The organism is Pseudofrankia asymbiotica (assembly GCF_001983105.1).
In the GTDB taxonomy this organism is placed as follows: domain Bacteria; phylum Actinomycetota; class Actinomycetes; order Frankiales; family Frankiaceae; genus Pseudofrankia; species Pseudofrankia asymbiotica.
This window is the reverse complement of record NZ_MOMC01000034.1, coordinates 1-115,343: the sequence shown is the minus strand read 5'-3', so window position 1 is coordinate 115,343 and position 115,343 is coordinate 1. Positions and strand designations below refer to the sequence as shown.

At 72.9% G+C, this 115,343-nt stretch carries 101 protein-coding genes (1 of these 101 running past the window's edge); 29 read left to right on the top strand and 72 right to left on the bottom strand.

Translation table 11 applies throughout. From position 1 onward, the window contains the following. From BL253_RS17755 to pyrR, 18 genes are all read right to left on the bottom strand, one after another. Nucleotides 1-155, bottom strand: partial view of a cytidine/deoxycytidylate deaminase family protein gene (locus BL253_RS17755; protein WP_076818229.1) — the beginning only. The gene continues 328 nt to the left of window position 1, outside the view; only the first 155 of its 483 coding nucleotides appear in the window; it begins with the start codon at nucleotides 153-155; the stop codon falls past the left edge of the window. Between the two features lie 141 nt (nucleotides 156-296). Continuing rightward, nucleotides 297-1,007, bottom strand: a complete 711-nt coding sequence (rpe, locus tag BL253_RS17750) for a ribulose-phosphate 3-epimerase (RefSeq protein WP_076818228.1) — start codon at nucleotides 1,005-1,007, stop codon at nucleotides 297-299. Between the two features lie 42 nt (nucleotides 1,008-1,049). Then, a complete protein-coding gene (locus BL253_RS17745; protein ID WP_076818265.1) occupies nucleotides 1,050-2,456 on the bottom strand; it encodes an RsmB/NOP family class I SAM-dependent RNA methyltransferase in 1,407 nt (468 codons plus the stop codon). 232 nt (nucleotides 2,457-2,688) lie between these two features. Then, on the bottom strand, nucleotides 2,689-3,642 hold the full coding sequence (fmt, locus tag BL253_RS17740) for a methionyl-tRNA formyltransferase (protein ID WP_076818227.1): 954 nt from the start codon (nucleotides 3,640-3,642) through the stop codon (nucleotides 2,689-2,691). A gap of 252 nt (nucleotides 3,643-3,894) precedes the next feature. Beyond that, nucleotides 3,895-4,446: a peptide deformylase gene (def, locus tag BL253_RS17735; RefSeq protein WP_076818226.1), complete on the bottom strand. Its 552-nt coding sequence runs from the start codon at nucleotides 4,444-4,446 to the stop codon at nucleotides 3,895-3,897. Between the two features lie 109 nt (nucleotides 4,447-4,555). After that, a complete protein-coding gene (locus tag BL253_RS17730) occupies nucleotides 4,556-6,928 on the bottom strand; it encodes a primosomal protein N' (protein ID WP_076818225.1) in 2,373 nt (790 codons plus the stop codon). A 251-nt stretch (nucleotides 6,929-7,179) separates the two neighbouring features. Beyond that, on the bottom strand, nucleotides 7,180-8,376 hold the full coding sequence (metK, locus tag BL253_RS17725) for a methionine adenosyltransferase (protein WP_076818224.1): 1,197 nt from the start codon (nucleotides 8,374-8,376) through the stop codon (nucleotides 7,180-7,182). 154 nt (nucleotides 8,377-8,530) lie between these two features. Next, nucleotides 8,531-9,736, bottom strand: a complete 1,206-nt coding sequence (gene coaBC, locus BL253_RS17720) for a bifunctional phosphopantothenoylcysteine decarboxylase/phosphopantothenate--cysteine ligase CoaBC (protein WP_241834887.1) — start codon at nucleotides 9,734-9,736, stop codon at nucleotides 8,531-8,533. A 32-nt stretch (nucleotides 9,737-9,768) separates the two neighbouring features. Beyond that, nucleotides 9,769-10,050: a DNA-directed RNA polymerase subunit omega gene (gene rpoZ / locus BL253_RS17715; RefSeq protein ID WP_076818222.1), complete on the bottom strand. Its 282-nt coding sequence runs from the start codon at nucleotides 10,048-10,050 to the stop codon at nucleotides 9,769-9,771. A 216-nt stretch (nucleotides 10,051-10,266) separates the two neighbouring features. Next, on the bottom strand, nucleotides 10,267-10,812 hold the full coding sequence (gene gmk, locus BL253_RS17710; protein WP_076818221.1) for a guanylate kinase: 546 nt from the start codon (nucleotides 10,810-10,812) through the stop codon (nucleotides 10,267-10,269). A gap of 312 nt (nucleotides 10,813-11,124) precedes the next feature. After that, nucleotides 11,125-11,445 carry an integration host factor, actinobacterial type gene (gene mihF / locus BL253_RS17705; protein WP_007518859.1) on the bottom strand — a complete coding sequence of 107 codons (321 nt, stop codon included), beginning with the start codon at nucleotides 11,443-11,445 and terminating at the stop codon, nucleotides 11,125-11,127. A 228-nt stretch (nucleotides 11,446-11,673) separates the two neighbouring features. Further along, the gene (pyrF, locus tag BL253_RS17700; RefSeq protein ID WP_198946291.1) at nucleotides 11,674-12,468 is read right to left on the bottom strand and encodes an orotidine-5'-phosphate decarboxylase; all 795 of its coding nucleotides are present in this window, start codon (nucleotides 12,466-12,468) and stop codon (nucleotides 11,674-11,676) included. Continuing rightward, complete coding sequence (carB, locus tag BL253_RS17695; protein WP_076818263.1) at nucleotides 12,465-15,764, bottom strand: carbamoyl-phosphate synthase large subunit; 3,300 nt, start codon at nucleotides 15,762-15,764, stop codon at nucleotides 12,465-12,467. The genes pyrF and carB overlap by 4 nt, the downstream gene beginning before the upstream one ends. Continuing rightward, on the bottom strand, nucleotides 15,764-16,918 hold the full coding sequence (gene carA, locus BL253_RS17690) for a glutamine-hydrolyzing carbamoyl-phosphate synthase small subunit (protein WP_076818220.1): 1,155 nt from the start codon (nucleotides 16,916-16,918) through the stop codon (nucleotides 15,764-15,766). Before carA ends, carB begins: the two co-directional genes overlap by 1 nt. A gap of 202 nt (nucleotides 16,919-17,120) precedes the next feature. Then, complete coding sequence (locus tag BL253_RS44765; protein WP_076818219.1) at nucleotides 17,121-18,986, bottom strand: PH-like domain-containing protein; 1,866 nt, start codon at nucleotides 18,984-18,986, stop codon at nucleotides 17,121-17,123. Then, nucleotides 18,983-20,320, bottom strand: a complete 1,338-nt coding sequence (locus BL253_RS17680) for a dihydroorotase (protein ID WP_076818218.1) — start codon at nucleotides 20,318-20,320, stop codon at nucleotides 18,983-18,985. The genes BL253_RS44765 and BL253_RS17680 overlap by 4 nt, the downstream gene beginning before the upstream one ends. After that, nucleotides 20,317-21,258, bottom strand: a complete 942-nt coding sequence (locus BL253_RS17675) for an aspartate carbamoyltransferase catalytic subunit (protein WP_076818217.1) — start codon at nucleotides 21,256-21,258, stop codon at nucleotides 20,317-20,319. Before BL253_RS17675 ends, BL253_RS17680 begins: the two co-directional genes overlap by 4 nt. Then, nucleotides 21,255-21,956, bottom strand: a complete 702-nt coding sequence (gene pyrR, locus BL253_RS17670; protein WP_081438413.1) for a bifunctional pyr operon transcriptional regulator/uracil phosphoribosyltransferase PyrR — start codon at nucleotides 21,954-21,956, stop codon at nucleotides 21,255-21,257. Before pyrR ends, BL253_RS17675 begins: the two co-directional genes overlap by 4 nt. 510 nt (nucleotides 21,957-22,466) lie before the next feature. Between pyrR and bldD the strand changes: the two genes are divergently transcribed. Next, nucleotides 22,467-22,964: a transcriptional regulator BldD gene (gene bldD, locus BL253_RS17665; protein ID WP_076818216.1), complete on the top strand. Its 498-nt coding sequence runs from the start codon at nucleotides 22,467-22,469 to the stop codon at nucleotides 22,962-22,964. A gap of 125 nt (nucleotides 22,965-23,089) precedes the next feature. Here the strand turns inward: bldD and nusB are convergent, their stop codons facing one another. The 15 genes from nusB to BL253_RS17590 form a co-directional block, all read right to left on the bottom strand. Next, complete coding sequence (nusB, locus tag BL253_RS17660) at nucleotides 23,090-23,500, bottom strand: transcription antitermination factor NusB (RefSeq protein ID WP_076818215.1); 411 nt, start codon at nucleotides 23,498-23,500, stop codon at nucleotides 23,090-23,092. After that, nucleotides 23,497-24,060, bottom strand: a complete 564-nt coding sequence (gene efp, locus BL253_RS17655) for an elongation factor P (protein ID WP_076818214.1) — start codon at nucleotides 24,058-24,060, stop codon at nucleotides 23,497-23,499. The genes nusB and efp overlap by 4 nt, the downstream gene beginning before the upstream one ends. Nucleotides 24,061-24,127: 67 nt before the next feature. Then, nucleotides 24,128-24,571: a type II 3-dehydroquinate dehydratase gene (aroQ, locus tag BL253_RS17650; RefSeq protein ID WP_076818213.1), complete on the bottom strand. Its 444-nt coding sequence runs from the start codon at nucleotides 24,569-24,571 to the stop codon at nucleotides 24,128-24,130. Continuing rightward, nucleotides 24,571-25,683: a 3-dehydroquinate synthase gene (gene aroB / locus BL253_RS17645; RefSeq protein ID WP_076818212.1), complete on the bottom strand. Its 1,113-nt coding sequence runs from the start codon at nucleotides 25,681-25,683 to the stop codon at nucleotides 24,571-24,573. Before aroB ends, aroQ begins: the two co-directional genes overlap by 1 nt. Further along, nucleotides 25,680-26,225 carry a shikimate kinase gene (locus BL253_RS17640; RefSeq protein WP_076818211.1) on the bottom strand — a complete coding sequence of 182 codons (546 nt, stop codon included), beginning with the start codon at nucleotides 26,223-26,225 and terminating at the stop codon, nucleotides 25,680-25,682. The genes aroB and BL253_RS17640 overlap by 4 nt, the downstream gene beginning before the upstream one ends. Next, nucleotides 26,222-27,421: a chorismate synthase gene (gene aroC / locus BL253_RS17635; RefSeq protein ID WP_076818210.1), complete on the bottom strand. Its 1,200-nt coding sequence runs from the start codon at nucleotides 27,419-27,421 to the stop codon at nucleotides 26,222-26,224. The genes BL253_RS17640 and aroC overlap by 4 nt, the downstream gene beginning before the upstream one ends. A 54-nt stretch (nucleotides 27,422-27,475) precedes the next feature. Then, nucleotides 27,476-28,150: a prepilin peptidase gene (locus BL253_RS17630; RefSeq protein ID WP_076818209.1), complete on the bottom strand. Its 675-nt coding sequence runs from the start codon at nucleotides 28,148-28,150 to the stop codon at nucleotides 27,476-27,478. A 20-nt stretch (nucleotides 28,151-28,170) separates the two neighbouring features. Beyond that, the gene (locus BL253_RS17625; RefSeq protein WP_076818208.1) at nucleotides 28,171-29,211 is read right to left on the bottom strand and encodes a shikimate dehydrogenase family protein; all 1,041 of its coding nucleotides are present in this window, start codon (nucleotides 29,209-29,211) and stop codon (nucleotides 28,171-28,173) included. Nucleotides 29,212-29,465: 254 nt separating this feature from the next. After that, the gene (mltG, locus tag BL253_RS39375) at nucleotides 29,466-32,543 is read right to left on the bottom strand and encodes an endolytic transglycosylase MltG (protein ID WP_081438411.1); all 3,078 of its coding nucleotides are present in this window, start codon (nucleotides 32,541-32,543) and stop codon (nucleotides 29,466-29,468) included. Continuing rightward, the gene (gene ruvX, locus BL253_RS17615) at nucleotides 32,540-33,217 is read right to left on the bottom strand and encodes a Holliday junction resolvase RuvX (protein ID WP_420801679.1); all 678 of its coding nucleotides are present in this window, start codon (nucleotides 33,215-33,217) and stop codon (nucleotides 32,540-32,542) included. The genes mltG and ruvX overlap by 4 nt, the downstream gene beginning before the upstream one ends. Then, nucleotides 33,204-35,873: an alanine--tRNA ligase gene (gene alaS / locus BL253_RS17610; RefSeq protein WP_076818207.1), complete on the bottom strand. Its 2,670-nt coding sequence runs from the start codon at nucleotides 35,871-35,873 to the stop codon at nucleotides 33,204-33,206. Before alaS ends, ruvX begins: the two co-directional genes overlap by 14 nt. A 271-nt stretch (nucleotides 35,874-36,144) precedes the next feature. Beyond that, nucleotides 36,145-36,417, bottom strand: coding sequence for a DUF6167 family protein (locus BL253_RS17605; protein ID WP_076818206.1), 273 nt, complete (start codon nucleotides 36,415-36,417; stop codon nucleotides 36,145-36,147). Next, nucleotides 36,418-36,921 carry a DUF948 domain-containing protein gene (locus BL253_RS17600; RefSeq protein WP_076818205.1) on the bottom strand — a complete coding sequence of 168 codons (504 nt, stop codon included), beginning with the start codon at nucleotides 36,919-36,921 and terminating at the stop codon, nucleotides 36,418-36,420. Between the two features lie 115 nt (nucleotides 36,922-37,036). Continuing rightward, entirely contained in the window at nucleotides 37,037-38,968 is a 1,932-nt protein-coding gene (locus tag BL253_RS17595) for a replication-associated recombination protein A (protein ID WP_076818204.1), read from the bottom strand. Between the two features lie 133 nt (nucleotides 38,969-39,101). Next, a complete protein-coding gene (locus BL253_RS17590) occupies nucleotides 39,102-40,082 on the bottom strand; it encodes a PaaX family transcriptional regulator (RefSeq protein ID WP_076818203.1) in 981 nt (326 codons plus the stop codon). 224 nt (nucleotides 40,083-40,306) lie between these two features. Here BL253_RS17590 and BL253_RS17585 point away from each other — a divergent pair, with 224 nt between their 5' ends. After that, nucleotides 40,307-41,944, top strand: a complete 1,638-nt coding sequence (locus BL253_RS17585; RefSeq protein WP_076818202.1) for a glutamate--tRNA ligase — start codon at nucleotides 40,307-40,309, stop codon at nucleotides 41,942-41,944. Nucleotides 41,945-42,078: 134 nt separating this feature from the next. Here BL253_RS17585 and BL253_RS17580 read toward each other — a convergent pair whose 3' ends face one another. The 3 genes from BL253_RS17580 to BL253_RS17570 all read right to left on the bottom strand — a co-directional run bounded on the left by BL253_RS17580 (nucleotide 42,079) and on the right by BL253_RS17570 (nucleotide 44,755). Then, nucleotides 42,079-42,423: a MoaD/ThiS family protein gene (locus tag BL253_RS17580; protein ID WP_241834886.1), complete on the bottom strand. Its 345-nt coding sequence runs from the start codon at nucleotides 42,421-42,423 to the stop codon at nucleotides 42,079-42,081. A 20-nt stretch (nucleotides 42,424-42,443) separates the two neighbouring features. Beyond that, the gene (locus tag BL253_RS17575; protein ID WP_076818200.1) at nucleotides 42,444-43,535 is read right to left on the bottom strand and encodes a WD40/YVTN/BNR-like repeat-containing protein; all 1,092 of its coding nucleotides are present in this window, start codon (nucleotides 43,533-43,535) and stop codon (nucleotides 42,444-42,446) included. A 197-nt stretch (nucleotides 43,536-43,732) separates the two neighbouring features. After that, nucleotides 43,733-44,755 carry an LLM class F420-dependent oxidoreductase gene (locus BL253_RS17570; protein ID WP_081438409.1) on the bottom strand — a complete coding sequence of 341 codons (1,023 nt, stop codon included), beginning with the start codon at nucleotides 44,753-44,755 and terminating at the stop codon, nucleotides 43,733-43,735. 180 nt (nucleotides 44,756-44,935) lie between these two features. Between BL253_RS17570 and BL253_RS17565 the strand changes: the two genes are divergently transcribed. From BL253_RS17565 to BL253_RS17555, 3 genes are all read left to right on the top strand, one after another. Continuing rightward, nucleotides 44,936-46,735 (top strand): acyl-CoA dehydrogenase, encoded by a 1,800-nt coding sequence (locus tag BL253_RS17565; protein ID WP_076818199.1) that lies wholly within the window; start codon nucleotides 44,936-44,938, stop codon nucleotides 46,733-46,735. A gap of 173 nt (nucleotides 46,736-46,908) precedes the next feature. Then, nucleotides 46,909-47,319: a YidH family protein gene (locus tag BL253_RS17560; RefSeq protein ID WP_076818198.1), complete on the top strand. Its 411-nt coding sequence runs from the start codon at nucleotides 46,909-46,911 to the stop codon at nucleotides 47,317-47,319. Between the two features lie 28 nt (nucleotides 47,320-47,347). Then, nucleotides 47,348-47,731 carry a DUF202 domain-containing protein gene (locus BL253_RS17555; protein WP_241834885.1) on the top strand — a complete coding sequence of 128 codons (384 nt, stop codon included), beginning with the start codon at nucleotides 47,348-47,350 and terminating at the stop codon, nucleotides 47,729-47,731. A 44-nt stretch (nucleotides 47,732-47,775) separates the two neighbouring features. On the opposite strand, the gene BL253_RS17550 is transcribed toward BL253_RS17555, so the two are convergent. Continuing rightward, on the bottom strand, nucleotides 47,776-48,549 hold the full coding sequence (locus BL253_RS17550; RefSeq protein WP_076818197.1) for a siderophore-interacting protein: 774 nt from the start codon (nucleotides 48,547-48,549) through the stop codon (nucleotides 47,776-47,778). 131 nt (nucleotides 48,550-48,680) lie between these two features. Between BL253_RS17550 and BL253_RS17545 the strand changes: the two genes are divergently transcribed. Next, on the top strand, nucleotides 48,681-49,250 hold the full coding sequence (locus tag BL253_RS17545) for a helix-turn-helix domain-containing protein (RefSeq protein WP_076818196.1): 570 nt from the start codon (nucleotides 48,681-48,683) through the stop codon (nucleotides 49,248-49,250). A 66-nt stretch (nucleotides 49,251-49,316) separates the two neighbouring features. On the opposite strand, the gene BL253_RS17540 is transcribed toward BL253_RS17545, so the two are convergent. From BL253_RS17540 to BL253_RS17515, 6 genes are all read right to left on the bottom strand, one after another. Further along, nucleotides 49,317-50,081 carry a class I SAM-dependent methyltransferase gene (locus BL253_RS17540; RefSeq protein ID WP_076818195.1) on the bottom strand — a complete coding sequence of 255 codons (765 nt, stop codon included), beginning with the start codon at nucleotides 50,079-50,081 and terminating at the stop codon, nucleotides 49,317-49,319. Nucleotides 50,082-50,306: 225 nt separating this feature from the next. Continuing rightward, on the bottom strand, nucleotides 50,307-50,804 hold the full coding sequence (locus BL253_RS17535; RefSeq protein WP_076818194.1) for a MerR family transcriptional regulator: 498 nt from the start codon (nucleotides 50,802-50,804) through the stop codon (nucleotides 50,307-50,309). Nucleotides 50,805-50,970: 166 nt separating this feature from the next. Beyond that, nucleotides 50,971-52,977 carry an MFS transporter gene (locus BL253_RS17530; RefSeq protein WP_076818193.1) on the bottom strand — a complete coding sequence of 669 codons (2,007 nt, stop codon included), beginning with the start codon at nucleotides 52,975-52,977 and terminating at the stop codon, nucleotides 50,971-50,973. 115 nt (nucleotides 52,978-53,092) lie between these two features. After that, on the bottom strand, nucleotides 53,093-54,478 hold the full coding sequence (locus tag BL253_RS17525; RefSeq protein ID WP_076818192.1) for an MFS transporter: 1,386 nt from the start codon (nucleotides 54,476-54,478) through the stop codon (nucleotides 53,093-53,095). A gap of 459 nt (nucleotides 54,479-54,937) precedes the next feature. Beyond that, nucleotides 54,938-56,068 (bottom strand): uroporphyrinogen-III synthase, encoded by a 1,131-nt coding sequence (locus BL253_RS17520; RefSeq protein WP_076818191.1) that lies wholly within the window; start codon nucleotides 56,066-56,068, stop codon nucleotides 54,938-54,940. A 510-nt stretch (nucleotides 56,069-56,578) separates the two neighbouring features. Further along, nucleotides 56,579-58,321, bottom strand: a complete 1,743-nt coding sequence (locus tag BL253_RS17515) for a helix-turn-helix domain-containing protein (RefSeq protein ID WP_076818190.1) — start codon at nucleotides 58,319-58,321, stop codon at nucleotides 56,579-56,581. A gap of 665 nt (nucleotides 58,322-58,986) precedes the next feature. Between BL253_RS17515 and BL253_RS17510 the strand changes: the two genes are divergently transcribed. Further along, on the top strand, nucleotides 58,987-59,685 hold the full coding sequence (locus BL253_RS17510; RefSeq protein ID WP_131831511.1) for a hypothetical protein: 699 nt from the start codon (nucleotides 58,987-58,989) through the stop codon (nucleotides 59,683-59,685). A 90-nt stretch (nucleotides 59,686-59,775) separates the two neighbouring features. Here BL253_RS17510 and BL253_RS17505 read toward each other — a convergent pair whose 3' ends face one another. The 5 genes from BL253_RS17505 to BL253_RS17485 form a co-directional block, all read right to left on the bottom strand. Further along, nucleotides 59,776-60,666, bottom strand: coding sequence for a bifunctional helix-turn-helix transcriptional regulator/GNAT family N-acetyltransferase (locus BL253_RS17505; protein ID WP_076818188.1), 891 nt, complete (start codon nucleotides 60,664-60,666; stop codon nucleotides 59,776-59,778). A 63-nt stretch (nucleotides 60,667-60,729) separates the two neighbouring features. After that, nucleotides 60,730-61,938, bottom strand: a complete 1,209-nt coding sequence (locus BL253_RS17500) for an ABC transporter substrate-binding protein (RefSeq protein ID WP_241834884.1) — start codon at nucleotides 61,936-61,938, stop codon at nucleotides 60,730-60,732. Between the two features lie 521 nt (nucleotides 61,939-62,459). Beyond that, nucleotides 62,460-63,809, bottom strand: a complete 1,350-nt coding sequence (locus tag BL253_RS17495; protein WP_076818186.1) for an ABC transporter substrate-binding protein — start codon at nucleotides 63,807-63,809, stop codon at nucleotides 62,460-62,462. A 2-nt stretch (nucleotides 63,810-63,811) separates the two neighbouring features. Continuing rightward, entirely contained in the window at nucleotides 63,812-65,080 is a 1,269-nt protein-coding gene (locus BL253_RS17490; RefSeq protein WP_076818185.1) for a hypothetical protein, read from the bottom strand. Nucleotides 65,081-65,319: 239 nt separating this feature from the next. Beyond that, complete coding sequence (locus tag BL253_RS17485; protein ID WP_076818184.1) at nucleotides 65,320-66,009, bottom strand: hypothetical protein; 690 nt, start codon at nucleotides 66,007-66,009, stop codon at nucleotides 65,320-65,322. 271 nt (nucleotides 66,010-66,280) lie between these two features. Here BL253_RS17485 and BL253_RS17480 point away from each other — a divergent pair, with 271 nt between their 5' ends. From BL253_RS17480 to BL253_RS17460, 5 genes are all read left to right on the top strand, one after another. Beyond that, on the top strand, nucleotides 66,281-67,150 hold the full coding sequence (locus BL253_RS17480) for an SAM-dependent methyltransferase (protein WP_081438408.1): 870 nt from the start codon (nucleotides 66,281-66,283) through the stop codon (nucleotides 67,148-67,150). Between the two features lie 116 nt (nucleotides 67,151-67,266). Then, nucleotides 67,267-67,932: a DUF488 domain-containing protein gene (locus tag BL253_RS17475; RefSeq protein ID WP_081438407.1), complete on the top strand. Its 666-nt coding sequence runs from the start codon at nucleotides 67,267-67,269 to the stop codon at nucleotides 67,930-67,932. Nucleotides 67,933-68,131: 199 nt separating this feature from the next. Then, complete coding sequence (locus BL253_RS17470; protein WP_076818183.1) at nucleotides 68,132-69,199, top strand: type III polyketide synthase; 1,068 nt, start codon at nucleotides 68,132-68,134, stop codon at nucleotides 69,197-69,199. Continuing rightward, nucleotides 69,193-69,714: an isoprenylcysteine carboxyl methyltransferase family protein gene (locus tag BL253_RS17465; RefSeq protein ID WP_076818182.1), complete on the top strand. Its 522-nt coding sequence runs from the start codon at nucleotides 69,193-69,195 to the stop codon at nucleotides 69,712-69,714. The genes BL253_RS17470 and BL253_RS17465 overlap by 7 nt, the downstream gene beginning before the upstream one ends. Beyond that, nucleotides 69,707-70,729 (top strand): NAD(P)/FAD-dependent oxidoreductase, encoded by a 1,023-nt coding sequence (locus BL253_RS17460; protein ID WP_076818181.1) that lies wholly within the window; start codon nucleotides 69,707-69,709, stop codon nucleotides 70,727-70,729. The genes BL253_RS17465 and BL253_RS17460 overlap by 8 nt, the downstream gene beginning before the upstream one ends. A 53-nt stretch (nucleotides 70,730-70,782) precedes the next feature. On the opposite strand, the gene BL253_RS17455 is transcribed toward BL253_RS17460, so the two are convergent. After that, nucleotides 70,783-72,267: an MDR family MFS transporter gene (locus tag BL253_RS17455; protein WP_076818180.1), complete on the bottom strand. Its 1,485-nt coding sequence runs from the start codon at nucleotides 72,265-72,267 to the stop codon at nucleotides 70,783-70,785. Between the two features lie 100 nt (nucleotides 72,268-72,367). Between BL253_RS17455 and BL253_RS17450 the strand changes: the two genes are divergently transcribed. After that, nucleotides 72,368-72,970 (top strand): TetR/AcrR family transcriptional regulator, encoded by a 603-nt coding sequence (locus BL253_RS17450; protein WP_076818179.1) that lies wholly within the window; start codon nucleotides 72,368-72,370, stop codon nucleotides 72,968-72,970. Between the two features lie 2 nt (nucleotides 72,971-72,972). Here BL253_RS17450 and BL253_RS17445 read toward each other — a convergent pair whose 3' ends face one another. After that, nucleotides 72,973-74,517, bottom strand: a complete 1,545-nt coding sequence (locus BL253_RS17445; protein WP_076818178.1) for a carboxylesterase/lipase family protein — start codon at nucleotides 74,515-74,517, stop codon at nucleotides 72,973-72,975. A 244-nt stretch (nucleotides 74,518-74,761) separates the two neighbouring features. On the opposite strand from BL253_RS17445, the gene BL253_RS17440 reads away from it, so the two are divergent. Then, nucleotides 74,762-75,793, top strand: coding sequence for a helix-turn-helix transcriptional regulator (locus BL253_RS17440; protein ID WP_076818177.1), 1,032 nt, complete (start codon nucleotides 74,762-74,764; stop codon nucleotides 75,791-75,793). Nucleotides 75,794-75,900: 107 nt separating this feature from the next. Here the strand turns inward: BL253_RS17440 and BL253_RS17435 are convergent, their stop codons facing one another. Beyond that, the gene (locus BL253_RS17435) at nucleotides 75,901-78,060 is read right to left on the bottom strand and encodes an acyl-CoA dehydrogenase family protein (RefSeq protein ID WP_076818176.1); all 2,160 of its coding nucleotides are present in this window, start codon (nucleotides 78,058-78,060) and stop codon (nucleotides 75,901-75,903) included. 122 nt (nucleotides 78,061-78,182) lie between these two features. Beyond that, nucleotides 78,183-79,208 (bottom strand): MBL fold metallo-hydrolase, encoded by a 1,026-nt coding sequence (locus BL253_RS17430; protein WP_076818175.1) that lies wholly within the window; start codon nucleotides 79,206-79,208, stop codon nucleotides 78,183-78,185. A gap of 380 nt (nucleotides 79,209-79,588) precedes the next feature. On the opposite strand from BL253_RS17430, the gene BL253_RS17425 reads away from it, so the two are divergent. Beyond that, nucleotides 79,589-80,536, top strand: a complete 948-nt coding sequence (locus BL253_RS17425; RefSeq protein ID WP_241834883.1) for an acyl-CoA thioesterase domain-containing protein — start codon at nucleotides 79,589-79,591, stop codon at nucleotides 80,534-80,536. 389 nt (nucleotides 80,537-80,925) lie between these two features. Continuing rightward, nucleotides 80,926-82,035, top strand: a complete 1,110-nt coding sequence (gene hpnH / locus BL253_RS17420; protein WP_076818174.1) for an adenosyl-hopene transferase HpnH — start codon at nucleotides 80,926-80,928, stop codon at nucleotides 82,033-82,035. A gap of 72 nt (nucleotides 82,036-82,107) precedes the next feature. On the opposite strand, the gene BL253_RS17415 is transcribed toward hpnH, so the two are convergent. Genes BL253_RS17415 through BL253_RS17405 form a run of 3 tightly spaced genes read right to left on the bottom strand, consistent with a single transcriptional unit; the run spans nucleotide 82,108 to nucleotide 87,128 of the window. Next, nucleotides 82,108-83,274 (bottom strand): acyl-CoA dehydrogenase family protein, encoded by a 1,167-nt coding sequence (locus BL253_RS17415; protein ID WP_076818173.1) that lies wholly within the window; start codon nucleotides 83,272-83,274, stop codon nucleotides 82,108-82,110. Then, the gene (locus BL253_RS17410; protein ID WP_076818172.1) at nucleotides 83,267-85,426 is read right to left on the bottom strand and encodes an ATP-binding protein; all 2,160 of its coding nucleotides are present in this window, start codon (nucleotides 85,424-85,426) and stop codon (nucleotides 83,267-83,269) included. The genes BL253_RS17415 and BL253_RS17410 overlap by 8 nt, the downstream gene beginning before the upstream one ends. Before the next feature lie 49 nt (nucleotides 85,427-85,475). Continuing rightward, nucleotides 85,476-87,128: a carboxyl transferase domain-containing protein gene (locus BL253_RS17405; RefSeq protein ID WP_076818171.1), complete on the bottom strand. Its 1,653-nt coding sequence runs from the start codon at nucleotides 87,126-87,128 to the stop codon at nucleotides 85,476-85,478. 527 nt (nucleotides 87,129-87,655) lie between these two features. Between BL253_RS17405 and BL253_RS17400 the strand changes: the two genes are divergently transcribed. The 3 genes from BL253_RS17400 (at nucleotide 87,656) to BL253_RS17390 (ending at nucleotide 89,524) form a co-directional block, all read left to right on the top strand. Continuing rightward, a complete protein-coding gene (locus tag BL253_RS17400) occupies nucleotides 87,656-88,807 on the top strand; it encodes an inorganic phosphate transporter (RefSeq protein WP_076818170.1) in 1,152 nt (383 codons plus the stop codon). 49 nt (nucleotides 88,808-88,856) lie between these two features. Continuing rightward, entirely contained in the window at nucleotides 88,857-89,117 is a 261-nt protein-coding gene (locus BL253_RS17395; RefSeq protein ID WP_076818169.1) for a hypothetical protein, read from the top strand. 98 nt (nucleotides 89,118-89,215) lie between these two features. Continuing rightward, entirely contained in the window at nucleotides 89,216-89,524 is a 309-nt protein-coding gene (locus tag BL253_RS17390; protein ID WP_076818168.1) for a DUF3349 domain-containing protein, read from the top strand. A gap of 88 nt (nucleotides 89,525-89,612) precedes the next feature. Here BL253_RS17390 and BL253_RS17385 read toward each other — a convergent pair whose 3' ends face one another. The 4 genes from BL253_RS17385 to BL253_RS17370 form a co-directional block, all read right to left on the bottom strand. Next, nucleotides 89,613-90,965, bottom strand: coding sequence for a Kelch repeat-containing protein (locus tag BL253_RS17385; protein ID WP_081438406.1), 1,353 nt, complete (start codon nucleotides 90,963-90,965; stop codon nucleotides 89,613-89,615). Then, nucleotides 90,962-91,528, bottom strand: a complete 567-nt coding sequence (locus BL253_RS17380) for a SigE family RNA polymerase sigma factor (RefSeq protein WP_081438405.1) — start codon at nucleotides 91,526-91,528, stop codon at nucleotides 90,962-90,964. The genes BL253_RS17385 and BL253_RS17380 overlap by 4 nt, the downstream gene beginning before the upstream one ends. A 279-nt stretch (nucleotides 91,529-91,807) precedes the next feature. Then, entirely contained in the window at nucleotides 91,808-93,466 is a 1,659-nt protein-coding gene (locus tag BL253_RS17375) for an HNH endonuclease (RefSeq protein ID WP_076818253.1), read from the bottom strand. Nucleotides 93,467-93,840: 374 nt separating this feature from the next. After that, nucleotides 93,841-94,149 (bottom strand): hypothetical protein, encoded by a 309-nt coding sequence (locus BL253_RS17370; RefSeq protein ID WP_241834882.1) that lies wholly within the window; start codon nucleotides 94,147-94,149, stop codon nucleotides 93,841-93,843. A gap of 353 nt (nucleotides 94,150-94,502) precedes the next feature. Between BL253_RS17370 and BL253_RS45840 the strand changes: the two genes are divergently transcribed. Then, on the top strand, nucleotides 94,503-94,769 hold the full coding sequence (locus BL253_RS45840) for a hypothetical protein (protein WP_241834881.1): 267 nt from the start codon (nucleotides 94,503-94,505) through the stop codon (nucleotides 94,767-94,769). Nucleotides 94,770-94,772: 3 nt separating this feature from the next. Beyond that, nucleotides 94,773-96,383 carry a recombinase family protein gene (locus tag BL253_RS17360; RefSeq protein WP_076818165.1) on the top strand — a complete coding sequence of 537 codons (1,611 nt, stop codon included), beginning with the start codon at nucleotides 94,773-94,775 and terminating at the stop codon, nucleotides 96,381-96,383. 503 nt (nucleotides 96,384-96,886) lie between these two features. Here BL253_RS17360 and BL253_RS17355 read toward each other — a convergent pair. The 4 genes from BL253_RS17355 to BL253_RS17340 all read right to left on the bottom strand — a co-directional run bounded on the left by BL253_RS17355 (nucleotide 96,887) and on the right by BL253_RS17340 (nucleotide 100,978). Next, entirely contained in the window at nucleotides 96,887-98,296 is a 1,410-nt protein-coding gene (locus BL253_RS17355; protein WP_338013721.1) for a replication initiator, read from the bottom strand. A 102-nt stretch (nucleotides 98,297-98,398) separates the two neighbouring features. After that, nucleotides 98,399-100,207, bottom strand: a complete 1,809-nt coding sequence (locus BL253_RS17350; protein ID WP_076818164.1) for an FtsK/SpoIIIE domain-containing protein — start codon at nucleotides 100,205-100,207, stop codon at nucleotides 98,399-98,401. A 100-nt stretch (nucleotides 100,208-100,307) separates the two neighbouring features. Then, nucleotides 100,308-100,643 carry a hypothetical protein gene (locus BL253_RS17345; RefSeq protein ID WP_076818163.1) on the bottom strand — a complete coding sequence of 112 codons (336 nt, stop codon included), beginning with the start codon at nucleotides 100,641-100,643 and terminating at the stop codon, nucleotides 100,308-100,310. Between the two features lie 125 nt (nucleotides 100,644-100,768). After that, the gene (locus BL253_RS17340; RefSeq protein WP_076818162.1) at nucleotides 100,769-100,978 is read right to left on the bottom strand and encodes a hypothetical protein; all 210 of its coding nucleotides are present in this window, start codon (nucleotides 100,976-100,978) and stop codon (nucleotides 100,769-100,771) included. A 718-nt stretch (nucleotides 100,979-101,696) separates the two neighbouring features. Here BL253_RS17340 and BL253_RS42325 point away from each other — a divergent pair. Then, complete coding sequence (locus BL253_RS42325; protein WP_076818161.1) at nucleotides 101,697-102,182, top strand: hypothetical protein; 486 nt, start codon at nucleotides 101,697-101,699, stop codon at nucleotides 102,180-102,182. A 113-nt stretch (nucleotides 102,183-102,295) separates the two neighbouring features. On the opposite strand, the gene BL253_RS42320 is transcribed toward BL253_RS42325, so the two are convergent. The 4 genes from BL253_RS42320 to BL253_RS17315 form a co-directional block, all read right to left on the bottom strand. Further along, nucleotides 102,296-102,517 carry a hypothetical protein gene (locus BL253_RS42320; RefSeq protein ID WP_158230369.1) on the bottom strand — a complete coding sequence of 74 codons (222 nt, stop codon included), beginning with the start codon at nucleotides 102,515-102,517 and terminating at the stop codon, nucleotides 102,296-102,298. Between the two features lie 41 nt (nucleotides 102,518-102,558). Continuing rightward, on the bottom strand, nucleotides 102,559-103,350 hold the full coding sequence (locus tag BL253_RS17325) for an SAM-dependent methyltransferase (protein ID WP_274535219.1): 792 nt from the start codon (nucleotides 103,348-103,350) through the stop codon (nucleotides 102,559-102,561). Nucleotides 103,351-103,409: 59 nt separating this feature from the next. Continuing rightward, on the bottom strand, nucleotides 103,410-103,709 hold the full coding sequence (locus BL253_RS17320) for a hypothetical protein (protein WP_131831510.1): 300 nt from the start codon (nucleotides 103,707-103,709) through the stop codon (nucleotides 103,410-103,412). A 200-nt stretch (nucleotides 103,710-103,909) separates the two neighbouring features. Beyond that, nucleotides 103,910-104,551, bottom strand: coding sequence for a hypothetical protein (locus BL253_RS17315; protein WP_076818158.1), 642 nt, complete (start codon nucleotides 104,549-104,551; stop codon nucleotides 103,910-103,912). Nucleotides 104,552-105,206: 655 nt separating this feature from the next. Between BL253_RS17315 and BL253_RS17310 the strand changes: the two genes are divergently transcribed. Then, nucleotides 105,207-106,199: a hypothetical protein gene (locus BL253_RS17310; protein ID WP_076818157.1), complete on the top strand. Its 993-nt coding sequence runs from the start codon at nucleotides 105,207-105,209 to the stop codon at nucleotides 106,197-106,199. A 333-nt stretch (nucleotides 106,200-106,532) separates the two neighbouring features. On the opposite strand, the gene BL253_RS17305 is transcribed toward BL253_RS17310, so the two are convergent. The 3 genes from BL253_RS17305 to BL253_RS17295 form a co-directional block, all read right to left on the bottom strand. Beyond that, a complete protein-coding gene (locus tag BL253_RS17305; RefSeq protein WP_076818156.1) occupies nucleotides 106,533-107,024 on the bottom strand; it encodes a hypothetical protein in 492 nt (163 codons plus the stop codon). A 722-nt stretch (nucleotides 107,025-107,746) separates the two neighbouring features. Continuing rightward, nucleotides 107,747-108,292, bottom strand: a complete 546-nt coding sequence (locus tag BL253_RS17300) for a hypothetical protein (protein ID WP_076818154.1) — start codon at nucleotides 108,290-108,292, stop codon at nucleotides 107,747-107,749. Further along, nucleotides 108,289-108,786 (bottom strand): recombinase family protein, encoded by a 498-nt coding sequence (locus BL253_RS17295; RefSeq protein WP_241834880.1) that lies wholly within the window; start codon nucleotides 108,784-108,786, stop codon nucleotides 108,289-108,291. The genes BL253_RS17300 and BL253_RS17295 overlap by 4 nt, the downstream gene beginning before the upstream one ends. A gap of 369 nt (nucleotides 108,787-109,155) precedes the next feature. On the opposite strand from BL253_RS17295, the gene BL253_RS17290 reads away from it, so the two are divergent. Then, nucleotides 109,156-109,620: an NUDIX domain-containing protein gene (locus BL253_RS17290; RefSeq protein WP_241834879.1), complete on the top strand. Its 465-nt coding sequence runs from the start codon at nucleotides 109,156-109,158 to the stop codon at nucleotides 109,618-109,620. Nucleotides 109,621-109,770: 150 nt separating this feature from the next. Further along, nucleotides 109,771-109,980 (top strand): hypothetical protein, encoded by a 210-nt coding sequence (locus BL253_RS17285; protein WP_076818152.1) that lies wholly within the window; start codon nucleotides 109,771-109,773, stop codon nucleotides 109,978-109,980. A gap of 47 nt (nucleotides 109,981-110,027) precedes the next feature. Here BL253_RS17285 and BL253_RS17280 read toward each other — a convergent pair whose 3' ends face one another. After that, entirely contained in the window at nucleotides 110,028-110,954 is a 927-nt protein-coding gene (locus tag BL253_RS17280; protein WP_076818150.1) for an IclR family transcriptional regulator, read from the bottom strand. A gap of 158 nt (nucleotides 110,955-111,112) precedes the next feature. On the opposite strand from BL253_RS17280, the gene BL253_RS17275 reads away from it, so the two are divergent. The 4 genes from BL253_RS17275 (at nucleotide 111,113) to BL253_RS17260 (ending at nucleotide 115,079) form a co-directional block, all read left to right on the top strand. Continuing rightward, entirely contained in the window at nucleotides 111,113-112,483 is a 1,371-nt protein-coding gene (locus BL253_RS17275; protein WP_081438404.1) for an amidohydrolase family protein, read from the top strand. Further along, nucleotides 112,480-113,757 (top strand): amidohydrolase family protein, encoded by a 1,278-nt coding sequence (locus BL253_RS17270; protein WP_076818249.1) that lies wholly within the window; start codon nucleotides 112,480-112,482, stop codon nucleotides 113,755-113,757. Before BL253_RS17275 ends, BL253_RS17270 begins: the two co-directional genes overlap by 4 nt. Further along, the gene (locus BL253_RS17265) at nucleotides 113,754-114,554 is read left to right on the top strand and encodes an acetoacetate decarboxylase family protein (RefSeq protein ID WP_076818148.1); all 801 of its coding nucleotides are present in this window, start codon (nucleotides 113,754-113,756) and stop codon (nucleotides 114,552-114,554) included. The genes BL253_RS17270 and BL253_RS17265 overlap by 4 nt, the downstream gene beginning before the upstream one ends. Nucleotides 114,555-114,722: 168 nt before the next feature. After that, nucleotides 114,723-115,079 carry an SAM-dependent methyltransferase gene (locus BL253_RS17260; RefSeq protein ID WP_076818247.1) on the top strand — a complete coding sequence of 119 codons (357 nt, stop codon included), beginning with the start codon at nucleotides 114,723-114,725 and terminating at the stop codon, nucleotides 115,077-115,079. A 124-nt stretch (nucleotides 115,080-115,203) separates the two neighbouring features. Here BL253_RS17260 and BL253_RS44760 read toward each other — a convergent pair whose 3' ends face one another. Then, on the bottom strand, nucleotides 115,204-115,338 hold the full coding sequence (locus tag BL253_RS44760; RefSeq protein ID WP_081438417.1) for a WD40 repeat domain-containing protein: 135 nt from the start codon (nucleotides 115,336-115,338) through the stop codon (nucleotides 115,204-115,206). Between the last annotated feature and the right edge of the window lie 5 nt (nucleotides 115,339-115,343).

The window sequence follows — 115,343 nt, the reverse complement described above, 5'->3', positions numbered from 1 at the left end:
GCCCGCGACCAACCCTCGGCGAGCACGGTCTCACCGTCGCCGCCGACGATCACCGCGCCGACCGAGAACGCCGTCGTCGACGGCGGGCAGCGCCGACCGAGCTCCACCGCGTGCGCGAGCCACCGCCCGTCGACGTCCTCGGCCTCAGCCGTCACCTGTGCCTCCTCATCACGTCGCTCCCAGGAAACACCCGCCGACCGGCCAGGTCCCGGTGGAAAGCGCACCCAGCCGCGGCCCTGGCCGGGAGGAGCGGTTCCACAGGCCATGCCCGCGGGACGCGCCGCGCGGCCCGACGGTCACGATCGGAAGGCCGGGGCGCGCGGGGGCGGCGGGGTGAGGCGTCCGGAGGCACGCAGCGCCTGGGCACGCAGCGCCTCGACGGCCGCCGCCGGGTCGGCCGCTCCGTAGACGGCGGTACCGGCGACGAAGACGTCCACCCCCGCGGCCGCGGCCCGCTCGATGGTCTCGGCGTTCACCCCGCCGTCGATCTGCAGCCACAGGTCCAGGCCGCGCGCGTCGAGCAGCCGGCGGGCCGCCTCGATCTTCGGCAGGACGCTGTCCATGAACGTCTGCCCGCCGAAGCCGGGCTCGATCGTCATCAGGAGCAGCAGGTCGAACCGGCGCAGGTCGTCGGCGTAGTGCTCGATCGGCGTCGCCGGCTTCACGGCGAGGCCGGTGCGGGCGCCGGCCGCGCGGATCGCGTCCGTCGTGCGCGGGAGGTCGTCGACCGCCTCGGCGTGGATCGTGACGTTCGCGGCGCCCCGCTCGGCGAACCCCGGCGCCCAGCGATCCGGGTTCTCGATCATCAGGTGGCAGTCGAGCGGGGTGTCGGTGATCTGGCGCAACGCGGTGACGGTGTCGCCGGAGAAGGCCAGGTTCGGGACGAAGTGGTAGTCCATGACGTCGACGTGCAGCCAGTCGGCCCGTCCCTCGACCGACCGCGCCGCGTCCGCGATCCGGGCGAAGTCCGCTGCGAGCAGGCTGGGATAAATCTGCGCGGTTGCCACCTCGCGAGGTTATGACGCGGGCGGGGGCACCCGTTGTGGAGGTCAGCCGAGGGGCGACGGTCCGGAGAACCCGCGGCGCAGGAGCGCCAGGAACATCGAGTCGGTGCCCTGGCGGTGCGGCCAGAGCTGGACGAACGGGCCGTCGCCGAGGGCCGGCAGGCCCGGCAGGGAGGCGCGCGCGTCGAGCAGGGTGACGTCGGCGCGCTGCTCGAGGACGGCGTGCACGACCTCGGTGGTCTCGGCCGGGTGCGGCGAGCAGGTGACGTACGCGACGACGCCACCCGGGCGGGCCAGGTCCAGCCCGCTGACCAGCAGCTGGCGCTGCAGCAGGGACAGCGTCGAGGCGTCGGACGCGAGCTTGCGCCAGCGGGCCTCCGGCCGGCGGCGCAGCGCGCCGAGACCGGTGCACGGAGCGTCGATCAGCACCCGGTCGACCCGGCCGGACGGCAGTGGTGGGAACCGGCCGTCCGCGCGGACCACGAACGCCGCCGGCCGCCGGTCGAGCGCGCCGGCGACCAGCGCGGCCCGGCTGGCCCGCGGCTCGCAGGCCAGCAGCACCGGCTCCGGCAGCCCGAGGCTCTCGCCCGCCCCGCCGGATGTCAGCAGCGCGGCCAGCAGGGCCGACTTGCCGCCCGGCCCGGCGCACAGGTCGACGGTGACACCGCAGTCGTCACCAAGCGTCGGGGTACGGGCCAGCGCGAGCGCCATCAGCTGGCTGCCCTCGTCCTGGACACCGGCCCGCCGGGCCGAAAGCGACGGCAGTACCCCCGGGTCGCCGCCGCCGAGGATCACCGCGAACGGCGAGTGCTCGCCAGGTTCCGCGGCGAGCCCGGCCGCCGCGGCCTCGGCGAGCAGCTCCTCGCGGCTCATCCGGTCGGGCTCGGCGACGAGGTGGACCGCCGGGCGGACGTCGTCGGCGAGAAGCGCCGCCCGGGTCTCGTCGAGGTCGCCGCCGAGCGCGTCGGCGACCGCCTCGACGATCCAGCGCGGATGGGCGGTGACGACGGCGAGGTGGCCGAACGGGTCGCGCTCGAACGGCGGCGCGGACAGCAGCGTGGCGACGTCCCCGCCGGTCTCGGCGACCCGGTCCGCGACCCGGCGCAGCACGGCGTTGGCGAACCGGACCGGCCGTTCGCCGCTGGTCGCCCTCACCAGGTCGACGGTCGTGCCGACGGCGGCGCGGGCCGGCACGCGGGTGCGCAGCAGTTGGTAGGTACCCAGGCGCAGCGCGTCCCGCACGCCCGCGTCGACGGTGGCGACCGGGCGGCTCGTCACGGTGTCCAGCAGGCCGTCGAGCAGGCCCAGGGCGCRCAGCGAGCCGTAGGCCAGCTCGGTGGCGAAGCCCCGGTCGCGGCCCGACAGCCGGCGCTGGGCGAGCAGCGACGGCAGCAGCAGGTTCGCGTAGGCGCCGCGCTCGTCGACGCCGCGCAGCACCTCCCAGGCCACCATCCTCGCGTCGTCCACCCGCGGCCCCGCGGCACCGCCGGAACGTCCGGGGACACCGGGCCGATCGCCGCCGTGCCCCCCGCCGTGCCCGTCGCCCTGTCCTCCGCCGCGGCCGCCGTGGCCGGGGCGGTTGTCATCCCCGCCGCCGCCGTGCATGGTCATGCGGTCACCGTCGATGCCGCGTCGGCCCGCCGGGAGCGCGGCCCGCGCGTGGAGGCGAGCAGGGGCCCGGCCGTCACTGGAAGACCTCGCCCTCGGTGGGGCGGAGGCCTCGTGCCCAGGCCGCCGCGGGCATCGGGCTCTTGCCCTCGGGGCGGACCTCGCCCAGCACGACCGGCCCCGTCCCGGTGCCGGCGGCGACCGTGTCCTTCCCGACTACGGCGATCTCGCCGGGCGCCAGGGCCCGCCCGAGCCCGACGTCCTGACCGCTGGTGCCGGCCGGGCGGACCGGGCCCAGCTTGACCCGGTGGTCGCGGAAGGTCGTCCAGGCGCCGGGGGCGGGGGTGGCGGCGCGCACGAGCCGGTCGACCGCGTAGTCCGGCACCGCCCAGTCGACACGGACCTCGTCGACGGTGAGCTTCGCGGCGAGCGACACCCCGTCGGCCGGCTGCGGGCGCGGCTCAAGGACGTCGTCCTCGATGCCGTCCATCGTCGCGGCCAGCAGCTCCGCTCCGGCGACGGCGAGCCGGTCGAGCAGATCACCGGAGGTGTCACGGGGACGGACCCGCTCGGTGAGCGTGCCGAAGACCGGGCCGGAGTCGAGGCCCTCCTCGATCTGGAACACGCTCGCGCCGGTGACGTCCTCGCCGGCGAGGACCGCGCGCTGCACGGGCGCGGCCCCCCGGTAGGCCGGCAGCAGCGAGAAGTGCAGGTTCACCCAGCCGTGGCGCGGGATGTCCAGCGCCGCCTTGGGCAGCAGCGCGCCGTAGGCGACGACCGGGGCACAGTCCGGGGCGATCGCGGCGAGCCGCTCGAGGAACTCCGGGTCACGGGGCCGCTCCGGTGCCAGCACCGGGATGCCGGCCTCGTCGGCGAGCTCCGCGACCGGCGACCGGGCGACCCTGCGGCCGCGGCCGGCCGGCCGGTCGGGCCTCGTCACGACGGCGACGACCTCGTGGCGTGGGCTGTCGACCAGCCGGCGCAGGCTGGGGATGGCCACCGCCGGCGTGCCGGCGAAGACGAGACGCATAGGGGCACCGATCCGCCAGGCCGCCGGCTCACGCCGGCACCCAGCCGTCCACGTTGACGCGAATATCGAGAACTAACCTAGCGGCGGCCGGCCCCGACGGGCCGGCGCACCCACTGCGTCCCCCGACCGCGTCCCGGGGGGAGCTCACTCCCCCACAGCGGTCTCAGAACCAGACGGCCCAAACCCAGTCAGAAGGCCAAGCCCGACGGCCCCGGCCCCGCGAACCAGATGGAAGGGCGCGCGCCGTCGGCTTCAGGTCGCGCGGCCGAACAGCGGGTGCGGGGACGCCCTGACGACCGGCGGMGGCTCGGCGGCCCAGTCGGCCTCGCGAATCGCCTTCATCGCCGCCTTCTTGGTCTCGCGGTCGAGGCGGTCGATGAACAGGACGCCGTCGAGATGATCGGTCTCGTGCTGCAGGCAGCGGGACACGATGCCGCCGCCCTCCACCGTCACCGGGTCGCCGTACATGTTCTGGCCGACGGCGAGCACCCGCTCCGGCCGGGGCAGCTCGAACGCCAGGCCGGGCAGCGACAGGCAGCCTTCCTCGCCGTCCTGCAGCTCTTCGGAGAACGGGCCGAGCACCGGATTGATCAGGTGGTCGATCTCGTCGTCGTCGTTGAAGTAGGTGAAGACCCGCAGCGACACGCCCAGCTGAGGCGCGGCGAGCCCGGCGCCGCTGGCCTCCCACATCGTGTCGGCGAGGTCGTCGACCAGCCGGCGCAACTCCTTGTCGAAGGTCGTCACCTCGGCGGCCTTCGTCCGCAGCACCGGGTCCCCGAACAGACGGATCTCACGAACAGCCACTGGTCAAGCTCCTTCAGCGCGGGGGTCGTTCCATGCTACGGGCCAGAGCGTGGCGGCTCCTGCCCGCGCATGGCGTGACGGTCAGGGCTCTGTCCACTCCTACCCGCTGTCAGCCGAGGGAGAGCGGATCGAGCTGGACGCGCAGACCGGCGGCGGCGCGGCGGGCGTCCAGCACGCCGCGGGCCGCGCGCAGGGCGTCGGCGAGCTCGCCGCCCTGCTTGCGCGGCACCCGTACCAGCAGCCGCTCCCTCGCCTCGTCCGCACCGTCCCCGCCGCCCGTCGCTGACCCGCCGTCCAGGCCGGGGGCGCCGGGTCCGCCGGCGGCGGCCGGGGGCGCCGCGGAACCGACCCGCCGGGCCGGCGCGGGCAGCGGCACCGGGCCAAGGACGTCGACCGTCGCGGGGAGGGCCGCGGCATCCAGGAAGGCCCGCAGCGTCGGCGCCGCGCCCTCGACGGCGGCGATCCTGGTCGCCGGCGGGAAACCGAGCTCCGCGCGGTCGTCGGCCTCGCGGGCGACGAAGCCGGCCGGGTCCCAGCGCAGCAGCGCCTGCACGGGAGCGAGGCCCTCGTCGGCGACCACGACGACCCGGCCTCCGGCCGGGCCCGCCACGGCCAGCGCGGCCGCGTTCGCCCAGCGGCGCAGGGTCTCCTCGCCGGCACGCAGGTCGGGCCGGCCGAGCAGGGCCCAGCCGTCCAGCAGGAGCACCGCCCCGTAGCCACCGTCGGCGACGGGCTCGGCCCCCGGGGTGGCGATCACCAGCGCGGGGCTGGCCGGGACGGTGGCGAGCACCTCGTCACGCCCGGAGGTACGCAGCGTGACGCCGGGAAAGGCCCGCCCCAGCTCCTCGGCGGTACGCCGGTCGCCGCTGACGGATGCCCGCAGCGCCGTCCCGGAACAGCCGGGACAGGCCCAGTCGACCGTCGGCCGGCCGCACCATCGGCAGCCGGGTACGCGCCCTCCGCCGGGCCGCCCGAGCGGCCCGTGGCAGTGCGGGCACCTGGCCGGGCGGCGGCAGGAGGAGCAGGCCAGCGACGGCTGGTAGCCGCGCCGGGGCACCTGCACGAGCACCGGGCGGCCGGCCGCCAGCGCCTCGCGGGCCGCCCGGACCGCCAGCGACGGCAGCCGGGCGGAGCGGGCCGCCTCGTCGCGGGCGACCTCCCAGTCCGAACCTGTCGGCCGGACGAGCGGCGCGAGCTGCCTGGCCTCGCCGCGGGGCAGCACCAGCGGATGCGCCCAGCCGGACCTCGTCAGCGCCTCCGCGTCGGTGGAGGGGACGTGGCCGCCGACGAGCAGCGCGGACTCCTCGAGCCGGGAGCGCAGCACCGCGACGTCGCGGGTGTGTGGGTAGGGCGCGCGCGGCTCGGCGTGCAGGTCGTCGCCGTCGTCCCAGACAACCACGAGACCGAGGCGCTCGACGGGCGCGAACACGGCGGCACGGGTGCCGACGACCACCCTGGCGCGGCCGCGGCGAGCGGCGAGGAAGCGCCTGTACCGCTCGGCCGGCCCGAGATCGGCCCGCAGGCTCACCACCAGCCCGGCGCTGGGCCCCAGATCGGCGGTGAGCGCGTCGGCGACCCGATCGGCGTCGCGGTGGTCGGGGACGATCACCAGCGCGCCTCGGCCACCGGCCAGCGTCGCCCGCACCGCCGCGGCGACCATGGCGGGCCAGGCCGGCCCGGGCGGCGCCCACCACACCGCCCGCGGCGAGCGGCCCGCCGCGAGCGCCGCGAGCAGGCTCGGGCCGGCCGGGTAGCGCCGCCACTCGCCGGCGTCAGCGGGTGGGGCCGGGTCTCCCGGATGCGCCTCGCCCGCTTCGTCCCCCTCGCCCGCGGCGCCGGCCGCCGCGAGGATGGCTTCCCCGGCGCCGGACGCCCCGGCGCCGGATTCGCTGGCGGCGGCCCGCTCGACGGGGGCCTGCCGCGCGCCAGCCGTTGTCCTGTCCGTTGTCGCCGCGTCGGTCTTCGCCGCCTGGGCTTTCGCCGCGCTGGCTTTCGCTGTGCCGGCTTTCGCCGCGCCGCCCTTCTCGACCGCGGCATGGCGGGGCGGGACGGCGAGGCGGAGCACGTCGGCGAGGGTGCCCGCGTACCGGTCGGCGACCGCGCGGGCGAGCCGGGCCACCGGCCGCGACAGCACCGGCTCCGGCGAGATCACCTTCGCCAGCGGGGCGAGCCTGCCGCCGTGCTCGGACCGGTCCACCCGATCGAGGACGAAGCCGTCGACGAGCCGCCCGGCGAACCGGACCCGCACCCGCGCGCCTGGCACCGCGTCGGCGGCCATCGACGCGGGCACCAGGTAGTCGAACGGCCGGTCGAGATGCGCGAACGGCACCATCGCGGCGACGCGCGCGATCGGCAGCTCGACCGCCGTGGCCGCGTCCTGGCTGGTCGGCGGCCGCCTCGCCACCGCCGGCTGGGGCGCCTCGCCCGCCGGCTCCTCCGGACGCGCGGCCTCCTCGGCGGAGAGGCCGGGGAGCAGGTCCATGACGGCATTCGTACCAGGAGGCTCCGACAGGTCCGGCGCCGGGCGCGCGATGGCCCCGGCCCGGCGGCCGGGCCGTGACCAGGCCCGATGCGCCACGCGCGGACACGCCGCCAGACGTGTCTGCCCGGTCCCGGAGACCGGGACCGGGCAGACACCTGGCGAGCCAGGCGTGTTCCTGTGGCCGGCGAAGCCCTGCCGCGCGGAGCCGCGAGCGCGGGGGGCTCCGAGCGGGGCTCAGCCCAGGCCGGCCACTAGCCCTTGACGGCCTTCGCGAGAGCGTCGGCGCGGCTGGTGGACTCCCAGGTGAAGTCCAGCTCCGGACGGCCGAAGTGACCGTACGCGGCGGTCGGGGCGTAGATCGGGCGGAGCAGGTCCAGGTCGCGGATGATCGCGGCCGGGCGCAGGTCGAAGACCCGGTTGATGGCGTCGGAGATCTGCTCCTCGGGGACCGCGGCGGTGCCGAAGGTCTCGACGAACAGGCCGACCGGGTGCGCCTTGCCGATCGCGTAGGCGACCTGCACCTCGCACTTGGTGGCGAGCCCGGCCGCGACGACGTTCTTCGCGACCCAGCGCATGGCGTACGCGGCGGACCGGTCGACCTTGGACGGGTCCTTGCCGGAGAACGCGCCGCCGCCGTGCCGGGCGTAGCCGCCGTAGGTGTCGACGATGATCTTGCGGCCGGTGAGGCCGGCGTCGCCCATCGGGCCGCCGATCTCGAAGCGGCCGGTCGGGTTCACCAGCAGCCGGACACCCTCGGTCGAGATGCCGAGCGTCGCCAGCTCGGGGTCGACGACGTACTCCTTGATGTCGGGCGCCAGCAGCGTGTCGAGGTCGATGTCGGCCGCGTGCTGCGTCGAGACGACGACGGTGTCAAGCCGGACCGGCTTGCCGTCGACGTACTCGATGGTGACCTGGGTCTTGCCGTCCGGGCGCAGGTAGCCGACCTGGCCGTCCTTGCGGACCGCGGAGAGGCGCCGGGCCAGCCGGTGCGCGAGCGCGATCGGCAGCGGCATCAGCTCAGGGGTCTCGTCGACGGCGAAGCCGAACATCAGGCCCTGGTCGCCGGCGCCCTGCTTGTCCAGCTCGTCCTCGGTGGAGCCGCCGACCCGGTTCTCGTGCGCGCTGTCGACGCCCTGGGCGATGTCGGGCGACTGCGAGCCGATCGACACGCTGACGCCGCAGGAGTGGCCGTCGAAGCCCTTCTTGGACGAGTCGTAGCCGATCTCCAGGATCTTCTCCCGGACGACCGAGGCGATGTCGACGTAGGTCTTGGTGGTCACCTCACCGGCGACGTGCACCTGGCCGGTGGTGATGAGCGTCTCGACGGCGACCCGGCTACGCGGGTCGTCCTTGAGCATCGAGTCCAGGATGGCGTCACTGATCTGGTCAGCGATCTTGTCCGGGTGTCCCTCGGTGACGGACTCGGACGTGAACAGGCGCGTCGCCACTTGGTGGTACCCCCTGAAAGATCCGGCAGATTCTGACGAAGTTTACCGATGCGGTCGGACGGGTAGACGAGGCGCCTCATCGTCCGTCATTCCGGTGTCACCGGCGTGACCAGGAGAGCTCACACCGCCGCAACAATCCGGTTCGGCCGGGCGCCTACGCGAGGCGACCAACGACCAGGTCAAGGACGCGGTGGGCCAGCAGATCCTTGGTGGTGTGCTCGATGGTCGTCGCCGAGCCGTCGAGCCCCAGGACGACGGCCTTGTTGTGGTCGACCTCGAAGCCGAGCCCGGCCCCGACCTCGTTGACGACCAGCAGGTCGGCCCTCTTGCGGGCGAGCTTGGCGCGGCCGAGGTCGAGCACGGACCCGTCCGGGCCACCGGTCTCGGCGGCGAATCCGACCAGCAGCTGGCCCGGCCGGCGGGCCTCGCGGGTGGAGACCAGCTCGGCGAGCACGTCCGGGTTGGGCTCCAGCTCGACCGGCGCCGGGACGCCGCCCTCTTTTTTGATCTTGTAGTCCTGGGGCTTGGCCGGGCGGAAGTCCGCGACGGCGGCGGCCATGACGACGACGTCGGCGCTCCCCGCGGCGGCGTGCACCGCGTCCCGGAGGTCGAGCGCCGAGGTGACGCGCACGACGGTCGCGCCGGCCGGGTCCGGCAGGGCGACGTTGGCCGCGACGACGGTCACCCGCGCGCCCCTGGCCAGGGCGGCACGTGCCAGCGCGTAGCCCTGGCGGCCGCTGGAGGAGTTGCCGAGGAAACGCACCGGGTCGAGGTGCTCCCGGGTACCGCCGGCGCTGACCACGACGCGGCGGCCCGCGAGGTCGGGCCGCCCGGCGGCCGGGCCGAGCGCGAGCACCGCGCGGGCGAGCGCGGCGATCTCGGCCGGCTCGGGCAGCCGCCCGGCGCCGGAGTCGGGGCCGGTGAGCCGCCCGACGGCCGGGTCGACGACGATCGCGCCCCGCTCGCGCAACACGGCGACGTTGGCCCGGGTGGCCGGGTGCTCCCACATCTCGGTGTGCATCGCCGGGGCGTAGAGCACCGGGCAGCGCGCCGTGAGCAGGGTCGCGGTCAGCAGGTCGTCGGCGCGGCCGGCGACGGCCCTGCTCATCAGGTCGGCGGTGGCGGGAACGACGAGCACGAGGTCCGCCTCACGGCCGATCCGCACGTGCGCGACCTCGTCCGGGTCGGCCCACACGTCGGTGTGCACCGGGCTGCCCGACAGCGCGGCCCACGTCACCTCGCCGACGAACCGCAGCGCGGCCGGTGTGGGCACCACGCGGACGTCGTGGCCGGACTCGGTGAGCCGGCGCAGCACCTCCAGCGCCTTGTACGCGGCGATCCCGCCGGAGACACCGAGCACGACGCGCGGACGCCCACCCGCCCCCTCCACGGTCAGGAGGCAGGCGGGAGCGGCTCGGGAGTGGCCTCGTGGGTGAGGAGGCCCGCGTTGATCTCGCGCAGCGCGATCGACAGCGGCTTCTCCTGGGCACTGGTCTCGACCAGCGGGCCGACGTGCTCCAGCAGGGCCTCGCCCAGCTGCGAGTAGTAGGCGTTGATCTGGCGGGCACGCTTGGCCGCGTAGATCACGAGGCTGTACTTCGAGTCGGTCGCCTCGAGCAGCTCGTCGATCGGCGGGTTGGTGATGCCCTCGGGCTGGGCGGGTGTACCGGACAAGGTGGTCCTTCCGGTGGCTAGGTGCTCAGATGGCTAGGTGCTCAGGTCTGGGTCTGGCGGTTCAAGGACGGCGGCCGGACGAGGCCCGTCGTCGGAGTCCCTGGGGAACCCGCCTCTCGGCCGCGCGGCACCTTGGGACGCCCGGATTCCGCATTCCGGAGGGCGACCGGTGGGCCACGCGGTGTGGTCGAGAGGGCTGGGAGTGGTCCCCAGAGATCACTCGGTAATCAGCAACGATACCAACCGGGCCGCCGCGGCCTCGACGTCGTCGTTCACGACGACCGCGTCGAACTCCGGCTCGGCGGTGAGCTCGACCCGGGCGCGGGCCAACCGGCGTTCGATCACCTCGGGCCGCTCGGTGCCCCGCCCGGTCAGCCGGCGGACGAGCTCGTCCCAGCTGGGCGGGGTGAGGAAGACGAACCTGGCGGACGGAATCGCCGTGCGCACCTGGCGGGCACCCTGAAGCTCGATCTCCAGCAGCGCGGGCAGCCCGTCGTCGAGCCGCCGCTCCAGCGGCGCGCGGGGCGTGCCGTAGCGGTTGCCCGCGAAGGTGGCGTGCTCGACGAACTCGCCGTCCTTGACCATCCGGTCGAACCGGTCGTCGTCGACGAAGTGGTACTCGACGCCGTCGGTCTCACCCGGCCGCGGTGCCCGGGTGGTCGCGCTGACCGACACCCAGACGTCCGGGAAAAGCCGGCGGACGGCGGCGACGACCGTCCCCTTCCCGACTCCGGACGGGCCGGAGAGCACCGTGAGACCCATCCGCCCACCTTAGGGCGCCCAGAGGCCAATCTGGCCCCGGGCGGGGGCGCAAAGTGCTGGGACGCCGAGGCCGGCCGGAGACGAGCCTCCCGGTTCCCCGGGGTGCCCGCTCCGGCCGGCCTCGACCTGTCCTAGCCAGGCATGGCGAGGGCATACCGCCCCGCCGTCCCAGCGTGGTCACCGGCTCCCCGGCCATGGACACGACCGGGACGCACAACCCACCGACGATGTCCGCCGAACGCCGCCGGCGAGTCCCCAGGGGTCCCGCATCGCGCTGGAGGCGCTATGCGGAGGGACGCGCCGGCGCCCTCGTCAGGACGCCGCGCCGAACTCCTCCAGGAGCGCGGCCCGCTGCTTGGCACCAAGGCCACGCAGCCGACGGGTCGGGCTGATGCCGAGTCGTTCCCGGATTCGCTGGGCCCGAACGCGGCCCACCCCCGGGAGCGACTCGAGCACCGCCGAAACCTTCATCTTGCCGACGACCTCGTCTTCCTCGGCCTGTTCCAAGACCGCGGCCAAGGTCGTCTCCGCCTTTTTGAGCCTTTCCTTGAGGTCGGCACGCTGCTTTCGCGCCAGCGCGGCCTTCTCAAGGGCGGCTGCCCGCTGCTCGGGCGTCAGGGGCGGCAGGGGCACGGTTACGCCTCCTCAAATGGGGTGATCGCGACGCGCAACCTAGCGAGTACTTTCGCGCCGGTCTAGCGGAGGTCGCTCCCACCCAAAGAAGGTTTACCGGCCCGAAACGCCGCGTTACGAGACCGCGAGACCGCTGACGCACAAGGGCCACCCGGTCTGCCGACCAGCCGTGAACGCCACATCCATGCCAGTACGGCATGGAGTTGTCTCAACTAGCACAAAACGGCGTTACCGCAGGTCAGCGCCCCGCGACAGCCCGCCAAGGGTGACCGCGAGCRCCGCCGCGACAGTCCCTGGATCGGTTGCGCCGGTGACCGGGCGCCCCATCACCACGTAGTCGGCACCCGCCGCGAGGGCCTCTTCCGGGGTCGCGACCCGGGCCTGGTCCGCCCGGTCAGCACCCCTGGGACGGACCCCAGGAGTGATGAGAGTCACACTATTTCCGACCTCTTCCCGGAGCCGTTCGGCCTCCCGGGGGCTGCAGACCAGCGCCCCGGCGCCCGCCTCCACAGCGAGCACCGCGAGCCGGTGGGCCGCGTCGAGGGCCGGTCCGGCGAGTCCGACGGCGTCGAGGTCCGCCTCGCCCAGAGAGGTGAGAACGGTCACCCCGGCGACCGTGAGCGGCTCCACACCGGCCGCGGCGGCCGCCTCACCCGCCGCCTCGACGGCGGCCCGGACCATCGCCGCCCCGCCGGAGGCGTGCACGGTGACGAACCGGGGCCGCAGGACGGCGACCGAGCGCAGCCCGCCCGCGACCGTCGCCGGGATGTCGTGCAGCTTCAGGTCGAGGAACAGCCCCGGCCCCGCCGCCTCGCCGTCGGGCCCCGCCTCGCCGGCCAGCAGCCCCTCGGCGCGCAGCGCCGCGACGACGGCCGGCCCCTCCCGGTAGAACAGCTCCAGCCCGACCTTGAGGAGCGCCACGTGCGGCGCGACGGCGCGCGCCCACCGCAGCGCGGTCGCCGCGTCCGGCGCGTCCAGCGCGACCGCCACCGGCGCCCGCACCGAGCCGTTGATCGCGCTCACCGGGCCAGCCCGACGGCCCAGGTGGTGCGCAGCTCCTCGTGGTACGACTGCAGCGGCCGGACGCCGAGCTCGCCGCGTGACAGCGCCTCGATGCCCTGCACGCAGGCCGCCGCGGCCTGGATCGTCGTGATGCACGGGACGCCGGCCGTCACGCACGCCGTCCGGATCTCGTAGCCGTCCAGGCGTGGCCCGACGCCCCAGGGGGTGTTGATGACCAGGTCCAGCTGCCGTGCGTTGATCATGTCGACGCAGTCGACGAGGCCGTCCGCCGGCGCCCGGTGCTTGCCGAGCACGACCGCCTTCACCCCGTTGCGCCGCAGCACCGCCGCGGTGCCCTCGGTCGCGTACACGGCGAAGCCGAGGTCCGCGAGCCGCTTGATCGGGAAGATCATCGCCCGCTTGTCCCGGTTGGCGACGGACACGAACACCCGCCCCGACGTCGGCAGCGAGGCGTAGGCCGCCGCCTGCGACTTCGCGTACGCCGTCCCGAACCCGCCGTCGATGCCCATCACCTCGCCGGTGGACTTCATCTCCGGCCCGAGCACCGTGTCCACCCCGTGGCCGCCCGAGTCACGGAACCGGCCGAAGGGCAGCACCGCCTCCTTCACGGCGATGTGCGAGTCCAGCGGCAGCGTCGCGCCGTCGCCCGCCGCCGGCAGCAGCCCCTCGGCGCGCAGCTGGGGGACGGTCGCGCCGAGCATCACCCGGCTCGCCGCCTTCGCCAGCGGCACCGCCGTCGCCTTGGAGACGAACGGGACGGTCCGCGACGCGCGCGGGTTCGCCTCCAGCACGTACAGCACGTCGGACTGCAGCGCGTACTGGACGTTGAGCAGGCCGCGCACGCCCACGCCCCGGGCGATCGCCAGCGTGCTGTCCCGGATCCGGTCAAGCTCGGAGCGGCCCAGCGTGATCGGCGGCAGGGCGCACGCCGAGTCACCGGAGTGCACCCCGGCCTCCTCGATGTGCTCCATGACGCCCGCGAGGTAGAGCTCCTCGCCGTCGAAGAGCGCGTCCACGTCGATCTCRACCGCGTCGTCGAGGAACCGGTCGACGAGCACCGGGTGCTCCGGGGAGATCTGGGTCGCCCGGTCGATGTAGTCGCGCAGCATCCCGTCGTCGTAGACGATCTCCATGCCGCGCCCGCCGAGCACGTAGCTCGGCCGGACGAGCACCGGGTAGCCGATCCGCTCCGCCACCGCGTGCGCCTCGCCGTAGGACGTCGCGACCCCGTGCGGCGGCGAGGGCAGGCCGGCGGCGGCGAGCACCTCGCCGAACCGGCCGCGGTCCTCGGCGAGGTGGATGGCCGCCGGGGAGGTGCCGACGATGGGCACRCCGGCGGCGGCGAGGCGGGCCGCGATGCCCAGCGGCGTCTGGCCCCCCAGCTGGACGATCACGCCGGCGAGCGGCCCGGCCTGCTGCTCGGCGTGCACGACCTCGAGGACGTCCTCGACGGTGAGCGGCTCGACGTAGAGCCGGTCGGCGGTGTCGTAGTCGGTGGAGACCGTCTCCGGGTTGCAGTTGACCATGATGGTCTCGTAGCCGGCGTCCGAGAGCGCCATGACCGCGTGGCAGCAGGCGTAGTCGAACTCGATGCCCTGGCCGATCCGGTTCGGCCCGCTGCCGAGCACGATCACCCGGGGCTTCTCCCCCGGCGCGACCTCGGTCTCCTCGTCGTAGGCCGAGTAGTGGTACGGCGTGGCCGAGGCGAACTCGGCGGCGCAGGTGTCGACCGTCTTGAAGACCGGCCGGATCCCGTGGGCGTGCCGGAACGCGCGGACCTCGTCCTCGGACGTCCCGAAGATCCCGGCGAGCTGGGCGTCGGAGAAGCCGGCCCGCTTGGCCCGCCGCACGGCGACGACGTCGTCGTGGCCGGCCGCGGCGGTGGCCGCGGCGACCTCGTTGAGGAAGACCAGCTGGTCGACGAACCACGGGTCCATGCCGGTGGCGTCGACGAGCTCGGCCGCGCCGGCGCCGGCGAGCAGCGCCTGCTGCATGACCTTCAGCCGGCCGTCGCGCGGGACGCGCGCCGTGGCGAGCAGCTCGGCCGCCTCGGCCTCGGGCGGGGTGAACGAGAACACCGCCGTGGGGCGCTCCAGGGAGCGCAGCGCCTTCTGCAGCGCCTCGGCGTAGCTGCGCCCGACGCCCATCGCCTCGCCTACGGACTTCATGTGCGTCGTGAGCGTCTCGTCGGCGCCGGGGAACTTCTCGAACGCGAACCGCGGCACCTTGACGACGATGTAGTCCAGCGTCGGCTCGAACGCGGCCGGGGTGGTGCGGGTGATGTCGTTCGGGATCTCGTCGAGGGTGTAGCCGAGCGCGAGCTTCGCGGAGATCTTGGCGATCGGGAAGCCGGTGGCCTTCGACGCGAGCGCGGACGAGCGCGACACCCGCGGGTTCATCTCGATGATGACGATCCGCCCGGTGCGCGGGTCGACGGCGAACTGGATGTTGCAGCCGCCGGCGTCGACGCCGACCGCGCGCATCACCGCGATCGAGAGGTCGCGCATCCGCTGGTACTCGCGGTCGGTGAGCGTCATCGCCGGGGCGACGGTGATCGAGTCGCCGGTGTGCACGCCCACCGGGTCGACGTTCTCGATCGAGCAGACGACGACCACGTTGTCGGCGCGGTCGCGCATCAGCTCGAGCTCGAACTCCTTCCAGCCGAGCACGGACTCCTCGAGGAGCACCTGGGTGGCCGGCGAGGCCGCGAGGCCGTCGGCCGCCATCCTGGCGAGCTCGTCGGGGTCGTGGGCGAAGCCGCTCCCGGCGCCGCCGAGGGTGAAGCTCGGCCGCACGACCACCGGGTAGCCGAACTCGCCGGCGGCGGCGAGGCACTCCTGGACGGTCACGCAGATCGCGCTGCGCGCGCTCTCGCCGCCGATCTGGGCGACGATCTCCTTGAACAGCTGGCGGTCCTCACCGCGCCGGATCGCCTCGATGTTCGCGCCGATGAGCTGGACGCCGAACTGCTCCAGCACGCCCGCGTCGTACAGCGCGACGGCCGTGTTCAGCGCCGTCTGGCCGCCCATGGTGGCCAGCAGCGCGTCCGGGCGCTCCTTCTCGATGATCTTGGCGACGATCTCGGGGGTGATCGGCTCGACGTAGGTCGCGTCGGCCAGCTCCGGGTCCGTCATGATCGTGGCGGGGTTGCTGTTGACCAGCACCACCCGCAGGCCCTCGGCGCGCAGCACTCGGCAGGCCTGCGTCCCCGAGTAGTCGAACTCGCAGGCCTGGCCGATCACGATCGGCCCCGAGCCGATCACCAGGACGCTGCGCAGGTCGGTCCGTCTGGGCATCACTTACCCCCCTTCGCCATGAGCTCACAGAACCGGTCGAACAGGCCCTGGGCGTCGTGCGGGCCCGCCGCCGCCTCCGGGTGGTACTGAACGCTGAACGCGGGCACGTCCAGGCAGGCGACGCCCTCGACGACATCGTCGTTGAGAGCGACGTGGCTGACGGCGACCCGGCCGAACGGGGTGTCGACGTGCGTCCCGTCGGTCGGCGCGGCGACCGCGAAGCCGTGGTTGTGGCAGGTCACCGCGATCTGGCCGGTCGAGAGGTCCTTGACCGGCTGGTTGATGCCCCGGTGGCCGTAGGTGAGCTTGTAGGTGCCGAAACCGAGCGCCCGGCCGAGCACCTGGTTGCCGAAGCAGATCCCGAACAGCGGCACGCCGGCCCGCAGCACGCCGCTCGCCGCCTCGACCGCGTAGTCGGCGGTCGCCGGGTCACCGGGGCCGTTGGAGAAGAACACCCCGTCCGGCTCGACGGCCAGCAGGTCGTCGGCCGTCGCCCTCGCCGGCAGGACGTGCACCTCGCAGCCGCGGGCGGCCATCGACAGCGGGGTGTTCCGCTTGATCCCCAGGTCCAGGGCTGCGACCCGGAAGCGCCGTTCGCCACCGGCCGCAGCGACGACGTACGGCTCGCGGGTGCTCACCTCGGGGGCGAGGTCGGCGCCGACCATCTCCGGGCTCGCCAGCACCTTGCCCAGCAGCGCGGCCGGGTCGGCGGACAGGCTGGAGATGCCGCAGCGCATCGCCCCGCGCTCGCGCAGGTGGCGGGTGAGCGCGCGGGTGTCCACCCCACTGATGCCGACGACGCCCGCCCGGGCGAGCTCCGCGGCCAGGCCGCGCTCGGCCCGCCAGTTCGACGACAGCCGGCTCGGGTCGCGCACGACGTAGCCGGCGACCTGGATCCCCGACGACTCGTAGTCGCGGTCGTTCACCCCGGTGTTGCCGATGTGCGGCGCCGTCATCACCACGACCTGGCCGTAGTACGACGGGTCGCTCAGCGTCTCCTGGTAGCCGGTCATGCCGGTGGAGAACACCGCCTCGCCGAACGTCTCGCCGACGGCGCCGTAAGCCTCGCCGGCGAACGCCCGGCCGTCCTCCAGGACCAGCACCGCCGGCTGGCCGACCGCTGGTCCGGGCCTGGCCTGTTCCCCTGCTCCCACCTGTGCCTCGTTCCCTGCTCGGTCAGGACCGCCTCGGCGGCCCCCGTCACATCCCGCGCCCGTCGGCGCTCATGTCCTCGTCACGAGGAGGACCCGTCGCCCGGGGTGCGTCGCTCAGAGCCCGGCGCCCTCGCGGGGCGCCGGGCCAGGCACTCCAGTTCCCGCGCGGCCTGGTCACGGACCCGGCCGCGTCGGGTGTCCCTCAATGCTCGCGGCGCGGCCAGCGGCGCGTCACGTCGTCATACGGGTCGTCCCCGTCCCCGGGCTGGGACGACCCGCCCTGCCTCCCGTCGACCGCGTACGGGTCCACCGACGCGTACGGATCGGACGGCGCGTACGGATCGGCCCGCGCGTACGGGTCGGACGCGTAGGGATCGGCTGGCGGCCGGGGGTCCCGCGCGCCCGGCGAGGCTGGTCCCGCCGGTCCTGGGTAGCCGCCCGCCGCCGCGTACGGACCGGTGGGCCCGGCCTGGGGCGCCGTGGACGGGTCGGGCCGCCCTGGCGGGTACGCCCGCGGCGGCACCGCGTCGTACGGGTCCGGCGGCGGCGCCGCCGGCGCGGGATAGGCCTGGGCCGGCGTCGGCTGGCCCTGGCCGTACGGGTCGTACCCGCGGGCGTCGGTCGGGCCCGCGACCGGCCGCCGCCCAGCCGGGGAGATCCCGCCAGGCTGTGGGGCTTCCGCGCGCCAGGGTGTGCCGCCGGGCGGCCCGTCCGCTCGGGTCACCGAGAACCCGTCCGTATCCGGGCCCCCGTACGCTCCGCCGCCGCCGCCGGCCGGCGGTCGCTGCCCGCCGGCCGGTGGCGGCGGCGCCACGGCGGGTGGGCGAGGGGCCGTGGCCGGAGGCCGGGGAGCCGCGGACGGCGGGCGGGGCGGCATCGCGGGCGGGCGGGGACTCGTCGGCCGCCCGCCGGGAACGGCGCGCGGCGCGGGCCGGCGGGCCGTGTCGCCGGGGCCCTGGGCTGGTGACCAGCCTCCAGGAGAACCCGGCTGGCCGATACCCGGTGCGCCGGGGGTACCCGGTGCGCCGGGCGCCGGCGGTCGCGCCGGCTGGCCGGGACGGGACCGCCGCCCCGGTCGCGGCGCGCCGGGGCCGCCCGGGACGGCCGGGCCAGGGGCGGGAACGGACGACGCGCCGGGCGCTCCGGGGCCGGCGCCGGCGCCGTAGGCCACACCGCGCGGGTTGCCCACGTACGGGTCGGCGCCAGTCCCGGCCGCCGCGCGCGGGCTGGTGCTGTAGGGGTCGGGGTTGGGCGCGACCGCCGCGCTCGGGCCGGTGCCGTAGGGGTCGGCGCCGCGCCGGTCGGCGATCTCCTGCTGCAGGGTGCGGCTGCCGCCCCGGCGGCCGGGACGGCCGCCGCGGCCGGACGCGGCCTGGTGCGTTCCCGCCCCGTGCGCGCGGCCGCGGGCGGCGACCGGGACGCCGCCCTCGGCGCCGACGGGCGGGTTCCGGCGCGGCCGCAGCTGGCGCAGCGCGCGCGGCACCGGCCGCGGCGAGGTGACCTCGCCGTCCATCGCGCGCGTCGGCGGCCCGATCAGGTCGTGCACCGAGCGCATCACCTTCGGCTGACGGGCCCGGTCCTCCCCGCGGAAGCCGGTCTCCAGCTCGCGGCCGTCCAACGACCAGGCGATCACCAGCAGCCGCCCGGGGGTGGCCACCTTGCCGGCGTGCGCGCGCTCCAGCCGGGCGCCGCGGACCGCCTCCCGCGGGATCCAGAACGCCGAGGCGCCGCGGTCGACCCGCACGCCGCCCTCGTGGACGGTGATGTAGGCGCCGTCCTTGCCAGACAGGCCGCGGGCGGAGAACCACTCGAGCCACTGGCCGGCGTCGGTCGTCCCCAGGTAGGCGCCGCGCAGCGGGGCGGCGAGCACCTCACCGGTCTCCTCCGGCGGGGCGAGCAGCTCCGGCAGGCCCTCCTCCTGCTGGGCGGCGTGGCGGCGCCAGGTCTGCCGCAGCCAGCCGATCACCGCCACCAGCAGCAGCACGATGCCGAAGACCAGCAGCAGGCGCAGGCCGATCAGGCCAGCCCCTCCGCTCGCGGCGGCGACGTGCGCGGTGACCAGGTTCATACGATCTTCCCGTCGAGGACCGTGGGTCGTCCAGCGAGGAAGGTGGCGTGTACCTGTCCCGGCATCGTCATCCCCCGGTAGGGCGAGTTCCGGCTGCGGCTGGCGAACCTCGCGGGGTCGACAACCCAGCGCGCCTCCGGGTCGACGAGGGTCAGCGTCGCGGCGGCGCCGACATCCATCGAACTCCTGGCGCCGGCGGGCACCTCGGGCAGGCCACCGATGCGGGYCGGCGCGAGCGCCATCCGCTCGGCGACGCCGGCCCAGTCGAGCAGCCCGGTCGTCACCATCGTGTCGATGACGATCGACAGCGCGGTCTGCAGGCCCAGCATCCCCGGCCGGGCGGCGGACCACTCGGTCTCCTTGTCCTGCGGGGCGTGCGGGGCGTGGTCGGTGGCGACCGCGTCGATGGTGCCGTCGGCGAGCCCGGCGCGCAGCGCCTCGACGTCCTCGGCGGTGCGCAGCGGCGGGTTGACCTTGTAGACCGGGTCGTAGGTGGCGGCCAGCTCGTCGGTGAGCAGCAGGTGGTGCGGGGTGACCTCGGCGGTGACCCGCCAGCCCTTCGACTTCGCCCAACGGATGATCTCCAYCGATCCGGCGGTGGAGACATGGCAGACGTGCAGCCTGGAGCCGACGTGCCCGGCGAGCAGCGCGTCGCGGGCGATGATCGCCTCCTCGGCGACCGCCGGCCAGCCGGCCATGCCCAGGCGCGCCGAGCAGGTGCCCTCGTTCATCTGGGCGCCCTCGGTCAGCCGGGGCTCCTCGGCGTGCTGGGCGATGACACCGTCGAACGCCTTGACGTACTCCAGCGCCCGGCGCATCAGCAGCGCGTCGGCCACGCAGTGGCCGTCGTCGGAGAAGACACGCACCGCGGCGGCGCTGGTGGCCATCGCGCCGAGCTCGGCGAGCCGCTTCCCGGCGAGCCCCTCGGTGACCGCCCCGACCGGGCGGACCTCGCAGTGGCCCGCGTCCCTGCCCAGGCGCCAGACCTGCTCGACGACGCCGGCGGTGTCGGCGACCGGGTGGGTGTTCGCCATCGCGAAGACGGTGGTGAAGCCGCCGAGCGCCGCGGACCTCGTGCCGGACTCGACCGTCTCGGCGTCCTCCCTGCCCGGCTCGCGCAGGTGGGTGTGCAGGTCGACGAAGCCGGGCAGCGCGTACAGGCCGTCGGCGTCGAGCACCTGGGCGCCGGTCTCGGTCGCGTCCAGCGTGCCCGCGGCGCCTGTCTCGACGATCCGCCCGCCGGCGAGCAGCAGGTCGGCCCGCTCGCCGCCCAGTGGCCGCACGGCGCGCAGCAGCCAGGTCTCAGCCGGACCAGGCACCTGACCTGACGTCATCTGGTGACCTCCCGCTCGTCCCGCTCGTCCGCCCCGCCCAGCAGCAGGTACAGGCAGGCCATGCGGACGCTGACCCCGTTCGCGACCTGCTCGACGACGGTAGACCGCGCGGAGTCGGCCACCTCCGAGGAGATCTCCATGCCCCGCACCATCGGCCCGGGGTGCATGACCAGCGCGTGCTCCGGCAGGGTGGCCGCGCGGTCGGCGTCCAGGCCGTAACGACGGCTGTACTCCCGCTCGGTCGGGAAGAAGGCCGCCGACATCCGTTCCTGTTGCACACGCAACATCATGACAACGTCCGAGGCGGGCAGCACGGCGTCCAGGTCGTAGGAGACGTCCACCGGCCAGGCGGACACCCCGTGCGGCACCAGCGTCGGCGGCGCGACCAGCGTCACCTTGGCCCCGAGGGTGTGCAGCAGCCAGACGTTGGACCGGGCGACCCGCGAATGCAGCACGTCGCCGACGATCGTCACGGCCAGCCCGTCGAGCCGGCCGAGCCGGCGGCGGATCGTGAACGCGTCCAGCAGCGCCTGGGTGGGGTGCTCGTGGGTGCCGTCGCCGGCGTTGAGCACGCTGCCGTGCACCCAGCCGGCGAGCCGGTGCGGGGCGCCGCTGGCCGGGTGCCGGCAGACGACCGCGTCGGCGCCCATCGCCTCCAGGGTCAGCGCCGTGTCCTTGAGGCTCTCGCCCTTCGAGACGCTGGAGCCCTTCGCCGAGAAGTTGATGACGTCGGCGGACAGCCGCTTGGCCGCGAGCTCGAACGAGGTGCGGGTGCGGGTCGAGTCCTCGAAGAACAGGTTGACGACGGTGCGCCCGCGCAGCGTCGGCAGCTTCTTCACCGCGCGGTCCGAGAGCCGCGCCATCTGCTCGGCGGTGTCGAGCACGAGCAGCGCGTCCTCGCGGCGCAGGTCCGCGGTGCTCAGCAGGTGGCGGTTCACCGGCCGGCTCCCGCGGCGGGCGGCGCCGGCTCGTCCGGGGAGACGATCAGGACGGCGTCGGCGCCGTCGGTCTCGGTGAGCCGGACGGCGACCGACTCGCGCCGCGACGTCGGCATGTTCTTGCCGACGTAGTCGGCCCTGACGGGCAGCTCCCGGTGGCCGCGGTCGACGAGGACGGCCAGCTGCACCGCGCGGGGGCGGCCGTACTCGGCCAGCGCGTCGAGCGCGGCGCGCACCGTGCGGCCCGAGTACAGGACGTCGTCGACGAGGATCACCACCCGGCCGTCGACGCCACCGTCCGGGATGTCGGTGACCCGCAGCGGGCGGACGGCCCGCAGCCGCAGGTCGTCGCGGTACATCGTCGGGTCGAGCGAACCGGTCGGCACCGCGACGCCCTCGACATCGTGGATGCGGGCCGCGAGCCTCGCGGCCAGCGGGACACCGCGGGTGGGGATCCCGAGCAGCACCACACCGGCGCCGCCGGAGGTCTTCTCGAGGATCTGGTGGGCCATCCGGCTGACGATCCTGGAGATGTCGGCGGCGGCGAGCACTGTCCGGCTCACCCGCTCCGCGCCAGGACCGGAACGGTCCGAGCCGGCGTCTTCGCCGTCGGCGCCGGAGGTCCGGGAACCGGCATCCCCGAGGGGAGCGCCCAGATCATCAACGGGGCCGTCATTACGGCGAGCAGCGTCAGCCACCCGGCCCTCCTTCCCCGCCTCACGGGACGGTCCTTAAAGGAGCRATCCGAACGACGGTACCAGCCACCGCGACCGCTACCGGGCGTCGCGAGGAAGCCCACGGCGTGCTTGCGGGATGTCACACCGTCCTGTCGCGCAACGTGCACACCATGGCGCGACGGCGGTACGCTCACGCGCCGCGATCCGCACTCTCGATGACGCTCCCCCACGCGTCAGTCACCCAGAGCACTCGCATGGCGATAGGACGTAAGAGTGACGTGAACCTCGTTCGATCCGGGTCACATCGCGTTACCGTTAGCCGACACCGCTCGGCGGGCGCCCGGTACCCCGAAGTCCCCGAGGGAGTAGCGCCAGGAGCGACGGTAGCGCTACAGAAAGTGGTACAAAGAAAGAGGCGACACGACCCCCCTCATGTCGGGTCGCAACCGCCTGGRCACTACTATCGGTAACCGCCGACGGCAAGAGCCTCGGCTCCATCTGACTCAGACCACGACAGGAGTGGGCACTCCGATGTCCKACTATGCGAAGGCGCTCGGTGCTCGGCTGCGGGCAATACGCACCCAGCAGGGGCTCTCGCTGCATGGCGTGGAGGAGAAGTCGCACGGTCGGTGGAAGGCCGTCGTCGTGGGTTCCTACGAACGTGGGGACCGCGCCGTCACCGTTCAGCGCCTGTCCGAGCTCGCCGAGTTCTACGGCGTGCCGGTGGGCGAGCTCCTTCCCGAAGGCTCGACCGTCGCTCCGCTGGAGCAGTCTCCGCGCATCGTCCTTGACCTCGAGCGGCTCTCGCAGGTCCCGAAGGAGCAGGGCGGCCCGCTCGCCCGGTACGCGGCCACCATCCAGAGCCAGCGCGGTGACTACAACGGCCGCGTCCTGTCGATCCGCTACGAGGACCTGCGTTCCCTCGCGGTGATCTACGACACCTCGCCGAGCAAGCTCACCGAGCAGCTCGTGTCGTGGGGCGTGCTCTCTCCCGAGGCCGGCCAGGAAGCCGCCGCCTCGGACGCTTAGAGCCCCTCTCGGTCTGACGCCGGGCACCAACCCGGTACGCCGCACGAGGCGGCGTACCGGGGCAGCCGCGGACCGCGGCCAGCCGGCTCGCGAGGCCGGCTGACCGGCGAGGACCCTTCGCGCCGCTAGTCCACCGCGGACGGCTTGACGTCCAGGAGGCTGGCGAGCAGGCCGTTGACGAAGGCCGGTGAGCGGTCGGTGGACACCGACTTCGCCAGTTCCACCGCCTCGTCTATCGCCACCCGGTCCGGGATGTCATCCCGCCAGACCATTTCCAGGACCGCGATCCGCAGAATGTTGCGGTCCACCGCCGGCATCCGATCGAGTGTCCACCCCTCGGCGTGCTCGGCGATGAGCCCGTCGATCCGCTTCTGGTGCTCGGCCACGTCCCGGACGAGGTCCCGGGTGTACTCGTTGACCGGCGGGTCGGACTGGGCCGACCGCGCCGCGAGCGTCTCCAGCGGGGAGACGGACCGCAGGTCCGCCTCGTAGAGAATGTCGAGCGCGCGCTTGCGCGACTTCGACCTGGCGCTCAGCTGGTCACCCGGCCGAGGTAACGCCCGTCGCGGGTGTCGACCTTCACCTTCTCGCCGGTCGTGACGAACAGCGGCACCTGGATGGTCGCGCCGGTCTCCAGCTCCGCCGGCTTCGTGCCGCCGGTGGACCGGTCGCCCTGCAGGCCCGGGTCGGTGTGCGAGATCGTCAGCTCGACGCTCGCCGGGAGCTCGACGTACAGCGCGACGCCGTCGTGCAGCGCCACCGTCGCGACGGTGTTCTCCAGCATGTAGTCAGCGACCGTGYCCACGACCTCCGGCGGGATCGGGATCTGGTCGTAGGACTCGCTGTCCATGAAGACGAACTCGGCGCCGTCGCGGTAGAGGTAGGTCATCTCCCGCCGGTCGACGGTGGCGACCTCCACCTTGACGCCCGCGTTGAAGGTGCGGTCGACCACCTTGCCGGTGAGCACGTTCTTCAGGGTGGTGCGGACGAACGCCCCGCCCTTGCCCGGCTTGACATGCTGGAAGCCGACGACGTTCCACAGGACACCGTCGATGTCGAGCGTCATGCCGTTCTTCAGGTCGTTCGAGGTTGCCACAGTGCAAAGTCTCTCTATGCGATCCGCTTCGTCGAGGTCGCGGATGAGTGTACCGAGCGAGGAGTGGTCAGACGCTCTTGGACAGGCGGCTCGCCAGCGCGCGGAGGGCCAGGAGGTAGCTCTCGGCGCCTAGGCCGGTGATCGTGCCGGTCGCCACGGGCCCRATGACGCTGACATGACGGAATGGCTCGCGGGCGGCGACCTGGGAGAGGTGCACCTCGATGAGTGGGCCGGTGAGGGCGGCGGCGGCGTCGCGCAGGGCGTAGGAGTAGTGCGTCCACGCGCCGGGGTTGAGGACGACCGCGGCGCCGGTGTCGGCGGCCTCGTGCAGCCAGCCGATCATCGTCGCCTCGTCGTCGGTCTGCCGGCAGTCGACGGCGACGGCGAGCTCCGCCGCGGTCCTCTCCACCTCGGCGACCAGCTGGGCGTACGTCATGTGCCCGTAGACCGCCGGCTCCCGCTTGCCGAGCCGGCCCAGGTTCACCCCCGACAGCACCAGGACCGGCGTCATCAGCCCTTTCCCTCCCCCGCCGCCACCGCGTCGAAGGCGGCCCGTACCAGGGCGGGATCCGGGTCGGCGAGGATGCGGGCCGAACCGAGGGCGTCGAGGACGACGAAGCGCAGCATCCGCCCGCGCGACTTCTTGTCGACCCGCATCGCGGCCAGCAGGTCCGGCCAGGCCTTCTCCGGATAGCTCACGGGCAGGCCGACCCGGGTGAGCAGCTCGCGGTGGCGCCCGGCGACGGCCGCGTCCAGGCCGGCGGCGAGCCGGGACAGCTCGGCGGCGAACACCATCCCGACGGAGATCGCCGCGCCGTGCCGCCAGGTGTAGTGCTCGACCTTCTCGATCGCGTGCCCGAGGGTGTGGCCGTAGTTCAGGATCTCGCGGCGACCGGCCTCACGCGGGTCGCCGGAGACGACGTCCGCCTTGACCCGGATCGCCCGCTCGATGAGCTCGGGCAGGTGGGCGGCGCCGGTCGGGTCGGCGTCGAGCAGGTCGAGGATCGCCGGGTCCGCGATGAAGCCGGCCTTGACCACCTCGGCGAGCCCGGCCGCGGTCTCCGCCGGCGGCAGCGTGGCCAGCAGCGCCGTGTCACAGAGGACGGCCAGCGGCTGGTGGAACGCGCCGACGAGGTTCTTGCCCGCGGCCGTGTCGACGCCGGTCTTGCCGCCCACGGCCGCGTCGACCATCGCCAGGACCGTCGTCGGCACCTGGATGACGTCCACACCGCGCAGCCAGCAGGCGGCGACGAAACCGGCGAGGTCCGTCACCGTGCCACCGCCGAACCCGACCACCAGGTCGTCGCGGGTGAAACCGAGCCGGCCCAGCTCGTCCCAGCAGCGCCCGGCGACGGCCAGCTCCTTGGCCGTCTCCCCGTCCGGCACGGCGACCGGGTGCGCCTCCACCCCGGCGGCCCGCAGGTCCGCCACCGCGCCGGCGGCCTGGGCGGCCATCGCCGCGGGATGCAGCACGGCCGCCCTGGTCCGCCCGGCGGCCATACCGGCGAGCTCACCGACCAGGCCGTCCCCGACGAGCACCTCGTACGGCCGCTCGCCGGCGGGCGCGACCGCCACCCGCACCGGCTCGGTCGCCGCCCGCGTCGCGCCGCTCGTCCCGCTCACGCCGAGATCCTCGCGAGTACGTCCTCGGCGACCTCTTCGGGGGTGCGCCCGCTGGTGTTCACCATGAGCGCCGCCACCTCGTCGTAGAGCGGGCGGCGTTCCCTGAGCAGCGCGGCCAGCCGCGCCCGGGGCGCCTCGATGAGCAGCGGCCTGTCGCGGGCGAGGCCGACGCGCCTGGCGGCGTCGGAGACGTCGACCTCCAGGTAGACGACGGTGTGGCCGGCGAGCGCCGCCCGGTTGCCCGGGTCGATCACCGCGCCGCCACCGAGGGCCAGCACCCCCGGGTGCTCGGCGAGCGCGGCCGTGACGGCGTCGCGCTCGGCGGCCCGGAAGGCGTCCTCGCCCTTCTCGATGAAGATGTCGGCGACGGTCATGCCCAGCGCCGCCTCGATGTCGGCGTCGGTGTCGCGCAGCGTCACCCCGAGCCGCCTGGCGAGCAGCTCACCGACCGTCGTCTTCCCGGCCCCCGGCGGCCCCACCAGCACGGCCACCGGCCGGACATCTCCACCCGTGTCCCGCGTTCGCTCCGGCGCCTCGCTCACGAGCGCACCGCCAGCGACTTCAGGTACGACTCGTGGTTGCGCCGGGTCTCCTCGACCGAGTCACCGCCGAACTTCTCCAGCGCGGCGCCGGCGACCACCAGCGCGACCATCGCCTCCGCGACGACGCCCGCCGCGGGCACGGCGCACACGTCGGAGCGCTGCGCGATCGCCACCGCGGTCTCGCCGGTCGCGACGTCGACGGTCGACAGCGGGCGGGACAGCGTGGAGATCGGCTTCATCGCGGCCCGGACCCGCAGCACCTCGCCGTTGGTCATGCCACCCTCGACGCCGCCGGCCCGGTCCGTCGCCCGCCGCACCCGCTGGACGCCGCCCTCGGGCGCGAGCACCTCGATCTCGTCATGCGCCGCCGACCCACGCCGCCGGGCCGTCTCGAACCCGTCGCCGAACTCGACGCCCTTGATCGCCTGGATGCCCATCAGCTCGCCGGCCAGGCGCGCGTCGAGCCGCCGGTCGCCGTGCACGTAGCTGCCGAGGCCCGGCGGCAGGCCGTAGACCAGCACCTCGACGACGCCGCCGAGCGTGTCCGCGTCCTTCTGCGCCTCGTCGATCGCGGTGACCATCCGGGCGCTCGTCGCCGGGTCGGCGCACCGGCACGGGTCGGCGTCGATCGCGGCGAGCATGCCCGGGCCGGGCAACGGCGTTCCCGCCGGAACCGCGGCCTCGCCGATCGAGAGCACATGGGAGAGCACCTCGACGCCGTAGGCCTGCCGCAGGAACGCCTTCGCCACCGTCCCGAGCGCCACCCGGGCGGCCGTCTCGCGGGCGCTCGCCCGCTCCAGCACCGGGCGGGCGTCGTCGAAGCCGTACTTCTGCATGCCGGCCAGGTCCGCGTGCCCCGGGCGGGGGCGGCTCAGCGGCGCGTTGCGGCCGAGCCCCTCGAGCTCGGCCGGGTCCACCGGGTCCGGCGACATCACCTTCGACCACTTCGGCCACTCGGTGTTGCGCACCACCACGCTCACCGGCCCGCCGAGGCTGACCCCGTGCCGCAGGCCGCCGAGCAGCTCGACCTCGTCCCGCTCGAACTTCATCCGGGCACCCCGGCCGTAACCGAGCCGCCGCCGCGCCAGATCGTCCCCGATGTCCGAGCTCGTCACCCGGATCCCGGCGGGCAGCCCCTCCACGGTCGCGACCAGCGCGGGTCCGTGCGACTCCCCTGCCGTCAACCACCGCACCATGCCACCCAGTCTTTCACGCGGCTCGCACCTTCCCGGCCGCCGGCGGCACAGGACTCAGGTACCCGTGCCGGTGACGAGGATCGCGACGAAGGCTCCGAGCAGCAGGTGGGGGCCGTAGGCGATGGGGTCGGAGCGGCTGGCACGGCGGGTCACGAGCAGGACGCCCGCGTAGAGACCGGCGATGAMCAGGCCGGTGAGCAGCCCCAGGAGCACCGTCGACGGGCCGAGCCAGCCGAGGGCGGCGCCCAGCAGGCCGACGAGTTTCACGTCGCCGAGGCCGAGGCCACCGCCCGGGATCAGGTACATCGTGCCGAAGACGGCGAGCAGGGCACCCGCCGCCGCGGCGGCGGCGATCGCGTGGCGGGCGTCCCAGGTATCCCGGCTGAGACCGTCGACAACCGCGGCGAGACCCAGCAACACGGCGAGAACCGGGTAGCTCGGCAGGACGATCGCGTCCGGGAGCCGGTGGACCCGCAGGTCGACCGCCGCCAGCACGATCCCGGCGACGGTCAGGTAGAGGTAGGCGGGCAGCCAGCCGGGACGGTCGCGCAGCACGGCGGTGACCGCGGTCACCGCGATCGCCGTGACCGCGGCGAAGGCCGCCGTCGACGGGATCGAGCGGCGCACCGCGGCGCCCTCGTAGGGGGCGAACGCGCCGACCACCCGGGGCATCAGCGGCGCGGTCGCGACCGCGGCCACCGCGAGCACCACGGCGACGGCCAGCCCCACCCCGCGCCCCGCGACGCGCGCTAGCCGGCGCGGCTGGTCAGGCCCAGGCCGTCGGCACCCGGGATGACGGATGGGACGGCGGGCGAGGTCGCCGCGCGGTGGGTCAGTGCCTGGGTACCGGCGGCCATGAGCAGGCCCACGTCGACCGCGCGGCCGGTGAACAGGGCGACCTGCTCGGCCGCCTGGGCGGCCAGCACGACCATGCCGCCGGCGACGCGGGCACCGGAGCGGTACGCCGTCACGGCGAGCGCCGTCGGCCACGGGTGGTAGAGCAGTTCGACGAGGGGGCAGCTGGCCGGCCAGGTCCACTCGGCCACCTGGTCGGTGATGCCCTCGGGTGTGGTCGCCACGACCAGGTCGGGGCCGGACCGCAGGCCGCCGGCGACGATCTCCCAGGGCAGGGCGGTGACGGTGAGGCCGACGCGCTCGCCGATCTCGGCGAGCGGGGCGACGGCGGCGGGCCGGCGGGCGATGACGCCCACCCGGCGCACCCCGACGCTCGCGAGCGCGGCCACGGCGGCGCGCGCCGTCCCGCCGGCGCCCAGGACGAGCGCTCGCACGGGCGGCGCCATGAGCGCCCCCGGCAGCGTGGGCATCGCCGGCTGGTCGGGCGTGGCCGGCGACCAGGCGGGCTGCGAGGGAGCGACCATCGCCTCGGCCCCGCTGGGCTGCCGGCCGGCCCCGAGGACCTGGCGGATGGCGTGGCGGATGCCGGCGATGTCGGTGTTGTGGCCGGTCAGCGTCCCGTCCGGCTCGACCACGATCGTGTTGAGCGCGCCGACGAGCCGGGCGCTCTCGTCGAGGCGGTCGACGAGCGGGACCGCGGCCGTCTTGAGCGGCATGGTCAGCGACAGCCCGGCCCAGCCGGACTCGCCGCGGATCCGCTCCAGCAGCGCCGGCAGCGCCGCCTCGTCGGCCTCGATCGCCGTGTAGGACCAGCCGTCCAGCCCGAGCGCCTGGTAGGCGGCCCGGTGCAGCACCGGCGAGAGCGAGTGCGCGATCGGCGAGCCGAGCACCGCCGCCCGCCGTGACGCCTGTGCCGGCCGGGGAACCTCAGCCACGATAGTCACCGCCTCGCGCGGGTAGAGACTTCTCCCGGCCCGAGGCCGACGGCGTGGTGGCGAACGCAAACACGACGGATCAGCCTGACACAGCCGAGGGCATCGGTCCAGCCGCCGGCCGCGACGCGTCTGAGCGCCGCGGCCCACCGGCCGGACCCAGGCCGAGGGTGCTCCCCACGAAACAGGCCGGCGCCAATCTTCGGGGACCTCCGCGGCGACGATGCCTAGGTCTCTCGCGCCCGGGGCGCCGGGTGTCAGTCACCGGGCTGTGCGCCCTCGTCGCGGGCCTTACCCTCCGCGGCGATCCGCTGGTCCTCCGTGGTCGAGAACTCCGTGAACTTCGACTTCGGCAGCCAGACGAAGTACAGCCAGGTCCCATCCGCTGGGCTGAGCRCCGCCTCCAGAGCCTCCTTGCTGGGGTTCGCGATGGCGCCCGGTGGCAAGCCCCTGCCGTTCGGGTTGTTGGCCGACGTGTTGTAGGGGCTCGGGTTCGCGAGGTCGCTCTGGGTGAGCTGCCCGGTGAACTTGCCCACGGCATATCGCGTCGTCGCGTCCATTCCGAGCGTTCGGAACGCGCCGGTCCTGTCGGCCAGCCGGTTGTAGACCACCCGCGCGACCCTGGGCCGTTCCTCGGGGAGCCGCACCTCCATCTCGACGATCGAGGCGATAGTGATGATCTCGTTCGGCGTCCTGCCCAGCTGCGCGGCCCTGCCCTCGAGGTTGAGGGTCGTGGCCGTGCTCGTGAACTGGTCGACCATGTGCTGGAGGGTCTGCACGGGCGTGTCTTTCGGGTTCAGGTCGTAGGTCGCCGGGAACAGGTAGCCCTCGACCTTGTTCTTCGCGCTCGGGCCCGGGTCCTTCCAGTAGCTCGGCAGCTTCAGCCCCTGGCCGGCCGGGTCCTTGACGATCGCCTCGTACTGGTCCTTCGGCACACCGAGCTTCGTGGACACCTCGGTGATGATCCAGTCGACCGTCCTGCCCTCAGAAATCGTGAGCCGGTACTTGTTCGCCTTCGTCTTCGGGTCGAGCAGCGCCTCGACGGCCCCGGCGGCGGTCATCTGCTTCATCAGCGTGTAGATGCCCGGCTGGATCTTCACAGAGTCCGGGTTGTTGGCGGCGGCCGTGCGGAACGCCTTCTCGCTCTTGACGACGCCGGCGTCGAACAGCACCTTCCCGATGTCCGTCGCGCTCGCGCCCTTGGCGATCGTGACGGACACGCTGCCGGTGCCGGGCCCGGGATAGTCGGGAATCTCCGGCGATCCGCCGATCTTGCCGATCATCTTGCCGCCGACGAAGATCAGACCGCCCAGCACCAGCGCCACCACCACGAGCATGGCGAGCAGCTTCGGCAGCGCGCTGCCGCGCCGGCTCCCGTCGTCCGCGCCCCGGTGGCGGTTCATGCCACCCAGYGGATGCGCGCCGCGTCGCCGGTCGTGCTCGTCCGCCAGGTCGGCGTCGTGATCCAGGTCATCATCCAGCTCATCGTGGTGGCCCCGGCCGGGGCGGCCCAGGTCATCGTCGTCCAGGAAGTCGTCGTCGTCGAAATCGTCATCGTCGAACTCATCGCGAGGTACGCCGCGACGGCCATCCTGACCTGTCCGGCCGCCTGGCGCGCGCGGGCCGGCCGGATACCGCCTGTCACCCGCGTCACCCGCGTCACCGGGGTYGTACTCGTCCTCCAGCGGATTGATCCGGAAACGCAGTGCCTCGGTGCGCCGCTCCGTCCCGGCGTGGCGGGGATGGCCTGACGGGCGGCCGCCCTCACCCGGCGGAGGAGGCGGCGGGGCGTGGAATCCGCCGGTGTTGGGGTTCCTGGCGCCCGCGGGGTAGTCGACGGGCGATGCCGGCTCGGGCCGCGCCTGCTCGCCGTAGCCTCCGCCCGGGTCGCGGTACCCGTCCGGCGGTGATCCGGCCGACTGGGTGGCGGTAGAGCCACCGGCGCCGCCCACGCCGAACAGCCCGGCGGATCCGGAAGGCCCGGTCGAGCCGGAAGACCCCGTCGGACCGAACAGCCCTGCCGAACTGGAGGGCCCCGTCGAACCGAACAGCCCGGTGGAGCCGGAGGGCCCCGTCGAGCCGGAGAGCCCGGCCGCTCCGGGGAACCAGTCGACGGCGGGCCCATCGCCCGCGCCGGAGGGCCCCGCGCCGGAGGCATATCCGGCCGTGCCGTAGCCGCCGCCAGAACCGGCGACGTCGAAGCCGGTGTCCCCACCCGGCCCGGTCTGGCCCTGGGAGGACGGGTACGCGGAGGGCGAGTACGGATCGGCGGGAGCCTGCTGGCCGCCGCCGGTCAGGTACCCGGCGTCCAGGTAGCGCGTGTCCTGGTGGCCGGCACCCGCGTCAGGGCGGACAGGCCCGCTCGCCGTGAAGTAGCCGCCCGGCTGCTGGTCGCCGGTCCGCGGGTACGGGTCGACGAGGAAGGGGTTCTGGTAGCCGGCCGCGTCGACGCCACCGCCGGCCGCGGCGTCGTGGCCAGGTCCGCCGCCGCGGCCGTGGTCGACCGCTGCCTGGTACCCGGTGGCTCCGTAGCCGGCTCCCTGGCCAGCCGCGGGCTGCTGGTAACCGGTGGCCGGGTAGCCGCCGGCGGGATGGTGACCGGAGGGGCCTTCGGCCACCGGCTGGTAGTCGGTGGCGCCGTACGCGTCGCCGCCGGCCTCGTAGCCGCCGCTCCGGTAGGCCGTCGGCTGGTGGCCGCTCTGGTAGTCGGTGGGCGCCTGGCCAGAGGCCGGCGCGGAAGGCTGGTAGCCGAGCGCGTCGTGGGCCGATGCCGCGTCGCCGTAGTTCGCGTCGCCGTAGTTCGCGTCGCCGTATCCGGCGGAGCCGGTGACGGTCACACCGGTGGGCGGACCGGTCACGAGCGGACCGGTCACCATCGGCCCCGGGTACGCGCCACCGGCGGCCGGAGGACCGGCGTAAGGGCCGGAGACGGCCTGCCCCGCCCCGGCCGCCGGCGCGCCGAAGACAGTGGGGCCGGACATCGACGGGCCGGACACGTCCACCGCGGGGAAGGCTGGTCTGGCCCTCGGGGTGAAAAGGTCAGACCCGGTCGAGGTCACATCCGGGTAGCCACCCGGGTAGCGGGGCTGGTCGTCGACGGTGAAGACATCGCCGTAGCCAGGCCCGGCGGCCGGGAAGTCGGCGGCGGGCATACCCGGCTGGCCACCCGCCATGGGTGAGCCACCGACGGTGATGTCCGCCGCGTCATCGTCCGGGCCGCTCACCGCGAACGGATCGACGGGCCGGGTGCCATCTCGCTGGGAGCTCGACCATGGTTCGTTCCCGTTCCCGTTCCCGCCCCCGACGCCGTTGTCGAGGTCCCAGTACTGGCTCACCGATCTTCCGTCGGCCGGCCCGCGGGGGGCAGGCCGGGCGCGCCGGGCGCGCCCCGACGGGCGTCCAGGGCGTTTTGCAGGATCTGCACGGCTGCCTCCTGGTCGACGAGATCGCGACGGGCACGCGATCGCATCCCACGCTCGGCCATTCTGCGGTGCGCCGCCACTGTCGTCAGCCGTTCGTCGACGAGCCTGACAGGTACCGGGGCGACCCGGTCGGCCAGCATCCGCGCGTACTGGCGTGCCGCGATGGCCGCGGGCCCCTCCTCGCCGGAGAGGGTCCTGGGCAGACCGACCACGACCGCCACCGCCCGCCGCTCCCGGGCGATCTCGGCAAGCTGGGCTAGATCTCTGTTTTTGGACACGTCCCGACGAAGGGTACCGACCGGTAGGGCGAGCACCCCATCCGGGTCGCTCGCGGCCACGCCGACGCGCACCGTGCCCACGTCGACCCCGAGCCAGACGCCGCGCGGCAGCTCCCGCCGCTCCTCGCGATGCCGCGGCTTGCGCCGCCGCTCCGGCGTCGATCCGCCCCGGCCCGTCCCCGCTGGTCCCGCCGTCCCCGCGGCCGCCGCTGGGCCCGCCGCCGCCGGAACCGCCGGCTCGGTCGGCGCCGGCTCTACCGGCGGCCCGGCCAGCGGCCCTGGCGTGGCGTCAGCCTCAGTTCCCGTCATGCTGGCGCGCGGCGCCAGCCTCGGCGACCAGGTCGCGGACCCTGGCCAGCGCGCGGCCGACGCCGGTGACGTCCCCGCCGCCGCCCTGGGCGACGTCGGGCTTGCCGCCGCCGCGCCCGCCGAGCTCGGCGGTGGCGACCTTGACCAGGTCGCCGGCCTTCAGGCCGAGGCCGCGCGCGCCCTCGGTGGTGACGACGACGAGGAACGCCCGTTCGCCGGCCGCGGAAGCCGCCGCGACGACCGCGGGACGGTCGATGAGCCGGCCGCGGACGTCGAGCGCCAGCTTGCGCAGGTCGTCCGCGGACGTCCCGTTCGGCGCCTCGGCCGCGACGAGCGCGACCCCGTTCACGTCGACCGCGCTGCTCGCGAGGCCCCCGGCACCGGCGAGCACCGCCTCGCCGCGCAGCCGCTCCAGCTCCTTCTCGGCGTCGCGCAGCCGGGTGACCACGTCGGCGACCCGGTCGACGAGCTCGTCGGGGCGGGCCTTGACCACGCTGGCCAGCTGGGAGACCAGCAGGTGCTCGCGGGCCAGGAAGCGGAAGGCGTCCAGGCCGACGAGGCCCTCGACCCGTCGGGTGCCGGCGGAGATCGACGACTCGGACAGCAGCTTGACCGCGCCGAGCTGGGCGGAGCGGGCGACGTGCGTGCCGCCGCACAGCTCGCGCGCGTAGTCGCCCACGTCGACGACACGCACCCGCTCGCCGTACTTCTCGCCGAACAGCGCCATCGCGCCCAGCCGGCGGGCCTCGTCCTGGGTCGTCACGAACGCGGTCACCTCGAGGTCGCGCAGCGCGATCTCGTTGACCTCGTCCTCGACGTCCGCGAGCACCGCCGCCGGCACCGCGCCCATCGAGTGGAAGTCGAACCGCAGCCGGCCCGGCGAGTTCAGCGACCCGGCCTGGGTGGCGGACTCGCCGAGCGCGCGGCGGAACGCCGTGTGGACCAGGTGGGTGGCGGTGTGCGAACGGGAGATCGCCCGGCGCCGGTCGGCGTCGACCGTCACCTCGACCTCCGCGCCGAGGCGCAGCTCGCCGCGCAGCACCTTGCCGCGGTGCATGACGAGGTCCGGGATCGGCTTCTGCACGTCGAGGATCTCCACCTCGCCGCCGTCGAAGACGAACCGGCCGAGGTCGGCCTCCTGGCCGCCGGACTCGGCGTAGAACGGCGTCGTGTCGATGACGACGCCGACCTCCTCGCCCTCGCCCGCCGCCGGGACGCCCTGCCCGGTCGCGGCCGACACCAGCCCGACGACGGTCGCCGTGCGGGACAGCTCGGCGTAGCCGGTGAACGACGTCGGGCCGGAACGGGCCAGGATCGGGCGGAACGCCGAGAGGTCGACGTTGCCGATCCGGCGACCCGCGCGGTCGGCCTTCGCGAGCTCGCGCTGGCGTTCCATCAACCGGCGGAAACCCGGCTCGTCGACGCTGAGGCCCTGCTCGGCGGCCATCTCCAGCGTCAGGTCGATGGGGAAGCCGTAGGTGTCGTGCAGCTGGAACGCCTCGTCGCCGGCGAGCTGGGAGGCGCCGGCGGCACGCGCCCTGCCGACCGCGGTGTCGAAGATGGTGATGCCGGTGCGCAGGGTCTCCAGGAACGCCCGCTCCTCGGCGACGGCGACGCTGGTGATCGCCGCGGCCCGGTCGACCAGCTCGGGGTAGATGGAGCCCATCGCTCCGCGCACGACGCCGAACAGGTCCTCCATCACCGGCTCGCGCCCGCCGAGCAGGCGGACGTTACGCACCGCGCGGCGCAGCATCCGGCGCAGCACATAGCCGCGGCCCTCGTTGGAGGGGACGACGCCATCGGAGATCAGCATCGCGGCGGTGCGGGTGTGGTCCGCGATGACGCGCAGCCGGACGTCGTCGGTGTGGCTCTCGCCGTAACGCCTGCCGGTCAGCTCGCCGGCGCGGTCGAGCACCGGGCGGGAGATGTCGATCTCGTAGAGGTTCTCGACGCCCTGCAGCAGGGTCGCCATCCGCTCCAGGCCCATGCCGGTGTCGATGCTCCTCGCCGGCAGGTCGCCCAGGATCGGGAAGTCGTAGCCGGCGCCCTCGCCCCGCTCGAACTGCATGAAGACGAGGTTCCAGACCTCGAGGTAGCGGTTCTCGTCGGCCTCCGGGCCGCCGTCGCGGCYGTACGCCGGGCCGCGGTCGAAGTAGATCTCACTGCACGGGCCGCACGGGCCGGGCACGCCCATCGACCAGTAGTTGTCCTCCTTGCCGCGGCGCTGGATGCGTTCCGCTGGCAGCAGGCCCTTCCAGATCCCCTCGGCCTCGTCGTCGTCCAGGTAGACCGTCGCCCAGAGGTCGTCGGGCTTGAAGCCGAACCCCTCGGTCAGCAGCTCGAAGGCCCACGGGATCACTTCGGCCTTGAAGTAGTCGCCGAAGGAGAAGTTGCCGCACATCTGGAAGAACGACGCGTGCCGGGCGGTCTGGCCGACGTTGTCGATGTCGACCGTGCGGACGACCTTCTGCACGCTCGTCGCGCGCGGCGACGGCGGGGTGAGGTCACCGAGGAAGTAGGGCTTGAACGGCACCATGCCGGCGTTGACCAGCAGCAGCGTCGGGTCCTCCGCGATCAGCGAGGCGCTGGGGACAACAAGGTGGCCGCGCTGCTCGAAGTGGGRGAGAAAGCGCCGGCGGATCTCGGCCGTTTCCATCGGATTCACGTCGTCCAGAGTCGAGTTGGTAACGGGCAGTGGCGGCGACCGGCCAGGGCGGCGGTCGCCGGTGACACGACGGAGCGGCGCGGTGTGGAGCACGGCCCCAGCCGCACGCCAGCCCCGTCCAACCTAGTACGTGAGATCGTGGCCGCGACGGCACGCGCCCTCGGTGTACCGACGTCACCGTATCGCCGCGCCTCGTGACGAGACCACGGAGTTTCGCCGGTGGCCGGGTGACACCGAGTGACGCCAGGTGACGCCCGACGTGCTACCGGCCGCGCGGATCCGGCAGGCTCGGCGCCTCGGACGCGCCCGCGGGCAGCTCGTCGTCCTCGTCGTCGTAGAGGCCGAGCGCGTCTCGCAGCTCGTCCTCGCGCTCGGCCATGAACTCGCGGACGTCGGCCATGAACTCCGACAGCGACGCCGCCAGCGAGCCCGCCACACTCCCCGGCGACAGCGCCGCCGCGGCCTTGGCCGCCTGACGGACGACCAGCACCCCGGCGACCGCGCCGAAGGTGACGTAGAACAGCCGGCGCGACATCTAGCGGCCCCGCACCGGCTCGTCGAAGTCCGCCGCCGTGGGCTGGGCGGGCGCGGCGCGGCGGCTCGCCCGCGCGGCCTTCTTCTCCGCCTTGATCTCGGACGCGACCCGCGAGTCGACCTCGGCGCGCGCCCGCTTCGCGGCGGCCTGCCGCACGCCGTAGGACAGGGCCGCGACCCGCACGATCGGGCCGCCGACGGTCGCCGCGAACAGCGAGGTCATCGACGACACGTTCGTGCTGATGGTCTGCACGTTTGCCGTGATCGCGTCGATCCGGTCCAGCTCCTTGTTGACGTGCGAGAGCGCGACGTTGACCTCGTCGACGGTGGCGCCGGCCTGGYGGACCCTGGCGGTGCCCTCGTCGATGGCGATGCCGGTCTGGCGGACCCGGGCCGCGGTCTCGTCGAAGATCTTGCCGAGCTTGTAGAGGGCGTAACAGCCGAAGAGGACGAGCACGGCGAAGGCGCCGGAGGCTATCAGCCCCGCCATCGCGCCACCGGACATCTTCGCTCCTCCTCTACGGTGGGCCGGGCCTGCGTGGCCGGGATCTACCCGGAACGCGAACACCGGTCGTGTCAGGACCTTACCGACCGGACGCCCCGAACCATGGCTCGCCCCGCTATGCGCCCTCACCGTGTGTGCCGCGCGCCACGGGCTGCCCGGCGCCGCCGGGTGTCGACGGCCTGGCGGTGCCGGCCGCCGGCGGCGCGCCGCCACGGACCACGGCGCGCAGCTCCTGGGCCCGGGCCGCGGCGCGGCGCTCGAAGCCGAGCTCGCCGGGGCGGAAGTAGTCGACGCCCACCAGCTCGTCCGGGGCGTACTGCTGGCCGACCGCGCCACCCGGGTAGTCGTGCGGGTAGCGGTAGCCGTCGCCGTGCCCGAGCCGGCGGGCGCCCTGGTAGTGCGAGTCACGCAGGTGGGCTGGCACCGCGCCGCCCCTGCCCGCCCGCACGTCGGCCGTCGCCGCGTCGATCGCGCGGATCACGGCGTTGGACTTGGGGGCGAGCGCGAGGTGGATCACGGCCTGCGCGAGCGCCAGGCGCGCCTCGGGCAACCCGATCATCTCCAGGGCCTGCGCCGCCGCCACGGCGACTCCGAGCGCGCCCGGGTCGGCCATCCCGATGTCCTCGCTCGCAAGGATGATCATGCGTCGGGCGATGAAACGCGGATCCTCCCCGGCCTCCAGCATCCGGGCCAGGTAGTGCAGCGCCGCGTCGGGGTCGCCGCCCCGCATCGACTTGATGAAGGCGCTGACGATGTCGTAGTGCTGGTCGCCGGCCCGGTCGTAGCGGACGGCGGCCCGGTCGACGGCGCGCTCGAGCAGCGCCAGGTCCACCGCGGCCGCGGGCTCGTCCTCCCCCGCCGCGATCTCCCCGGCCCGCCCGGCCTCCCGGGCTGGATCGGTGTCGCCGGCAGCGGGCTCTCCCGCCGCCGCGCCGTCCACCGCGCCCCGCGTCGACCCCGCTTCGGCCGGCGGCGCCCCCGTGGCCTCGACCGTCCCAGCCGCGGCCGTCCCGGCTCCATCCGTCCCAGCTCCGGCCGTCCCGGCTCCGGCCGCCTCGCCGCTGAGGGCCTCGTCACTGAGCGCGCCGCCGGCGGCGGCCTCGTCGCTGGCGGCGGCCGGCGCGCCGCCAGCCGGCGTGGCGGGCTCGCGGTACGCCGGGGCGTCCCCGCCGGCATCGGAGGCGGCCGGTGGTCGCGAGACCGGCTCCCGCCGGGGCGACGCCGGCCCGACGGCGGCCAGGGCCGCCTCGGCGCTCGCCTCCAGCGCGGTGAGCGCCCGCCGGGCGTCGCCACCCGCGAGCCGGACCAGGTGATCCAGCGCGTCCGCGGCGATGCGCACCCGGCCGCCGTAGCCGCGTGGGTCGACCAGCGCCCGGCGCACCAGGACACGGATGTCGTCGTCGGTGAGCGGGGTGAGGGTGAACAGCAGTGAGCGTGACAGCAGCGGCGCCACGACGGAGAACGAGGGGTTCTCGGTGGTCGCGGCGACCAGGGTGATCCAGCCGCGTTCCACCGCGGGCAGCAGCGCGTCCTGCTGGGTCCTCGTGAACCGGTGGACCTCGTCGATGAACAGCACCGTGCGAAGGTCCGCCGGCCGCGCCCCGTCGCCGGCCGGCGCGTCCGGGCCGAACAGGCGCGGCTCCCGCGCCGGCGCGCGCGACTGGCTGGACCGGCTGTTCGACAGCGCCTCCCGAGCCTCGTCGATCACCGCCCGGACGTCCTTCACGCCGGCCGTGACCGCCGACAGCTCGCGAAACCGCCGCCCGGTCGCCCGGGAGACGATGTGCGCCAGCGTCGTCTTGCCGGTGCCCGGTGGGCCCCACAGGACGACCGAGGTCGTCCCGCCGCCCTCGACCAGCCGGCGCAGCGGGCTGCCAGGGCCGAGCAGGTGGCGCTGGCCGACCAGCTCGTCGAGCCCGCGCGGGCGCAACCGGTCGGCCAGCGGCCCGGTCGGGGCCAACGGCGCGGCAGCCGCGGCGGGGCCGTCACCCGCGGCACCGGGGGGCTCGGCGTCGGCGGCCGGGGACACCGTGTCGAACAGGCTCACCCGCCAACCGTACGGCGATTAGGTGACGACGCGGACACGGATACCCGGGCCGGCGTCCAGAGGCTTGGCATGGCCCGGCGTCCAGCACCCGTGGTCAAGTCCCGTAAGGGGCCTGGGGCAGGGCCCACCCTGATCAGGGGCCGACGCGTTGGTAGCTGGCGAGGTGGGCGAGGTCGGGGGCGGTCTCGGCGATGACGTCGCGGAAGCGCGCGGCCGCGGGCGGGCCGAGGCCGTCGCAGATCTCGGCGAACAGGGTACGGGCGGCGCGGCGCGGCCAGCGCTCGGGCAGCAGGTCCAGCGGCAGGTCCGGGTCGAGACTGGGGAAACGCCGCCAGGTCGCGAGCAGGGCGGTCCGCGCGGACATCGCCTCGGCGCCGGTCACCAGGCCGGCCCGCGCGCGGTCACGCAGCGGGGTGTTGGTGGCGACGAAGTCCTCGTAGAGCTCGCGGAGCTCGGTCAGGTCCCAGGCGGCCATCGGCGGGCGCGGGTCGCTGCGGCGGGCGTCGAGGGTCGTCGTCAGAACCGTGGAGGCGAGCACGCCCAGCTCGGCGAACGCCCGCCGCGCGGCCTCCGCGACCGGGCGGGGGCTCACCCACATGCCGTCGTAGAGCGGGGCGAAGCCGAGCCAGCGCAGCCGGCCGCGCACCGCGTGCCGGACGTCGCGCAGGTCCTCGGGCAACGAGAAGGCCGCGACGGTCCACCGGCCGTCCCAGGGCTCGTGCCGCTCGCCGAAGGCCCGCAGCCGGTGCACGTTCTCCAGCACGACGGCGGACGCCTGGGCGGTCAGCCCGTAGTAGGTGTTGCGCCCGACGCGGGACGACTCCAGCACGCCGCGCCTGGCCAGCCGCGAGAGCGCCGCCCGCGCGCCGACCGTCGTCACGTCGAAGTCGGCGAGCAGCGCCACGAGGGYGGCCGACGGCAGGTGCTCGGGCCGGCCGTGCCAGTAGTCACCGAGCAGGCTGGTGAGCAGCCGCTGCGGATGCGACCCCTCCTGCGAACGCGGCAGGTCGACCTCGGCCTGCCCTGGCAGGGCGCGCAGGGCCGGCCGCCGCTGGGGAACGAGCGGACTCCCAGGCAGCTGATCCGGCCCGGTCGTCCGGCGGGGCGACGTCACAAAGGGGAAGTTTACGAGCGGTCGGCACCAACCCGGGAGGATCTTGAAAGTTACGATCGGCCGATCAGCCGCCCTCCGGTGGGCGTGGGCCAGGCGGAAGCGGACCTTCTCGATAGGCTTGGCCGATCGAGAAGGCACCCCGGCGCGACGATGGCGAAGTCTCGCGGACCCGGAGGTCGTTTCAGGTAGTTCAGCGTTTTCCGTGCTCCGTGGAGGTATCCGTCATGCTCGACCGGGACGAGATCGACGCCCTGTTCCCGACGGATCTGCCGGAGCCGGAGCACTGGGAGCGGCAGTACCCGCCGCGGGACCTGCCGCCGGACGCGATGGTGACCAGGCTCGGCCCGAGCCCGACCGGCTTCGCGCACCTGGGCGGCGTGTACGTCGCGATGCTGGACAAGGACCTCGCCCGGCAGTCCGGTGGCGTGTACTTCATCCGGGTGGAGGACACCGACGCCGCCAGGACCGTCGAAGGCGCCACCGCACAGTTCGACGCGGCCTTCGGCTACTTCGGCGTGACCGCGGACGAGACCGAGGAGAACGGCGCCTACGGCCCTTACACCCAGTCGGCGCGGGAGCGGATCTACCTCAGCTACGCCCGGCAGTTCCTGCGCGACGGCCTGGCCTACCCCTGCTTCGCGACCAGGGAGGAGCTCAGCGCCGCCGCCGACGAGCAGCGCGCGGCGAAGGTGCCCACCGGCTACTACGGCCGCTGGGCCCCCTGGCGCGAGGCCCCCGCCGAGCGGGTTCGCGAGGCGCTCGCCGCGGGCCGGCCATACGTGATCCGGTTCCGCTCCCCCGGCGGCGGCCGAGCCAGGTTCACCGACCTGGTGCGCGGCGAGCTGTCGGCGGACGCCAACCGCAACGACGTCGTCATCCTGAAGAGCTCCGAGAGCCCGGTGCGGCTGCCGACCTACCACTTCGCGCATGTGGTGGACGACCACCTGATGCGGGTCACCCACGTGATCCGCGGCGACGAGTGGCTCTCGTCGGTCCCGGTGCACCTGCAGCTGTTCGCCGCCGCCGGGTTCGAGCCCGTCGCGTACGCGCACATCGCCCCGCTGCTGAAGCAGGACGGCTCGGCGAGGCGGAAGCTCTCCAAGCGCAAGGACCCCGAGGCCTCGGTCGAGTTCTTCATCAGCGCCGGCTACCCGGCACCGGCCGTCCTCTACTACCTGCGCGGGCTGATCAACGGGCGACTGGCCGAGCTGCCCCTGGAGCAGGCGCTGCGCGAGCCGCTGCGGCTGTCCGAGGCGGGCGTCTCCGGGGCGCTGGTGGACCTGGTCAAGCTCGAGGACATCTCCGCCGACCACGTCGCGACCATCCCGAGCCCGGTGATCCTCGACGACGTCCTCGCCTGGGCCGACGCCTACGACACCGAGCTCGCGGCGGCCGCACGCGCCGAGCCCGAGCTCGCGGTGCGGGCGCTCGACATCGAGCGGACCGGCGTCGACAACCCGCGCAAGGACCTGCGCAAGTGGTCGGACTTCCGCCCGGTCTACGGCTACTTCTTCACCGGCCTCTTCGAGCCGGTGACGGACCCGGCCGACAGCCGGCTCGGCGGCCTGCCGGCCGACGTGGTCCGCGCGCTGTGCACCGGCTTCCTGCGCGACTACCAGGACCTGACCGACGGTGACGCCTGGTTCAACCAGATCCGTGCCGCGGCCGCCGACAACGGGTTCGCGGCGAGCCCGAAGGAGTACAAGGCCGACAGGGACGCGTTCCACGGCTCGATCCGGGAGGCGTCGCAGGTCATCCGCGTCCTGCTCACCGGCTCGACCCGCAGCCCGGCCCTGCACCTGGTCGCGAACGCCCTCGGCGAGCCCGAGACCCGCCGCCGTATCGAGGCGATCCTCGCCTGACCAGCCACGGGTCCGGTCTCGTCACCAGCCACCAGCCTGGTCTCGTCCTGTCATGCGCTGTGGGGCGAACCCGCGTTCTCTTCGCCCCACGGTGTCTGCCGGGATTGCCCACAACGTATGACCGGACTGCCGGGTCAGCCGCCGGCGATGGACGGGATCACCTGGATCTCGGCGCCGTCGCGCAGCGTGGTGTCCGCGCCGGCGAGGCGGCGGCATTCCTCTCCGTCCACGAACAGGTTCACGTAGCGGCGCAGCGCGCCGCGCTCGTCGCGCAGGCGCCGCTCCAGCGCGGGATGGCGGGCGGCGACGACGTCGAGCGCGGCGGCGAGCGTCGCCCCGGCCGCCGGCAGGTCAAGCTCCACCTCGCGCGCGCCGCCCGCGTGCTGGCGCAGCACCCCGGGCACCAGCACCGTCACCCGCATGGCCGACCCCCTCGTGCTTCCCGAACGGAGGCCGCCGGAGGTACGAAGGAAGTCCATTTTCGCATCTCCTCTGGCCTTCAGACCACGGCCGCGCGGACGCAGGTGACGTCGGGCAGGTGGGCCGCGACCTGGGCCCAGCTTTCACCCTCGTCCCGGCTGGCGTAGACCTCGCCGGTGCGGGAGCCGAAGTAGACCCCGGCCGGGTCGGCGTCGTCGGAGCACATCGAGTCGCGCAGCACGGCCGTCCAGAAGCCCTCGTCGGGCAGGCCGGCGGTGCGCGCCTCCCAGGACGCGCCCGCGTCCTCGCTGCGGTACACCCGGCAGCGGCCGTCCGGTGGGAAACGCTCGCTGTCGGCCTTCAGCGGGAAGGTGTAGATGACGTCTCGCCGGCTCGGGTGGGCCACCATGGCGAACCCGAAGTCGCTGGGCAGGCCATCCGCGATCGAGACCCAGCTGTCGGCGCCGTCGTCGCTGCGGTAGACACCTCCATGGTTCTGCGCGTACAGCCGCGCGGGCCGCGCCGGGCAGGAAGCGACCTTGTGGACGCACTGGCCGAACTCGGGATATGGGTCGGGGAGATAACCCGCCTTGATCCCCCTGTTCGCCGCCGACCAGTTCTCGCCGCCGTCGAATGTGCGGTAGACGCCGCCCGACGACATCGCCACGGTGATCCGCCTGTGGTCGACCGGGTCGGGAAGCACGGTATGGATCGCCTGGCCGCCGTAGCCGGGTTGCCAGTCCGGGCGGTGCGGGTGGTCCCACAGCCCCTGGACCAGCTCGAAGCCGCGCCCGCCGTCCGCCGAGCGGAACAGCGCCGACGGCTCGACGCCGGCGTAGACGACGTCGGGCTCGTCGGTGGGCCCCGGCGTGATCTGCCAGACGCGCCGCAGCGCCGCGCCGGTGCCCGTGGGGAACGCGATCGGCGCGGTCGCCGGCTCCCGCCAGCTCGCCCCCAGGTCGTCGCTGATCGCCACGTTCGGCCCGAACCACTCGCTCGACAGCCCGACGAGCACCCGGGGCACCGGGCCGCGGGTGTCGATCGCCGCCGAGTACACCTCGACCATCGGGTGGTGCGGGCCGGTGACCTCCCAGCTCGCCCGCCCGTCCCGGCTGCGCGCCAGCCACAGCCCCTTGCGCGTACCGATCACCAGCAGCACCGTCGCCGCCATCAGACCTCCCGGAGTTCCACGGTCACGTCGAGCCGTGGCCGGCATGTGGCCGGCCCTCGACAGAGACCGACTCCCGGATCACGCCAGACTCATCGCCCGCTCCGGCAGAGTCACGTCCCGCTCCGGCGGAGTCACGAAAACGCCCACCGGGTCCGCGAACATCGGCTTCTGGATCTGCCGGACAGCCACCGCGTGAGTCAGCCCTCCGCGCCCGGCGCGAGGCCGGCGAGGAGCTTGGAGATGTCCGGGCCGTCGTTGAGAAGGGCGATGACGGGGGTCGTCACGCCGTGCTCGACGTAGCGGCGGACGCCCGCCCGGCACTCCTCCAGCGAGCCATGGACGCCGAGCTCGTCGACGACCTCGTCGGGGATGGCCCGCAGGGCGCCGGCGCGGTCGCCACCGGCCCAGGCGTCCCACAGGCCTTGCAGCACCGGCCCGCGGCCGAGCCACTCGTGGAAGGCGCGGTACACCGGCACGGTCAGGTAGGCGGCGATCTGACGGCGCAGCACCTGGCGGGCGACCACCGGGTCCTCCTCGACGAGCACGAAGAGGCGCAGCGCGATCTCCGCGTCGGGATTGTGCTCCCGCACGTAGGGGATCACACGGTCGCAGTCCTCGGGGGACAGCCAGTTGAGGATCGCGCCGTCGGCCTCCCGGCCCGCGAGGCCGAGCATCCGCGGGCGCAGGGCCGCGACCAGGAGGGGGRCGGGCACGGGCGGGACGACGCCGAGCCGGAAGCCCTTGACCGTGAACGACGGGTACGTCTCGGTGATCTTCTCGCCGGCGAGCGCGCGGCGCAGGAAGCGGACCGTGTCGAGCATCCGCTGGTAGGGCTTCTCGAACGGGATCGAGTTCCAGTTCTGGACGATGACGTCCGACGACGTGCCGAGGCCCAGCACGAACCGCCCCTCGGCCGCCGACGACAGGGTCGCGGCCGTCTGCGCGAGCAGGGCCGGGCCGCGGGTATACGCGGGCAGGATCGCGGTGCCCAGGCGCAGCCGCCGCTCCGTCGCGCCGAGCGCGAGTGGCACGACCCCGTCGCCGCCGGTCGCCTCGGCGGACCAGATGTCCGTGTAGCCGAGATCGGCGAGCTCGGCGTAGCGGGCCGGGTGCTCGGCCAGCGGCACCCCGGTGAGCGGCACGGTGATGCCCCACCGCTCATCCGTCGCCGGTCGGGCGGTTGGCTCGGACAGCGCGTCGGCGCGCGGGTCGGAGGTCACGGACCCGAAGTATGCGACACAATTCTCTGGTTCGCTCCGTCCGGGCGGCGCGCTACGGCGACCTCCGCACCCGCACGGTCACCTGCCGCCGTGACGTCACCGATCCAAGAGCGGGCCCCGCCCGTGGCCGGCGGCCGCAAACGAGGGCGCCGGATTTGGATACTGGTTACGGTTACCGTCATGGCCGAGTCTGTGTTGTTGTCGCGGCGGAATCTGGACTTCCTGCTGTACGAATGGCTGGACGTGACGGCGCTTACCAGTCGCGCGCGGTTCGCCGAGCACACGCGGGAGACATTCGACGCGGTTCTCGACCTCGCCGAGCAGGTCGCGACGGAGCACTTCCACCCGCATCTGCGGACGGCCGACACGCACKAGCCGACGTTCGACGGCGAGCGGGTCTCGATGATCCCGCAGGTCGGCGCGGCCCTGGAGGTACTGGCCAAGACAGGCCTGACGGCAGCCACCTTCGACGCGGAGCTCGGCGGGGCGCAGCTGCCCGACGTGGTCGCGAGCGCCTGCTTCGCCTGGTTCCAGGCGGCGAACATCTCGACGTTCGCCTACCCGTTCCTGTCCATCGGCAACTCGAACCTGCTCGTCACCCACGGCACGCCCGAGCAGGTCGACCGCTACGTCCGCCCACAGCTGGAAGGGCGCTTCTTCGGCACGATGTGCCTGTCCGAACCACAGGCCGGCTCGTCGCTGTCGGATGTCACCACCCGGGCCGAGCCGCGCTCCGACGGCGCCTACCGGCTGTTCGGCAACAAGATGTGGATCTCCGGCGGCGACCATGAGCTGACCGAGAACATCGTCCACCTGGTGCTGGCGAAGATTCCCGGCGGCCCGGCGGGCGTGAAGGGCATCAGCCTTTTCATCGTCCCGAAGTTCCTCGTCGACGAGGATGGTTCGCTCGGCGAGCGCAACGACGTCACGCTCGCGGGCCTCAACCACAAGCTGGGGTACCGCGGCACCACGAACACGCTGCTGAACTTCGGCGAGGGCCGGCACCGGCCGGGTGGGGAGCCCGGCGCCGTCGGTTACCTGGTCGGCGAGCCCCACAAGGGGCTTTCGTACATGTTCACGATGATGAACTCCGCCCGCGTGCATGTCGGCGCGGGGGCGATGGCCCTCGGTTATACCGGCTACCTGAAGTCGCTGAAATACGCGAAGGAACGCCCGCAGGGCCGCCCGCCGGCCGGTAAGGACCCCCGCGCGCCCCAGGTCCCGATCGTCCGGCACGCCGACGTCCGGCGGATGCTGCTCGCGCAGAAGTCGTACGTCGAGGGGGCCCTCGCGCTCGTCCTCTACGCCGGCAAGCTGCTGGACGACGAGCGCACCGCGCCCACCCAGGCCGAACGCGACCAGGCGCACCTGCTGCTCGACACGCTCACCCCGGTCGTGAAGAGCTGGCCGTCACAGTGGTGCCTGGAGGCGAACAGCCTCGCCATCCAGGTCCACGGCGGCTATGGCTACACCCGCGAGTACGACGTGGAGCTGCATTTCCGCGACAACCGGCTGAACCCGATCCACGAGGGCACGCACGGCATCCAGGCCCTCGACCTGCTCGGCCGCAAGGTCACCATCGGCGGCGGCGCGGGCCTGGCCGCGCTGGTCGGGACGATGCGCACGACCGTCACCGCCGCGACGGCCGCCGGCGGCGAGCTCGCGGCTCTCGGCGCCCAGCTGTCCGCCGCCCTCGACCGCGTCGTCGAGGTCACCGGTCTGCTGCACGGCGCCGGCGACCCGGACGTCACGCTCGCGAACGCGACGGTCTACCTGGAGGCCGTGGGGCACATCGTCGTGGCGTGGATGTGGCTCGCGCAGATGCTCGCCGCCGCGGGCAAGGACGGCCCGTTCTACGACGGCAAGCGCCAGGCCGCCCGGTTCTTCTTCCGCTACGAGCTGCCGAGGACCGGCCCCCAGCTCGACCTGCTCGCGAGCCTGGACCGCACCACCCTCGGCACGGACCCGTCCTGGCTCTGAGCCGTGGTCCCGCCTGGACACGGTCGCGCCGGGTGCGCCGGGCCCGCTGGGTACGCCGTTCACACTGGGGTGCCCAAAATGAACAATCAGGGTACGATGCATCGATTTCCACACCTGGTCGACTAACAATGTCCGCCATTCCTGGCCCCGTCGGGGGCGGTTAGGTTGGCGGCATGGAGTGGCTGCGTCGGCTGCGGCACCAGTGGCGTGACCGAGGGCAGGCGCCGGTACGCACGGTGGGCACGGAGCCGGACTATCGGTTCAGCCTGGCCAACGAGCGCACCTTCCTCGCCTGGATCCGCACGGCTCTGGCTCTGCTGGCCGGCGGCGTCGCGGTGGTACAGCTCGTACCGAGCTTCTACATCGGCTGGGCGCGCCACCTGCTCGGAATCACGCTCATCGTGATCGCGATCGCGATCGCGGCGACCAGCTATGCCCGCTGGGAACGCCGGGAGCGGGCGATCCGGCTCGGCGCGCCGCTGCCCCCGTCGCGGCTGCCCCTGCTCACCGGCGCCGGGATCACCGTCGTCATGATCTTCGCGCTCGCCTTCGTCATCGTCGACGTCGCCCGCGGCCACCGGTGACGCGTGCTCCGACGGCCGGGAGACGCCGGTGAGCGGCCCTGGCGGCGCGGGCAGCCCCGGCGGCGCGGGCAGCCCCGGCGGCGCGGCGCCGCACCCCACCGAGCCGCTGGACGCGGGCATGCAGTCCGAACGCACCTACCTGTCCTGGCAGCGCACCGGACTCGGATTCGCCGCCATTGGCGCCCTGCTGTTGCGCAGGGCGTTCGACGGCCACCTCGTGCTCGCCGCCCCAGGCCTGCTCACCCTGCTGGCCGCAGCCCTGCTGACCGCCCGTGCCCAGCTGCGCTATCGGACGATGGTCGCCGCCATCCGCCTGAACCGCTCCCCCGCCGACCGCCGCGCCGTCACCGCCACCGCGGCCCTCGCCACCGCGCTCTGCCTGACCGGCCTGGCCGTCATCCTCCTGCTCTGATGACCAGCCCGGCCGGCCCGGCGCGGGCTCAGCCGTGCTCGGGCCTAGTCCATGCCGCGGCGGCCCGGGGTCCAGAACGGGTGGGTGAGGACGGCGCGGCGCGGCCAGCCGCGGTCCTCGACGAGGTGACGGCGGACGGCCTGGATGGTGCGCGCCTCGCCGGCGACGTAGGCGACGCCTGGCTCGGCGGGCAGCGTGAGCGCGGCGAGGGCCGCGGGCAGGCGCGGCGAGTCGGCGGCCGGCTCGCCCTCGCGATGGACGAGGGTCAGCTCGTCGCCGCGCGCGAGCGGGAGCGCGTCGTCAGGGTGGTCGTACTCGATCGCGCCGAAGACCCGCGCGGTCGCCGGCAGGGCGCGCAGGATCGCGCCGAACGCGACCGCGGCGGTGTCGTCGCCGGCGAACACGTGGTACGCGGCGTCCGGCTGGGCCACCAGGTGGCCCTCCGGCCCCTTGACCAGCACGGCCCGACCCGGCGCGGCCTCGCGCGCCCAGCGAGCGCCGGGGGCGTCGCCGCCGTGGTCGTAGAGGGCCAGGTCGAGCCGGCCGTCTGGGTGGAAGTCCCAGACGGAGTAGGTGCGCTTGAGGTCAAGCGGGTTGCGCAGCCAGGTGCCCGGCGCGGACGGGTCCGCGAGCACCATGCTGACGTGCTGGCCCGGCGTCCAGGCGACCCCGGCGAGCGCCGGGCCGGCGAGCCGGACCAGGCGGGTACGCGCCGCCAGCTGTTCCACGCCGGTCACCTCGGCCCGCCGCAGGACCCGGCCCAGCGGGTTGCGCGACCGTCGCGCCCGTCCCGTGGGCACGGCGTCTGTCGTCTCCATGTCTTTCCTCCGGAGCGCTCGATCTCGGTCGGCTCTACCGATTCCTACCGCAGATAGCTATACGATAGCTAGCACCCGATCCAAGCCACGGCCGGCCCGCCTCACGCGGGCCGCCACCTACGGAGGTCGTGATGACTCCTTCCGAGCCGACCAGAGCCGTCTACGTCCGCATGCCGGACAAGCTCGCGCAGAAGCTGGACAAGGCGGCCGAGCGCTTCGGCGTCAGCAAGCGCGACCTCCTGGCCACCCTTGTCTCCGACCACCTCGACGTCGAGGGGGACGAGCTCGTCTTCCGTCCGCATGGGCGGGGGCCCGGCGGGAAGCGGACGGGCGAGCGCCCGGACGGCGAGGGAGCCGGCGACCGGCCGCACGACGAGTCCGCCACCTCGTCCCGCGGCGCACGGCCCGGTGACTTCTGGAAGAAGCGCGCGGCCGATGCCTGGGGCGCGGGGACCGCCGCCGGCGGGGCGAGGACGGAGGAGGACAGGGCCGAGCCGTCCGCGCCGACGCCGGCGGCCCCGGTCAGCGAGGTCCTGACGCTCGAGGAGGCCGCCGAGCTGCTGCGCGTCTCGGTCGACGACGTCCGCGCCCTGGTCGAGTCCGGCGACCTCCCCGCCCGCCGGATCGGCGAGACCTGGCGGCTCACCCGCACCGCCGTCCTCACCTGGCTCGGCACCGAGACCCGGACCGAGTCGGGCTGAGGTTCCGGCACACCGAGGTGCCGACGTCCGAGGTTTCCGGCGGCCTGAGGTTCCCGGCGCGGCCGTCTACGGGTGCGCGGTGACGAGACGCAGCGAGCCGACGAGGGCCGGCTGGTAGCGCAGGGCCGCGTGGCGGCGGTCCCAGGCGCCGGAGACGAGGTCGGCGCGCAGGCGGTCGACGGCGCGGACGGCCGTGGCGGATCCGATGTGGCCCCAGGCGGACTGGGCTTTGCGGATCGTCGGGTCGAGCAGGCATTCGGGGCGTCCGTAGAAGGCCTCCACGAAGCCGTCGACGCAGTCGGCGGGTATCGGCACCGGCGTGACGGTGACGGTCCCGCCGAGCGCCGCCTGGACCCGCTCGATCGAGGGCATGCGCCGGCTTTCGAAGGCGATCAGCTCCGGGGCGTAGTCGGCGATCCAGTGCGGCCCGAGCACCTCCGGGTCGAAGGTGAGGACGACGACCGGGCCACGGGTGACCCGGCGCAGCTCGCCCAGCCCGCGCTCCAGGTCGGACCAGTGGTGGACGGTGACCGTCGCCATCGCCGCGTCGAACGCGTCGTCGGGGAACGGCAGTGCCTCGGCGACCGCGCCGATGGCGGGAGCGAGCCCGGCCGGCCGCTGCGCCCGCAGCCGGGCCGACGGCTCGACCGCGACCACCCGCCGGTCGCGGGGCTCATAGGAGCCGGCCCCGGCGCCGACGTTGACGACCGTGCGGGCGCACCCGAGCGCGGCGTGGACATACGCCGCGATCCTCGGGTCCGTGCGCCGGCGCAGCGCGTAGCCGCCGCCATGGGTGTTGTAGTTGAAGTCGCCGGCTGGCGGCCCGGTCACGCGGAGTCTCCTGACGTCGGCCCAGGGTGCGCGCCGCGAGGTCCACGCGCGGCATCCCCGAGCGGTGCGGGCGGGTAGGCGTCTTCGAGTCCACGACACCTCGCCCGTGACGTCCACGGAATTTCCGCCGGCCTGAGCTTCGCACGCCGGCCCGGCCCCTCGGCGCCGCGGTGCGCGACCTGCCCGAGGCGGGGGCGCGCGAGATCAGGGACGGGGCGCACGAGGCTAGGCGGGGAGGGACTCGCGGAAGCGGTCGGAGCGGGCGATCTTGGCGTCGAGCTCGTCGCGGAACGAGTCGAGGCGCTTGATCTTGGCTTCCACCTGGTCGCGCAGCTTCAGGTACGCCTCGCGGGCCTCGTCGAGCAGGCGGGCCCGGTCCTCGTCGCCGGAGGCCGCCATCCAGTCGTGGCGGACCCGGGCCAGCCGGTCCTCATGGCCGAGCACCTCGCGGACCTCGTCGAGGTTGAAACCGAGAAGCTGCTGCAGCTCCCGGATCCGGCGGACCCTCGCCAGGTCATCCGGCGCGTAGAGCCGATTCCCGCCCGCGGTGCGCCCGGACGGGGTCAGCAGGCCCATCTCCTCGTAGTAACGCAGCGAGCGCACCGAGACGCCCACCTCGCGGGCCGCCAGCCCGATCCCGAGCAGGCCCGGCTCGCCGTCGCCAGGGCTGCCCGCTAACTCGACGTCGCCGGTGCCCCGCGTCATCGCCGCGCTGTTCGTCATGGTCCCAGTATTCCCAGGGAACCGGCCTGTCCGCAGGACGCCCGCCGGCCGAACCAGGTGTCCCGTCCGCTCCGGCCGTCCCGCGCGGACAACCACGGACAGCGATGGCCGACCGTCCCATGCCGGGCCATCAACAGACCGCGTCGGGGGGCTGTGCCGGGCGGGCTCAAGCGTGACCTCTGGCATCCGGCTCCGGGGCTGCCCCGCCGCCCACGGTCATGGCCTCGTCGCCAGTCGCCTCGGCCGGGTCCAGACCGCCCACACCGCCGACGCCGATCTCGTCCGCGGCGACGTCGCCGGCGGCGGCCAGGCCCGCGGCGGTCTCGGCGGCGAGCGTTCGGCGCACCCGTGGGTCCTGCCCGCCGCGCATCCAGGAGATCACGGCGGCGAGCAGGCACGCCAGGGCCGCGAACGCGAACGCGAGGTGCAGGCCGTCGCCGAACGGGCCGGAGATGAGGTGCGGGAAGAACTGCTGGCCAGTCAGGTAGTCGGCCTTGTCCGCCGGCAGCGTCGAGAGGGTGCCGTCGCCGAGCAGCTGCTTGATCGGGTTGTAGCCCAGGAACGCGGCGAACAGGCTGCCGACCGGCGGGATCCCGGCGATCTCGTGCGCCTTGCCGCTCGCGACGCCCTGCCCGACCAGGCCCGAGTAGAGCGTGTCCGGCAGCGACGCGGCGAGGCCCAGGCCGATGACGGTGAAGAAGACGCCGATGGACAGCACCTGCGCCGAGTTCTGGAACGTGTTGAGCATGCCCGCGCCCGCGCCGCGCCGGTTGTTGGGCAGCGAGTTCATGACGCTGGTGGTGTTCGGCGCGGCGAAGAGCCCCATCGACATGCCGATGAGCGTCAGGGCCAGCGCGAACCAGATATAGCTGAAGTCGATCGGGATGACGTCGAAGATCGCGAAGGCGGCCGCACTGATGATCATGCCGAACGTGGCGAACGGGCGGGCGCCGTAGCGGTCGGTCAGCCGGCCGGCGATCGGGCCGGCGATGAGGAAGCCGACGGTCATCGGGATCATGTAGATGCCGGCCCACAGCGGGGTCCGGTCGAAGCTGTAGCCGTGCAGCGGCAGCCAGATGCCCTGTAGCCAGATGATCAGCATGAACTGCAGCCCGCCCCGGGCGAGGGCGCCGAGCATCCCGGCGATCGCGCCCATCGTGAACGTCCTGTTCTTGAACAGCTCGAGCGCGAACATCGGGTCGGGCACGCGCGTCTCGATGAAGCAGAACGCGGCCAGGACGACCACGCCGCCGATCATCGAGGTGAGCACGAACGGGTTCGTCCAGCCCATGGTGTGCCCGCCATAGGGCTGCAGCCCGTAGACGATGCCGACCAGCACCGCGATCAGCCCGATCGCGAAGGAGAGGTTGCCGGCCCAGTCGATGCGCGCCGGCGTCCGCACGCCGTTGTCCTTCAGCTTCAGGTAGGCCCAGACGGTGCCGAAGACGCCGAACGGCACGGACACGACGAAGACCAGATGCCACTCGATCGGCGCGAGCAGACCRCCGATCAGCAGGCCGAGGAACGACCCGGAGATCGCCGCGACGCCGTTGACACCGATCGCGAAGCCGCGCTGGTCGGCCGGGAAGGCGTCAGTGATGATGGCCGTCGAGTTGGCCATCAGCATCGCGCCGCCGATGCCCTGGATGATCCGGACGACAATGATCCACAGCGCCGCCGCGTCGCCGTGCATCCAGGTGACGGCCAGCAGGATCGACGCGGCGGTGAACACGGCGAAGCCGAGGTTGTAGACGCGGACCCGGCCGTACATGTCACCGACCCGGCCGAGGCTCACCACCAGCACCGAGGTGACGAGCATGAAGCCCATCAGGATCCAGAGGAAGTACGACGTGTTCCCCGGGGCGAGCGGGTCGATCTTGATGCCGCGGAAGATGTCCGGCAGCGCGATCAGCAGGATCGACGCGTTGATCGTCGCCATCAGGATGCCGATGGTCGTGTTGATCAGGGCGACCCACTTGTAGCCGCCGTCCCGCTCGGCGCCCGCCCCCACGCCTGGCGTGCCCGCCGCGCCGGCCGGGCCGGCCGGGCCCGAGGCGACGGGGACGCCTGGCCCCGGCGGCCCGGCCGGGGCGCCCGGCGGGCTCTGTGACCGGCTTGTGCTCTTCGCTCTGCTCTCCGACGTCGCCACGACCCACGACGTTACTACCTCCATCTCACGTGAACGTGAGATTCTCGTCGCCTTCCGCCTGACGGCCAACCGGGCGTCCCATGTCGAGGATGACGCGGCCGACGCGGCCGAGGGCTCCCGCCTGGGCTCCGCCCGCCGGTCAGACGCCGGCGAGGCGGCGAGGCGAGGGACGCAGGTAGACGGCCCAGGTGACGACGAAGCAGAGCGCGTAGAACGCGAGGAAGGCGATATAGGCGCCGTCGCCGGTCTTGTACGTCAGGAACGACTGGCGGAAGGCCAGGTTGACCAGCACCCCGCCGAAGGCACCGATCGCGCCGGCGAGCCCGATGAGCGCGCCGGACAGGCGCCGCGCCTCCCGCGCGCCCTCCGCGTCGACGGCCGGGTCCGCGCCGCCGGCGAGGACCGCCTTCGCCCGGAAGATCGCCGGGATCATCTTGTAGGTCGAGCCGTTGCCGATGCCGGCGAAGGCGAAGAGCAGCAGGAAGCCCGTGATGAACAGCGGCAGTGAGCCCATCCGCGACGCCGCGAGCACCAGGCCGGCGCTGGCCGCCATCGCGACGAAGTTCACGAAGGTCACACGCGCGCCGCCGAGCCGGTCGGCGAGCACGCCGCCCACCGGCCGGATGAGCGAGCCGACCAACGGGCCGAGAAAGGTCAGGTAGGCGGCCTTGATGGGTGTGGAGAAGTCCGCCTTGAACTGCACCTGGAGCACCTGGCCGAAGGCGAAACCGAACCCGATGAACGAGCCGAAGGTGCCGATGTAGAGCAGCGACATCACCCAGGTGTGGCCGTCACGGGCGACGTCGCGCATGGCGTGGGTGTCATTGCGGGCCGAGGAGATGTTGTCCATGAAGAGGACCGCGCCCAGCGCCGACAGCACGATCAGCGGCAGGTAGATCGCCAGGATGATCCGCGGGTGCTCCTTGCCCGCCGTCGCCAGGACCAGCAGCGCGACCAGTTGGACCGCCGCGACGCCGAGGTTGCCGCCGCCGGCGTTCAGGCCGAGCGCGCGGCCCTTGAGCCGGTCGGGGTAGAGCGTGTTGATGTTGGTCATGGAGGAGGCGAAGTTACCGCCGCCGACGCCGGCGAGCGTGGCCACGATGATCAGGGTGGTGTAGCTGACGCCGGGCTTCAGGATGACCGCGGTCACCGCGAGCGGCACCAGCAGCGTCACCGCGGAGACGATCGTCCAGTTGCGGCCGCCGAACTTCGCGACCGCGAAGGTGTACGGCAGCCGGAGCACCGCGCCGGCCAGCGTCGGGACGGTGGTGAGCATGAACTTCCCGGCCGGGTCGATGTGGTACTTGGGGCCGAGGAAAAGGACGATGACTGACCACATGCTCCAGATTGAGAAGCCGATGTGCTCGGAGAAAATCGAGAAGGCGAGATTCCGACGGGCGACGCGCGCCCCGGTGTTCTCCCAGAACACCGGGTCCTCCGGTCGCCAGTCGTCGATCCACCGGCCCGACCTGGCCGGCGAGACCACCCCTCCTACCGGCCGGACACCTTCCGCCGTCGTACTCATGCCATTCCCTTCACTGCGCCTGGGGCCTTGAGGGCAGGCGAGAGAATTCCACGCCCCCGCCAGCCCGACGTCGGGTACCAGGTTCGACATGAACGTAGGAAGCCGCCGTTACGGCGGTGGCCTCCGGCCGTGACGATTCTTGATCCTTTCGCTCACGCCGTTCACGCGGCCGATGTGAGCGGACCGCCGAATCGAAATAGGCACCGGTGAGCGGGAAGGCACGCCGATCCGCACCGGCGCACCGCCGCCGTGCGCACGCGCGGGTGGCGGGCTCAGCCAGGTCTGTCGGGTGGCCCCGCCCCGGCACGGCCGGCGGGCAGGCCGGAAGTGGTCCTGGCGACGGCGGCGGCCCGACCGGCAGGCGACAGACCGGTGGCCAGCGGATCGGCGGCCGCGGCTGGCCGGTCGGTCGGTCAGCCGACGGCCGGTCGGTCGGTCAGCCGACGGCCGGTCGGTCGGTCAGCCGACGGCCAGGCGGTAGCCGCGTTTGAGGACGGTCTCGATGGCTCGGCCGGCGGGCCCCAGGGCCGTGCGCAGCCGGGCGACCGTCATCTCCATCGCGTGCTCGTCGGCGCCGGCACCCGCGCCGGTGCGGGTGAGCAGCTCGGCGCGGGAGAGCACCCTGCCGGGCCGCTCGGCGAGCGCGACGAGCACCGCCGCCGCCTTCGGCGCGAGCATGACCGGCCGGCCGCCGTCGACGACCACCGCGCAGCCCTGCACCCGTAGCCGGTGCCCGCCGGCGTCGACCTCGCGGGCGCGCCGCGCGGGCAGCTCCTCGCAGATCGTGCGGACCAGCGCGCCGAGCCGGAACCGCTCCGGATGGACGGTCGGGATGCCCAGGTGGCGCAGCGGCCCGGCGCACACCGGCCCGACGCAGGCGGCCAGCACCGGCCCGCTCATGGCCTCGATGAGCGCCTCGCGCTGCCCGAGCTCCGTCGCCGTGGCCAGCAGGCTGGCGACCGCGGGGGCGCTGGTGAACGCGAGCGCGTCCACACCGCCGGACACGACCTGTTCGACGAGCCTGCGCACCGGCCTCGCGTCCTCCGGCGGCTCCCAGCGGTAGACGGGGACCTCGACGACATCCGCGCCGGCGGCCCGCAGCCCGTCGACCATCCCGGGCAGTGGCTCGCCGTGCAGCTGCACGGCGATCCGCTTGCCGCGCAGGTCCTGACCCAACAGGTGGTCGAGCAGTTCGGCGCCCGACTCGGAGAGCGGCGACCAGCACTCCGAGAGACCGGCCGCGCGCACCGCCCCGGTGACCTTCGGGCCGCGGGTGAACAGCCGCGCGGCGGCGAGCCCGCCGGACAGCTCGTCGCCCAGCCCCCAGCCGTGGGCCGCCTCCATCCAGCCGCGGAACCCGATCCCGGTGGTGGCGACCACCGCGTCCAGCGGCGCGGCCAGGCACGCCCTGGTCGCCTCCAGCAGCCGGCCGTCGTCCTCGAGCGGCACGATCCGCAGCGCCGGCGCCTGGACGACCTTGGCGCCGCGCCGTTCCAGCAGGCTGGCGAGCTCGTCGCGGCGGCGGGCGGCGGTCAGGCCGATGGTGAATCCGAGCAGCGGGGGTACCGGACCGGGATCCGGTGCCGACATGCCGCCTCCCTCGCTGGCCAGGGCGGGACTTCGAGCATCCCCGCCGTCGGGCGCTCTGTTCCCGACCAAGGTGGTCCCGGGCCGATATATAWGACGGGTCTTTCCTGGCCTGGTATCGCCGGCATCGTCGGGACGCAAGACGTGGGAAGGCACGTATCACCCGTCAGGCGCCGTCGCTGGCGTCGGTCCACACTGGCAATACGCCCGGCCCGGGCCCGTGCCCCGCCGACGATACCGGCCAGCATCGCCGCGAGCCGTGTCCTGTCAATTTCGTCACGGCACCACTCCAGTAACGCACCGCGCTCCGCGGGGATGGTCTCGGCTGCCCTCACATCACCAGGGCCCGCAATGTGCGGACGCCGCACCAATTGCTTACCTGGCCGCAACAGAACCGAAATATCAATCCGGAGTCGGATATTGCATCCGGCCGGCGCAATAGTGGCCAGCGCGTCCGCGCCTGGAGCCCACGGCCGGTACGAGAAGAGCGGGCCGGTATGCGGGAGCGGGTCGCTACGCCTCGGGGCGCGCGGGCCGCTCGGGGTCGTGCAGCTGGTCGGTGAGGTCGGTGACGGCGGTGAGCGTCGGCCAGCGCTCGGCGACGCGGTCGCGCAGGTTGCGCACCTGGTTCATGACCCGACGGGAGCCGGTGGCCCGGGCGATCACCGCGGCGTCCAGGGTGTTCGCGCAGGCCTGTTCCGCCTCGTCGGTGTGGATGTGGGCGACGGCGAGGTGGTAGACGTACTCGGCCGCCCACTCGGCGCGGCGCATGTCCTCGGGCAGGCCGGCGAGACCGGCGCTCAGGTCCCCGGCCGCCTGGCGCGCCCGCCGGGGGTCGACGCGGGCCAGGTAACGATGCGCGAGCCCCTCCTGCAGCCGGGCGAACGCCGGCGAGAAGTAGTAGCTCCAGGGCGGCGGGCCGTCGGGGTGTTCGCTGGCCCTGCGCCACAGCTCCCGGGCCTCGCCGAGCTTGCGGTCGGTGGCCTGCGCGTCGCCGGCCATGGCGTGCCCGCGGGCCTCCTGCCCGGCGTCGTAGGCGTGCTGGCCCGGGTAGACGTCGGGAACCCGTTGCGCGGCCTGGGACAGGCCGATGAGAGGGCCGACGGCGCGCGCCTCCCAGGCGAGGTGGCCCTTGTAGCTGAGGATGTTCGCGGTCAGGCTCTGGTTGTCCGACTCGGCGGCCCACTCCGCRGCACGGTCGAGCCAGACCCGGGCCTGCGCGGTCGCGCCGGTGTTGGCGTGCAGCCAGCCGGCGAACTGGGCCCACTGCGCGGCGACGTCGACCATCGCCTGACGGGCCGGGCCGCGCGCCTCGAACACCAGCGGCATCAGCGCGCCGAGCTGCGCGGTGACCGGGCCGAGCAGCGGCGCCGAGCCGATGGTGTCCTCGACCTCCCGCTGCGCGGCGAGGATCACCGACAACGCGTCGGCGAGCGGGGCGTCGGCCGCCCTGGCCGCCCTGCTGGCGGCGTCGCGCAGCCGGGTGGAGGTGAGCGCCCGGGCGGCCGCCTCCTGCACTCCCAGCGGCGCGCCCGTGCCCAGATCGACGTCGGCCGCGGGTCCCAGCGCGGTGAGCGCGTCGTACTCGTAGCCGTCCAGCGACGCCGGCGGCGTGACCATGGTGGACAGCCGGGTCGCCAGCGCCGCGCGCGCGGCGGCGCGCCCGGCCACGTTCGCCCTCGCGGCGGCCCCGCCGCGGGCCGGCTCCGACCTGGCGGTGACGGCCCACGCGAACACGGCCCGGCCGCGGGCTCGCCGGCGCGCGGACGGCTCGTCCGGTGACGGCCGCGAGCCCCGGGCCGGGTCGGCCGCGTCCCGCGATCCCGGCGGGTCGCCCGCGCGGTCAGGCGAGCCCGGCGGCGGGTCGGCCAGATCCGCGAGGTCGGCCATGTCGGCGAGCTGCGCCAGCCTGTCCAGATCGGTCAGCCCGCTCAGGCGCGGCCGGCGGGCGCTCGCGGCCCCGCGCGGCGCCGGGCGGCCGGTGGCGGCCATCTCGGAAGGCAGCGGCGCGCGGAAACCCAGCGCGACTTCGGAAGCGCCGTACAGCTCGCAGTAGGCCCGCTGGTAGCGGGGCCCTGGATATGACTCGCCGCGTTCGTGCCGGCCAACTGTCTGAAACGTGGCGTTCGGCGGCGTGAAACCAGCCAGCGCCAGATTGCGTATCGCGTCAGCCACCTGGTCGAGCGTCAGCCCGTGGCGTTCCCGGTACCGTCGCAGGCGGTCCGGGTCCCAGCCGTGGTGCACACTCGGAGCCATTGGCGTCAGACGCTCCTTCCATGTCCAGGCTGAGCATAACGGCCTATGCGAGCAGGCCGATTGGCCCGACCACCTAAAGGTGGCCCACGGCTAACGGAACGGCTAATCCAACGGCTAATAGGGGATCACTCCCCATGGATCCCCGCCGACTCCCCGTCTACCCCGATTAGCCGAACGTGCTGGATCCGCTGCCGTGCGGAGTTGAAGCTACAGACGACGGGCTCGACCGGCGCCGCTCCCCGGGGCCGGCCGAACCCGGCAGCGGTGGGTCGACAGCGTGGTCGGCGCACCGCAGGGCACGGCCGAGCCCCGCCAGGTCTCCGCGCCGCGACCGCACCACCCGCGCGGCCTCCCCCAGGGCCGGCGTGCCGGCCGCACCAGGCCGGCCTCGCGCCGCGGGCCCGATGGGCCGGGCCCGCGGCGCGAGGCCGGGGGGCGTCGGCGCGGCATTCCGCGGCGACGCGGGCGCGGGACGGGAGGGCGAGCGGGCTCTCTCCGTGCCGCTCGCGATGCCTGACCACTACGGGGGTGCACAACAACATGGCGGAATCGGCGCGGGAAGCGCGCCCGGCCGGCCGCGGTGCTTCGACGAAGCATTTCCACGGCTTATCACCCACCACGCACCATGAATGCGACTGGTCATCGAAATGCAAAGCAGGCGGGTATTGCGAAGCACATGGGTCGACGCGGTCATGGTCGTGACCGATGGCCTGCCCGGCATCCACGCCCAGGTCCGCACGGAGACCGGCTGGGTGGATTTCGCCCTGGTGCCCGAGGGCTTCTCCGTGCCGGATGAGGACGGCCTGATCGTGCTGCGGGCCAGTGCCCCACCGATACGCGGCGGCGGGCGGCGGCTCCCGACCGGCGACGGGGAGTTCATCGGCGTCTACGAGCGCGCGCTGGTCAGGGTCGCGGTCCGGTTCGCCGAGGTGAACAACGTCGCGGTGGTGCTGCACTGGAGAGGCGTCCCGACGCGCGCGACCGCCGTCGCCGTCGCGGTCGCCAGCTGGCTGCGCGACACCCGCGCCGTGACCGGCCAGCCGGCCGCCGTCGTCACCAGCGCCCAGCGCCCGCGGCCCGAAGGCGGGTTCATCGCCGTCTCGCACGCGGTCCGGCTCGCCGGCGAGCCCCCGGCGAGCGTCTGGGAGCTCCGCTCCCGCGATGACCCCGGCTCGTCGCCCCAGCCCGCCGGCGACCCCGGTGACGAGCCGCCGCCCGGTGATGCCACCCCCGCCGGCGGCCCTGGCGGCGGCCGGGAAGACGCCGCCTGGATCGCGAGCTGGACCATCCGCCCCCGCCCCGGATCGGGCACCACCCGTGTCATCCGCCCCCGCCGCCGCCCCGGTCCCTACGAGGAGGAGTGACCGGCGATCGATCTCCTCGGACGCCGGGGCCTCCTGAAGCCGGTGGCGCGCTTCTCGCCGTCCGGCGGGGACCCCGACCAGCGGCACCGGTCAGCCGGGAGCGGCGAGGGACTTCTGGAAGAAGTGGGTCGCGAACGGGTTGTCGCCGTATCGCGGTGTGCGCTGGTACCCGGCCCGGTCGTACAACGCGATCGCTTCGACGAGCGTCTCGTTGGTGTCCAGCCGGGCGACGCGGTGGCCGAGCGCACGGGCCGCGTCCTCCAGATGACGCAGGAGCCGCGACCCCAGCCCGGCGCCCCGCCACCCGTCGTGCACCCACATCCGTTTCACCTCGCCGACACCGTCGCCGAGCGCGCGCACGCCCCCGCAGGCCACCGGCTCGCCGTCGCTGACGGCCACGAAGAACTCTCCGCGCGGCGGCGCGAGGTCGACGGCGTCCTTCTCCGGCTCGCCCGCCGGGTCGAACCCGAACCGGCGGCCGACCTCGGCGAAGTACCGACCGACCGCGTCCCGCGCCACCGGCGAGTCAGGGTCGACCCGTTCGAAGGTCACCGTGGCCGCCCGCACCAACAGGTCCGCCTCCGCCAGCGCGGCGGCGAGCCGCTCCCGCTGCCGCGCGGACAACGGCTCGACCAGTTGGCGCGCCCGCGCCTCGGAGCGGTCTTCCAGCTGCCGCCAGCGGCGCCTGCCCTCGGGCGTCAGGTCCACGAGCCGGCGCCGCCGGTCCGCCGGGTCCGGCGTGACCACGGCCAGTCCCTCCTCCTCCAGGCGTCGCAGCAGCCGGCTGAGGTAGCCGGAGTCCAACCCCAGCCGGGAGCGCAGCGCCTGCGCGGTCGCCGGTTCGGCGCCGACCTCGAACAGCAGCCGGGCCGTGCCCAGCGGCAGGCCCACCCCCAGGAAGGAGTCCTCCAGCGCGCCGATCCGCTGGGTGTAGGCGCGGTTGAAGCGTCGGATCACAGCGGTCGTCGCGGCATCGGCCATGTTCTCTGACTTTAGTCAGAGAACATGGCCGGGCAAAGCCCGGCGACTCACGGCAGGGCGCGTTCAGATCGCCTTCCCGCACCAGAAGCCATTCGCGGCGCCATCGACGGGTGGCACCGGCGCGAACTTCGTCCCCGCCGCGTCGACCTTGACGAAGGCGAAGCACGTGGCTGGCGCGGTCGGCGCGGAGAGGTCGGACGGCGCGATCAGGCCGCCGGCGTCGTAGTTCGTCACCTGGCGCAGGTTCGTGATGAAGGCATCGCGGGTCGGGCAGGCACCGGCAAGATCAAGACCGTGCAGCATCTCGTCGGTCGAGACGTAGGCGGAGAGCGCGGCCTCCTGGTCGGCGTCCTCGAGCTCGGGAGAGTAGGTGGTCATTGCGGTGTGGTAGGTGCGCATGACGGCTGAGGTCCCCTCGAAGGGGGTGTAACGGGCAAGGACGGACATGCCGGCGATGTTCGTGCCTCGCTCGGCGAGCAGGTCCTTCTCGTAGCCCGCGGCACTCAGCACGACATTGAGCCGTATCCCGGCGGCCTTGGCCGCCGCGTAGATGTCAGCGAAGCCCTCGGGCCGCAGGGCACCGACCAGCGTGTCGGCCCCGCTCTTACGGAGCCCGTCGACGACGTGGGCCGGGGCGGAGGCGCCCGCGCTGTAGTTGCCCTCGCCCGCCACCGGGATGCCCTGGCTTTGCAGGCTGGACTTGAACTGGGACACGACGCCGCTCGTACCCGGCGCGGTCGGGTCGGCCACGACGTAGGCCTTCGTCCCGCCGTTCGCATGTACATACCTGCCGACGGTGTCCGCGGCGCCCTCGCTGCTGAACTGGGAGCTGGAGGAGAACAGGTTCTCGTGCCCGGTCCAGCTCGCGTCGATGGCGACCCCGGTCGCCGGGACGCCCGCCTCGTCCAGCCACTGCACGGATGCTCCGGCGACGAACGACTCCACGATCAGGCCGAAGACCTTCTCGTTGTCGATCAGGCCGTGCGCCACGTTGGCGAAGACGGCCGGATTCGACTGGTCGTCCCGCCAGACGATCTCGACCTTGCGGCCATGGATGCCTCCGTTCGCGTTCTGGACGGCGACTCTGGCGTCCACGCCGCTGCGCACGGCCCGGAAGTTCTCGATGAGCTCGCTGCCGCTGTCCGGGTAGATGAGGCCGATCTTGATCGTGTCACCCGACACCCCCGGCGACGGGCAGTCGCCACCGGCGGCGGGCACCGGCCCGGACGACGATGACGCGCAGCCGGCGAGCACGGCCGGCAATCCCGTCACGACGRCCGTCGCCGCCGCGGCCGCCACCGTCCTGACACGTCCGCGCCGACCCATCATGACGACCCTCTCCCCAACTACCCACACAGAATGTGATTCCGAATGATCACTCGGCGAACGCTACCTCGGTCATCGCCGGTTCATTTTCATGGGGTCGCACCCGCACCCACCCCCACGGACGGCCGAGTGTTCACACACTTCCCGCCGGAGGGTGACGCGAAGATTACTTTCGGAGTCACATGTGCACCCAGGGAAGAGAAACAGTCACGGATAGGCATTGATTCAATCCCTGGGTAACTATTTTTCCCGCAAGGCGATGGGCTCGACCTAGGCCGCCGACTTCGCCGTCAAACGCACACGTCGTGACTGCCTTCACATTCCGTGAYTATTTTCACGCGCAACCAGTCAGGTCGAATGGACGTCCAAAGCCCAGCCCAAAGGCTGGTCGCGGACCGTGTCCGCCCGCCAGCGATCGCGGACACGACGGGGGCGACGGAAACCGCGGGAGCAGAGCCTGGTCCCCGTCAGCCGGAACCGGACGGGCAGAACCGCTCCGGCGGCGGCGAGTCACCCGCGGCCACGGTGGGATAGGAGCGCAGGCGTACGTTGTCGAGGCCCTTGAGGATCCTCTCCAGCTGGGTGGGATCGGCGACGAACTCGGTCACGCCCTGGTAGAAGGCGGTCCGCATCGCGGCGGGCATCGCGTCGGAGGCGTCGAAGACGACCTCCGCGCAGGGCGTGTCCTCGACGGAGCGAGCCAGCGCGCGCAGCGTGTCATCCGGGTAGGCGGTCGCCGTCACCGCGTTGTTGGGCGAGATCGTGCCGCCGGCGCGGGCCCAGATCTCCTGGGCCTGAGTTCCGGTCAGGTAGTTCGCGAGCCGCCGCGCGGCGGGCGTGTCGTGGAACATCGCCAGGACGTCACCGGCGATGACGATCCGCCGGCCGCCACTGGCGGTCGGGAAGTCGAAATACCGGGCATCGGTCGCCGGGTTGCCCGCACTGTCGTCGTATCCACCGGCGGCGAACGAGCCGGCCTGCTGCAGGTAGCAGCCGGGACTCCGGTCGAAYATCGCGGCACCGGGGTCACGGAACCCGGAAAGCAGCGCCCCGGCCGCCCCGGCCCGCACCATGCCGGGCGCGAGGAGTTTCCCCCAGGTCTCCCAGGCCTCCCGCACCACCGCACTCGACCACTCGAGCTCGCCGTTCGCCCAGCTCCGGTACTCCTCGGCGGTGGCCTGGTGGAGCAGGATGTCCTCGATCCAGTCGGTGCCGGGCCAGCCCGAGTCCGAGCTGGAGCGCATCCCCAGGCACCACGGCGGCGTGTTCGTGGCGGCGATCTCCTGGCTGGTGGCGACGAGCTCGTCCAGGGTCGACGGGACTGGCCAGGTGTAGTGCGCGCCCGAGTACCAGACGAGGCTCTTGCGGGTTCCCTTCACGACGAGGCCGTACTGGTGGTCGCGCCCGTCCGCGCCGGGGACCTCTCCGACGCCGAGCCAGGTCGGGCCGTACTCCCGCCGGATCCTGGCCAGGTCGACCGCGCCGGAACCGTCGTCGAGCGCGACCAGCTGGCCGCCGCGGGCGTACTGCTCGAGGTCACCGAGGCTTGGCATCAGCGCGAGGTCCGACGCGTCCCCGCTCTGGACCCGCCCGGCCAGCACCGCCTCGAAGTCGCGCGTGCCCTCGAACCGCACGTCGATCCCGGTCTGCCGCTCGAACGGCGCCAGGACCTCGGCGAACGTCGCCTGCTCCTCGTCGGTCCAGGTGCCGAGCACGGAGACGGTCTGTCGCGAGGAGACCCCGCCGCAGGCGACCGCGCCGAGACCGAGCATGGCGACGGCGGACAGCAGGACGAGGACACGCCCGGGCGAACTCATGATCAGCTCCCGTACTCCCGGATACGCGGCCAGAACGCGAAGGCGCCGAGGGCCAGCAGGGCGAGGGTGCCCGCGGCCATCACCCACGGCAGGCCGGCCCCGGGGATCGCGCCGTCGAGGGCGTCGTCCAGCGCCGTGGTCCGCTCGCCGACGAGCACGCCGAGCCGCGCGTCACGCGCCTGGTACACGGCCGCGGGACCGCCGCCGTCGGCCTGACCCACGGCCGCGACGCCGGCCTGCCCATCGCAGCCATCCGTCGCGGCCCCGCCGTCCTGACCATCCGGGTCGTTCTGGATGTCGGTGGCGGCGGGCAGTACAGCGCCGCGGGAGAGGGTCGGGGCGTACTCGTCGAAGGTCCGGTCCTGCTCGGTGATCGCCGCCGCCTCGCGCGCCTGCCACAGGCAGGCGACCGCCGTCGTCTCGCGGACACCACGGTCGATGTCGTGGCTGGTCCGCAGGGTGAGGACCGTCAGGCCGCCGGCGAGGAGCACCAGGACGACCGCCGCGCCGAGCAGCCCGAGGCTCATCGCGCGGTGGAATCGGCGGCGCAGGAACACCTGGGCGCGGGCGAGCAGGACCAGCAACGCGACGGCGGCGGCGAGGTGGCCGCCGAGCAGCGCCCAGGGCGCCGTCCCCTCGTCCGGCAGGTTCGCGCTGTTGCGCGCCTGGAACGCCGCGACCGTCGACAGGATGCCGGTGGGCTCACGCATGAGGTCCGAGGCGTACGCCAGGTAGATCCCCGTGAGGCTCACGGTCTCAGTCGCGGCCTGAGTGCCGGTGCCGGTGCCGGTGCCCGCGGCGGCGGGGCCGCCGGTCGCCGGAGGCGCGGCGGGGGTGTCGTCGACGGCGTTCGCGGCGATGTAGACGTCGCCCTGGTAGCGGACGAGCAGGCCGTTGTTGACGGCCTGGATCTGTGCTCGGTCGGCCTCGCCGGCGGTGGAGTTCTCGGCCGCCCGCGCGAGCGCCTGGCCGGCCGTCTTGATGTCCTCCTGGAACTGCACGGTGGGCGGCCCCCACGATCCGGGTGGGAGCAGGCTCTGCGCGGCGACCAGGTCGGCGTCGGCCAGCAGGGCGCGGGCCCGGACGGCGTCCACCACCGTGGGCGACGTCCGGTCGGCGAGGGTCACCGCCGTGTGGCGCTGGCTCAGGACCGTCGCCACCGCCGTCGCCCCGACGGCCAGCGTGGCCAGCACGACCAGCCCGGCCAGCAGCAGCAGGCGGCGCGGTGTGGAGGTCTCCCCGGCGCGTCCGCGCGGCCAGCCGATGTTCACGTCTGCCCGCTACCGGCCGAGTGTCCGAGGGATAGCGACCCGCTCACTGCCAGATCCGGTCATGGACCGCAATTCTAGATCGAATACGACGGGCACCGCGACCGGCGGCAAGCGACGCATGGCCGACAGCAAGCGGCCACCGCCCGGTGCTAGGGTCCCTCGCCGCCCGTTCAGCCGTTTCGTCCTCGCGGGCGACGCCGCCGCCCGCGACGGCACGCCCAGGACGTCTCAGCCCGCGATCAGTAACGCGGCTCCACGTAGGGGTGGACGTAGAAGCCGTCGTAGAAGGGCGTGAACCACGCGTTGACGGGTGCCGCTCCGGGGTGGACGGCGTGGTCGACGGCGGCGGCGGGCTCGTCATAGAGACGGAGATGGGCGTCGTTCTCGAACGCCGTCTCCTGGAGGTACTGGTAGCGGGCCCGCGGGTCGTCGTCGAGACCGTACTGATGTAGCAGGCTCACGGCCTCCTCCACCACCAGGTACAGCGCGAGCTGCTCGGCGAGGCAGGCCATCGGGATCCAGTCCGGCTCCGCCAGCCGGCCGGTGACGGTGATCGTCGCGACCAGGAGCTTCTTGCCGAACGCGACGGTGTACTGGTCGTCATAGGTCGGCGGCAGGCGGTCCAGCGCGGTGAGGGTGTAACCCTTCACCGCGGCGTCGTAGGCGGTCGCGGCGCCCACGGACAGCAGGGTCGCGATGTCGTCGACCAGGTGGTCGACAAACGACGCGCAGCCCTCGATGAGGGCACCGGCGGCCACCAGCGCCCGGTCCCCCTCGCTGCCGGGAGCCGGGTCGCGTACCGCGCGGGGCCCGTCGTTCTCGCCGGCGAACGTGTCGACGTCGAAGGCGCGCAGCCCGTGCGCCGCCCCTCGCATCCGCGCCGTCGCGGCGGCCCGAGCCTCCGCGTCCACCGCCACTTCCTGCCCCACGTCGCCGCTCCCCTCCCCAGCCGGGCACTCTGCCTCACGTACCACAACTCGGCAGCAACCATAGCGATACCGACGAATCCGCGGGCGAGGTGCGGCCCGTCCGCCGCGCCGCGCTCCCAGCGATCCTCACCCAACAGGCCCTCTCGACCGATCACGGCTCTCGACCGAGAATCCGGCGCCCTCCCGTCGACAAGTCCCACGGGCCGGCCTTTCGGACCTGAGGGCTAGGCTGCCCGAAAGGGGAAATTCGGGTCGTGGGGAGCGGGCTGCGGTGGCGGACAGCGAGCCGGAGGACGACTCGCCGTTGCGCGAGTCCGTGGTCGACAGCCCCCGAACGGTCGTCGACCTGAGAATCGACGTCGCGCACTCCGCGCGCATCTACGACTACTTCCTCGGCGGGAAGGACAACTTCCCCGCCGACCGTCAGGCGGCGGCGCAGATCCAGGCCGCGTTCCCGGACACCCCGGCCGCGGCCGTGCAGAACCGCGCCTTCCTCGTGCGCTCAGCCCGGTTCCTGGCTGGCGAGACCGGCATCCGCCAGTTCCTCGACATCGGTACCGGCATCCCCACCACGCCCAACCTGCACGAGGTCGTCCAGGCGATCGCGCCACAATCCCGAGTCGTCTACGCCGACAACGACCCGATCGTGCTCGCCCACGCCCGCGCCCTGCTCACCAGCGACCCGCGGGGACGCACCGCCTATCTGGACGCCGACCTGCGAGATCCCGGCCGCATCCTCGACGCGCCGGAACTGCGGGACACCCTGGACCTGACGCGGCCGGTCGCCCTGTCGGTCATCGCCGCGCTGCATTTCGTCCYGGTCGAGCACGACCAGTACGGCATCATCCGCACGCTGGTCGACGCGCTCCCGTCCGGCAGTTCGCTGACGATGTCGTACCTGACCGCCGACCACAATCCCGACCAGGTCACCAAACTCGTCAGCGCCTACCGGGCCCAGGGCATCGACGTCACTGCCCGGACCCGAGCCGAGGTCGCCCAGTTCTTCCAGGGCCTCGACCTCGTCCCTCCGGGGCTGGTCCCCCTGCACCTGTGGCGTCCTGACGACCCCGCCGCCGCTGGTGACTCCGCCGCCGAGGCCGGCGGCAACATCGTCTGGGCCGCTGTAGCCCGAAAGCCATAGATCTCGAAGGTCGATCAGTTCGGGGCGTTACCCGGCCGGTACCCAGATCGGTGCCCGCTCGCCGCGCGGAAACCAGTGGAGGTGTCGGGCGCCCGCCGGGTGGCGACACCATCGGTATGACCAGCCGTCCCCGCGACCAGGCGCCGCCGGACTCGCCGCGAAAGCTGGTGGGCAGGGCCGGCGGCTTGCTCACGGTCGGTCATGGCACGGCGGACCGGGAGGCGCTGACCGGGCTGCTGCGGGGCGCCGGGGTGGAGGCCGTCGTGGACGTTCGCAGCGTGCCCGGCAGCCGGCGGAACCCCGACGTCGCCCGCGACGCACTGATGACGTGGCTGCCGGCGGCCGGAATCGGCTATCGCTGGGAACGGGAACTCGGCGGCTTCCGCCGGCCGACGCCGGATTCCCCCGATGTCATCTGGCGGAACACGTCGTTCCGCGGATACGCCGGCTACACCCGCGACCCGCGGTTCCTGATCGCGATGGACCGGCTGCTCGCCGAGGCCGAGCAGACAAGGACGACCGTGATGTGCAGCGAGTCGGTCTGGTGGCGCTGCCATCGCCGGATCATCGCCGACGTCGCGGTCCTTTCCCACGGGTGGACCGTCCAGCACCTCATGCACGACGGCCGCCTCGTCGGCCACGCACCCACGAAGGGCGCCCGACTCCGTCATGACGGTCTGCTCGTCTATGACGAGCAGGCCACCGAACCAGCCGAATCCGGTGACCCGCCCGAGACGGTCACGTCTCCGACGGCCCGGTCTGAGACAGGCCCCACGCCCTGACCGGCCATCGCGGGCGGCACCGAATGTGCGGCCGACCGTCCTACGCCGAGCCGACACCAGCGACGAGCGCCCCCGTTACAGTGGTCACGGTGAGGCTCCAAGTCAGGCTGCAGGCACCAGGAAGTCCACGGATCAGCGAGCGCCTCGGCGGTACCGCGGGCGGGCCGGTCATCTGCCGAGCGTAGGCGGAGGCCATGCGGTGAACAGAGCGACGACCATCGCGTCGGTACGCGGCGTCCTTCCCCCACATCGATATCCGCAGGCACAGCTCACCGAGTTGTTCGCCCAGCTGTGCCTACCCGATTCCGCATCGCGCGCCGTACTGACTCGGCTGCACAGCAGCGCCCGGGTCGCCACCCGCCACTTGGCCCTGCCCATCGACCGGTATGCCGAGCTGGACGGATTCACCGCGGCCAACGACGCGTTTCTGTCAGTGGCGGTGGATCTCGGTTGCGAGGCCGTGCTCGGTGCGCTCGCCGACGCCGGCCTCGAGCCCGCCGAGGTGGATCTGATGATGTCCACGACCGTCACCGGGATCGCGGTGCCCTCCCTCGAAGCGAGGATCGCCGCCCGGATCGGGCTGCGGCCCGACGTCAGGCGGGTGCCGATGTTCGGTCTGGGGTGTCTGGCGGGCGCGGCGGGAGTAGCTCGGCTGGACGACTTCCTGCGCGGCTGGCCCACGTCGGTCGCGGTGCTGGTGTCGGTCGAGCTGTGCTCGCTGACCGTGCAGCGCCAGGACCCGAGTGTGGCCAACATGATCGCGTCCGGGCTGTTCGGCGACGGCGCCGCCGCGGTCGTGGCCGTCGGCGCGGGCCATCCACGCGCGCCCAGCGGTCCCCGGGTGGTCGACACGGTCAGCCACCTGTACCCGAACTCCGAACGCGCCATGGGATGGGACATCGGCGGCACCGGCCTGAAGATCGTCCTTGGCGCGGAGGTGCCGGACCTGGTTCACACCTACCTCGCCGATGACGTCAAGCAGCTCCTGTCACGGCACGGGCTCGTGGTCGGCGACATCGCGCGCTGGATCTGCCACCCCGGCGGGCCGAAGGTCATCGAGGCCATCCAGATGGCGCTCGGCCTCGACGACGACGACCTGGCGATGACGTGGCGTTCACTGAACCGGATCGGCAACCTGTCCTCCGCCTCGGTGTTGCACGTGTTCGCCGACACCCTCGCCGAACGGCCGGCGGCTCCCGGCGACTGGGGCGTGCTGATGGCGATGGGCCCCGGATTCTGCGCCGAACTGGTGCTCCTGCAATGGTGAGCGAAGTCTGGTACACGGTCCTGGTCGGGCTCGTCGCGCTCGAGCGGCTGGCGGAGCTCATCGTCGCCAAGCGCAATCTGGCGTGGAGCCTGTCGCGTGGCGGCCGCGAAAGCGGTTTCTCCCACTACCCGTTCATGGTCGTGCTCCACACCGGCCTCCTGGCCGGCTGCCTGCTGGAGGTCTGGCTGCGCGGCGATGACTTCCGGCCCGCGCTCGGCTGGCCGATGCTGGCGCTGGTGCTCGCCGCRCAGGCGCTGCGGTGGTGGTGCATTCGGACGCTCGGGCATCAGTGGAACACCCGCATCGTGGTCGTGCCGGGGCTGCCCCGGGTCACCAGCGGCCCGTACCGGTTGTTCGCGCACCCGAACTATGTCGCGGTCGTCGTCGAAGGGTTCGCCCTGCCCCTGGTGCACACCGCGTGGATCACCGCCGCGGTCTTCACGGTGCTCAACGCCGCGCTGTTGGCTGTCCGGATCCGAGCCGAGACCGACGCGCTGCGGTCGGCCCATGCGTGACGTCGTGGTGGCCGGCGGCGGACCGGCGGGACTCGCGGTGGCCTTGGGCTGCGCGCGGGCGGGCCTGGACGTCGTGGTGTGCGAGAAGCGCCGCGGGGTCATCGACAAGGCGTGCGGGGAAGGGCTGATGCCGGGCGCGGTGCGCGCGCTCGCCGCGCTCGGCGTCGACCCGGCTGGCCACGTGATCGATGGGATCACCTACCGGCAGGGCGCCACGGTCGCGCACGCCGCATTCCGCGACGGGCTGGGCCGCGGGGTCCGGCGCACCGCCCTGCACGACGCGCTGCGCGCCGCCGTCGATCAGCACGGCATCCCGGTACTGCCGACCCCCGTCACCGAGATCGACCAGTACGCCGACCACGTGCGGGCCGGTGAGCTGCGCGCCCGGTACCTCGTCGCCGCCGACGGCCTGCACTCCACCATCCGCACCATGGTGGGACTGACCGCGAACGGCCGCGCGGGGACACCGCGGTGGGGTCTGCGCCGGCACTTCGCCATGCGGCCGTTCAGCGACTCGGTCGAGGTGACCTGGGCCCAGCGTTCGGAGGCCTACGTCACCCCCGTCTCGGCGGACACGATCGGCGTCGCGGTGCTCTCCTCGGTCCGGGGCGGCTTCGCCGACCAGCTCACCGCCTTCCCCGAGCTGGCCGCCCGACTGGCCGACGCGCGGCCCGTCTCCGAGGTCCGGGGCGCCGGGCCGTTGCGGCAGCGGGCCTCCGGCCGGGTCGCGGGCCGGGTGCTGCTCGTCGGGGACGCCGCCGGTTACATCGACGCGCTGACCGGCGAGGGTCTGGCGGTGGCGCTGGCCGCGGCGGCCGAGCTCGTGCGATGCCTGCTCGCCGACCGGCCCGGCGACTACGAACGCGCGTGGGCCACCACGTCGCGGCGGTCGAGATGGCTGACCGCGGGTCTGCTGTGGACCCGGGGCCGCCCGGCACTCGCGCGGCTCATCGTGCCGGCGGCCGCACGGGCGCCAGGACTGTTCACCTTCGCCGTCGACCAGCTCGCCCGCTGACGCCTCCCACCGGTGCCGTTCCCGCTGCCCATACCGTGACGCCGGGACCCGGGCTATACCGCGACGGCTGGCTCGGCCTCCGCCGGCTCGGGGGTGGCGGACGCCTGGGTGACGCCGGGCAGGAGGAGGCAGACGGGGACCGCGGCCGCGGTGAAGGCGACGGACCACCAGAAGGCGTCGCCGAAGGCGCCGGCCAGGGCGGCCTGGGTATGCGCGCCAGCGGTGGCGTGTTGCAGGACCACGGCGAGGACGGCGACGCCCATGGAACCGCCGAGCTGCTGGGTGACGCGGATGACGATGCTGGCATGCGGGATCTCGGCGTGGCCCAGGCCGACGTAGGCGGCACCGGTGAGCGGGATGGTGGCGATGCCCGTTCCGGCGCCGCGCACGAGCAGCGCCGCCAGCAGCAGCACCGTGCTGGTGTCGGCGGTGACGAAGGCGAAGGGCACGGTACCGACCGCGATGGCGGCGAATCCGACCAGGCCGACCCAGCGAGGCCCGTAGCGGTCGGTGTACTTCCCAGCCAGCCGGCGGGAGAACAGCGCGCCCACGCCCTGCGGAATGAGCAGGAGGCCGGCGCCGAGGGCGTCCTCGCCGCGGACCTGCTGCCAGTACAGGGGCAGCAGGAACAGCGCGCCGTAGAGGGTGACGCCGAGCAGGAAGCCGACGGCCGCCGAGGACGCCAGGGACCGGTGGTGGAACAGCCGCAGGTTCACCAGGGCGTCCCCCGCACGGGGTAGTGCCCAGGCGACGAAGGCCCCGACCAGCGCGACACCGGCCAGCAGCGGCAGCAGGACCTCGGCGCTGGCGAAGCCGGCGCTGCCCTCGACCCGGGACAGGCCGTAGATGACGGCGGCGGCGCCGGGCGAGAGCAGGAGCAGGCCGACGACGTCGAGGCGGGTACGGCTGCCGGGCGCCGGCCGGTCGTCGGGCAGGTTGCGCAGCGCGAGCCAGCCGCCGACGACGCAGAAGGGGACGTTGACCAGGAACAGCCAGCGCCAGTCGCCCAGGTGCAGGATGATCCCGCCCAGCACCGGGCCGAGGATGGGGCCGAGCGAGGCGGGCAGCGAGATGGTCGCCATCACCCTGCCGACGTTGCGGCCGCCGGCGGCCTGCATGATCATGGTGATCATGAGTGGCATCATGACCCCGCCGCCGATGCCCTGCAGGACGCGGAAGACGATCAGGCTGGGCGCGCTCCACGCGACCGCGCACAGCATCGACCCGGCGAAGAACACGCCGAGGGCCAGGATCCACAGCCGCTTGCCGCCCATCGCCGACTGGGCCCAGCCGGCGATGGGGATCGTGACGAACATCGCCAGCAGGTAGCCGGTGCTGACCCACTGGATCGTCGACAGCGAGGCGTGCAGCTCACCGGCGAGGTCATTGATCGSGACGCTGACGATGGTGGTGTCGAAGACGACGGCCAGCGTGCCCACGATGATGGTGAACGCCGTCCGCCACACGGCGGGGTCGACCCAGTCCGCATCCACATCCGCCGACGCGGGCGAGGAGTCGTTCCTGCTCGAAGCGCTCACACACAGCCACCTAGGATACGCAAATGTGTCTTAATGGCTCCGACGCTAACTGGGCCAAAGCAAGACACACAAGTGTTTCTAAGGTGGAGTGAGGGAGACCATGCCAGAACGGCGCCGCGGCGCGGTGCTGGAGGAGGCACTGCTGGATGCCGCCTGGGACGAGCTGGCGGAGAACGGCTACGCCAGCTTCACCATGGACGCCGTCGTCCAGCGCGCCGGCACCAGCCGCCCCGTGCTCTACCGCCGCTGGTCCGACCGCCACGAACTCGTCCGGGCCGCGGTCACCCGCGCGCTGAGCCGCGCCCACCTCGACATGCCCGACACCGGAAGCCTGCGCGGCGACGTCCTCGCCCTCATGCGCGAGATCAACGCGACCCGGGTCCAGTTCGCCACGATCCTCAGCGTCCATCTGGCCGGGTACTACCAGGAGACCGGCACCAGCCCGGCCGACCTGCGCGACCTCGGCGCCGCTGGCCGGGAGAACTCCATCGACATCCTGTTCACCCGGGCCGTGGACCGCGGCGAGATCAGGCCGCAGCACCTCACCCGTCGCCTGAAGTCACTGCCCTTCGACCTCCTGCGCTACGAGTTCTTCATGACCCTGACCGCCGTGCCCGACCACGCCCTGGAGGAGATCGTCGACACGATCTTCCTCCCTCTCGTGCACCGCCCCGACCTGAGCGAACCGCTGACCTCGGACTRAAGCTAGGCGCCGATCAGTGGGAGGGGCGGGAAGGAACAGTCCCGCCAGATCGACCGGGATCGGTCCTCCGGGTAGGTCGTGACGGCCGAGGGGCTGTCGAAGACGTGGGTGAGCCGTCGGTCGAKGTCGTAGGCCGGCCAGCCTGGGTCACCGTGGGTGGCGAACCTGGTCCACGCGGTCCGCATCCCGGCGGACAACGCCTCCGCCTCGGGGGTGGGACGCTCGCCGATCAGTGCGGCGGGTTGGCCGCTGGTGAGGTTGCCGAAGACGAGCGGCACGTCGAGGCCGTGGCAGGCGCCGAAGACGCCGCCCAGGCCCGGGGCCGCCCAGGCCAGCTCGTAGACGTGCGCGTGGCCGCCGCCCGCGACCTGCGCCTCGGCGAGGTGCAGGGTGGGCATCCGGAACAGCCAGTCCGAATGGACCAGTTCGTACAGCTGGTCGGGGCCCGCCTGCGGGTAGGCGTCACGGTAACGGCCGGCTCCGTCCGGGCCGGGCGCGAAGATCCGCAGGGCCTCCGCCGCCTGCTCAGGCGTCACCTCGCCGAGCAGGCCGGTGACGGCGGTGAACAGACGCTGCTCGTCGCGGGTGTGTCCGGCGAGCAGACCGACGCCCCGGCTGGAGCCGCTGGCCACGGCCTCCCACGGAGTGGTCGGCAGGACGTCGCCGTCGACGACGGGGGCGAACAGGATCGACCGGTGCGCGGCCTGGCCCCAGCGCCCGGCCCGCTCGGCCATGCTGGCGGCGACCATGTCACCCGCGACGACCAGCAGCGCCGGCTCCACGCCGGCGAGGTCCGCGACGGTGGGACGCAGTCCCATCTCGTCGGCGCAGGCAACCGCGACGTCGGCGGCGAGCGTCCTGGAGAAGTACGTGCCCGGCACGCTCTGGGCGACGGCTCGGCGGAACAGCCCGGACGCCCGGGGCATGGCCAGCAGGGCCGCGACCGATCCGCCACCGGCCGACTCGCCGAAGACCGTGACCTCGTCGGCGTCACCGCCAAAGGCGACGATGTTGTCGCGTACCCATTCCAGAACCGCGACCTGGTCGAGCAGGCCGCGATTGGACGGCGCTCCGGCGATCTCCGCGAAGCCCTCCGCGCCGAGGCGGTAGTTGAACGTCACGACGACGACCTGGCCGTCGCGGGCRAGGTGGCCACCGTCGTACTCGGGCGAGCTGGACTTACCGAACACGTAGCCACCGCCGTGGATCCACACCATCACCGGAAGCCTCGCGGCGGGGTCGGGGTCGGGCGACCAGACGTTGACCGTCAACCAGTCGTCGCCCGTCGCGCCCTGAGCGGGCGAATCCGGCGCGAGCATGTCGGTCTGCGGGGGCGGCGGGCCGTACGACACGGCCGGCCGTACGCCCTCCCAGTCCTGTGGCGGCCGCGGCGCGGCGAAGCGGAACCCGCCGACCGGCGGCTCGGCATAGGGCACGCCGCGGAAGACCGCCAGGCCCCCCTCCCGGCTACCACGCAGGGCCCCGCCCGCCACGCGGACCTCGGGCGCGGGCCCCGCGAAAACAGATCCGGCGGCGATGCCTGTCATGGTCCTCCCTCAACAGCCCTGTGCGCTCGATCGCGCCGTAGGTCACCGCATCCTCACGTGGAATCAAGTTCCCTCGCCAACCATTTATTGATGAAATCGTCGGCGAAGACCGCCTCCCCGGTCCGTGAGGGGTGCACCTTGGGCTCGCGCGCGGCCCTGGCCTCCTCGAGGTGGTTACGTCATGAGACCAACACTAGAAGCCCTATAGGAACGTTCGGTTCCTATAGGTGGGACGATCCTCGACATGCTTGAGACGTCGTCCCGGCTGCTCGCGCTGCTGGCACTGCTGGAGTCGCGACCGAACTGGACGGGATCGGAGCTGGCGGACCGACTCACGGTCACCACCCGCACGGTCCGCAACGACATCGACCGGCTGCGCGACCTCGGCTATCCCGTGGACGCGGTCCGCGGGCCCGCCGGCTACTACCAGCTCGGCGTCGGGGCGAAGCTGCCGCCGCTGCTGCTGAGCGACGAGGAGGCGGTGGCCGTCGCGATCGGCCTGCGCGCGGGTCGCGGTGTCAGCGGGATCGAGGACAGCAGCGCGCGGGCGTTGCGGAAGCTCGAGCAGGTGCTTCCGCATCGGTTGCGACGTCAGGTGAACGCCCTGCGCGAGGCGATGTCGGAGGGCCCGGCGAACACCGGCGGCAACGTTCCGGACCCGGTCGTGGACTCGGCGATGCTGGCGACGATCGCCGGGTGCATCCGGGACCGCGAGCTGCTCCGCTTCGACTACACCGCCCCCACCCGCGCGGACGACTCGCCGCGGCGCAACGACGCCTCGGCGCCCTTCGGCGACCGGCCCGTCCTCGTCGAGCCATACCGGCTGGTGAGCTGGGAACGGCACTGGTACCTCGTCGCCCGCGGCCCCGAGACCGGCACATGGCACACCTACCGCGTGGACTGGATCGCGCTCCGGGACGCGACCGGCCGCCGGTTCGCGCCGTCCGAGCTGCCCGGCGGGGACTACCCGAGCTTCGTGCTGCGCGACGTGGCCAAGGCCGGGTGGAAGGTGCATGTGCGGATCACCGTCCACGCGCCGGCCGACGAGGTGCTTTCACGGATCAACCCGACCGTCGGCGTGGTGGAGGCGATCGACGACTCCACCTGTGTCCTCGTGACGGGCGGGGACAGCCTGGAGATCATCGCGGTCTACATCGGCATGCTCGGCCACGACTTCACGGTCACCGAACCGCCCGACCTGATCGAGCACCTCCGCGTGCTCGGCAACCGCTACCTCAGAGCCATCCAGCCCTTGGATCATGAGGAGAGGGGCTGATGCGACGCGTCCGCCGCCCGGTTAGGGGCCCGCTTCAGGAAGCCACGACCGCAGGACTGTGGGTCCTCCGGTCGTGGCCGGTGTCGGGTTGCCTCGGCGGCGGGGCGTTACTTCAGCAGCGGGTCGCGGGGCAGGCCGAGGATGCGCTCCGCGATCTGGTTGCGGGTGATCTCGGACGTGCCGCCGGCGATCGTCATGGCGCGCCAGCCCAGGGCGCCCCGGCCCGCCGCGGCGCCCAGGCCCTCGAGGAACGCGGCGTCGGGGCCGGCGAAGGCGACGGTCAGCGCGGCCGCGGACCCGGTGTGCTCCGCGAGCGCGAGCTTGGTGACGTTGCCCTCGGGGCCGGGCTCGCCGCCGGCGACCGCCCGCACGGCGCCGCGCAGGTTGAGCTGGCGCAGCGCGAGGCCCTCGGCGACGTGCCGGCCGACGCGTTCGGCCGCGGCGGGGAACGCGTCGGGGTCGGCCTTGTACAGCTCGACGACGTCGGCGGACGCCGGAGCGCCGATCCCGCCGCCGATGCTGACCCGCTCGTTGCCCAGGGTCGCGCGGGCGACCTTCCAGCCCTGGTTCGGCTCGCCGACGACGTCCGCGTCGGGGACGAACACGTCGGTGAGGAAGACCTCGTTGAAGTGGCTGTCCCCGGTGGTCTGGCGCAGCGGGCGGATCTCGACGCCCGGATGCTTCATGTCGATGATCATCATGGTGACGCCGGCGTGCTTGGGGGCGTCCGGGTCGGTGCGGACGGTCGCGAGGCCGCGCCGGCAGTACTGGGCGAGGCTTGTCCAGACCTTCTGGCCGTTGATCACCCAGCCGCCGTCGACCCTCTCGGCCCGGGTGCGGATCCCGGCGGCGTCGGAGCCGGCGGCCGGCTCGCTGAACAGCTGGCACCAGATCTCCTCCTGGGTGAGCGCCTTGCGCACATACCGGTCGATCTGGTCCTGTGAGCCGTGCTGGACGAGGGTGAGGATGTTCCAGCTGGTGATCCCGTAGCTCGGGCGCTGGACGCCCGCGGCGGCGAACTCCTGGTCGATGACGAGCTGCAGGCCGCCAGAGGCCGCGAGGCCCCAGGGCTTCGGCCAGTGCGGCTGGATGTAGCCGGTGTCGATGAGCCGCTCGAGCTGCTCCTTCTCCGGAAGAGCGGCGACCTCCTGGGCGAAGGCGCGGACGTCCTCGCGGGCGGCCTCGACCTCGGCCGGCAGGTCCAGCGTCGACGCGYGGCTCACCCCCGCCGCGGCCAGCGCCGCGACGTCGGCGGCCGCCGCGTCGGTGCCGAGCACCGCCGCGAGCGTCGTCGCGCGGCGCAGCAGCAGGTGGGCGTCGTGCTCCCAGGTGTAGCCGATGCCGCCGTGGACCTGGATGTTCAGCGAGGCGTTGCCGGCGAACGCCGCCAGGGCGAGCGCGGCGGCGCTCGCGGCGGCGAGCTCGACCTCGTCGGCCCCCGCGCCGTCGACGGCGGCGCGGGCCGCGTCCCAGACGGCCGCCGTGCCCAGCTCCGCGGCGACGAACATGTTCGCCAGGTGGTGCTTGATGGCCTGGAACATGCCGATGGGACGGCCGAACTGCTCGCGGACCTTGGCGTACGCGGTCGCGGTCTCGACCGTCTCCAGGGCACCGCCGACGGCCTCGGCCGCGAAGATCACCCGGGTGAGGGCGGTGGCCACGCGGCGGGCGCCGGGCAGGACGCCGGCCACCTCCACCCCGTCGAGCCACAGCCGCGCGGAGCGGCGCGCCGGGTCGAGCGCCTTCGGGACCTCCACCGTCAGCCCGTCCGCGCCCGCCGGCACGAGGACGACGTCGTCGCCCACCGCCAGCACGAACAGCGTGGCGAGCCCCCCGCCGATGACCACTCCCCCGGACCCGGACAGCCTGCCGTCCGCGAGCGTCAGCTCGCCGAGCAGCCCGACGGCCCCGACCGTGTCGCCGGCGGCCAGCCCGGGCAGCAGGCGGGCCCGCTGCTCCGCGTCCCCGGCCGCCGCGATGACCGCGGCGGCGGCGACGGTCGGCACGAACGGGCCCGGAGCGGCGGCGCGGCCAAGCTCCTCGACGACTACCACCAGCTCCGGCAGCCCGGCACCGCCGCCGCCGTGCTCCTCCGGCAGGTGCAGGCCCAGCAGGCCGAGGTCCGCGAACTCCTTCCAGAAGGCCGGCAACGGCGCCTCGTCAGCCTCGAGTAACGCGCGGTTCGCGGCCCGCGCCTCGTGGGACGTCAGGAACGCCCGTGCCGTGCGGGCAAGCTCCCGATGCTCCTCGGTGATCGCGATCGCCATGACATGGCCCTCCGATTCTCTTTCCGCCGCACCTCCGACGGAACGTGACCCGTCAGACGCTAGGGCGGTTAGAACATCGTTTCATCTGATGGGCCGGCCGGCCAGCTGGCGGTCGTGGACCGTCAGCCGGCGGTGAGCTCCCAGGTCGGCGGGTCGCCGTCGAGCTCGCGGACGACGCCCCGGTGCTCCAGGGCGCGCAGGTGCGCGAAGCCCTCGGCGAGGGCGGCCCGCTTCATGAAGCCCTCGACGTCGTGCCAGGGGCGTGACCAGGTCATCCGCTGGCAGATCGCCCAGGCGGTCGTGACGCCGTCGCGGATCGCGGCGATGATCTCGGCGAAGCGCTGGTCATGGTGCGCGCGCAGCTCGGCGAGCCGGGCGGGCAGGTTCGCGATGCGGTACTCGTGCGCCGGCAGCGCCTCCTGGGCCGGGTAGGCACCGACCTTGTCGAGCGAGGCCAGATAGTCGCCGAGGGGGTCGTCACCCTCGACCGGTGAGAACGGGATGTTGGGCGTGATGCGCGGCAGCACGTGGTCACCGGACAGCAGCAGCTGGTTCGCCGGCTCCCAGAAGCACAGGTGACCGGGCGAGTGGCCGGGGGTCCAGATGGCGCGCAGGTCCCAGCCAGGCACGTCGGGGCGCTCGCCGTCCTCGATCAGGACGTCCGGCAGCGCGGGCGCCGGAAACGCGCCCGCCGGCGGCAGCGCCCGCGTCATCGTGGCGATCTCCTCCGTCGGCACGCCCGCGCGCACCAGCAGCCGAGCCATGCCGGCGCGCAGCTCGGTGGGATCCCCCGAGAACCGCTTGAGCATCCCGACGTCGGCCGGGTGCAGTGCCACCCAGGCGCCCGACTCGTCGCGGATCCGCTTGGCGAGACCGTAGTGGTCGTTGTGCATGTGGGTCGCCAGCACGCCGCGGACATCACCGATGCGGTAGCCCGCGATCGCCAGGCCCGCCGAGAGCGCGCCGTAYGCCTCCTCGGTATCCCAGCCGGCGTCGACGATGTAGCCACCGGCGTCGGTCTCGAAGAGGTAGACGAAGACGTGGCGCAAGCCGATGGACGGCAGCGGGACGGGGATGCTCCACAGGCCGGGCCGCAGCCGTTCCACGGGCGGTAGATCCACGCTCGGTGGCTGCGTAAGCGACGTCATCGGTAGGGCCCTCCTCCACGGCGCGACTCCGCGCCCAGGCCCCGGCAATCCACGGCCGCGCCCGGGTCCGACACGGGCCCGCCCCCGGCCGGACGCCACGGCATCGGCGGCCCCCGGCCAGTAGATCATCAGTCAGGAATATCTTCACCGTACTCTTGCGTAAACTCCGGATTCCAGAGAACCGGAATCCAGTCCTCCACAATCACCGACGGTGGGCCGGGCACGGACTGGTGACGCCGCGCACAGAACGATGGCGCCGGGCGAGGACCACTTGCGGGCCGCGACGGCCGCCGTGTACGACGGAACGACGTCTTCCGGTTCGTCCCGCTTCTCCGCTGGTCCTCCAGTGGATCTCTCCCGCACCTCGCAAGGAGGCAGGCGTGTCCGACGAGGTGCTGGTCGAGACAGCCCCGGTCCGCCCGGCGCCCCCAGGCGGACAGCCCTCGCCCGCGCCGGGCGAACAGCCCGCGCCGGCGGAGATCGACGACGACGGTCCGCCGTGGGCCTACTTCCGTCAGCTCGACGACGGCCGCTACCTGCCCGGCCGGTTCGCCAGCGGCGTCTGGGGAGCGCGGACCATCAGCGGCCGCATCCTCGGCGGCCTGATCGGGCACGTCCTGGAACAGGAGCAGGCCGAGCCCGGCTACCGGCTCGCCCGCCTCACCGTCGACATGTTCCGATCGATCCCCTCCGCGCCGCTGGCGGCGACCACCTCGCTGGTCCGGGCCGGTGGGCGGATCCGGGTCGCCGATGTGCACGTCAGCCACGACGGCGTGCCCGTCACCCGCGCGACAGCGGTGTTCCTGCGCCCGTCGAGCAACCCGGACGGCGAGATCTGGCACGCCGACCGGGGCGACTGGCCCGCGCCGGCGCTGGGCTCCCCCAACCCGGAGCTGCAGGCGGGCTCGCGCGCCGACGTCCGGCCGATGATGCCCAGCGTCACCCTCACCACCGTGCTGGGCCCGACCCCGGGCGTCGAGCGGGGCGGCGTGTGGCTCCGCGAGCTGCGGGAGGTCGTCGAGGGCACGGCCCTGACGCCGCTGGTACGGGCGGTGCTGTGTGCCGACATGACCAGCCCGACGACCCATCGCGGCACCGGCGGCATCCAGTACATCAACACCGACTTCACGCTGACGCTCGTCCGCGAGCCGGTGGGAGAGTTCTTCGGCGTCCTCGCCGAGGACCAGTACGCCGTCGGCGGCGTCTCCTTCGGCCAGGCGACCATCCACGACGCCGCCGGCCTGCTCGGCGCCTGCGTCACGACCACGCTCGCCAACCCCGGCAAGGCCAACCCGGCGCGACTCCCGGACAACCAGCGACCACGCTGACCCGCCGCGGAGGCGTCGATCGTTTCGGCCGCCAGGCGGGCCGGGGCCCGTACCGCTCTCCCGCGCGGGTCCTACGCGCGGCCGTGGAGGGCCAGCAGGCGGTCGACCAGCGTGTCGACGTAGGCGGGGGTCACCGGACCAGCGCCACCGCGTTGATTCACGACGCTGCCAGCGGCCGGACACGAAATTCACCGAACCACGGGAAACCGAAAACGTCCGGCGCCACGGACGTACCTGCGCCCGCCCGACGGAAACGGTGTTCGCGACATCCCTCCCACGACATCCTTACACCCGGCGCCGCCGAAACCCCTCGCCTAGGGTGACCGGACAAAGGGCAATGCGCGGCCGCCACGACGGACGGCTGATGAGCAGCGGCGGGAAGGGCGTAGATGAGTATTCCCCGGCGTCAGGCGATCAAAATCGGCGCGTACATTATGAAGCAGCGGCTCGCGGGCCGGAAGAAGTTTCCGATCACGCTCGAGCTGGAACCGCTGTTCGCCTGCAACCTCGCCTGCGTGGGCTGCGGAAAGATCCAGCACCCGGCGGACACTCTGAAGCAGCGCATGCCGGTCGAGCAGGCGCTGGCGGCGGTGGACGAGTGCGGCGCGCCGGTGGTGTGCCTCGCGGGCGGCGAGCCGCTCATGCACCCGCAGGTCGAGGAGATCGTCGCCGGCCTGGTGAAGCGGAAGAAGTTCATCTACCTGTGCACCAACGCCCTGTTGCTTCCCAAGAAGATCGACAAGCTGCGGCCGTCGCCGTACCTGTCGCTCGCCGTGCACATCGACGGCCTCGAGGAGCGTCACGACGCGTCGGTGGCGAAGCAGGGTGTCTTCGCCCAGGCCGTGGACGCCATCAGGGACGCGCAGCGGCGCGGTTTCCGGGTCACCACCAACACGACGTTCTTCAACACCGACACCCCGCAGACGGTGATGGAGGTGCTCGACTATCTCAACAACGACCTGAAGGTCGACGGGATGATGCTGTCGCCGGCCTATGCGTACGAGAAGGCGCCCGGCCAGGACAAGTTCATGGGCGTCGAGGAGACCCGGAAGCTGTTCCGTGAGGCATTCGCCGGTGGTCGCCGCGACCGCTGGCGGATCAACCACTCACCCCTGTACCTCGACTTCCTCGAGGGCAAGGTCGACTTTCCCTGCACCGCGTGGGGAATTCCGTCCTACTCCCTGTTCGGCTGGCAGAAGCCCTGCTATCTCATGGGCGACGGCTACGCCAGCTCCTACCAGGAGCTGCTGGAGACCACGGACTGGGAGTCGTACGGCCGGGGCCGCGACGCGCGCTGCGACAACTGCATGGCCCACTGCGGCTACGAGCCGACCGCGCTCTCCGCGACCATGGCGTCGCTGCGCGAGTCGATCCGCGCCGCCGGCAGCTCCGCCGCCCCGGCCCTGCTCGGCGGCAGGCGCAAGCACGCGACCGTGACCGTCCCCCGGCAGGAGTCCCCCGCCGCGGCGACCGACGCACCCCGGAAGATCGACGCGTAGCGCGGTCGGAACGCCCGCGCCGCTCCGCGCACCTCGGTCCCGCACCTCGGTCCCGAGCCGGGCGGGCGCTCGCTACAGACCCAGGTGGCGGGCTATGAGCATCTTCTGGACCTCGGAGGTGCCCTCGCCGATCTCCAGGATCTTGGCGTCGCGCCAGTGGCGGGCGACGGGGTACTCGTTCATGAAGCCATAGCCGCCGAAGATCTGCGTCGCCTCGCGGGCGTTCGTCACCGCGGCGTCGGAGGAGAACAGCTTGGCGATCGCCGCCTCCTTCTTGAAGGGCAGGCCGGCGAGCATTCGGGCGGCGGCGTCGTAGTAGGCGGTGCGGGCGACGTGCGTCCGCGCCTCCATCTCGGCGATCTTGAACTGGATCGCCTGGTAGGTGCCGATCGGGGCGCCGAACGCCTGGCGTTGTCTCGCGTACTTCACCGACTCGTCGACGCAGGCCTGCGCGAGGCCGACGGACAGCGCCGAGATCGCGATCCGGCCCTCGTCGAGGATCCGCAGGAAGTTCGCGTAGCCGCGGCCGCGCTCGCCCAGCAGGTTCGCCGCCGGCACCCGCACGTCGACGAGGGACAACGGGTGGGTGTCGGAGGCGTGCCAGCCGACCTTGGAGTACGGGGGCTCGGCGGTGAAGCCGGGCGTCGGCACCGGGACGATGATCGTGGAGATCTCGGCCTTGCCCGTCCCGGAGGCGTCAGCCTCGGAGCGGCCGGTGACTGCGGTGACGGTGACGACCCGGGTGATGTCGGTGCCCGAGTTCGTGATGAACGCCTTCGAGCCGTTGATCAGCCATTCGTCGCCCTCGAGGCGGGCGGTGGTGCGGGTGCCGCCCGCGTCGCTGCCGGCGCCGGGCTCGGTCAGGCCGAACGCGCCGAGCACGCGCCCGCTCGTCAGCTCCGGCAGCCACTGGAGGCGCTGCTCCTCGGTGCCGAACCGGTAGATCGGCATCGCGCCGAGCCCGACGCCGGCCTCCAGGGTGATCGCGACCGACGAGTCGACCCGGGCCAGCTCCTCGATCGCCAGGCACAGGGTGAAGTAGTCGGCGCCCTGGCCGCCGTACTGCTCGGGGAACGGCAGGCCGAACAGCCCCAGCTCACCCATCTGGGCGACGACCTCGTAGGGGAACGTCTTCGTCTCGTCATGGTGCGCGGCGACCGGGGCGACGACCTCGCGGGCGAACTCCTCGACGGTCTTGCGTAGCGCCTCCTGCTCGTCGGTGAGCCGGGTGTCAGGCATCGTGGCGCTCCTTACTGGTCAGCTCGGTGGTGTCCGGCTCGGCGCCGGCCGGTTCCGCGGCGCCGGTCGGTTCGACGACGGCGAGCAGGGCGTCGAGGTCGACCCGCGCGCCCACACCGACCAGGACGTCCTTGACCAGGCCCGCGACCGGCGCGGTGATCGCGTGCTCCATCTTCATCGCCTCGACGACGGCGAGCCGCTGGCCCGCGGCGACGGTGTCGCCGGCGGCGACGTCGACCGCGATGACCGTGCCCGRCATGGGGCTGCGGGCCTGCCCGTCGCCGGCCGCCGCCGCGGTCGCCCCCGGCTCGCGCACCCACTCCGCGAGCGGCCACGCGGCCCCGCCGGAGCCGACCCACAACACGCCGGAACTCGTGCCGGGGGTGGTGGGACCGTCCGCGACATGCCAGGTGGTCGTCACGCCGTCGAGCGTGACGAGCAGCCGTTCCGCCTCGGCGGCCAGGCCACCGCCGGCGACCGCGACGGACGCCGCGATCGGCGCCCGCTGGTCGATGCGTACCGACGCGGCGGCGGGGGTGCCGCGCACGTCCACCCGGCGGCGCGCGCCGCCACCCGCGTCGACCGTCCAGGACAGCCAGGCGTCGTCGCCGACCCGCCAGCCGGACGGGATGTCCCACGGGTCGACGATCGGTCCGGCCGGCCCGAGCCGTGACAGCTGGGCGAGCGCGTACACAGCGAGCGCCTCCCCCGGTGGCCCGCCGGCGGCTTCGGTGGCGCAGGCCGCGCCGGCCGTCGCGCTCGCCTGGGCGGGGCGGGCGGAGGCGGTCAGACCGGCGAGGTGGCGTTCGACGAGGCCGGTGTCCAGCGTGCCCGCGCGCACGTCGGGGTGGGTCAGCAGGGTGCGCAGGAAGCCGAGGTTCGTGGTCACGCCGAGCAGCACGGTGCCGGCGAGCGCCGCGTCGAGCCGGCGCAGCGCGTCCGCCCGGTCCGGCGCCCAGGCGATCACCTTCGCCAGCATCGGGTCGTAGTCGGACCCGACCGTCGTGCCGAGGGCGACCCCGGAGTCGACCCGCACCCCCTCACCCACCGGTTCCGTGAGGGCGAGGACCTCCCCGCCGGTCGGCAGGAAGCCACGGGCCGGGTCCTCGGCGTAGACGCGGGCCTCGGCGGCATGGCCGGACAGGACGACGTCTCGCTGGCGCAGCCGCAGCGGCTCGCCGGCGGCGACACGCAGCTGCTCGGCGACCAGGTCGACCCCGGTGACCAGCTCGGTGACCGGGTGCTCGACCTGCAGGCGGGTGTTCATCTCCAGGAAGTAGAAGGTCTCCGGCTCGTTGTCCGAGACGATGAACTCGACCGTGCCGGCCCCGACGTAGCCGACGGCCGCGGCGGCGGTGACGGCGGCGGCGCCGATCCGCTCCCGGGTCGCCGCGCCGCCGGGGTGCGCGGACAGCAGCGCCGACGGCGCCTCCTCAATGATCTTCTGATGGCGCCGTTGGAGGCTGCACTCGCGTTCGCCCAGGTGGATGACGTTGCCGTGCGCGTCCGCGAGAACCTGTACCTCGATGTGACGGGGCCGGTCGACGTAGCGCTCAAGGAACAGGGTGTCGTCACCGAACGCGTTCGCCGCCTCCCGCCGCGCCGACGCGATCGCGTCGCCCAGCTCGGCCGCCGAACGGACCACGCGCATGCCCTTGCCGCCGCCGCCCGCCGACGGCTTGACCAGCACCGGGAAACCGATCTCCTCGGCGGCCGCTGCCAGCGCCGCGGCGTCCATCCCCGGTTCGGCCCGGCCGGGCACCACCGGCACCCCGGCCTCGATCATCGCGCGCTTCGCGGCGATCTTGTCGCCCATCACCTCGACCGCCCGCACCGGCGGCCCGACGAAGACGATGCCCGTCTCGGCGCAGGCGGCGGCGAACGCGGCGTTCTCGGAGAGGAAGCCGTAGCCCGGGTGGATCGCGCGGGCGCCCGTCGCCCACGCGGCGGCCAGCACCGCGGCGGTGTTCAGGTACGACTCGCGCGCGGGCGCCGGACCGATCCGGACCGCGACGTCGGCCTCGCGCACGTGGCGGGCGCCGGCGTCCGCGTCCGAGTACACCGCGACCGACCGGACCCCGAGCTGCCGCAACGTCCGGATCACCCGAACCGCGATCTCCCCGCGGTTCGCCACCAGCACCGTGTCGAACATCGCCCCAGTCACCTGTCCATTCATCTCTGTTGTCTCCGCCGCGGCGGGTTCACATGCGGAAGACGCCGTAGCCGCGGTCGTCGATCGGGGCGTTCGCGGCGACGGACAGCGCCAGGCCCAGGACGGTGCGGGTGTCGGCCGGGTCGATCACGCCGTCGTCCCAGAGCCGCGCCGTCGAGTGGTAGGGRCTGCCCTGCGCCTCGTACTGGTCCCGGACCGGCTGGCGGAACGCCTCCTCGGCCTCGTGGCTCCAGTCCTGCCCCTTCGCCTCGAGCTGGTCGCGGCGGATCGTGGCGAGCACCGCCGCGGCCTGGTCGCCGCCCATCACCGAGATCCGCGCGTTCGGCCACATCCACAGGAAACGCGGCGAGTACGCCCGGCCGCACATCGAGTAGTTGCCCGCGCCGAACGAGCCGCCGATGACGACGGTGAACTTCGGCACCCGGGCGCAGGCCACGGCCGTCACCATCTTCGCGCCGTGCTTGGCGATGCCGCCGGCCTCGTACTCGCGGCCCACCATGAACCCGGTGATGTTCTGCAGGAACAGCAGCGGGATCGACCGCGCGTCGCACAGCTCGACGAAATGCGCGCCCTTCAGAGCGGACTCGGAGAACAGCACACCGTTGTTCGCGATGATCCCGACAGGGTGCCCGTGAATCCTCGCCGTGCCGCACACCAGCGTCGAACCGTACTCCCGCTTGAACTCCGCGAACCGGCTCCCGTCGACGACCCGAGCGATCACCTCGCGGACGTCGTACGGGACTCTCGCGTCGGTCGGGACGGCGGCGCCCAGCGTCGACGGGTCAACGGCCGGCGGCTCGGTCGGGACGACGTCCCACGGGCGCGGGGCGCGCGGGCCGAGCGCGCCGACGATCTGGCGGACGATGCGCAGCGCGTCGGCGTCGTCCTCGGCCAGATGATCGGTGACACCGGACGTGCGTGAGTGCAACAGGCCGCCGCCGAGCTCCTCCGCGGAGACGACCTCGCCGGTCGCGGCCTTCACCAGCGGCGGACCGCCGAGGAAGATCGTGCCCTGGTCGCGCACGATCACCGCCTCGTCGCTCATCGCCGGCACATAGGCGCCGCCGGCGGTGCACGAGCCGAGCACCGCGGCGATCTGCGGGATGTCGCGACGGGACATCGTCGCCTGGTTGAAGAAGATCCGGCCGAAGTGCTCCCGGTCAGGGAAGACCTCGTCCTGCAGCGGCAGGAACGCGCCGCCCGAGTCGACCAGGTAGACGCAGGGCAGCCGGTTGTGCAGGGCCACCTCCTGGGCTCGGAGGTGCTTCTTCACCGTCATCGGGTAGTACGTGCCGCCCTTGACAGTCGCGTCGTTGGCGACGATCACGCACTCCCGGCCGGAGACCCGGCCGATCCCGGTGATGATGCCCGCGCCCGGGGCGTCGCCGTCGTACATCCCGTCGGCGGCGAGCGGCGAGACCTCCAGGAAGGGGCTGCCACGGTCCAGCAGCCGGTCCACCCGGTCACGAGGCAGCAACTTCCCCCGCTCCACATGCCGGCGCACGGCGGACTCGGGGCCGCTGCGGGCCCCTTCGAGTTTCGCGCGCAACTCGGCGACGAGCCGCGCGTGCCGGGCCGCGTTCGCCCTGCCCTGAGCCGACCCCGCGTCGACCCCGCTGGTCAGCACCGCGCCCGCCGACGGCCCAAGCGGGTGGGACCCCAGGTTAGTGGTCGCTAACATGCCGCCAGGTTAACGCTCATTAACCTCGCGCGCCAGTACACCCGGCGGGGCGTGTTCACATCACCGACGGCGGACCCAGGCATGGCCCCCAGGACACCAGCATCCGGCCGGACTCCACCCAACCCGCGACGCGGCCAGTCCAGCCATCGACGAGCGACGAGCGACGGGCGACGAGCGGCGAGCGGCGAGCGGCGAGCGGCGAGCGACGCTGGACGACAGGGCAGGCACCGGCCAGAGAGATCACATTTCGGTGAGCAAAGGGGCACCTCGGTGCCATCCGGGAATCAGCCACCAGGACGCCGCGCCGCGACGACATCGAACGGCGACACATCGACCGAACCGGTCTGACCGCCGCCACTTTCTCGCGGTATACGGCGCGGGCCGTGAATCATGACGGACGGATGCGGCCATAAAACATTCCGCCGCATGAGCGACGGGCGAACTTGTGGTTACCGCCAGTTGACGGTTCCCCGCCCTGTTGCTCCACACGGTCGACAGCCCGGAGTAGACGGATCTATAACCGACGCGTGAGCGATGCGATTCTCGCGCTGGTAGTGATCACAGCGCTCGGGTTCGACTTCACCAACGGGTTTCACGACACCGGCAATGCGATGGCGACATCCATCGCGACCGGCGCGTTGCCACCGAAAGTGGCGGTGGCGCTGTCCGGCGTACTCAATCTTGTTGGCGCATTCCTGTCGCTGAGCGTGGCGGCCACCATCGCGAGCGGTCTGGTGGACACGCACCTCGTGACGTTGACGGTGGTTTTCGCCGGCCTGGTCGGCGGCATCACCTGGAACGTGCTCACCTGGTTCTTCGGCATCCCGTCCAGTTCGTCCCATGCGCTGATCGGCGGGATMGTCGGGTCGACCATCGCGGCGGCGGGCAGCCACGGCGTCCACTGGCACGGCCTGTTCTCCAAGGTGATCATCCCGGCCGGCCTGTCGCCGGTGATCGCGGTCATCATCTCGACGGTCGGGACATATCTGATCTATCTACTCAGCCGTAACGTGCCCGGTCGGGCCCGAAGTCACGGGTTCCGGATCGGGCAGATCGGCTCGGCCTCCATGGTGTCGCTGGCCCACGGCACGAACGACGCCCAGAAGACGATGGGCATCATCACCCTGGCGCTGATCGCGAACCACTCGGTGCCCGCCGACGCCGAGGCCCCGTTCTGGGTGATCCTCACCTGCGCGCTGGCCATCAGCGCCGGCACCTACCTGGGCGGATGGCGGGTCATCCGGACTCTGGGCAAGGGCCTGGTCGAGATCGACTCGCCGCAGGGCATGGCGGCCGAGTCCGCCTCGGCGGCGACAATCCTGCTCTCCAGCCACTTCGGGTACTCGCTGTCGACGACTCATGTCGCCACCGGCTCGATCCTCGGGACCGGCATCGGCAAGCGGGGCGCCGAGGTGCGGTGGCAGGTCGCCGGCCGGATGGCCACGGCCTGGCTGCTCACACTGCCGGCGGCCGGTCTCGTCGGCGCGGCCTGCTACGGCATCGCCGCCGGTATCGGTGGAACGACGGGCGTCGTGGTCGTCTTCGCCGCGATGATTGTCGGAGTGGTCTTCGTCTGGCTGCGGGCGCGCAAGAACAAGGTCGACCACCAGAACGTCAACGCCGACTGGGAGGGCCGCGTCGTCCCGGCTCCCAAGACCTCCGAGCCGGTCGGGGTCTGACCGACGCCATCGCACTCGCGACGTACTCACGAACTGGGAGCGATTGCTCGTGAACGACTGGATTGATCTGGACGCCCTCTGGAAGATCCTGGTGCTCGGCCTGATCTGCGGAGCTGGCCTGCCCGCCCTGTTCGCGATCGGCCTGCGCGCCATCAGCCTCTCCGGGTCCGGCACCGCGCAGCCCGCGTCCGCTGAGTCCGACCGGATCATCGGAGGCAACCCTCTGGGGATCGCGGCCGGTGTGCTGTGCTTCGCGGTCGTGCTCGCCGCGATCGCCTGGGGCATTTACCTCATCGTCAACAGCGGCTGAAACAGCACCTGAGCCGGGTGTCGCACCCGGTATTTCCCGGCGGCGCCAACGCCGGGGTGCATGACTGGCCCATGGCCCATGGAAGGGAATGTGACGGCATGGCGGTTCCGCGGTTTCTGGCCACGGTCATCGGGTGGCTGCGGGCCGGTTACCCCGAGGGTGTCCCGGAGCACGACTACGTCCCGCTCTTCGCGCTGCTCGCCCGAAAGCTGACCAGCGATGAGCTCACGACCGTCGCCGACAGCCTGATCGTCAGCGGTGGGCATTCACCCGACGCGGTGCACGCCGCGATCACGGCGGTGACGCATCAGCCTCCGACCGAGGGCGACCTCTCCCGCGTCGCCGCCCGGCTCGCCGCCGGCGGCTGGCCGCTGGCCGAGCCGGACCGCGAGACCCAGGCCGGCTAGCCCCGTCCTTTCGCGCGGTAGCCCCGTCCTTTCGCGCGGACCGTGGTTCCGCGGCGCAGCACGCTCGGCCTCGGCGCACCGGAGCGCCTCAGGGCGCGAGGATCTGTGTGCCGGGGCGGTCGGGGCGCCGGGCGGCGGTGAGTTTGTCCGAGGTGAGGTAGGCGTCGCCGGAGGAGGGGACGCCCGCGAGGACCTTGTCCGCGCCCCAGTCGGTGATGGGTACCCACTGCCCGCTGGCGGGGTCGAGGACCTGGGGGTCCCCGCAGGTCGGGACCGCGGCCGCGACCGTCGTCCCGGTGGCGAGGTCGCGCAGCGGCACCACCGAGCTGGGGCACAGGCTGGGCGGAAAGCCGGGGACGGGCAGTGGTGTCCAGGTCGCGGTGGCGACGTCGAAACGGGCCGCRCTGAGCCGGACGTTCCAGGGCGCGTCCACCTGGTTGACGGAACCCGAGACGGCGATGGCGCCCGCGCTCGTGGCCACCAGCGGGCTTCCACCGGAGTACTCGATGAGGCCGGGCCCCGGCGCCACCCGCCACTGGTAAGTGGCCGGGTCGTAGACGAGCGTCCGCTGCGCCGCCAGGTCCGGCTCCCAGCTCGTCCGGACCATCGGGTGGGTCCAGATGACGACCTTGCCGTCGACGACGACCGCATCGACCGGGACGAGACCGACGGCGACGGGTGCTGGCGGAAGCCTCGTCCAGGTCCGGGTCGCGGGGTTGTAGGCCGCGCCGTCCGTATACGCCTGGAGGTGGTTGTCCTTCGGGCTGGGACCCAGGTCGCGCGCTCCGCCCCAGACCACCACCTCCGCGCCGGTCCAGACGGCGACGGCGCCGGTACGTTGCTCGATGGGTGCCGGCGGCAGTTTCGACCAGGTCCTGGTCGTGACGTCGAAGGCCAGGTCGCCGCCAGCCTCGTGGACGGCGCCGTTGCCGGCCCCCGCGACCGAGCCGCCCCACAGGTAGATCGTCGTGTCGGAGACGGCGACGGTCGCGCTCGTCCACGTGGTGTCCGGGGCGGGGTAGCGGGCGCCGAGCGGCACGCCGACCGGATCGGACACCTCCGCGGTCCAGTGCGCCGGGTCGCGGCCGAGTACGACAAGGGAATGGCCGACGACGAGGGTCCGCTCGGTGTCGCCGAACGTCGACGGCCGCGACGGCAGCGACGGCCGCGGCGGCAGGTCACGCCACCGCCAGGCGTCGACGCCGGTCGCGGACGGCTCGGGCCGCGGCCCGCTGTCCTGCCTGACCGGCCCGGCGACCAGCGTCACGACAGCGACCAGCACGACAGCCACGCCGACCGCGGCGGACGCGATGGCGCCGGCGCGGCGACGCCGCCGGGCGCGGCGGACACGGGCCTGGACGAGGTCGGTGAGCCGCGCGTTCGCCGGCACCCGGTCGGCCGTGCGGCGCAGCAGGTCGGCAAGCTGCTCGTCGGTCATCATCGGCCGGCCTCCAGCATCGCGCGCAGGGTCGCCAGACCCCGGCTGGTCTGGCTTTTCACGGTGCCCACCGAGCAGCGCAGCTCGGCGGCGGTCTCGGCCTCGGTCAGCGCCAGGTAGTGCCGCAGCAGCACGGCGGCCCGCTGGCGCGGCGGCAGCTGGCGCAACGCCGCGACCAGCACGTCACGTTCGTCGACGAGCGAGGTCTCGTCGACAGGATCAGCCCGCTCGGTAAGGTCCGGCCGGTCACGGGCACGGGCGGCGGCGGGGTCGGTGCCGAGGTCGGGATCGGGGCCGGGTAGCCGCTCGCGCCGCCAGCGCGGGCCGCGCCACCACGACACGGACGTCGTCACCATCACCCGGCGCACATAGGCCTCGCGCCCGTCCGCCGTCACGTGCGCGCCCCGCAGCCAGGTCTTGACGAGCGCCGTCTGCACCAGGTCCTCGGCCTGTCCCGCGTCCCCGACGAGCAGGTAGGCGAACCGCGTCAGCCGTGTCCCGCACCGCCGCACGAACTCCGCGAAGTCCTCGTCCGCCAGGTCGCCATCCGCCAGGTCGCCTTCCACCGGCCGGGATCCCGTTGTCCAAGAACGGTCGTCCTCCCACGCGCTGTGTCCCTGCGCCCGCCCTCCCGTCGACGTCGCCACGCACCGCCCGCCTCCGCCTCCGCTTCTTCGGGGCCGCGGTCCGCGTCTCCCTGTCACTGATACGCGTTTCAGGCGCGGAAGGTTGCGTGCGAACACCCGAAGAATCGCTGGCAGGAATCGCCCGGCCTTGTCGCGGACCGCGGTCCGCGACCCGGAGCCTCCGCGTCACGGCTGAGGTGCGTCGTGGGGTGCGCCGCGCTACTCGCCCCCGACGGGAGTGGCGAGACCGCGGCGGCGTCGGGAGCGGCGGACCGGCCGCGACGCGCCGTTCCCGTCGGGCCGGTGACGACGACCGGTACCGCCATGCCCGGGCGTGGCAGGCGGGCGGGCATGGTCCGTGGCCGTCCGGCCGTGCGGGGCGCCGGAACCATCGCGCGCCGCGCGGCCGGCCTCGTTCCACCGATGCTGGGTGAGCGCGCAGATCGAGTCGGCGAGGTTCAGCCGGCCACCGTCGCGGGTGAGAATCGCGTCGTCGTCGAGGTGCCGGGTCGCGGCCGCGAGGACCTCGGGAGGCCGGGGGCCCGGGTCAACGACGGGAGCCGGCCGCACGACCCGTCCATCCGCCAGAGTCGCGACCACCAAGTCGTCGGCGCTCCGCTCGAGGGCGATGCCCTCGTCATGGACGGCTTGGTGGTGGCCGGTACACAGGATCGTCAGGTTGTCGAGGTCCGTCGCACCGCCGTCGGACCATTCCACCAGGTGATGGACCTGGAGCCAGCGGGTGCGTTCGCAGCCCGGGTACTGGCAGGTACCGACGTCGCGGGTATAGACCGCGTCACGCAGCCGTTGGCTGGGTAGCCGGCGGCGCCGGCCAAGGTGCAGCGGGTTGCCTTTGGTGTCGGACAGCAGCGTGCGCAGGAGGCCATCGCAGCCGAGTCGACGCAGCACCGACGCGGACAGGCCGACCCCAGGCTCGACATCGCCTCGTGACGGTCGACGGGCATCGGTTCRGCCGCCGGACAAGCCGGAAGGGCTGGAGGGGCCGGACGGATTGGAGGGGCCGGAGACAGAGGGGCCAGAGACGGAGGGGACGGAGGCGGAGGGGACGGAGGCGGCGCGGAGAAGGGTATTGACGTCCACGTGGACGGTGACCGTGTGCGACGGCAGCAGTAGGCCGGGCGCGGGCCGGTCCAGGAAACCCGTCGCGAGCGTCACGAGCGCGTCCGCGTCCAGCCGACGGTCCCGCGGCGCCGTGATCACCTCCCCGTCCGCCGGCACCCGGTCGGTCACATCCGGAGGAGGCGCCGTGGAGGTGTCCTCCAGACTCGCCCGCGCCGCCTCGATCGCGGTCACGAGCTGGGCGCCCTCCTCCGCTGGCAGCACCGCCGACAGCCGCAGCATCCCGTCCCGACCGGTCCGCCATGACACCCTGCGCCCCGCCCGCTGGCCAGCATGGTCACCGGTCAGCCGCTCGCAGGTGGCCGCGAGCCGCTCCAACTGCGCCGCCGTGCAGCACAGCGCATGGTTCAGCCACACCCGCTCGCTGGCTGGCTCGGCGACGCGAGCCACGGCCCGCGCCTTCGAATAGGACAGCCGCCCGGCCGCGAACGCGGCCCGCGTCGCCGGCAACATCTCCAGCGCGTGCCCGACCGACAGGTGCTCCCGGGCGGTACGCACCGCGAGCCCGCAACGCCACGCCAGCCAGTGCGCGCACGACGCGAACCCCTGCCCCGACCAGCCACCCCGCCGGTCGAACGCCGCCACCATCGCCAGCCAGCCGCACGTCGCCGCCGCGAGCCGGCCCGCCCATGCGACGATCTCCCCCTCCAGCGCCTCCAGTGGAGCGGCCTCCACGTCCACCGACAACACAGTCGACGAGGACGTGGTATCGGACACGGACATCGCGATCACGGACATCGCCACCACCACCCGGGGTCATGGGCCATCGACACGACCATGCTCCCACCCGCCACCGACAGTTTTTCACCATCGGACCAGCTCAGAGCCATGATCAAATATTCGGCGGCTCCCTGTCCCGCGGCATGGAGACAGCTCCGGCGGCGGTCATTGGTCTGGCAAGGCCACGACCTCGGCCAGCGGCTGGCGCCGGGACGGAGTCCGCCACGACGGTTCCGCGGAACCGCGGCACGGAGCTCGTGAGACCGACTGACCCGACCGATCCGACCGGCGGGACCGGCGGGACCGACCCGGCTAGCGGGACCGGCGGCCGGGTCGGTCCCGCCAGGCGGCATACGAGCGGTGTAGGAGTGGTGACCGCGCGGACGGTCGGGCTAGCGCGTGCGGGTGATGCTGACCGTCCCGCCAGAGGCCGCGGTGGCGGCCAGCGGGTCGTGGCCGGCCAGGCGGACGAGGCCTTTGCTGTCGGCGAGCCCGCAGACGGCGTAGACGACGAAGGTGCGGTTGCCGGCCGTGCGCGTGGCCCAGTCGAGGACGGCGGGGACGTCGGTGTCCGTGATCTCGAACTCGGTCGAGCTGGGCGAGGCGTTCGAATGAGCCGGGCGCGTCCAGAAATAGACGCGGTAGACCGGGTTGTCCAGTTCCCACTGGGTGTCGCGTGGGTCGACGCGCCGCACTCRCATGGTTTGGAGGCTATCGACGGACACCGGGCGACGTGCCGAACGCCACCGGCCCGATGGGCGCGGGAGCCGCGAACCGGCCGTCCGGTCTGTCGAAATCGGCCGGCCTGGCGAACTAACGTGGCCGGGCTCGCGGGCTCGCGGGCTCGCGGGCTCGCGGGCTCGCGGGCTGGCAAGCCGGCGGGATGGCTCGCTACGCGAGGGCGACACCCAGACCGCCCGAGCCGCCGGGACGCTGGGATGTCCAGGCCGCCAGGCGGGGATGCCGGCCGCCAGGTCGCGAGGCGCGAGGGGAAGCGCGACGCGAGTCGGTCTGTCCTGCCCGCGCCACGGCGTGGAGGTCGCGAGATAGGGAGATGCTGGACGGGTCTCTACAACGCGGCGGCGAGGTGAGCGTGGCGGACGACGGGCCGATCATCGTGCGGGCAAGTCGAGTGGTGTACGAGAACCCGTGGATGCGCGTGCGCGAGGACGCGATCGTGCGGACGGGTGGCGTCGAAGGGATCTACGGCGTCGTCGAGAAGCCGGACTTCGCGCTGGTGATCCCGATGGACGCGGGCGGGGTCTGGCTCGTGGAGCAGCACCGTTACCCGGTCGGCTGGCATCATTCGGGACATAATTGACCCATGACACAAGTATCGCCTGTTCCTCTCCGCGACGCCGAGCCGCCGAACGACGCGACGACGTGGGACCAGGCCATACAGCCCCGCACCCGGGATTTGCTCGCCGAGTTGCTGACCCGCGACCCCACGCGATACCCGATCCTGGTCGCGATCTACGCCCGCATCTCGCGGGATAAAGGGATGGACCACCGAGGCGTCGCCCGCCAGGTCGATAAGGCGGTCGAGAGGATCGCCGCGGAGCCGGCCTGGCGGTTGGCTGCGCCGCCGTTCGTCGACAACGACATCTCGGCATCCAAGGACCTGCCACGGCCCGAGTACGAGCGGCTTATGGCGTCAGTGCCCCAAGGGGTACGCGTCATCGTCGTCTACATGACCGGCCGGATGTGGCGAAACCGGCGCCAACGCGCCGAGGCGATGGAGGTTCTGTCCGCGCAGGGCGTGCGGATCGTCGCGACCGCYGGTCAGGATCTCGATTTGTCGACGTCGTCTGGCCGGGTGATCGCTGGCGTACTCGGTGAGCTGGACACCTACGAGACCGAGCAGATGGCCGAGCGCCTCAGAGACGAGGCTGCACAGCGGGCGAAGGACGGCCTACCGTCTGGCGTCCGCATCTACGGCTACACCCGCACTATGGAGATCATCGACGACGAAGCCGACATCATCAGAGCGTGCGTCGAGCGGCTGTTGGACCCGCGCCGCGACGCGTCTATTCGTCAGCTCGTCCTCCAGTTGCAGGACGACGGGATACCCACCCCAAGTGGCAAGCCGCTATGGCAATTGCACGTTCTGCGTGCCCTCCTGATGAATCCAACGATCGCAGGCTTGCGCACGCACAAGGGCGAGATCGTTGCGCCGGGCCAGTGGCAACCRATCATCAGTGAGGCGACCCGTGCCCGCCTGATGGCCCGGCTAACGCCCAGGATGCGGCCTGATGGCTGGTCAAACCGGACCCGACATCTGTTGTCGGGCATCGCGACGTGCGGCGTGTGCGGCAAGGCCATGCTCGGCCGCTGCTACAACGACCCCAAGGGTAACGATCGCGCTTCCTACGTTTGCCCACCTCGCGAGCGCGGCGGGTGTAGGAAAGTTTCTCGCCAGATGGGACCGGTAGATCGCTACGTAGAAACGATCGTGGTCGACCTGCTGTCGACACCGGCGATTCTCGCGGAGCTGATAGGGGAGGACATGGCCGATCCGATGGAAGCGATCAGGGTAGCCACCGAGATTGAAACCCACCAAGCCGCCGCCGCAGCCCTGGGTATCGCGATGGCTAACGACAAGCCCGACGACGAGGTCACCAGGATCATGYGGAAGGCACAGGCGGAGGAGATCCGCACGCACCTCGCCCGAGCGCGCGCCCGTCAGGCCGCCATGGTCGGAAGTACCGCGTTCGACGGCCTCCAGGGCGTGACCGCCGAGGACATGGCCGCGCATTGGAAGTCGCTTTCCATCCAGCGCCGCCGCGCGGTCATCCGAGCGATGGTCACCGTTGAGATCCTCCCGACCCGCCCAGGACGCCGCCCGTTCAACCCTGACACGGTGAAGGTCGCGCGTCGTCCCCGCAGGTCAGCGGCGACAACGGGGAACGGGTCCGATCAGGTCCCGGATCTCTGACACCAGCTCCGCCGGGAACGGCTCCCGTGCGAGTTCCGCCGCCCTAGCGTGCGCGGCCACCACCACAGCCGCCAACGCATCTCCCGACCCCGACGTCCCACCAGGACCTGCCCCGCCCGCAGGAGAAGGAGGACCACCGAGACCCGCATCGCGACCAGTGTCTGTCGCGACCACATCCGCCCTAGCGGGGTCCGCGCCTGTGGCGCCCGCACCAGTTCGACGTCCACCAGGACCACGGCCACCGCCTGCCGCACGCGCCGACGTGCCGCACGACCGCCCTGTTCCGGATCTTGCCGGGAGACGGTCCCACCCACCCACCCCCGCCGGTCGCGCGCAGCGCACAGCGGCCACCGAGCCAGGGACGGAATCTGACGAGGCACCTTCGGTGCTCACCGTCTCTGCGGCCACGTGCCCCACATGCTCCGCCACGCCCGGCGCGTCTTCGGAGTCGTCGAAGGGCAGCGCCATCTCCCCGGCCAACAGCCCCCCACCATGTCGCCGGCTCACGGCCCGCCCCCGGGTGAGTCCTGCGCCCTGGCTGGATCACGGCCGCGACCGGCGTAGCGCCACTGACCGATGACCCCCGTTTGGGGGTCGCCGTCCGGACGGCCGAACTCATCGAGCACGACCGGCGAGCCGTCGTTGTCCAGACCCAGCGGACGGCCCCCCAACGCTGCCGCCAGCAGCCGGGCCCAGCGCCGCCGGACCCCGCGCAACTGGCGAAACGTGGTCGAGTACTTCCGGGATTTGGTCAGCCAGTGGCCGCCGAACCCGAACGAGTGCGACCACCGGATCAGCCCGGACACCCGACCCGCCGGACGGCCCGCCGCCACGTCGAGCGCTTCCGCGAACGCCCGATCCGTACCCAGGCGCCAGCACGTCTCCACCAGACGGCGCGTGTGCTCGCGCAGGCCGAGCCGGGCGAGGTGACGCAGCGACCGGACCGGGCCATCCAGCGCGCCGGAGTCGGTGACGGACTTGGTCAGGTACTTGGCCAGGTAGTTGCCGACCTTGACCGCGTCGACATCCGAGCCGAGCCGGATCCGGCGGATGTCAACCTGGCTGCCCCAGCGCACCGCCCACCCATCCGACGACGCCGCGACCGGTAGCGCCCCCGAGCTGTCGAACAGCGCGACCGCCGCCGGGTCCGGCGCGTCCACCGACACCGAGCCCACGACCGCCCGTAGACAGTCCGCGATCAGATCCCCGTATGCCCATTCGGGCGGGGTGGTTGGTTCGCCGGAGGGGTCACGGCCATCGACCCGGACCACGACATGCAGATGCACGAGGCCCCGGCGCTGCATTTCGGCGACCTTGACGAACGACACCCGCACCGCACGGCGCAGCCCCGTGACCGTCAGCCCGACCGCCGAGGCCACCGCGGATTCCAACCGGTCACGGGTCGCCTTCCACAGCGCCGGCACGAGTGCGTTCCAGACCAYGGCCCGGCTGTAGTCGAAGCAGCGCGCACACAGCGGCTCACCAAGACGGCGGTCATCCCCGCTGTGGCGTAGGTGGCAGGCCAGCGCACGGCCGTGCTCACAGGTCCCACGCCGTTGCCGGCATACCTGGCTGTCCGTGCCCTTGCCGGCCCGCCGGGAGTGCACCGGCCCGAAGGACGGAGCGGTCAGGGTCACGAACCACGCAGGACCACCCGCCACCACACCAGCCGCACCGTCGGTCCCGGTGTCCAGGCCGCGTACGACGATGCGCCGCGCGTCGCGCTGATACAGCTTGGAGCAGTCCGGACAGGCCGAGGCCCGCCGGTTGTTACACCGCACATGCACCACCGGCGGGGCGGACGCCCGCCGGATCTCGCCGGTCGAAAGGTCCACGTGATCCGACCGCCCGGACAGCCGGATCGGGCGCACGCATCCGTCCGTCGGCTTGTCCGGGCCGGTGTCCGTAGCCACAGGTCACCCCTTTGCGGGCGCGTCGAGGCAGCCACGACCCGCACGACCACCAGGGCCGCGCGACGCAGCTAGAGAAAGAGGAAGAAGGAGAGCGGCGGCCGGTCAGCCGGTCAGGGGGTTGCCGTCGTCGTCGAGGCCCTCACGGCGCCGCCAGTCAGCCGCCCACGACTYCCACGCCGCCTGATCCGTCTCAGAGATCCGGGGCGGCATCGGGGGTGGCGGTACCGGCGGCCAGACCCGCCCTGGGCCGAGTTGCGGCGGTGGTGGGAGCCGCCAGCCCCGTAGCGGCACCGTCGGCGGGTCCACCGCATCGGCCGGGACAGGTGCAGGCTCAGGCCGACGCCGGGCCGCCGGCAGCGGGACCGCGTCCACGTCCGGCACCCAACCGATCACCGGGCGCCGAACCGCCACCGGGCCGGGAGCCACCGCCGCCTGTTCCTGTGGCTGTTCGGCTTCGGGGGCGGGGTGGCCGTAGCGGGTCGCCACCGTGTCGATGTCGTCGTCGTCCTGCCAGGCCGCCCGGACCAGCACCGGGACCGGCGCCTCATCGGTCCGCACGAAGCCGGTACCGGCCCGGTCCATCGCGATCATTTCGGCATGGGCGCCGGCCGCGTGCGCACCCCGACCAAGAACCAGATCAACCTGTCCGGCCTCCGACATCCGCAGGCAGACCYGGACCGGGAACAGGTCCCGCCACGTCAACACGTCCTTACGCGGATCCTGAACCCCACCCACCACGACGAACCCCGGCGCCCGCCCCTGGGTCAGCAGCAGCGGCAACGATTCCGCTACCCGACGGCGCACCGCCGCCGGCCCGTAGGCGGTCAGGAACGCGATCTCATCTACCAGCAGGACCACGAGCGGATCGCCCTGGGTTGGCCGATGCACCCGCGCGACCCCGCGCAGCCGACCAGCCCGCCGTGTCATCCGTTCGGCCGCGTCGTCGAGGAGATCCGCGATCGCGACCGGGTCCCACGCGAACCGGGCGAACAGCGGCGCACCGCCGGCAAGCTCCATCCCGCCCTTGGGATCGACCGCCCAGATCTCCACCAGCCCGGCCCGGACCGCCGGGGCCAGGGCCCGCACGATCGCCCACAGCACCGAGCCCTTACCGGCCCCTGTCGCCCCGGCCACCAGCACGTGATTACCGGCCAGCGGCAGCAGCCAGCGCCCGCCGTCCTCTCGCCGGCCCACCACCACCGCCGACAGATCCACCCCACCCGCCACCGCAGCACCACGACCGCCGACCAAACCGGCGACCCTGCCCCGCACCGCCGCGAGCCGGGCGTGCACATGCGCCCGCAGCGTCGGCCAGGCCCGCCAGGCTCGGGTGTCCTGCGCATCCTCACCGTCGAGCGGCTCAGGCTCCACGGTGCGTGCCAGCGACTCCCGCCGCCGCACCGTCACCAAGGCCCGCCCGGCATGCGCGGTATCGGGCGCCACCGTCACCCCCCGCGACCCCAGCGCCGCCGCCAGACCCGGAATCGCCCGCTCCAGATCGGCCGTCGACTGGCCCGGCCGGACCTGCACCGCCAAGACCACGCCCGCCGCCGATCGGCGCACCCGCCGCACCTGTGGTGTGCGCTCCCACGAGATCATCAGCCCGCAGGCCCGGCACGCCGCCGCCCACCGCCGCCGCCACCGACCACCGGCGAACCAGCCCAGCAGCGCGCGGCGCGACCACGGCAGCGCGAACACAACGCCCACCAGCGCCAGCAGCCCGACCCGGCCAGCGCCCGGACCGAACACGCCCGCCAGCCACCACAGCACGACCAGCGCCAGCCCCTCACGCCGCCAGTCCCAGACCCACCGGCCCACATGGCGAGCCACCATCCACGACACCGACGGGCGCACCGACAGCCGATAGCCCCGAAAGACCCGGCCCGCCCGCACCGACATCACCCGCGACACAGCACACCTCCCGATCTACGAAATGGGCCCGTGAACAGCGACGGCGGACGGCCAGCCGAACCCGTCAGAGTCCGTGCCGCCGCCCGCCGCGCCCTACCGGTCAGCTCTCGCGCTTGCCCGCCGCCGGCGCACCGACCGGGCGGATCTCCGCCGCCGAGAACGCCAGCCCGTGACGGCTGCCCATCTCCCACGCCAGCGCCTTAAGCCCCACGACGCTCACCGGCTGGCCCAGCGTCAGCCGAGGCGCCGACGCCGCCGCGACCTTGACGCGCAGCGTCGAGGCCCCCGAACCGGCGACCGCCACCGTGACCTGGACCTCCCACAGCGGCACCCCGTCACGGTTGGCCCGGTGCTCGCCCTGGTACATCGACGCCTCTGGCTCACCCATGACCACGGCCGCGACAATCGCAGCCGGGTCCACCGGAATCTCACGCACAACAACCACTCCCTTTCACGGAGGAAAACGCACGGCCACACGGCCGGGCGGACGTTTTCGGGCAGGCGACAGCCACACCCGAGAAGAGGAAGAAAGACAGAAACGACCTGCGATGCAATGCGCTACTACGTGTGCAGCACGACCACAGGCACCGGAACAACCGGCACAGAAGGCGAGCCGGACGCGACCAGCCAGCCCAGAAAAACGCCGATCATCATCGACACGAGGAAACCGACGATCATCGTCAGGATCGCGACCGCCACCAGGCGCTCAGACGCGACCCGCGACCGCTCATCCTCAGGAGACCACGGTCTGACCTGCACGTTCGGGTCCATCTAGCCGCGCCGCCAGACGACCGCAGCCCAGACCATGCCCGCGCCCAGCGGCGCCGCCAGAAACGGCGCGTCACCACTGAGCCCGGCCAGCGTCAGATACAGACCGCAGACCCACAGAACAGCCGGCCAGAACCACGGCCGCCGATAAACACGCACGACAACACCTCCACATAGGAACCGACGAGACCGCGCACGGCCCGCCCCGTTTCCGGGCGGCCACCGCCGCGAAAACCACGATCCACGCCCCCCGCCAGAAAGTCACCACCCCGCGACACGGAGTTTTCTCGGAGTTTTCACGGAGAAAACCCGGACCCGGAGAAAACCCGGACTAGACGCGGAGAAAACCCGGAGAAAAGCCGGAGTAGACACGGACCCGGACCAGACTCGGAGAAAACCCGGAGTAGACCCGGAGAAAACCCGGACCAGACCCGGAGTACACACAGACCCGGAGCGGACACGGAGAAAACCCGGAGAAAACCCGGAGTCGAGCGGCGCGAGCCCCGCAGCCGACACCGACCGGCCGCCCGGCGGCAGCAGCCGACCCGACCCGTCGCGCGGCGTGTTCGTCGCTACCCACGGTGAACGATGGCATCTAGAGGAAAACGTGACCTAATGAGGACACAGAGCGTGATATGGCCTGTACGGACTCAGCAACACCGGCCATCATCGGGAACGGACACACCCCGGAACATCCCGCCCCCAGGAGCCCCGGCCTGCCATGACCACGCACACAACCCGCCTAGAACGCCGCCTCAAGGCCGAACTGACCGCCCTGACCAAGACCGGCGACACCACCCCCGGCCACCTCCACCGCCACACGCCCCTCCTGGTCTCCCTGCTCACCGGCCGGCGCACCCTGGCCGCCGCCGCCGACGCCGCCGACATCCTCACCACCACCGCCACCGCACTACCCGACCCCGCCGACGACGCCGCCCGCGCCCTACTCGGCATCGGCCAGCCACCCCTCACCACCCTGACCGCCCGGCGCGAGACCGCCGGGAACTTCTACCGCGGCGTCACCGGTGACTGGTTCCACCGCAAGTACGAAGCCGCCGTCATCGACACCCTGATCGCCGCCCTGATCGAACGCGCCGACCCCAGCGCGACCTACCCCGACACCCCCATCCCCGGATTCCGCATCCCCCGCCTAGCACCCCCACCGCTGAGCGCCTTCGTCCCCCGCCGCCCCCGCCGCAGCGCCTGACCCCGCCCCACCCGGACACGCGAACGCGGGGACACAGACCCACGGCCTATGCCCCCGCCACACCCGACCACGACCACGACCACGCCAACCCGCCGGGACGGTCTGCGGCGCCGTCAGTTCAACGGCGCCGTGCTGATCCCCACCCATTCGCCGAGCGTCACGTCTCGCCGCTTGGGCAACAGCATCAGCCGATCCACAGCCGCCACCGGGATCACGTCCGTATCACTGACGCCCCGCTCCTCCAGCGCGGACACCGCGCTCATCGCCAGCTGCTCGGACGTGCAGACCGCGCAGCAAATCCTCTCCGCGTCCCGCGCCACCACGACCCACACCACCGCCCCACCCGGCACAGGCCCCACGCTCCCACCGGCCGCGCTCACCGCAGCCTCGCGACCAGACCGTAAATACCGATCTGCTCATCGCGATACGTCGCAGCCTCAGGCGCCGGTCGCCACCGATGCACCGGCACCACCCCCGGATCGGCGATCTCCAGCCCCGCCGGCAGAAGCGCCGTCACCTCCGCGCGGCTACGCACCTGCAACGGAATGTTGCTCTGCTGGTAGATCCGCGCACCCGCCTCAGCCGCCGCCCGCGCGAAGTCACCCGTGCCGTGACTAAGCACCAGCCAGCTACCCGGCGCCAGCGCCTCCACGAGTTCCGCCACGATCTTTCCCGGCCCGGCTTCGTCCGGGACGAAATGCAGCAGCGCGAGCAGCGACAACCCGACCGGCCGCGACAGGTCCAGCGTGTCCYGCACCACACCGCTGGCCAGGATGCCTTCCGGCTGGTGCACGTCAGCCTCCAGATACGCCGTGAGCCCCGGCGGCCTGCACCGTAACAACGCCCGCGCATACGTCAACACCAACGGGTCGTTGTCCACGTACACCACCCGCGCCGCCGGGTTCACCCCCTGCACGACGTCATGCAGGTTCGGCGCCGTCGGAATCCCCGTACCGATATCCAGGAACTGATCCACCCCGGCCTCAGCCGCGAGGAAGCGCACCGCCCGATGCAGGAACGCCCGATTCTCCGCCGCCCCGATCCGCAGATCCGGCACGATCTTCAACACCCGCTCGGCCGCTTCCTCGTCCGCCGGAAAGTGATCCTTCCCGCCCAGGTAGTAGTCGTACATCCGGGCCGAATGCGCCACCGACACGTCCACCGACACCGGCTCAGACCACCCCCCGTCCTCAGAGGCCAACCGACGCATCTCCCCGTCCGCCGACGTCACGACACGCCCCCCGCGTGCCCACCAGGCGCAGCAGCCCTACCAGGCGCGCCGCCCGCCAGCGCCGACAGCCCCGCATCCAGACCCAGGACCACCGCCACCTCCGCCAACAGGCCCGCATCCGCCTCCCCCAGCAGCAGGCCCACATCCACCGCCGGCCGCTCCCGCGCAGCGTCCACCGCCGGCACATCCAGGAAACTCTGACCGTCCTCCCAGACCCGCACCCGCCGCACACCCGGCAGGATCGCCAACAGACCGGCCGCCACGTCCGCAGCCGTCATCCCCTCCGGGGCGGTCATCGCCGCCTCCGACTCCACCCCCGGCCCGTACTCCAATCTCACGATCATCTGACCCCCGTGTCCTCGATCCGTCGCCCCTGGTTCACCGCCGAGTCCTGAGCGCATCCGCCGCGCCGCCGCCCGCTCCAACGCCGAGACCGGCCGCAGCCACCGAGCACGCCGCCACGGCGGCGGCACCCGCAACACCACCGTCACGTCACTCACGCCACGACCCCCCGCCCCGCCACGACCGCCAACCAGGCCGCCACGTCCTCCCACGCGACCACCTCCCAGACCGGCACCACCCGCCACGCCGACCCCTCCGTGACCTTCACCAGATGCGGCACCGCCGACCGACCCACGCCCACCGCCGGACGCCCCCCACACGTCACCACCGGCAGACCGTCCCCACGCTCCGCGCGCAGCAGATCCGCCAACGCCACCGCCAACGCGGTCCGCCCAGGCGACACCCACAGCGGAAACAGCGTCACCGACTCCAGATGCGACATCCGGCCCATCGACACCCCCACCCGCGTCACCTCCGCCGGCCCGACGGAGAAGAACTCCAACCCGTCTTCCTCACCGACCACCGACGCCGACCGCGCCGCCAGCACAGCCCGCCGCCCACCCGCCGCGACCGGCAACCGCCCCGCACGCCGCGACACCCGACGCTCCTGCCGCCGCCGCCGCACGAGCAGCCCCGACTTCTGCGGCAACGACAGCGACACCACCGCCACCTCGCCGCCCAGGCCCGACCCGTCGACCAGACGCGCGGCCCTTCCCAGGGCACGGCCCTGTCCGCTGGACCCGTCCGACGCCGGCCCCGCCTCTCGGTCGTCCCCTGGCGCGATCTTCATGAGCATGGTTCGGCTCCCGCCTTGGTCCTGCTCGGCCGCTGTGCACGACCTGTCCGCAGCCCTGTCTGAAGGCCGCCCCTGGCCGGGGGAACGAGGCCAGCCCGACCAGAAGCGGCACCGTTGACAATCGGCCATCGACCGACTTCTGACAGTGGCGCCGATAGTGCCGAGACGGTGACAATCAGGACCGCGATAGGGTCACCTTCCGCCGGGCGTACTGACCCGATGACAGCCCGCCCGACATGCGCGACGATCCGTGACAACATCGCCGCACATCGAGGACGCCATGGCGCCGACCCCCCGACCGCGTACATTGCTTGCGCTGCTTCTGGTTCATCGCCGCTGGACCGTTGAGCAGTTCCGCAGCGCGTTTGTCGAGGCCGCGACCCACCTCAACGCGCCGATGCGGTCTCTAGGCGACCGGACCGCCAAGCGTTGGCTAGCCGGCGAGGTGAGCCGCCCCAACCAACCAGCACCCCGTGTCCTAGAACACATGTTTGGCGTGTCGGTCGAACGGCTGCTTGCCCCAGGGGACCCCCCAGCCACCAGCGTCGAGTTAGGCCCGTCGGCCAGAAGCGCACCGAGCGCGCAGCCTCCGCCCTACAGTGGGGTATCGGGGAGCCATCCCCCTGGCTCTCCGCCTGTAGTGGGAGGGCTAGTCATGGCCACCGAAGAAGCCGCCGAGTTCCTGCGTCGCGCCCAGAGCGCCGCCGCCACCGCCGATGCGGTAACCCTGCTGCGAAACGAGTTGGGCCRCATCGCACGCGCGTTCCCGACCGAGGGCGGACCCGCCCTCATTCCAAGCCTGGCCGCCGCGCAGCGCTTCATCTTCCGCCACCTGGACGCACCCGAGCCCGACCACGCCCGAGACCTGTACTTTCTCGCTGGCGCGACCTCCGGACTCCTAGCCCGCGCCGCGCGCGATGTCGGCCAGCTAGACGCCGCCATGACACACACCAGGACCGCGCTTCTCTGCGCAGACCGCGCCGGCAACCCCGCGCTGCGGCTATGGATCCGCAACGAACAAGCCAGCAGCGCCCGATGGGCAGGATGGCACCACGAGTCACTCCGCTACACCCTGGTGGCCGACGCCGACGCCGTGGCTGTCCGTGGCGCCTCAGCCGTCAAACACTCCTACCTACGCGCTCGCGCTCTCGCCGCAGTGGGAGACGTCCGCGAGGCCCGCGACGCGCTCAACGCCGCCGACGCCGTACGCGAACGGCGCGACGACGACGACCTAGACGAGTTCGGTGGACAACTCACCTCAGGCGATGCCGACGCCCTTTACATCGCCGCCGACGCCTACTCGCTTCTCCCCGATCCGGCAGCCGCAGAGCAGGCCGCCTCTGCGGCAGTCGCCGCGTTCGCCACCTCGGCTAACTCCCAGCACGACCATGGCTGCCGAGACGGTTCCTACCTGGCGCTAGCGCTCGCTCGCGTCCGCCGTGGCGACCCCGACGGCGCCCGCGAGGCACTGGCACCTGTCCTAACGCTACCCACGCAGCACCGCGTCTACGGCGTTTTTGTCGATACCCAGCGCATCCACGACGCACTGACCGCACCGAACTACCACGGTGCGGCCATCGCACGAGACATAGCCGCCGAACTCGAAGCATTCGCCCAGGACACCAGGCCACAGGTCGCGTTGTCATAGCGCAGCAGGCCAGTCGTAGAGCCATATCTCAACACGGCACGCGCTGAAGACCGCCAGCCGGCGATGTCCCATCCCGCGTGTAGACGGGCCACCCAGACCAGGGAAAGCACCACCAGAAGAAACGAGGGAAAATCATGACCAGCGGATTACTCAACAATGCCGTCACTTGCGGGACCTGCGGTCAGCGGGTGGGCGTCTCGAACGGCGTGATCTCGGAACACCAGAAGGCGCCGCCGAGTCGGGAACGCTGCCCCGGCAGTGGAACCAGTCCCTGATCGGCTAACGCCAAGCGACCCCGCACCCGAAAGGGGACGGGGTCGCTTCCGTCTGCCTTCAGATGCGTTCGGCGACCTGATGCTCCCGATGCGCCATGGGCTGATCGCCGGACCGTAGCGTGTGGACGAACATCCCGCAGGCGTGCGCGCCGCTGTAGAAGTCCACACTCAGGCCGACTTTGTAAAAGGTGCTGCTGGTCTCGCCCAGCGAGTACCGTCGGACCTGTTTCACTTGCGAGCTTCCGCCGTTGACCAGCACCGCAGCGATCCAACCCTCGATGTCGCGGACTAGGTACCCGTTCCCGGAGGGGGCCAGCGACGGCAGGTCGACCGGTGCGAGCGGCTCACCTTCCGGAGCGCGGGCCATTCCTACCGGATTGGCGAACACCCACATGACGTAGGCCGTCGAGCCCGTGTCGAACGTCAGCCGATGTCCCCAGGGCTTGTCGACGTAACCGCAGGCTTCGAAAGTCTCGATCTTGGTGATTGGCGGACACGCCGCCTCCAAGATCAGGCGGTCCGCGTAGGGCCAGAACTCGCTTGACTTCACGTGCCGCCTCCAGAGGTAGGTGAGCGCCCAAGCGCTTATTCTGCCCTTCCCGGGCGGGCCTCGACCGGCAGGCAGAGCCGCCCGCCGTAACAGCCCCGAGCCGGACTAAGATCGCCGTCGCAGAGTTTCTGTACGGGTTCAAGGCGCCCCTTCGGGGCGCGCGCCGTGCCGCCGCACACGCCACGCACGGGCAGGACCCGTCATCCCGCCACGCCCGGGGGCCCCGCCGGGCGCTGGCGCGCCCGGCACCCCCGGGCGTGTCGGGCTGCCACCCGCCCGCGCGCGTCGGATGCGTCGGCCCGTCGCTGACGAGCCGGAAGGGTCACCGCGGAATCCGTCAGCACACCCCGCGAGCCCGCCGATATGGCCGTCAGGTGACGCGGGTCCGGTCTAGTGCTCGGGGGCCAGCCCCCGAACCCCCGGCCGCCTCCGGAGAGGGGCAGGGCAAGCGAGAGTCCGCGTGTCTCCTCCGGTGAGCAGGCACCCAGAGGGTTGCCACAGGAACCCCGACCGCGCAAGACCGCCACCAGACACGATGGGCGCAAGCAGCGTCGGGCGGTCTTGCACGGCCGGGAACCCTGTGGCAAAGCAGAGCTTGCCTGCCCACCGGAGAAGCCCCGCTCAGCCAGGGGTATGACGGGGCAGAGCCCCGAGGCCCCGGACACGGCGACGGCCGGCAGCCCCGTGAGCAGGACCACCGGCCGCCGTGGGACCGGGAAGCGTCAGGCCCGGCAGGAACACCGCGACGGGCGCCGGACGCGCAGCAGGTCCGCCAGGTGCATAACCTCTTCGGGTCGCATCCGCATGACCAGGCCGACCATGCGCGCACCGGCCGCGCCGTCACCGGCCGCCGTGATGACCTCCCACACCGCGAACTGATACGGAGTCAGCCCAGGGTCCGGAACGACGTCCGTCCCGACCGCAGGCACCCAGCCGCCCCCGTCGTCCGCCGAGCCGTCCGAGCTGTCGGGGTCACCGGGAATGGTCAGCGCCTCAGCCAGGTCAGGCACCGCACACGGCCGCACCGAGACCGCCTCACCGTCGCGGACACCGGCCGGGAATTCCTGAAAGACCAGCGTGACCGCCGTCCCGCCACGCGGACGCGACGCGAAGTGGTCGACCAGGAACGACGCCGGCAGCATCGAGACGACCCCGACCAGGTCACGCGGCGTGGCACCCGAGCGCAACGTGACCGCATGGCGGGCACCGTCGAGCGGGACGACGTGGGCACGTGGCCGAGCCGCCGGCCAGCCGTTCTCGCCGCTCACCGGGACGCCACCGCAGCGCCAGCGCTGATCAGCGAGTCGACCAGCGCCAGCCCGATCGGGTCGCCAGAGTCGATACCCTCTTCGCTGATCAGCAGCCGCACCCCTGCCCGGCGCGCCATCCGTAGGGCGTGGATCTTCCCGGCTTCCGTCGCCGAGAGCCGATCCCATGTGTCGACCACGACCACGTCATACCGGCCCCGCTGTACCAGCCGGAGCACCGCCTGCCAGGCCCGGAATCCGCCGCCGATCTGCCCGACCGAACCACCCGCCGACCAGCCCCGGACCTCACACGCCGCCCTGAACGCCGCGTGCTGGCCAGGTACCTCCGCCGCCGAGCCCGACGCCTGTCGGGTGAACAGCGCCGCTCGCACCGGCACCTCACCCCGATGCACCCGCGTCCCCGGCAACGCCCCGAGAACGACAGCGACCTTTTCCGCGACCGACAGCTCAACCTCACCGTCGCCGCTGATCAACCGATCTGGCATGATAGCCATCAGGTTCCACTCCTTGCTTGCTCAAGGTTTGGGATCTAGGCCCGGGGTTGGTGCTGGTAACACCGCTCCGGGCCGCCTTATTGAGTTATCTTTCCACCTACCACTATAGGCGTTCCATCTGGTGGGCGCAGCCGAATGGAGAAATCCAGGCAGGTAAATCGGGCAGGTAACGCGGCCAATTTCTTGCAATTCTCGGCCCGCGAAGAATGTGCGCGCCGGATTCCGATCGGCACGCGGCCGGCCACCAGGACTACGCCGCCGGCCGCCCGAGCCCAACGCCCACCAGGGCTACGCCCACCGCGACCGCGACCGACCGGCCCCTGTCGAGACGGCGACGGGAGCAAGCCCGCAGGCCGCACTCCGAGGTGCTTGCTTCAGCTAGCGCGGGTCAGCCCCGCGATGGAGCGGATATGTGATGCACGTTATATATGTCCCGTAGCATGTTGGCCTGTCGGCGGGCGGTACTGGGAGTTCCCACAGGGCTCCTGGGAGGACCGGCCCGGCGTCGACCCCGCGGAGCTCGCCGCGGCCGAGCTGCGGGAGGAGACCGGCCTGCGCGCCGGCCGGCTCGACCACGTCGGCCGGCTGTTCACCGCCTACGGCTACTCCACCCAGGGCTGCCACGTCTGGCTCGCCACCGACCTGACCGAGGGCCCCCGCGCCCCGAGCGTCGAGGAGCAGGACCTGGTGGCCCACCGCTTCAGCCACGGCGACTGGCTGGCGATGCTCGCCGACGGCGTCATCCAGGACGCCTCGACCCTCGCCGCCTGGGCACTGCTGTGCGCCCGCCCACCGAGCGGTCTCCCCCTCCCGCCCGCCTGTCCGCGGGAGTAATACGAGCCACATCCACGTGGGTTCGAAACGCGGTTTTCGACGGCGCATGAGYCGCGCAGGCGATTCCCGGCGGACCCACTACGCCTCGCGCACGGCGATCAGGAGTTGCACAGCGGGCGGCGCGGCGGCGGAACGCAATATGATCGGGCCATGATTGAGCCGCCGGTGATTGCCTTCGGCCCCGCGGAGACCGGCGGCACGTGGTGGGCTGTACTGCCATCGGACAGGGTCCTACGCAGTGATCGGTTGACCGACCTGCTCGCCACCGTCGAGCGGACGATGGCCACGGACCACCCCGGCCGGCCCTTCGCTCTCCAGCTCGACCCGACCGGTATGTGGGACCCCGGAGACGCGACCTGACCGCGATCTGATCTCTGCCTGCGGGGAGCGAGTTCCCCTCCCGCCCGTCAGGCCTGGTCAGTCCCAAGCAGGATGGCGGGCGGGCGGCCGGCGATGTCGGCCGTGATGGCGTCCGTCGCCGCGGTGAGCGTGACGCCGAGTTGGATGGCCTCGGCTCCGGTGATGGCGGCGGCGAAGCCGCGCAGGGAGACGACGAGGGCGACGGCGCCGTGGGCGTCGAAGACGGGGGCGGACAGGGAGTCCACCCGGTAGTCGCTGGCTGGGTCCAGGTCGCCGGCGACGAAGTCGGACGGGCTGGCGAGGCCGGCGGCGAGGTCGCGCAGCAGGCCGGGGAGCTGGCCGCGCAGGTTGGCCGCGGCGGCTTCGCCGACCTGCCGGCGGACCCGTTCGTCGAGCGAGGTGGACAGCTCGGCGGAGTAGCCGCGGGCGCGGATGACGTGGAGAAGGTCGCGGTACTCGTCGCGATCGGCCGGGTCGGAAACGCCGCCGCGGTTCAGCCAGCCCTCGACGACGGCGTCCGGCTGCCAGGCCATCGATGTGATCCCCAGCGGCGGGTGGAACGGGATCGTGTCGCCTACCCGCAGCGTCGCGACCGGGCGCCCGCGCGGGTCGACGACCAGGTGGGCGACCGTGGCGTACTCGGCCGCCGGGACGAGCGCGACGACCGAGAGGCCGAGCCGGCGGTGCAGGTCGGCCATCCGGCCGCGCCCGGCGGCGAGCGCGTCGGTGCCGGCGGTGGCGGCCTGGCCCGCGGCGATCAGCCCGGGGCCGAGGGCGTACGTGCGGCGGGTCGGGTGGCGGCGCAGCCAGCCGGCGCGTTCCAGCGCGGCGAGCGTCGGGTAGCAGGTGGCGGCGGTGAGGCCGAGCCGCCGGGAGATCTCCGACTGGCTGAGGCCGCCCGGCGCGCCGGCGAGCATCTCGACGACGGCGATGACCCGGTCGGTCTGCGGGGACGGCCGCGGACGCGACGACATGCGGCGACTGTACCGCCATCTTTTCGCATAGTGCGAAGATTGACATGGTTGATGCAAAGAGGTTCCCTGATCGGGCGGCAGGCAGCCGCCGTCGAGCCGCCCGAGCGGCCGACCCAGCGGCCGGTCCCAGGGGCCGGCCGAGCCGAAGGGGACGCCCCATGGCCACCGCGTCCGAACACGGAGCACCCGAGAACAAAGCCCCGGAGAACAGCGAGCCCAAGGACGGCGCGGGCACGCCGACCACCGCCATCGCATCCGCCACGACGCCGTATGTCGTCATCACGTCCGACAGCCACGCGGGATTACCGACCGAGCTGTACCRGGACTACCTGGAGAAGGAATTCCACCCCGCGTTCGACGAGTTCCTCGCCGGCAGGCCGGCGGCGGTCGAGGAAATACGCCGCATGGGGACCTCCGACGCGAAGTTCGCGCAGAGATGGTTCACCGAGAACGCCGAGGGCCTGGAGGGGGGCTGGGAGGCGGCGCGGCGTAACAAGGAGATGGACGCGGACGGCATCACCGCTGAGATCATCTTCCCGGACGCGGACGCCGTCGAAAGCCGCACCTGCGCCCCGTTCGGCACCGGGCTCGGACTTTCCGGAGACCTCGACCCGGTGCTCGGCCTCGCCGGCGCCCGCGCCCACAACCGCTGGCTCGCCGAGCTGTGCGCCGACTCGCCGCTGCGGCGCCGCGGCATAGCGCTGGTGCAGATCACCGCTCCGCTCGACGACGTGCTCGCCGAGATCCGCCGGTCCTACGAGTCCGGCCTGCGCGCCGTGATGATCCCCGCGATGTGGATGCACCAGGCGCCCTACCACGACCGGCGCTACGACCCGGTGTGGGAGCTGTGCCAGGACCTGGAGATGCCGGTGCTCACCCATTCCGGCCCGGCGGACAAGGAGTCCTACGGCGACCACCTCGGCATCTACGTCACCGAGGTGACGTGGTGGCCGGCGCGGCCGCTGTGGTTCCTGCTCTGGTCGGGCGTTTTCGAACGGTTCCCACGGCTGCGGTTCGGCGTCGCCGAGGCCGGCTGCTGGTGGGTGGCGAACCTGCTGTGGTTCTGGGACCGGCTCTACCTCGGCCAGAAGGGCGCGGAGAAGCTCGGCTCGCTCGGCGACCTGACGATGTCGCCGAGCGAGTACTTCGACCGCAACTGCTTCATCTGCTCGTCGAACACCAAGCGGCGCGAGATCGGCATGCGTTACGAGATCGGCCTGGAGAACATGCTCTGGGGGAACGACTTCCCGCACCCCGAGGGCACCTGGCCGCGTTCGCGTGAATGGATGAGGAAGACCTTCCACGACGTCCCGGTCGCCGAGTCCCGCCGGATGCTCGGCGAGGCGGCGGCCGAGGTCTTCGGCTTCGACCTGGCCCAGCTGCGCCCGATCGCGGACCGGCTGAACGTCACCCCGGAAAGCCTCGGCCAGACCGACGACGCGGCCAACGTCGCGAAATGGGCGCGGGCCCGGACCGCCGGCCGGCACTGGCTGACCGGCCAGGACCTCCCCTGGGGCGTGGCGGAATGACGGCGGGCACCACAGAAGCGGTGTCGGCACCAGCACCCGACGACCGCTACATCGTCATCTCGGCCGACTGCCACGGCGGCGGGAACCTGCGCGGCTACCGCCCTTACCTGGAGAACCGCTGGCTGGACGACTTCGACGCCTGGGCCGCCGGCTACGCCATTCCCTACGACGATCTCAAGGGCGACCTGGGCGGCCGGAACTGGGACTCCGACCGGCGGCTGGGCGACCTGGAGGCCGACGGGATCGTCGCCGAGGTGATCTACCCGAACACCGTCCCGCCGTTCTACCCGAACAACTCCCTCGTCGAGCAGCCACCCGCTCCGAACGCGGGCGATCTGGAACGGCGCTGGGCCGGCCTGCGGGCGCACAACCGCTGGATGGCCGACTTCTGCGCCGCGGCGCCGGGACGACGGGCCGGCATCTGCCAGATCATGCTGCACGACCTGGGCGCCGCCGTCGACGAGGTGCGCTGGGCGAAGGAGAACGGCCTGTTCGGCGGCGTGCTGCTGCCGGGCGCGCCCCCCGGCTCCGGCGTGCCCTCGCTGTACGACCCGGAGTACTACGAGCCGCTCTGGTCGGTCTGCGAAGAACTGGACATGCCGGTCAACCATCACAGCGGCAGCGCCGCGCCGGCGGCGGGTGAGCGCGCCGAGGACAAGGTGATCCTGCTGCTGGAGGTCACCTGGTGGGCGCACCGGGCGTTCACCCACCTGCTGGTCGGCGGCGTCTTCGAGCGCCATCCCGGCCTGCGGCTGGTGCTCGCCGAGCAGGGCACCGCGTGGGTCCCGGAGGAGCTGGCCCGCCTCGACTACTTCTTCGACCGGATGGGCACCGGCGCCGCCGGCTCGCAGGAGGCGGTCTGGGGCAAGGAGCTGGTCGGCGGGATGAGCCTGCGACCGAGCGGGTTCTTCGCCCGGCAGGTCCGTATCGGCGCGAGCTTCCTGCGCGGGCACGAGGTGCCGGCAGCGAGCCGCATCGGCTTCGACAAGATCATGTGGGGCAGCGACTACCCGCACCGGGAGGGCAGCCACCCCTACTCGACCGAGGCGCTGCGGGCCGCGTTCGCCGGCGTCGACCCGGTGGATGTCGACGGAATGCTCGCCGGGAACGCCGCCGCCACCTACGGCTTCGACCTGGCGGCGCTGCGCCCGCTCGCCGACCGGTTCGGCCCGACGGTCGCCGAGATCGCCGAGCCGCTGAAGCCGGCGTCGCTCCCCATCGAGGCCGAGATGTGCCCGGCCCTCATCGGCTACGGCAGGAAGGAAACGTCGTGAGTACTCGTCTCCGGTACGGCGCCCGCACCCCGGAACAGCTACGCAACCGTGAGGTCGAGGCGACCTCGGTCGACACCTGGGCGACCTCGATGGTCGCGATCTACGAGACCGACCCCGGCCTGATCGCGTCCGTCCTGCCCCCGCCCCTGGTCGCGTCCGCCCCCGAGCATGTGCGTCTCACCATCGCGCGGGTCGACGTCGGCCGCGGCCTGCCGCCGTTCGGCGCAGGCACCTTCGGCGTCGGCGCCGTCCACGACGGGCTGGTCGGTGACTACGCCCTCACGATGCCCATGTCGACCGAGCAGTCGGTCATCGGCGGCCGTGAGACCTTCGGCGAGCCGAAGAAGATCGCCGACGTCCGCCTCGACCTCGACGGCGACCTGGCCGTCGGCACGCGGCTGACCGGCTCGTTCACCCGGCTGGGCGTGACCTACGTCGAGATCAACGGGCAGCTCGTCGAGGAGCTGCCACTGCCGGCCGACGGGGTGCGCACCAGCTTCTACCTGAAGTTCCAGCCCGCGCCCGACGGCAAGGGCTTCGACGACGATCCCGCGCTGGTGCACGTCCAGCGTCGAGAGAAGAACCGCAGGCTGTTCCGGGTGGACGGCGAGGTCATCCTGCGCGAGTCCCGGTTCGACCCGGTAGCGGACCCGCCGGTGCGGCGCCTCGTCGGCATCGAGATCGCCGAGCGCTCCAGCATCCAGACCGGTGCCGTCGTGCGGCGCCTGCCGCAGGAGGACGTCATCCCGTTCGCTCACCAACGCTACGACGACCTCTCCCCCGTCGGTGAGGAGTAGGCAAGAAGTAACCGGGCCGGTGGGCTCCGCCAGAGGAGCCCGTCGGCCCGCCACCGTGCGCGCATCGCTACTGCGTGGCGCAGCGGCGGCGGCCGGATGACCAGTTGTCCAACGCGGTGCGAATATGTCCTGGTGCACCGCGCAGCAGCGGCCGAGGACGGAGTGGACATGCCCAGTGAAGAGCAGTCCTTAGCCGGGTTGGACCCACGCCTCCCGCATCCTGCCCGGATTTACAACTACTTCCTCGGTGGCAAGAACAATTTCGCCGTCGACCGTGCTCTGGCCGAGCAGATGCTGGCGATAGACCCCACCGTTCCGCTCACCGCGCGAGCGAATCGGGACTTCCTGCGCCGCGCGGTGACGTTTCTGGCCGCCGAGGCGGGCATCCGGCAGTTCCTCGACATCGGAACCGGCCTGCCGGCAATCGACAACACCCACGAGGTCGCCCAGGGCATCGCGCCCGAGAGCCGCGTCGTCTACGTCGACAACGACCGTTTCAAGTCGGGTTGTACACACAGTCCCTAGGGTTCGCGGTGGCCTCATTCGGCGCTCACTGAATGACGTGACCTGCGCTTGCAGGGTGCGCGCAACTGCAAGCATGGCTAGTGATCTCGTCGGGCCCCGCGCGGCCACAGGATGGCCGTTGAGATCAGGTGATCGCCCACAGCCGGACCGTCCCATCGCGGGAGCCAGCGGCGAGCAGGGCGCCGTCCGGCGAGAACGCCCCCCACCACACCGGGGCGGTGTGGCCGGTGAGGGTGGCGCGTTCCCGGCCACTGGGCACCTCCC

Coding starts and splice junctions, on each gene's coding strand:
- fmt (WP_076818227.1), bottom strand. CDS start 3,642: ATGCGTCTCGTCTTCGCCGGCACGCCGGCGGTGGCCATCCCCAGCCTG.
- BL253_RS17730 (WP_076818225.1), bottom strand. CDS start 6,928: ATGGACCTGCTCCCCGGCCTCTCCGCCGAGGAGGCCGCGCGTCCGGAG.
- gmk (WP_076818221.1), bottom strand. CDS start 10,812: ATGGGTCTCACGGTGCTCTCCGGCCCGTCCGGAGTCGGGAAGGGGACG.
- BL253_RS44765 (WP_076818219.1), bottom strand. CDS start 18,986: ATGAACCTGGTCACCGCGCACGTCGCCGCCGCGAGCGGAGGGGCTGGC.
- aroC (WP_076818210.1), bottom strand. CDS start 27,421: ATGGTGCGGTGGTTGACGGCAGGGGAGTCGCACGGACCCGCGCTGGTC.
- ruvX (WP_420801679.1), bottom strand. CDS start 33,217: ATGACGGGAACTGAGGCTGACGCCACGCCAGGGCCGCTGGCCGGGCCG.
- BL253_RS17605 (WP_076818206.1), bottom strand. CDS start 36,417: ATGTCGCGCCGGCTGTTCTACGTCACCTTCGGCGCGGTCGCCGGGGTG.
- BL253_RS17585 (WP_076818202.1), top strand. CDS start 40,307: ATGCTCGACCGGGACGAGATCGACGCCCTGTTCCCGACGGATCTGCCG.
- BL253_RS17580 (WP_241834886.1), bottom strand. CDS start 42,423: ATGGACTTCCTTCGTACCTCCGGCGGCCTCCGTTCGGGAAGCACGAGG.
- BL253_RS17575 (WP_076818200.1), bottom strand. CDS start 43,535: ATGGCGGCGACGGTGCTGCTGGTGATCGGTACGCGCAAGGGGCTGTGG.
- BL253_RS17560 (WP_076818198.1), top strand. CDS start 46,909: ATGGAGTGGCTGCGTCGGCTGCGGCACCAGTGGCGTGACCGAGGGCAG.
- BL253_RS17550 (WP_076818197.1), bottom strand. CDS start 48,549: ATGGAGACGACAGACGCCGTGCCCACGGGACGGGCGCGACGGTCGCGC.
- BL253_RS17545 (WP_076818196.1), top strand. CDS start 48,681: ATGACTCCTTCCGAGCCGACCAGAGCCGTCTACGTCCGCATGCCGGAC.
- BL253_RS17535 (WP_076818194.1), bottom strand. CDS start 50,804: ATGACGAACAGCGCGGCGATGACGCGGGGCACCGGCGACGTCGAGTTA.
- BL253_RS17525 (WP_076818192.1), bottom strand. CDS start 54,478: ATGAGTACGACGGCGGAAGGTGTCCGGCCGGTAGGAGGGGTGGTCTCG.
- BL253_RS17520 (WP_076818191.1), bottom strand. CDS start 56,068: ATGTCGGCACCGGATCCCGGTCCGGTACCCCCGCTGCTCGGATTCACC.
- BL253_RS17505 (WP_076818188.1), bottom strand. CDS start 60,666: ATGGCCGATGCCGCGACGACCGCTGTGATCCGACGCTTCAACCGCGCC.
- BL253_RS17475 (WP_081438407.1), top strand. CDS start 67,267: ATGACCAGCCGTCCCCGCGACCAGGCGCCGCCGGACTCGCCGCGAAAG.
- BL253_RS17460 (WP_076818181.1), top strand. CDS start 69,707: ATGCGTGACGTCGTGGTGGCCGGCGGCGGACCGGCGGGACTCGCGGTG.
- BL253_RS17440 (WP_076818177.1), top strand. CDS start 74,762: ATGCTTGAGACGTCGTCCCGGCTGCTCGCGCTGCTGGCACTGCTGGAG.
- hpnH (WP_076818174.1), top strand. CDS start 80,926: ATGAGTATTCCCCGGCGTCAGGCGATCAAAATCGGCGCGTACATTATG.
- BL253_RS17415 (WP_076818173.1), bottom strand. CDS start 83,274: ATGCCTGACACCCGGCTCACCGACGAGCAGGAGGCGCTACGCAAGACC.
- BL253_RS17390 (WP_076818168.1), top strand. CDS start 89,216: ATGGCGGTTCCGCGGTTTCTGGCCACGGTCATCGGGTGGCTGCGGGCC.
- BL253_RS45840 (WP_241834881.1), top strand. CDS start 94,503: ATGCTGGACGGGTCTCTACAACGCGGCGGCGAGGTGAGCGTGGCGGAC.
- BL253_RS17340 (WP_076818162.1), bottom strand. CDS start 100,978: ATGGACCCGAACGTGCAGGTCAGACCGTGGTCTCCTGAGGATGAGCGG.
- BL253_RS42325 (WP_076818161.1), top strand. CDS start 101,697: ATGACCACGCACACAACCCGCCTAGAACGCCGCCTCAAGGCCGAACTG.
- BL253_RS17320 (WP_131831510.1), bottom strand. CDS start 103,709: ATGACCGCCCCGGAGGGGATGACGGCTGCGGACGTGGCGGCCGGTCTG.
- BL253_RS17315 (WP_076818158.1), bottom strand. CDS start 104,551: ATGCTCATGAAGATCGCGCCAGGGGACGACCGAGAGGCGGGGCCGGCG.
- BL253_RS17295 (WP_241834880.1), bottom strand. CDS start 108,786: ATGGCTATCATGCCAGATCGGTTGATCAGCGGCGACGGTGAGGTTGAG.
- BL253_RS17285 (WP_076818152.1), top strand. CDS start 109,771: ATGATTGAGCCGCCGGTGATTGCCTTCGGCCCCGCGGAGACCGGCGGC.
- BL253_RS17280 (WP_076818150.1), bottom strand. CDS start 110,954: ATGTCGTCGCGTCCGCGGCCGTCCCCGCAGACCGACCGGGTCATCGCC.
- BL253_RS17270 (WP_076818249.1), top strand. CDS start 112,480: ATGACGGCGGGCACCACAGAAGCGGTGTCGGCACCAGCACCCGACGAC.
- BL253_RS17260 (WP_076818247.1), top strand. CDS start 114,723: ATGCCCAGTGAAGAGCAGTCCTTAGCCGGGTTGGACCCACGCCTCCCG.